General features: G+C 68.6%; 103 protein-coding genes and 1 pseudogene (2 of these 104 only partly in view). 50 read left to right on the top strand and 54 right to left on the bottom strand.

Translation table 11 applies throughout. The features are described from left to right. Together JWS13_RS16390 and JWS13_RS16385 are read left to right on the top strand one after the other, a co-directional pair. Window positions 1-730 carry the 3' portion of an MFS transporter gene (locus JWS13_RS16390; protein ID WP_206006590.1) on the top strand. The gene continues 596 nt to the left of window position 1, outside the view, so 730 of the gene's 1,326 nt are visible here — the last part of the coding sequence; its start codon lies beyond the left edge, outside the window; its stop codon occupies window positions 728-730. Continuing rightward, window positions 727-2,496 (top strand): CocE/NonD family hydrolase, encoded by a 1,770-nt coding sequence (locus JWS13_RS16385; RefSeq protein ID WP_206006589.1) that lies wholly within the window; start codon window positions 727-729, stop codon window positions 2,494-2,496. Before JWS13_RS16390 ends, JWS13_RS16385 begins: the two co-directional genes overlap by 4 nt. Window positions 2,497-2,539: 43 nt before the next feature. Here JWS13_RS16385 and JWS13_RS16380 read toward each other — a convergent pair whose 3' ends face one another. The 7 genes from JWS13_RS16380 to JWS13_RS16350 all read right to left on the bottom strand — a co-directional run bounded on the left by JWS13_RS16380 (window position 2,540) and on the right by JWS13_RS16350 (window position 8,464). After that, the gene (locus JWS13_RS16380; RefSeq protein ID WP_206006588.1) at window positions 2,540-3,124 is read right to left on the bottom strand and encodes a DJ-1/PfpI family protein; all 585 of its coding nucleotides are present in this window, start codon (window positions 3,122-3,124) and stop codon (window positions 2,540-2,542) included. 29 nt (window positions 3,125-3,153) lie between these two features. Beyond that, complete coding sequence (couL, locus tag JWS13_RS16375; protein WP_206006587.1) at window positions 3,154-4,692, bottom strand: p-hydroxycinnamoyl-CoA synthetase; 1,539 nt, start codon at window positions 4,690-4,692, stop codon at window positions 3,154-3,156. 41 nt (window positions 4,693-4,733) lie between these two features. Beyond that, window positions 4,734-6,062, bottom strand: coding sequence for a p-hydroxycinnamate MFS transporter (gene couT / locus JWS13_RS16370; RefSeq protein WP_206006586.1), 1,329 nt, complete (start codon window positions 6,060-6,062; stop codon window positions 4,734-4,736). Between the two features lie 173 nt (window positions 6,063-6,235). Continuing rightward, complete coding sequence (gene couH, locus JWS13_RS16365) at window positions 6,236-7,402, bottom strand: dihydro-p-hydroxycinnamoy-CoA dehydrogenase (RefSeq protein WP_206006585.1); 1,167 nt, start codon at window positions 7,400-7,402, stop codon at window positions 6,236-6,238. A gap of 105 nt (window positions 7,403-7,507) precedes the next feature. Beyond that, window positions 7,508-7,663 carry a DUF6131 family protein gene (locus tag JWS13_RS16360; protein WP_005263616.1) on the bottom strand — a complete coding sequence of 52 codons (156 nt, stop codon included), beginning with the start codon at window positions 7,661-7,663 and terminating at the stop codon, window positions 7,508-7,510. 31 nt (window positions 7,664-7,694) lie between these two features. Further along, window positions 7,695-7,901 carry a hypothetical protein gene (locus tag JWS13_RS16355; protein ID WP_072947562.1) on the bottom strand — a complete coding sequence of 69 codons (207 nt, stop codon included), beginning with the start codon at window positions 7,899-7,901 and terminating at the stop codon, window positions 7,695-7,697. A gap of 56 nt (window positions 7,902-7,957) precedes the next feature. Further along, window positions 7,958-8,464, bottom strand: a complete 507-nt coding sequence (locus JWS13_RS16350) for a hypothetical protein (RefSeq protein ID WP_206006584.1) — start codon at window positions 8,462-8,464, stop codon at window positions 7,958-7,960. Window positions 8,465-8,607: 143 nt separating this feature from the next. Between JWS13_RS16350 and JWS13_RS16345 the strand changes: the two genes are divergently transcribed. Continuing rightward, on the top strand, window positions 8,608-9,246 hold the full coding sequence (locus JWS13_RS16345; protein ID WP_206006583.1) for an alpha/beta hydrolase family protein: 639 nt from the start codon (window positions 8,608-8,610) through the stop codon (window positions 9,244-9,246). Between the two features lie 41 nt (window positions 9,247-9,287). Next, complete coding sequence (locus JWS13_RS16340; protein ID WP_206006582.1) at window positions 9,288-10,184, top strand: alpha/beta fold hydrolase; 897 nt, start codon at window positions 9,288-9,290, stop codon at window positions 10,182-10,184. A gap of 35 nt (window positions 10,185-10,219) precedes the next feature. Here JWS13_RS16340 and JWS13_RS16335 read toward each other — a convergent pair whose 3' ends face one another. Further along, complete coding sequence (locus JWS13_RS16335; protein ID WP_206006581.1) at window positions 10,220-10,807, bottom strand: phosphoribosylanthranilate isomerase; 588 nt, start codon at window positions 10,805-10,807, stop codon at window positions 10,220-10,222. Between the two features lie 67 nt (window positions 10,808-10,874). Here JWS13_RS16335 and JWS13_RS16330 point away from each other — a divergent pair, with 67 nt between their 5' ends. From JWS13_RS16330 to JWS13_RS16315, 4 genes are all read left to right on the top strand, one after another. Further along, the gene (locus tag JWS13_RS16330) at window positions 10,875-12,179 is read left to right on the top strand and encodes an alpha/beta hydrolase (protein ID WP_206006580.1); all 1,305 of its coding nucleotides are present in this window, start codon (window positions 10,875-10,877) and stop codon (window positions 12,177-12,179) included. A gap of 27 nt (window positions 12,180-12,206) precedes the next feature. Further along, entirely contained in the window at window positions 12,207-12,932 is a 726-nt protein-coding gene (locus JWS13_RS16325) for an ABC transporter substrate-binding protein (RefSeq protein ID WP_206006579.1), read from the top strand. An 85-nt stretch (window positions 12,933-13,017) separates the two neighbouring features. Further along, complete coding sequence (locus tag JWS13_RS16320) at window positions 13,018-14,256, top strand: acyl-CoA dehydrogenase family protein (RefSeq protein ID WP_206006578.1); 1,239 nt, start codon at window positions 13,018-13,020, stop codon at window positions 14,254-14,256. A 70-nt stretch (window positions 14,257-14,326) separates the two neighbouring features. After that, complete coding sequence (locus JWS13_RS16315; protein WP_206006577.1) at window positions 14,327-14,704, top strand: VOC family protein; 378 nt, start codon at window positions 14,327-14,329, stop codon at window positions 14,702-14,704. Between the two features lie 3 nt (window positions 14,705-14,707). Here JWS13_RS16315 and JWS13_RS16310 read toward each other — a convergent pair whose 3' ends face one another. Next, window positions 14,708-15,511, bottom strand: a complete 804-nt coding sequence (locus tag JWS13_RS16310; protein WP_206011628.1) for an alpha/beta fold hydrolase — start codon at window positions 15,509-15,511, stop codon at window positions 14,708-14,710. 65 nt (window positions 15,512-15,576) lie between these two features. Here JWS13_RS16310 and JWS13_RS16305 point away from each other — a divergent pair, with 65 nt between their 5' ends. Beyond that, window positions 15,577-16,047: a nucleoside deaminase gene (locus JWS13_RS16305; protein WP_206006576.1), complete on the top strand. Its 471-nt coding sequence runs from the start codon at window positions 15,577-15,579 to the stop codon at window positions 16,045-16,047. Window positions 16,048-16,079: 32 nt separating this feature from the next. On the opposite strand, the gene JWS13_RS16300 is transcribed toward JWS13_RS16305, so the two are convergent. Together JWS13_RS16300 and JWS13_RS16295 are read right to left on the bottom strand one after the other, a co-directional pair. Next, window positions 16,080-17,678: an ABC-F family ATP-binding cassette domain-containing protein gene (locus JWS13_RS16300; protein ID WP_206006575.1), complete on the bottom strand. Its 1,599-nt coding sequence runs from the start codon at window positions 17,676-17,678 to the stop codon at window positions 16,080-16,082. Between the two features lie 141 nt (window positions 17,679-17,819). After that, entirely contained in the window at window positions 17,820-18,386 is a 567-nt protein-coding gene (locus JWS13_RS16295; protein WP_206006574.1) for a hypothetical protein, read from the bottom strand. A 94-nt stretch (window positions 18,387-18,480) separates the two neighbouring features. Between JWS13_RS16295 and JWS13_RS16290 the strand changes: the two genes are divergently transcribed. The 3 genes from JWS13_RS16290 (at window position 18,481) to JWS13_RS16280 (ending at window position 22,858) form a co-directional block, all read left to right on the top strand. Then, a complete protein-coding gene (locus JWS13_RS16290; RefSeq protein WP_206006573.1) occupies window positions 18,481-20,289 on the top strand; it encodes a penicillin-binding transpeptidase domain-containing protein in 1,809 nt (602 codons plus the stop codon). Window positions 20,290-20,385: 96 nt separating this feature from the next. Beyond that, on the top strand, window positions 20,386-22,065 hold the full coding sequence (locus JWS13_RS16285; RefSeq protein WP_206011627.1) for an NTF2-like N-terminal transpeptidase domain-containing protein: 1,680 nt from the start codon (window positions 20,386-20,388) through the stop codon (window positions 22,063-22,065). Between the two features lie 55 nt (window positions 22,066-22,120). Further along, a complete protein-coding gene (locus JWS13_RS16280; protein ID WP_087556780.1) occupies window positions 22,121-22,858 on the top strand; it encodes a sulfite exporter TauE/SafE family protein in 738 nt (245 codons plus the stop codon). Window positions 22,859-22,898: 40 nt separating this feature from the next. On the opposite strand, the gene JWS13_RS16275 is transcribed toward JWS13_RS16280, so the two are convergent. From JWS13_RS16275 to JWS13_RS16260, 4 genes are all read right to left on the bottom strand, one after another. Further along, window positions 22,899-24,371: a peptide MFS transporter gene (locus tag JWS13_RS16275; protein WP_206006572.1), complete on the bottom strand. Its 1,473-nt coding sequence runs from the start codon at window positions 24,369-24,371 to the stop codon at window positions 22,899-22,901. 59 nt (window positions 24,372-24,430) lie between these two features. Next, complete coding sequence (locus tag JWS13_RS16270) at window positions 24,431-24,808, bottom strand: DUF3054 domain-containing protein (protein WP_206006571.1); 378 nt, start codon at window positions 24,806-24,808, stop codon at window positions 24,431-24,433. Between the two features lie 107 nt (window positions 24,809-24,915). Beyond that, the gene (locus JWS13_RS16265; RefSeq protein ID WP_206006570.1) at window positions 24,916-25,470 is read right to left on the bottom strand and encodes a YceI family protein; all 555 of its coding nucleotides are present in this window, start codon (window positions 25,468-25,470) and stop codon (window positions 24,916-24,918) included. Window positions 25,471-25,618: 148 nt separating this feature from the next. Next, entirely contained in the window at window positions 25,619-26,197 is a 579-nt protein-coding gene (locus JWS13_RS16260) for a TetR/AcrR family transcriptional regulator (RefSeq protein ID WP_124392564.1), read from the bottom strand. Window positions 26,198-26,283: 86 nt separating this feature from the next. Here JWS13_RS16260 and JWS13_RS16255 point away from each other — a divergent pair, with 86 nt between their 5' ends. Further along, window positions 26,284-27,114 (top strand): alpha/beta fold hydrolase, encoded by an 831-nt coding sequence (locus tag JWS13_RS16255; protein WP_206006569.1) that lies wholly within the window; start codon window positions 26,284-26,286, stop codon window positions 27,112-27,114. 32 nt (window positions 27,115-27,146) lie between these two features. On the opposite strand, the gene JWS13_RS16250 is transcribed toward JWS13_RS16255, so the two are convergent. Together JWS13_RS16250 and JWS13_RS16245 are read right to left on the bottom strand one after the other, a co-directional pair. Beyond that, entirely contained in the window at window positions 27,147-28,280 is a 1,134-nt protein-coding gene (locus JWS13_RS16250; protein WP_206006568.1) for a lysylphosphatidylglycerol synthase transmembrane domain-containing protein, read from the bottom strand. 28 nt (window positions 28,281-28,308) lie between these two features. Beyond that, complete coding sequence (locus tag JWS13_RS16245) at window positions 28,309-29,766, bottom strand: adenylate/guanylate cyclase domain-containing protein (RefSeq protein ID WP_072947540.1); 1,458 nt, start codon at window positions 29,764-29,766, stop codon at window positions 28,309-28,311. Window positions 29,767-29,954: 188 nt separating this feature from the next. On the opposite strand from JWS13_RS16245, the gene JWS13_RS16240 reads away from it, so the two are divergent. The 5 genes from JWS13_RS16240 to JWS13_RS16220 all read left to right on the top strand — a co-directional run bounded on the left by JWS13_RS16240 (window position 29,955) and on the right by JWS13_RS16220 (window position 35,723). Continuing rightward, window positions 29,955-31,184, top strand: a complete 1,230-nt coding sequence (locus JWS13_RS16240) for an AI-2E family transporter (RefSeq protein WP_206006567.1) — start codon at window positions 29,955-29,957, stop codon at window positions 31,182-31,184. Then, window positions 31,168-32,370 (top strand): MacS family sensor histidine kinase, encoded by a 1,203-nt coding sequence (gene macS / locus JWS13_RS16235; RefSeq protein WP_124392558.1) that lies wholly within the window; start codon window positions 31,168-31,170, stop codon window positions 32,368-32,370. The genes JWS13_RS16240 and macS overlap by 17 nt, the downstream gene beginning before the upstream one ends. Next, the gene (locus JWS13_RS16230) at window positions 32,363-33,031 is read left to right on the top strand and encodes a response regulator (RefSeq protein ID WP_206006566.1); all 669 of its coding nucleotides are present in this window, start codon (window positions 32,363-32,365) and stop codon (window positions 33,029-33,031) included. The genes macS and JWS13_RS16230 overlap by 8 nt, the downstream gene beginning before the upstream one ends. 61 nt (window positions 33,032-33,092) lie before the next feature. Then, complete coding sequence (locus JWS13_RS16225; RefSeq protein ID WP_206006565.1) at window positions 33,093-33,743, top strand: DUF1707 SHOCT-like domain-containing protein; 651 nt, start codon at window positions 33,093-33,095, stop codon at window positions 33,741-33,743. Window positions 33,744-33,809: 66 nt separating this feature from the next. Beyond that, complete coding sequence (locus tag JWS13_RS16220) at window positions 33,810-35,723, top strand: DUF2339 domain-containing protein (RefSeq protein ID WP_206006564.1); 1,914 nt, start codon at window positions 33,810-33,812, stop codon at window positions 35,721-35,723. Here JWS13_RS16220 and JWS13_RS16215 read toward each other — a convergent pair. From JWS13_RS16215 to trmB, 3 genes are read right to left on the bottom strand one after another with little or no spacing between them, the layout of a single operon-like run. Then, complete coding sequence (locus tag JWS13_RS16215; protein ID WP_206006563.1) at window positions 35,698-38,691, bottom strand: MMPL family transporter; 2,994 nt, start codon at window positions 38,689-38,691, stop codon at window positions 35,698-35,700. The two genes, JWS13_RS16220 and JWS13_RS16215, sit on opposite strands and share 26 nt — an antisense overlap. A 10-nt stretch (window positions 38,692-38,701) precedes the next feature. Then, window positions 38,702-39,433, bottom strand: coding sequence for an NYN domain-containing protein (locus JWS13_RS16210; RefSeq protein ID WP_206006562.1), 732 nt, complete (start codon window positions 39,431-39,433; stop codon window positions 38,702-38,704). Beyond that, complete coding sequence (trmB, locus tag JWS13_RS16205; RefSeq protein WP_179220066.1) at window positions 39,430-40,206, bottom strand: tRNA (guanosine(46)-N7)-methyltransferase TrmB; 777 nt, start codon at window positions 40,204-40,206, stop codon at window positions 39,430-39,432. Before trmB ends, JWS13_RS16210 begins: the two co-directional genes overlap by 4 nt. Window positions 40,207-40,328: 122 nt before the next feature. On the opposite strand from trmB, the gene JWS13_RS16200 reads away from it, so the two are divergent. The 5 genes from JWS13_RS16200 to JWS13_RS16180 all read left to right on the top strand — a co-directional run bounded on the left by JWS13_RS16200 (window position 40,329) and on the right by JWS13_RS16180 (window position 45,822). Beyond that, window positions 40,329-41,204, top strand: coding sequence for a hypothetical protein (locus tag JWS13_RS16200; RefSeq protein WP_206006561.1), 876 nt, complete (start codon window positions 40,329-40,331; stop codon window positions 41,202-41,204). Further along, window positions 41,201-42,649 carry a GTPase Era family protein gene (locus JWS13_RS16195; RefSeq protein ID WP_206006560.1) on the top strand — a complete coding sequence of 483 codons (1,449 nt, stop codon included), beginning with the start codon at window positions 41,201-41,203 and terminating at the stop codon, window positions 42,647-42,649. Before JWS13_RS16200 ends, JWS13_RS16195 begins: the two co-directional genes overlap by 4 nt. 105 nt (window positions 42,650-42,754) lie before the next feature. Beyond that, window positions 42,755-43,066 (top strand): DUF6802 family protein, encoded by a 312-nt coding sequence (locus JWS13_RS16190; RefSeq protein ID WP_206006559.1) that lies wholly within the window; start codon window positions 42,755-42,757, stop codon window positions 43,064-43,066. A 274-nt stretch (window positions 43,067-43,340) separates the two neighbouring features. Beyond that, window positions 43,341-45,170 (top strand): phosphoenolpyruvate carboxykinase (GTP), encoded by a 1,830-nt coding sequence (locus JWS13_RS16185; RefSeq protein ID WP_206006558.1) that lies wholly within the window; start codon window positions 43,341-43,343, stop codon window positions 45,168-45,170. Between the two features lie 151 nt (window positions 45,171-45,321). Beyond that, the gene (locus JWS13_RS16180) at window positions 45,322-45,822 is read left to right on the top strand and encodes a hypothetical protein (protein WP_241032225.1); all 501 of its coding nucleotides are present in this window, start codon (window positions 45,322-45,324) and stop codon (window positions 45,820-45,822) included. A 68-nt stretch (window positions 45,823-45,890) separates the two neighbouring features. Here the strand turns inward: JWS13_RS16180 and JWS13_RS16175 are convergent, their stop codons facing one another. The 5 genes from JWS13_RS16175 to JWS13_RS16155 all read right to left on the bottom strand — a co-directional run bounded on the left by JWS13_RS16175 (window position 45,891) and on the right by JWS13_RS16155 (window position 51,405). After that, window positions 45,891-47,339 carry an aldehyde dehydrogenase gene (locus JWS13_RS16175; RefSeq protein WP_206006557.1) on the bottom strand — a complete coding sequence of 483 codons (1,449 nt, stop codon included), beginning with the start codon at window positions 47,337-47,339 and terminating at the stop codon, window positions 45,891-45,893. 28 nt (window positions 47,340-47,367) lie between these two features. Beyond that, on the bottom strand, window positions 47,368-48,513 hold the full coding sequence (locus tag JWS13_RS16170) for an Rv3169 family protein (RefSeq protein WP_206006556.1): 1,146 nt from the start codon (window positions 48,511-48,513) through the stop codon (window positions 47,368-47,370). Next, window positions 48,510-49,679 carry a phosphotransferase family protein gene (locus JWS13_RS16165; RefSeq protein ID WP_206006555.1) on the bottom strand — a complete coding sequence of 390 codons (1,170 nt, stop codon included), beginning with the start codon at window positions 49,677-49,679 and terminating at the stop codon, window positions 48,510-48,512. The genes JWS13_RS16170 and JWS13_RS16165 overlap by 4 nt, the downstream gene beginning before the upstream one ends. 80 nt (window positions 49,680-49,759) lie before the next feature. Continuing rightward, a complete protein-coding gene (locus JWS13_RS16160; RefSeq protein ID WP_206006554.1) occupies window positions 49,760-50,647 on the bottom strand; it encodes an ROK family protein in 888 nt (295 codons plus the stop codon). Between the two features lie 2 nt (window positions 50,648-50,649). Then, window positions 50,650-51,405 (bottom strand): class I SAM-dependent methyltransferase, encoded by a 756-nt coding sequence (locus JWS13_RS16155; RefSeq protein WP_124392572.1) that lies wholly within the window; start codon window positions 51,403-51,405, stop codon window positions 50,650-50,652. A 174-nt stretch (window positions 51,406-51,579) separates the two neighbouring features. On the opposite strand from JWS13_RS16155, the gene JWS13_RS16150 reads away from it, so the two are divergent. Continuing rightward, the gene (locus JWS13_RS16150; protein WP_206011625.1) at window positions 51,580-52,800 is read left to right on the top strand and encodes a glycosyltransferase family 4 protein; all 1,221 of its coding nucleotides are present in this window, start codon (window positions 51,580-51,582) and stop codon (window positions 52,798-52,800) included. Here JWS13_RS16150 and JWS13_RS16145 read toward each other — a convergent pair. Further along, window positions 52,741-54,462, bottom strand: coding sequence for an MmpA family trehalose lipid delivery protein (locus JWS13_RS16145; RefSeq protein ID WP_206006553.1), 1,722 nt, complete (start codon window positions 54,460-54,462; stop codon window positions 52,741-52,743). The genes JWS13_RS16150 and JWS13_RS16145 overlap by 60 nt on opposite strands. Before the next feature lie 62 nt (window positions 54,463-54,524). Here JWS13_RS16145 and JWS13_RS16140 point away from each other — a divergent pair, with 62 nt between their 5' ends. Next, a complete protein-coding gene (locus JWS13_RS16140) occupies window positions 54,525-55,721 on the top strand; it encodes a polysaccharide biosynthesis protein (RefSeq protein WP_206006552.1) in 1,197 nt (398 codons plus the stop codon). A 74-nt stretch (window positions 55,722-55,795) separates the two neighbouring features. On the opposite strand, the gene pgfA is transcribed toward JWS13_RS16140, so the two are convergent. After that, window positions 55,796-56,959, bottom strand: a complete 1,164-nt coding sequence (gene pgfA / locus JWS13_RS16135; RefSeq protein WP_206006551.1) for a cell envelope lipid trafficking protein PgfA — start codon at window positions 56,957-56,959, stop codon at window positions 55,796-55,798. A gap of 220 nt (window positions 56,960-57,179) precedes the next feature. Between pgfA and JWS13_RS16130 the strand changes: the two are divergent. Further along, window positions 57,180-58,235 (top strand): annotated as a pseudogene (locus tag JWS13_RS16130) (acyltransferase family protein); the annotation flags it as partial. 23 nt (window positions 58,236-58,258) lie between these two features. Here the strand turns inward: JWS13_RS16130 and JWS13_RS46175 are convergent. The 4 genes from JWS13_RS46175 to JWS13_RS16110 form a co-directional block, all read right to left on the bottom strand. Next, window positions 58,259-62,572 carry an alpha-(1->3)-arabinofuranosyltransferase gene (locus JWS13_RS46175; RefSeq protein WP_206006550.1) on the bottom strand — a complete coding sequence of 1,438 codons (4,314 nt, stop codon included), beginning with the start codon at window positions 62,570-62,572 and terminating at the stop codon, window positions 58,259-58,261. Window positions 62,573-62,618: 46 nt separating this feature from the next. Beyond that, entirely contained in the window at window positions 62,619-62,792 is a 174-nt protein-coding gene (locus JWS13_RS16120) for a DUF2613 domain-containing protein (protein ID WP_072947516.1), read from the bottom strand. A 127-nt stretch (window positions 62,793-62,919) separates the two neighbouring features. Beyond that, window positions 62,920-64,011 (bottom strand): isochorismate synthase, encoded by a 1,092-nt coding sequence (locus tag JWS13_RS16115; RefSeq protein ID WP_206006549.1) that lies wholly within the window; start codon window positions 64,009-64,011, stop codon window positions 62,920-62,922. 30 nt (window positions 64,012-64,041) lie between these two features. After that, the gene (locus tag JWS13_RS16110) at window positions 64,042-64,509 is read right to left on the bottom strand and encodes a universal stress protein (RefSeq protein ID WP_072947517.1); all 468 of its coding nucleotides are present in this window, start codon (window positions 64,507-64,509) and stop codon (window positions 64,042-64,044) included. Window positions 64,510-64,627: 118 nt separating this feature from the next. On the opposite strand from JWS13_RS16110, the gene JWS13_RS16105 reads away from it, so the two are divergent. From JWS13_RS16105 to JWS13_RS16095, 3 genes are all read left to right on the top strand, one after another. Continuing rightward, the gene (locus JWS13_RS16105) at window positions 64,628-65,803 is read left to right on the top strand and encodes a glycoside hydrolase family 3 N-terminal domain-containing protein (protein WP_206006548.1); all 1,176 of its coding nucleotides are present in this window, start codon (window positions 64,628-64,630) and stop codon (window positions 65,801-65,803) included. 122 nt (window positions 65,804-65,925) lie between these two features. Further along, window positions 65,926-67,323 carry an IS1380 family transposase gene (locus JWS13_RS16100; protein ID WP_206005896.1) on the top strand — a complete coding sequence of 466 codons (1,398 nt, stop codon included), beginning with the start codon at window positions 65,926-65,928 and terminating at the stop codon, window positions 67,321-67,323. A 278-nt stretch (window positions 67,324-67,601) separates the two neighbouring features. Continuing rightward, window positions 67,602-68,201, top strand: coding sequence for a TetR/AcrR family transcriptional regulator (locus tag JWS13_RS16095; protein WP_005243713.1), 600 nt, complete (start codon window positions 67,602-67,604; stop codon window positions 68,199-68,201). 48 nt (window positions 68,202-68,249) lie between these two features. Here JWS13_RS16095 and JWS13_RS16090 read toward each other — a convergent pair whose 3' ends face one another. Beyond that, window positions 68,250-69,113 (bottom strand): MaoC/PaaZ C-terminal domain-containing protein, encoded by an 864-nt coding sequence (locus tag JWS13_RS16090; RefSeq protein ID WP_206006547.1) that lies wholly within the window; start codon window positions 69,111-69,113, stop codon window positions 68,250-68,252. After that, the gene (locus JWS13_RS16085) at window positions 69,113-70,459 is read right to left on the bottom strand and encodes a 3-oxoacyl-ACP reductase (RefSeq protein WP_206006546.1); all 1,347 of its coding nucleotides are present in this window, start codon (window positions 70,457-70,459) and stop codon (window positions 69,113-69,115) included. The genes JWS13_RS16090 and JWS13_RS16085 overlap by 1 nt, the downstream gene beginning before the upstream one ends. A 130-nt stretch (window positions 70,460-70,589) precedes the next feature. Between JWS13_RS16085 and JWS13_RS16080 the strand changes: the two genes are divergently transcribed. Together JWS13_RS16080 and JWS13_RS16075 are read left to right on the top strand one after the other, a co-directional pair. Then, the gene (locus JWS13_RS16080) at window positions 70,590-71,924 is read left to right on the top strand and encodes an acetyl-CoA C-acetyltransferase (protein WP_206006545.1); all 1,335 of its coding nucleotides are present in this window, start codon (window positions 70,590-70,592) and stop codon (window positions 71,922-71,924) included. A 330-nt stretch (window positions 71,925-72,254) separates the two neighbouring features. Then, the gene (locus JWS13_RS16075; RefSeq protein ID WP_206006544.1) at window positions 72,255-74,540 is read left to right on the top strand and encodes a VanW family protein; all 2,286 of its coding nucleotides are present in this window, start codon (window positions 72,255-72,257) and stop codon (window positions 74,538-74,540) included. Window positions 74,541-74,612: 72 nt separating this feature from the next. On the opposite strand, the gene JWS13_RS16070 is transcribed toward JWS13_RS16075, so the two are convergent. From JWS13_RS16070 to JWS13_RS16055, 4 genes are all read right to left on the bottom strand, one after another. Then, window positions 74,613-75,596 (bottom strand): hypothetical protein, encoded by a 984-nt coding sequence (locus tag JWS13_RS16070; RefSeq protein ID WP_206006543.1) that lies wholly within the window; start codon window positions 75,594-75,596, stop codon window positions 74,613-74,615. Between the two features lie 226 nt (window positions 75,597-75,822). Continuing rightward, window positions 75,823-77,658, bottom strand: a complete 1,836-nt coding sequence (locus JWS13_RS16065) for an acyl-CoA dehydrogenase (RefSeq protein ID WP_087555025.1) — start codon at window positions 77,656-77,658, stop codon at window positions 75,823-75,825. A gap of 82 nt (window positions 77,659-77,740) precedes the next feature. Continuing rightward, complete coding sequence (locus JWS13_RS16060) at window positions 77,741-78,364, bottom strand: class I SAM-dependent methyltransferase (RefSeq protein ID WP_206006542.1); 624 nt, start codon at window positions 78,362-78,364, stop codon at window positions 77,741-77,743. A gap of 39 nt (window positions 78,365-78,403) precedes the next feature. After that, window positions 78,404-79,519: a DUF4185 domain-containing protein gene (locus tag JWS13_RS16055; RefSeq protein WP_206006541.1), complete on the bottom strand. Its 1,116-nt coding sequence runs from the start codon at window positions 79,517-79,519 to the stop codon at window positions 78,404-78,406. Window positions 79,520-79,804: 285 nt separating this feature from the next. On the opposite strand from JWS13_RS16055, the gene JWS13_RS16050 reads away from it, so the two are divergent. Further along, window positions 79,805-80,824, top strand: coding sequence for a beta-ketoacyl-ACP synthase III (locus JWS13_RS16050; RefSeq protein WP_206006540.1), 1,020 nt, complete (start codon window positions 79,805-79,807; stop codon window positions 80,822-80,824). A gap of 34 nt (window positions 80,825-80,858) precedes the next feature. Then, a complete protein-coding gene (locus tag JWS13_RS16045; RefSeq protein ID WP_206006539.1) occupies window positions 80,859-81,482 on the top strand; it encodes a DUF3060 domain-containing protein in 624 nt (207 codons plus the stop codon). Here JWS13_RS16045 and JWS13_RS16040 read toward each other — a convergent pair whose 3' ends face one another. From JWS13_RS16040 to JWS13_RS16030, 3 genes are all read right to left on the bottom strand, one after another. Then, complete coding sequence (locus tag JWS13_RS16040) at window positions 81,483-82,244, bottom strand: HNH endonuclease family protein (protein WP_206006538.1); 762 nt, start codon at window positions 82,242-82,244, stop codon at window positions 81,483-81,485. 74 nt (window positions 82,245-82,318) lie between these two features. Then, window positions 82,319-83,479, bottom strand: a complete 1,161-nt coding sequence (locus JWS13_RS16035; RefSeq protein WP_124392527.1) for an alkaline phosphatase family protein — start codon at window positions 83,477-83,479, stop codon at window positions 82,319-82,321. Window positions 83,480-83,540: 61 nt separating this feature from the next. Next, window positions 83,541-84,887: a cytochrome P450 gene (locus tag JWS13_RS16030; RefSeq protein WP_206006537.1), complete on the bottom strand. Its 1,347-nt coding sequence runs from the start codon at window positions 84,885-84,887 to the stop codon at window positions 83,541-83,543. 87 nt (window positions 84,888-84,974) lie between these two features. On the opposite strand from JWS13_RS16030, the gene JWS13_RS16025 reads away from it, so the two are divergent. Both JWS13_RS16025 and JWS13_RS16020 read left to right on the top strand, forming a co-directional pair. After that, a complete protein-coding gene (locus tag JWS13_RS16025) occupies window positions 84,975-85,592 on the top strand; it encodes a TetR/AcrR family transcriptional regulator (protein ID WP_072947499.1) in 618 nt (205 codons plus the stop codon). A gap of 49 nt (window positions 85,593-85,641) precedes the next feature. Beyond that, entirely contained in the window at window positions 85,642-86,571 is a 930-nt protein-coding gene (locus JWS13_RS16020; protein WP_206006536.1) for an alpha/beta fold hydrolase, read from the top strand. 31 nt (window positions 86,572-86,602) lie between these two features. On the opposite strand, the gene JWS13_RS16015 is transcribed toward JWS13_RS16020, so the two are convergent. Then, window positions 86,603-87,376 (bottom strand): VOC family protein, encoded by a 774-nt coding sequence (locus tag JWS13_RS16015; RefSeq protein WP_206006535.1) that lies wholly within the window; start codon window positions 87,374-87,376, stop codon window positions 86,603-86,605. A gap of 118 nt (window positions 87,377-87,494) precedes the next feature. On the opposite strand from JWS13_RS16015, the gene JWS13_RS16010 reads away from it, so the two are divergent. After that, window positions 87,495-88,781 (top strand): lactate 2-monooxygenase, encoded by a 1,287-nt coding sequence (locus tag JWS13_RS16010; protein ID WP_206006534.1) that lies wholly within the window; start codon window positions 87,495-87,497, stop codon window positions 88,779-88,781. Between the two features lie 3 nt (window positions 88,782-88,784). Here JWS13_RS16010 and JWS13_RS16005 read toward each other — a convergent pair whose 3' ends face one another. Both JWS13_RS16005 and JWS13_RS16000 read right to left on the bottom strand, forming a co-directional pair. After that, on the bottom strand, window positions 88,785-89,081 hold the full coding sequence (locus JWS13_RS16005; protein ID WP_206006533.1) for a response regulator transcription factor: 297 nt from the start codon (window positions 89,079-89,081) through the stop codon (window positions 88,785-88,787). Between the two features lie 108 nt (window positions 89,082-89,189). Then, on the bottom strand, window positions 89,190-90,272 hold the full coding sequence (locus tag JWS13_RS16000) for a GmrSD restriction endonuclease domain-containing protein (protein WP_206006532.1): 1,083 nt from the start codon (window positions 90,270-90,272) through the stop codon (window positions 89,190-89,192). 174 nt (window positions 90,273-90,446) lie between these two features. Between JWS13_RS16000 and JWS13_RS15995 the strand changes: the two genes are divergently transcribed. From JWS13_RS15995 to JWS13_RS15985, 3 genes are all read left to right on the top strand, one after another. Next, window positions 90,447-91,436 carry an alpha/beta hydrolase gene (locus JWS13_RS15995; RefSeq protein ID WP_206006531.1) on the top strand — a complete coding sequence of 330 codons (990 nt, stop codon included), beginning with the start codon at window positions 90,447-90,449 and terminating at the stop codon, window positions 91,434-91,436. After that, entirely contained in the window at window positions 91,433-91,894 is a 462-nt protein-coding gene (arfB, locus tag JWS13_RS15990; RefSeq protein WP_241032223.1) for an alternative ribosome rescue aminoacyl-tRNA hydrolase ArfB, read from the top strand. Before JWS13_RS15995 ends, arfB begins: the two co-directional genes overlap by 4 nt. 125 nt (window positions 91,895-92,019) lie before the next feature. Then, window positions 92,020-92,499 carry a sigma factor-like helix-turn-helix DNA-binding protein gene (locus JWS13_RS15985; protein ID WP_206006530.1) on the top strand — a complete coding sequence of 160 codons (480 nt, stop codon included), beginning with the start codon at window positions 92,020-92,022 and terminating at the stop codon, window positions 92,497-92,499. A gap of 6 nt (window positions 92,500-92,505) precedes the next feature. On the opposite strand, the gene JWS13_RS15980 is transcribed toward JWS13_RS15985, so the two are convergent. Genes JWS13_RS15980 through JWS13_RS15965 form a run of 4 tightly spaced genes read right to left on the bottom strand, consistent with a single transcriptional unit; the run spans window position 92,506 to window position 94,425 of the window. Beyond that, window positions 92,506-92,856, bottom strand: coding sequence for a VOC family protein (locus JWS13_RS15980; RefSeq protein WP_206006529.1), 351 nt, complete (start codon window positions 92,854-92,856; stop codon window positions 92,506-92,508). 40 nt (window positions 92,857-92,896) lie between these two features. Then, window positions 92,897-93,460 carry an SRPBCC family protein gene (locus JWS13_RS15975; RefSeq protein WP_206006528.1) on the bottom strand — a complete coding sequence of 188 codons (564 nt, stop codon included), beginning with the start codon at window positions 93,458-93,460 and terminating at the stop codon, window positions 92,897-92,899. Further along, the gene (locus JWS13_RS15970) at window positions 93,457-93,774 is read right to left on the bottom strand and encodes an ArsR/SmtB family transcription factor (protein ID WP_206006527.1); all 318 of its coding nucleotides are present in this window, start codon (window positions 93,772-93,774) and stop codon (window positions 93,457-93,459) included. Before JWS13_RS15970 ends, JWS13_RS15975 begins: the two co-directional genes overlap by 4 nt. A gap of 33 nt (window positions 93,775-93,807) precedes the next feature. Beyond that, window positions 93,808-94,425, bottom strand: coding sequence for a TetR/AcrR family transcriptional regulator (locus tag JWS13_RS15965; protein WP_206006526.1), 618 nt, complete (start codon window positions 94,423-94,425; stop codon window positions 93,808-93,810). A gap of 126 nt (window positions 94,426-94,551) precedes the next feature. On the opposite strand from JWS13_RS15965, the gene JWS13_RS15960 reads away from it, so the two are divergent. The 11 genes from JWS13_RS15960 to JWS13_RS15910 all read left to right on the top strand — a co-directional run bounded on the left by JWS13_RS15960 (window position 94,552) and on the right by JWS13_RS15910 (window position 108,385). Then, on the top strand, window positions 94,552-95,478 hold the full coding sequence (locus tag JWS13_RS15960) for an AurF N-oxygenase family protein (protein WP_206006525.1): 927 nt from the start codon (window positions 94,552-94,554) through the stop codon (window positions 95,476-95,478). Further along, the gene (locus tag JWS13_RS15955) at window positions 95,475-97,286 is read left to right on the top strand and encodes a DUF4873 domain-containing protein (protein WP_206006524.1); all 1,812 of its coding nucleotides are present in this window, start codon (window positions 95,475-95,477) and stop codon (window positions 97,284-97,286) included. Before JWS13_RS15960 ends, JWS13_RS15955 begins: the two co-directional genes overlap by 4 nt. A 38-nt stretch (window positions 97,287-97,324) precedes the next feature. Then, window positions 97,325-98,467 (top strand): XdhC family protein, encoded by a 1,143-nt coding sequence (locus JWS13_RS15950; protein ID WP_206006523.1) that lies wholly within the window; start codon window positions 97,325-97,327, stop codon window positions 98,465-98,467. Window positions 98,468-98,542: 75 nt separating this feature from the next. Next, window positions 98,543-99,448 (top strand): FAD binding domain-containing protein, encoded by a 906-nt coding sequence (locus JWS13_RS15945; protein ID WP_206006522.1) that lies wholly within the window; start codon window positions 98,543-98,545, stop codon window positions 99,446-99,448. Between the two features lie 2 nt (window positions 99,449-99,450). Next, the gene (locus tag JWS13_RS15940; protein WP_087555046.1) at window positions 99,451-100,029 is read left to right on the top strand and encodes a (2Fe-2S)-binding protein; all 579 of its coding nucleotides are present in this window, start codon (window positions 99,451-99,453) and stop codon (window positions 100,027-100,029) included. Further along, complete coding sequence (locus JWS13_RS15935; protein WP_206006521.1) at window positions 100,026-102,428, top strand: aerobic carbon-monoxide dehydrogenase large subunit; 2,403 nt, start codon at window positions 100,026-100,028, stop codon at window positions 102,426-102,428. The genes JWS13_RS15940 and JWS13_RS15935 overlap by 4 nt, the downstream gene beginning before the upstream one ends. 29 nt (window positions 102,429-102,457) lie before the next feature. Next, the gene (locus tag JWS13_RS15930) at window positions 102,458-103,342 is read left to right on the top strand and encodes an XdhC family protein (protein WP_206006520.1); all 885 of its coding nucleotides are present in this window, start codon (window positions 102,458-102,460) and stop codon (window positions 103,340-103,342) included. Continuing rightward, a complete protein-coding gene (locus tag JWS13_RS15925; RefSeq protein WP_206006519.1) occupies window positions 103,339-104,226 on the top strand; it encodes an AAA family ATPase in 888 nt (295 codons plus the stop codon). Before JWS13_RS15930 ends, JWS13_RS15925 begins: the two co-directional genes overlap by 4 nt. Before the next feature lie 12 nt (window positions 104,227-104,238). Further along, window positions 104,239-104,901 (top strand): SRPBCC family protein, encoded by a 663-nt coding sequence (locus JWS13_RS15920; protein WP_206006518.1) that lies wholly within the window; start codon window positions 104,239-104,241, stop codon window positions 104,899-104,901. Next, window positions 104,898-106,112 carry a vWA domain-containing protein gene (locus JWS13_RS15915; RefSeq protein ID WP_206006517.1) on the top strand — a complete coding sequence of 405 codons (1,215 nt, stop codon included), beginning with the start codon at window positions 104,898-104,900 and terminating at the stop codon, window positions 106,110-106,112. The genes JWS13_RS15920 and JWS13_RS15915 overlap by 4 nt, the downstream gene beginning before the upstream one ends. Window positions 106,113-106,624: 512 nt before the next feature. Continuing rightward, entirely contained in the window at window positions 106,625-108,385 is a 1,761-nt protein-coding gene (locus JWS13_RS15910; protein WP_206006516.1) for an MOSC domain-containing protein, read from the top strand. A 23-nt stretch (window positions 108,386-108,408) separates the two neighbouring features. On the opposite strand, the gene ligD is transcribed toward JWS13_RS15910, so the two are convergent. From ligD to JWS13_RS15875, 7 genes are all read right to left on the bottom strand, one after another. Then, window positions 108,409-109,380, bottom strand: a complete 972-nt coding sequence (gene ligD / locus JWS13_RS15905) for a non-homologous end-joining DNA ligase (protein ID WP_206006515.1) — start codon at window positions 109,378-109,380, stop codon at window positions 108,409-108,411. Between the two features lie 140 nt (window positions 109,381-109,520). Then, window positions 109,521-109,955: a PAS domain-containing protein gene (locus JWS13_RS15900; protein WP_206006514.1), complete on the bottom strand. Its 435-nt coding sequence runs from the start codon at window positions 109,953-109,955 to the stop codon at window positions 109,521-109,523. A 70-nt stretch (window positions 109,956-110,025) separates the two neighbouring features. Then, the gene (locus JWS13_RS15895; RefSeq protein WP_206006513.1) at window positions 110,026-111,642 is read right to left on the bottom strand and encodes a serine/threonine-protein kinase; all 1,617 of its coding nucleotides are present in this window, start codon (window positions 111,640-111,642) and stop codon (window positions 110,026-110,028) included. A gap of 72 nt (window positions 111,643-111,714) precedes the next feature. Continuing rightward, on the bottom strand, window positions 111,715-112,947 hold the full coding sequence (locus tag JWS13_RS15890; RefSeq protein WP_206006512.1) for a class I SAM-dependent methyltransferase: 1,233 nt from the start codon (window positions 112,945-112,947) through the stop codon (window positions 111,715-111,717). Continuing rightward, window positions 112,931-113,740: a glucose-1-phosphate cytidylyltransferase gene (rfbF, locus tag JWS13_RS15885; protein ID WP_206006511.1), complete on the bottom strand. Its 810-nt coding sequence runs from the start codon at window positions 113,738-113,740 to the stop codon at window positions 112,931-112,933. The genes JWS13_RS15890 and rfbF overlap by 17 nt, the downstream gene beginning before the upstream one ends. Beyond that, entirely contained in the window at window positions 113,737-114,927 is a 1,191-nt protein-coding gene (locus JWS13_RS15880) for a DegT/DnrJ/EryC1/StrS family aminotransferase (protein ID WP_206006510.1), read from the bottom strand. Before JWS13_RS15880 ends, rfbF begins: the two co-directional genes overlap by 4 nt. Beyond that, window positions 114,924-115,343 carry the end of an NAD-dependent epimerase/dehydratase family protein gene (locus tag JWS13_RS15875; RefSeq protein ID WP_308114967.1) on the bottom strand. 633 nt of this gene lie beyond the right edge of the window, so 420 of the gene's 1,053 nt are visible here — the last part of the coding sequence; its start codon lies off the right edge, out of view; its stop codon occupies window positions 114,924-114,926. Before JWS13_RS15875 ends, JWS13_RS15880 begins: the two co-directional genes overlap by 4 nt.

The raw sequence follows: 115,343 nt of genomic DNA, 5'->3' as shown, positions 1-115,343 counted from the left end.
TATCCCGTTCCTGCTCAGCATGTTCGTCGCACTCGCCGGCCTCGTGATCCGCCGGATGTTGCCCGAGAGCGAGGTGTTCGAGGAGGCCGTGGTCGCCGACGGGCCGAAGGAGATGCCGGCGAAGGTGATCTTCCGCGACCACTGGCCGAGCGTGCTGCGGGTCGTGGGCTGCGGACTGTTCGCGGTCGTGTCTACCATCTTCAGCGCCTTCGCCCTATCGTGGGGCACCCACGAGGCCGGTGTGTCCCGGACCGTCATGGTGGGCGCCACGGTCCTCACCGCCGCGCTCGCCCTCGTCGCGCAACCCGCCGCCGGGATTCTCGCCGACCGGATCGGCCGCAAACCGGTCTTCATCACCGGCAACCTCGTCTGCGCAGTCTCCGTCTCGGGGTTCTTCTGGGCGATCAGCCAGCGTTCGACGGCCCTGATCCTGATCACCGCGTGCATCGTGATGGTGGTCGGCTACTCGCTCGTCAACGCCATCGGGCCCGCGCTGTACGCCGAGATGTTCGAGACGCGCATCCGGTACTCGGGCATGGCGATCTCCGGGCAGCTGGCCCTGGTGGCCACCGGATTCGCCCCCACCATCGCCGCGGCTCTCGTCCGGCCCGGACCGAACGGCTGGATACCGGTGGCCGCGTTCACCGCGGGCTGCTGCCTGTTCAGCGCCCTCACCACCCTCACGGTCCGCGAAACCTACCGGACCAGCACCACCGACCTCGGCAAATGACCCATCTCCCGTCGAAAGCGACCGAAACCGTGAAACACGATGTACTGATCGAGAACGACGTCGAGGCGAGAATGCGGGACGGCGTCGTCCTCCGCTCGACCGTCTACCGCCCGAATGCACGCGGCCGCTTCCCGGTGCTGCTCACCCGCACCCCGTACGGCCGCGACCTGTCCGTCAACTCCGGTTACCTCAACCCCACGACGGTCGCGGCAGGCGGATTCGTGGTGATCATGCAGGACGTCCGCGGCCGGTTCGGGTCCGACGGCGACTTCGTGCCGTCCGAGAACGAAGGTCCGGACGGCTACGACACCGTGCAGTGGGCCGCCGAACTGCCGTACTCGACCGGAGCCGTCGGCATGTGGGGACGGTCCTACTTCGCCGAAACACAGTGGCGCGCAGCCCAGGAGAAACCGCCCGCCCTGCGCGGCATCGCCCCGGGAATCTCGGCAGGCGGCAACGCGCGGTCCGGCGGGCTCGTGCGCGGGGGCGCGGTCGAATTCGGCGCCCGGATCGGGTGGGGGCACCTGTCGGCCGGACCGGCCGAGATCGCGAAACTGTCCCGGACGGATCCGACACGTGCAGAACGGGAATGGGAGGCGTGGGCGCGGATCGATCGGGCGATGTCCGAGGACGCGTTCTTCGACGCCCTGCCCCTGCGCGACCTGGCGGCCGACGCCCCCGCGTTCTTCGCGTCGCCGATCGTCGAATCGCTCGGATTCTCGATCGACCACCCCAGCCGTGATCTGTGGGACAGCGCCAGCGACCGGTCCGTCGACCTTCCCACGCTGCACATCGGCGGGTGGTACGACATCTTCGTCAACAGCACCCTCGACCAGTATTTCGGCCAACTCGCCCACAGCGATTCCGGTGCGGCCCCCACGCCGTACCTGATCGTGGGTCCGTGGAGTCACACCAACTTCTCCGGGCTCGGCGGGTCGGTGGTGTTCGGCAGTCCCGCCAACCAGGCGGTGCTCGACTCGGGTCAGGACCTGTCGTCGGTGCACGCGCAGTGGTACGCGGCGGTTCTCGGCGACGAGGAACCCGACCTGCCGCGGGTGCGGATCTTCGTGATGGGGGAAAACCGGTGGCGGACATACGACCGCTTCCCGGAGCCCACCCGCACCGCGGACCTGTTCCTCGCCCCCGGCGGAAGCCTTGCCGCGGAAGCGGAGCGGACGGAAGGACGCGTCGACTACGACTACGACCCGGCGGATCCGGTGCCGACGGTCGGTGGGGCGACGATGATGCCGGGAACGTGCGCACCCGGCGCCCTGGAACAGAGCCGGGTCGAATCCCGCGACGACGTCCTCGTGTTCACCGGCGAGGCCCTCACCGAACCGCTGACCGTGATCGGCCGGGTGTCCGCGACACTGTTCGCGTCGTCCAGTGCCGTCGACACCGACTTCGTCGTCAGGCTGTGCCGGGTCACGGCGGACGGCACGTCGATCACGCTCACCGACGGCATGGTGCGCGCCCGGTACCGCGACTCCTACCGGACCCCGGGGGCGTACACGTCCGCCGAGCCGAGCCTGCTCGAGCCGGGGGAGGTGTACGAGTACGCGATCGACCTGTGGTCGACGGCCGTCACGTTCCAGCCGGGTGAGCGCATCCGCGTCCAGGTGACGTCCAGCAACCACCCCCGCTGGGACCGCAACCTCAACACCGGTGAATCCGCCTACGAATCAGACGAATTCGTGGTCGCCCATCAGGTCGTGCACACCGGCGCGCGGTACCCGAGCCGGGTGTCGCTGCCGGTCGTGCACTGACGCACCCGTGAGTACTTGTTAACCGCGGGACGTTAACAAGTACTCACGGGGCGAAGCCATCGTATTGAATGTACCGACGCACCTCGCGCGCCCGCTCCGCTCCGGCGAAGCGGGCGACGAGGTGCAATGCCATATCGATGCCCGCGGACACGCCTGCCGAGGTGATAACGCCGCCGTCGTCGACGAACCGGTCGTCCGGCCGCACGGCGATGCTCGGGTCGATCTCCGCCAGCAATTCCAGCGACGCCCAGTGCGTCGTCGCCGGCCTACCCTTCAGCAGGCCGGCTTTCGCGTAGACCAGGGCACCCGTGCACACGCTGGCCATCAACGGGACCTCGGCGCGCTGTCTGCGGACCCAGCCGAGATGGGTGTCGTCGAGCAGTTGTGGCCGCGTGCCCTGGCCGCCCGGATGGATCAAGACGTCGAGCGGCGGGGCGTCGGCGTAGGAATGATGCGCGCCCAGGACGAGCCCCTTGGCGCACTGCACACTCCCGCCCGATGCGGACAGGCAGAATACGGCGTAGCCGTCGTCCGGGTACATCCGCGTCCACGCGGACAGCACCTCCCACGGCCCGACGGCGTCCAACTCCTCGACGCCGTCGAACAACACGATCCCGATGTGCTTCACCCTGAAATGCTACCGCCCGTGAGTACTTGTTAACCGCCGGACGTTAACAAGTACTCACGGGCGGAGGTTCGCAAGTCGGGCTTGCGGATCTTGCCGGTGGCGGTGCGGGGGAGTGCCTCCGCGATCCGGATGAACGTGGGAATCTTGAACCCCGCGAGCTTCTCTCGCAGCCGTGCGCGCACCGTGTCCTCGTCGAGGGCGGTGCCGTCGGCGGCGACGACGAACGCCATGCCGGTCTCGCCCCACTTCTCGTGCGGGACGCCGATCACCGCCGCCTCCCGGATGCCGTCCAGCTTCAGCAGCGCCGCCTCGACCTCGGCGGGGTAGACGTTCTCTCCGCCCGAGATGTACATGTCCTTGTAGCGGTCGCAGATGAAGAGGAAACCGTCGTCGTCGAAGTAGCCGGCGTCGCCGGTGTGCAGCCAGTCGTTCACGATGGTGCGGCCCGTCGCCTCGGGCTGGTTCAGGTAGCCGAGCATCACGTTCGGTCCCTTCGCGACGATCTCACCGATCTCGTTCGGTTCGGCGCTCGACCCGTCCGGACGGACGACGTCGACGTCGGTGAAGAACGTCCGCTTGCCTGCCGATCCGACCTTCGCGCGGACGTCGTCCCCCGACAGCATGGTCACCGACGGCGCGGTTTCCGTCAGACCGTACGCCTGCGCGATCGCGACGCCGCGTTCCTGCCACGGCGAGATCAGCGCTTCGGGCAGGGGAGCCCCGGCGACGCAGATGGCCCGCAGGCTGGACAGGTCGGCGCCCGCGAACCGGGGGTGGTGCCACAGTTCCTGAATCATCGTGGGGACAGCGAAGAACGTGGTGATGCGTTCCTTCTCGATCGTGTCGAGGACGGCGCCGGCGTCGAACTTGCGCAGCAGCACGACGGTGCCCCCGGACAGCAGCGTCGGTGTGACGGCCCCGCCGATACCGCCGATGTGGAACAGCGGCGCCACCGACAGCGTGCGTTCCTTCGACGTCATGTCCTGGGCGAGAAGCTGGTTCATGGCGTTCCACAGCATGTTTCCGTGGCTGAGCATGACGCCCTTCGGTGCGCCGGTGGTGCCCGACGAGTACATGAGCACCGACAGGTCGTCGAGACCCACCTGCTCGTCGATCCGGCTGTCCGGCTGCCCGGCGCGCATCCCCTCGTAGGTATGGGCGGACCACGAGTCGCCCAGCCCGATCCAGGTGGTGACCGGGGACTCCGACTGCGCCAGTTCCTGCGCGACGTCCGCCTGCTGATCGCCGAAGATCACTGTGGTGCAGCGGGAATCGCCGAGCACGTAGCGCGCTTCTTCGGCGGTGAGGCGGGCGTTGAGCGGGAGGTACGTGGCGCCGAGCAGCCCAGCGGCGAACATCACCTCGAGCGCCGCGGGGTCGTTGAACCCGAAGAAGCCTACGCAGTCACCCTTCTCGACGCCGAGGGCGCGCAGGCCGTGGGCGAGCCGGCGGGTCCGCAGGGCCATCTCCTCGTAGGTGACGGCTCGTCCGTCGAAGACGAGTGCCTCGTTCTTCGGCGTCATGGTGATGCGGCGCTCGAGCCACGAGCCGATACCTTCGTTGTCCATGGTGACTCCTCGTTCTCTTCGAAACTACTCTCGGGCTCGGGTCAGGCCGACGGGGCGTCGGCGCTCAGGTCGTTGTCCTTGCTTTCCTTCGTCGCGAGAAGGAAGACGGCGCTGACCACGCACAGTGCGATGACGAACAGCCCGACCGGGACGATCGACTTGCCGGACGACGCGAACAGAGACGCCAGGATGACGGGGGTGAATCCCGCGCCGACGAGCGTGGCCAGCTGGTATCCGAGCGACGCGCCGGTGTAGCGCGCGCGGGTACCGAACTGCTCGGAGATGAATGCGGCCATCGGCCCGTAGGTGGCCGAGTGGCAGATGGTGTACCCGACGAAGGCGAGTGCGATGAACAGGAACTGTCCCGTGCCCAGCAGCAGGAACAGCGGGTAGACGCTGAGGATCATCGCAGCGAGACCCGCGAGCATGACCGGCCTGCGGCCGATCCGGTCGGACAGTCGCGCCGATCCGAGGACCAGGAAGATCGCACAGAACTGGCAGAAGGAGAACGCCAGCAGCGCGTCGGATCGCTGGGCGCCGCTCGACACGGCGTAGGTGATGGCGAAAGTGGTGAACGCGGTCTGCATTCCGAAGCTCGCGATGCAGCTCATCGACGCCACGACGACCGCGCGGGGCCGCTTCAGGATGGTGACGATGGGCGGGGTGGTCTCCTTCGCGGCCGATTCCTTCAGCGCCGCCGTGAACAGCGGGCTCTCCGACACCTTGGACCGGACGAACAGGCCGAGGGCCAGCATGAGTGCCGAGATCAGGAACGGGATGCGCCAGCCCCACGTCAAGAACTGCTCGTCGGGCAGCAGCGACACGGCGGCCAGGGCGAGGGTGCCGAGCAGTGCACCGGTCGGCGCACCCGCGTTGGTGAACGCCGCGGCGAACCCGCGCTTGCCGGATTCGGCGTGCTCGAGTGACATCAGCGCTGCGCCACCCCATTCGCCGCCGACGGCGAGGCCCTGGCAGACACGGAGGAGGACGAGCAGCACCGCCGCCCAGGACCCGATCATCTCCGGCGGGGGAATGAGCCCGATCGCGAACGAGGCGATGCCCATGACGGTCATGGAGATCAGCAGCATCGCCTTCCGGCCGACCGTGTCGCCGAAGTGGCCGAAGACGATTCCACCCAGCGGGCGTGCGACATAGCCGGCGGCGAACGTTCCCATCGACGCGATGGTCGCGGCAAGGGGGTCCAGGCCGGCGAAGAACACAGGACCGAAGACGAGGGACGCCGCGGTGGCGTAGAGCAGGAAGTCGTAGAACTCGATGGTGCTGCCCAGGTAGCTCGACAGGAGCACCCTGCGAACTTCCTTCTTGCGTCGGGTGGCCGACATGGTGCCGGCGGTGGCGGTGACCGTCATCGATACTCCTTGGCCGAGCGTGGGACAACAGAGCGGGGCGCGCGTGTAGCGCGGATCACAATTAAACATTAATCATTGAAGTTGTCAATGGAAGAGATTGCCAACGCTTTGAGTGCCGTAGTCGCGAACGGACTACTGTTCACGCGAATCACTCTGGCGGGCAACCGGACCCGTCAGGACCGCGTGAGCCTGCGCCCGATGATCTCCTTCATGATCTCGGTGGTGCCGGCGTAGATCGGGCCGCCGCGGCAGTCGAGATAGTCCTGCGCGACGTCGTACTCGCGCATGTATCCGTAGCCGCCGTGCAGCTGGACCGCCCGCTGGACGACCCGCTGCTGCAGCTCGGTGATCCACCATTTCGCCATCGCCGCGGTCACCTCGTCGAGCGTGCCGTGCGCGGCGTCGAGGATGCAGCGGTCGGTGAAGCACTGTGCGATCTCGATCTCGGTGGCGAGTTCCGCGAGGTAGAAGCGGTTGGCCTGGAAGTCGGCCACTCGCCGGCCGAATGCCGTGCGGTCGCAGCTGTACGTCAGGGCCTTGTCGAACGTGCGTCGCATCGACGCCATGGACGTGACGGCCACGCTGAGGCGCTCCTGGGGCAGATTGTGGCGCAGGTAGCCGAAGCCCTCGTTCGGTTCGCCGAGGACGTTCTCGCGGGGGACGTGGACGTCGTCGAACACGAGCTCGGCGGTGTCCTGCGCGCTCAGCCCAACCTTGTGTAGCGGGCCGTTGCGAGTGAATCCGTCCATTCCGGCCTCGACCACCAGTAAGCTCATGCCCTTCTTCCCTGCGGCCGGATCCGTCTTGGCCACGACGATCACGAAGTCGGCGAGCATGCCGTTGCTGATGAAGATCTTGGTGCCGTTCAGGACGAGGTCGTCGCCGTCGACGACGGCGGTCGTGGAGATCGCGGCCAGGTCGCTCCCGGCGCCCGGCTCGGTCATGGCGATCGCGCCGATCTTCTCGCCGGTGCACAGGGGTGTCAGGAATCGGTGCTTCTGCTCCTCGTTCGCCAGCGAGGCGAGGTAGGGCGTGACGAGGTCGTTGATCCCGGCCAGGCTCATCACCACGGCGGGCGCCCCGACGCGGCACAGTTCTTCGATGACGATGGCGTTGAACCGGAAGTCGTCGGTTCCGCCGCCGGCGAATCGCTCCTCGACGTTGATCCCGAGGAGTCCGAGCTTGCCGGCCTGACGGTAGACGTCCCGGTCGACCTGTCCCGCAGCCGCCCATTCGTGAAGGAATGGCGCGACGTCGCGTTCGGCGAACCGGCGCACCGTGTCCCGGAACGCGTCGTGATCGGCGTCGAAGATGGTCCGTTCCAGTGCAACCGGAGACATTGAAAGGTTCCTTTCGTCGGCAGGGGTGCGTCGCACGCCTGCGTACCGAAAGGAACCTATCTATCAATCATTGAAGATGTCAATGATCAGGGACGGTCGCCGGCGTCAATACCAGTATTTCCGCCCCCCGACCGCGCGGCCCGTCGTGCCCAGCAGCAGAAGAACGAGGCCGATGACGAGCAGGATGATTCCGATCGTCGTGAGAATCGAGATCCCCGCGACGAGGCCGATGACGAGCAGGATGATTCCGAGAACGATCACGGTCTTCCCTCTTTCCGTTTGCTGCTAGGGACTACTGACTCGGTTGCGGCACTTCACAATCGATCTTCGGGTTCACGCCCGCATAGTTGAGCGGTCCGGCGATCACGGTGACGGCGATCGTTCCGGCGCTGGCACAATCGGCCTGCGCGTCCTTGAAATAGCCGCGCTGGAACACGGCGATGGCGCCGATGATCAGCCAGATGATCACGATCAGCGACAGGAGCCGTCCGATACGCATTTCCGACCTCCCGTGTGGGCACCGGCCCGGGCCGGTGAGCCTGTCGTACTCGAACGCTACGTCGACGAGGTGTCGGTCGGCTTCGCGTGTGCTCCATGGGTATTCGTGGAACTCGTGCCGTCGGTCCGGGCGTTGGCCGGTCCGCCGTCGGTGGTCCGAGCGTCCGCGGTCCGGGGATCGGTCGTGCGGGCGTCGTTCGACGCGGCACCCGTCGTCTTGACCTGGGGATCGAGCTCGTCCGCCCTCTTCCATTCCTGCTTCAGGTCGTCACGGGACGTGGTCGCCGTGTTCTGGTGGGTCTGCGCATCGACCTGCAACCTCTTGGCCTCGGCGGCCTTCGCCTCCGCCTCTGCCTGGGCCTTCCGTGCGTTGGCCGCGGTCTCCTCCGCGAGCGCCTCGCGCTTCTCGACGACGGACGTCTGCTCCTGCGCTTTCGCGCGGATGCTGTCGGCCTCCTGGTGGCGGCGCTCGTTCCGCTTGCGCGATGCCGCAATGAGCAGCGCGGCCACGGCGAGTACGACGACGATCGCGACGATGATCCAGATGATGGTCATGGTGTCCATTGGCTACTCCCAGCAGTCGTGTTGTTGAAGTACCCAGCCCGCAAACACGGCAAACAGACCGTGAGCCAATCGCAATCAACACGGGATTTTGGGCACAGAACGGTCCTGTAGCGGAAACCGGCACGGCCCGGCTTTCCACTACCGTGAACCGCATGAGCGAGTTGCTGGAACGCGACGGCGTGCGCGGACATCTCCACCGCCCCGCGGGAGACGCGTCGGCCGGGCTGGTCCTGACGCACGGAGCGGGAAGTGACTGCGACACAAAGCTGTTGCGTGCCTTGACCGAGGGGTTCGTGGAGCGGGGAGTGGTGGTCCTGCGGTTCGACCTCCCGTTCCGTCAGCGCCGCGCGTCGGGCCCGCCGCACCCGTCGAAGGCGGCGGAGGACCGGGAGGGCATCGCGGCCGCGGTGTCCGTGATGCGGGAGTTGGTGCCGGTGCCGGTGTGGGCAGGTGGGCACTCGTACGGCGGGCGTCAGGCGTCCATGCTCGCCTCGGAGCGTCCGGGTCTCGTCGACGCCCTGCTCCTGCTGTCGTACCCGCTGCATCCACCGGCCAAGCCGGAGAAGCTCCGCACCGAACACCTGCCCGGCCTGCACACCCCGGCCGTCGTGGTGCACGGGTCGAAGGACCCGTTCGCGACCCCCGACGAAATGCGGTCGGCACTCGCACTGATTCCCGCTTCGACGACGCTCGTCGAACTCGAGGGCGCGCGGCACGATCTGGCCCCGGACAGGTTCCCGGTGGTCGAACGCGCGGTCGCGGCCATGCTCGACCTTCGGTAGGGCGGCCGGGAGCGCCCGCACGTGGTCGGTATGTTCGGTGAATGAGCAACGTGCAGACGGACGCGCCCCACTGGTTCACCACGGCAGTGGCGGCCCCGGTCGACATCGGCCGCGTGGACGTCGCCGGCGCGGAGGTCCACTACCGCGCGTGGGGTCCGACGGGCACTCCCGGACTCGTGCTCGTCCACGGCGGCGCCGCCCACAGCCGGTGGTGGGACCATGTGGCGCCCATGCTGGCCACGGGCCGCCGCGTCGTCGCGCTCGACCTGACCGGGCACGGTGACAGCGACCGACGCCGGGAATACGGACTGGAACGGTGGGCGGAGGAAGCACTCGCCGTGACCAAACCGGCAGGCATCTCGGGGGCGCCGGTGCTGGTCGGCCACAGCATGGGCGGCATGGTGTCGTACGTGGCCGCGCAACTGTTCGGCGAGGACCTGGCCGGTGTCCAGCTGATCGATTCGCCCGTCCTCGCGCGCACACCGGAAGAGGAAGAAGCGCGGAAGCAGCGGGCCTTCGGTCCGAAGAAGGTCTACCCGTCCCGGGAGGTGGCGCTGGAGCGGTTCCGGTTCGTCCCGCCGCAGGACACCGCGGTGCCCGCGGTCCTGCGCCATGTCGCGGAGACCTCGATGCAGGAGGTGGACGGCGGGTGGTCGTGGAAGTTCGATTCCTCGTTCTTCTCCCGCGAGGGCAGCGGCCATCTGGGCGCATCCGACCCGCGCTGCCGCCTCGCCTACTTCCGTGCCGAGAACGGAATCGTCACCGACGAGATGATGGACAGCATGCGCAGCCGGTTCGGGCCGACCGCGGTGGTCGTCGAGATCCCCGACGCCGGACACCACGTGATGATCGATCAGCCGCTCGCGCTGGTCGTCGGTATCCGGACGGTGCTCGCGTCGTGGGACGTGGAGGATTCCGTGGCCGGGATGCCGGACTGACTCGGAGGCCGCGCTGACTCAGGTTCCGGGCTGACTCAGTCGCCGGACCGCACGGCCGCGACGAACTGCTCGATCAGCGCCGCATCCTTGACCCCGCGGGACGATTCGACACCGCTCGACACGTCGACACCCCACGCGCCGGTCGCGTCGACGGCTGTCCGCACGTTGTCCGGATGAAGCCCGCCGGCGAGGATCCATTCGCCGTCGGGTCTGCTCTGGTTCGCCCAGTCCCAGGCCACGCCGGCCCCGGCGATGGCCCCGTCGACGAGGATGCGGTCTGCTCCGAAATCGCCCGACGTGTCACCGGCGACGACGGCACGGATCACGCCGAGCCCCGCCTCCCGCAACCGGGTGACGTCGTCGGCGGAGGTCAGGTCGTGCACCTGGACGGTGCCGAGACCTGCCGCGCGGGCGACCTCGATCACCTCAGACACGGAACTCCCCTTGAACACACCGACCGCGACGGTGTGGCCGGTGACCCGGCGGACCAGCGGTGCGGCGTCGTCGGGCGAGATCCGGCGGACGCTGTCGGCGAACACGAAACCCACGGCGTCCACGCCGAGGCGCACGGCCAGATCGACGGAGGCCTCGTCACGCAGACCGCACACCTTGATGAATGTCACGCCCGCAATTTTAACGCTCGCTCCGACTCGTCGACGCAGTGCGGGTTCGCGCTCTAGGCTTCGTGAGGTGGACTGGCTCAGCGACCTCAGCGTGATCACCGGGCCTCTGCCCTGGATCCTCACCGTGATCGGTGCGCTCGGTGTCGTGTGGCTGCTCGCCGCCCGCGCACCGTGGTACCGCAGGAAGGCGATTCCGATCTGCCTGGCCGTGTCGGTGGTCGTCACCGTCGTCCTGTACGTGATGGTCGAGAAGGTTCTCCGGCCGTTCCCCGACCCCATCGAGATCTCCATTTACGTGTGGATCGGTCTGGGGCTCCTGGCGATCATCCTGCTCGTGCCGCGGATCCGCGCCGGCCGGACGGTGAAGGCCGCCGTCGTGTCGGTGCTCGCGGTCATCGCCGTCCTCCTCGCGTCGGCGACGCAGATCAACCTGGTGTTCGACGCCTACCCCACGGTGGGCACGGCATTCGGGGCGGAACCGTTCGACCGGGTCCAGATGAACGACCTCGGCAGCGCCACCGAGAACGTGGTGACGGGAACACCGCTCGACGCGTCGTGGACGGCCCCGCCCGGGATGCCGTCCGAGGGGCGGGTCCTGACGGCGTCCGTTCCCGGGACGGCGTCGGGGTTCGCGGCCCGCGACGCCGAGATCTACCTGCCGCCCGCCTACTTCGCCAATCCGCGCCCGCTGCTGCCCGTGCTCGTGATGCTGGCCGGTCAGCCCGGCTCGCCGGAGGACTGGTTCGCCGGCGGAAAGCTCGCCACGACGATGAACGAGTTCGCCGCGAAACACGACGGGCTGGCCCCGATCGTGGTGGTGGCGGACGGCACCGGTTCGCAGATCGCGAACCCCCTGTGCACCGATTCGAAGCTGGGCAACGTGGCCACGTATCTGGCGAAGGACGTTCCGGCCTGGGTGAAGTCGAACCTGCAGGTGAACCCGGACCCGAAGGCGTGGGCGATCGGCGGCCTGTCCTACGGCGGCACCTGCTCGCTGCAGATGGCCACCAACCATCCCGACGTGTATCCGACGTTCCTCGACATCTCGGGTCAGGAAGCGCCCACCCTCGGCGACCACCAGCGCACCCTCGACGACGGATTCGGCGGTGACGAGGCGGCGTTCAAGAAGGTCAATCCGCTCGACCTGATGGCGTCGAACAAATACCCGGACACGGCCGGGGTCTTCGTGATCGGCAGCGACGACGACGCCTACAAGCCGGGGGCGCAGAAGGTCTATCAGGCTGCGAAGAACGCCGGCATGGACGTGCAGTACGTGGAAGTGCCGGGCGGGCACAGCTTCGCCGTGTGGTCCGCCGGGCTGGAGAAGGAATTGCCCTGGCTGGCACAGCGGTTGGGGCTGATCGGCTCGTAGGCATTCGCCACGGCGGAGAGGGGCGACATGACGGCGGCAGCGAAGGTACTGCGGGTGGGTTCGGCCCTGCCCGACCCGCCGTTCGAGTTCCGCGACGGTGCGGCGCCTGCGGGTTTCGACGTCGAGTTCACGCGGGCGCTCGCGCGGGAACTCGGCCTCGACTGGTCGCTCGTCCCGTACCGGGGCACCGACTTCAACGGCATCTTCGACGCACTGGCGGACGGCGAATTCGACTGCATCGCCTCGGGAACCACCGTGACGCCGGATCGGCGGGAGCGCGCCGATTTCTGCGCCCCGTACCTCGTGTCGGGTCAGTCCCTCGCCGTCGACACGTCCCGGCATCCCGGTGTGCGCGGGGTCGACGACCTGCGCGGCCTGACCGTGGGTGTCCAGCACGGCAACACCAGTCAGCCGATCGTCGATCGCCTGGTCGCGGAGGGCCGCGCGGGCGCGATCCGGGTGTATGCCTACGACCGGATCGGCCAGGCCCTCGACGACCTGTCCTCGGGCGGGTGCGACGCCGTCATGAAACTCGCGCCGGTCCTCACCTGGATGGTCCGGGACCGCCCGCACGTCGAGGTGGTCGAACGGGGCATCTCCCGGGAGGAGATCGCCGTCGCCGTCCGCACGGGTGATCACGCGCTGCGCGACCGCATCGAGTCGGCGCAGCGCGCCCTGGCCGCGGACGGCACCCTCGACCGGTTGCGGTCGACGTGGCTCGGGATCGGTGAAACGGAAGGCGGCTCGGCATGATTCCGTCCGGCGCACCTGTCCAAGAACAGGAACGTGTTCTATATTTGCGGCAACCCTTTGTCTCTCGGCGACTGGAGTGCCCGGCATGTATGAGTGGTCAGATACCGACCTGATGTTCCGCGACGCGATCCGCGGTTTCATCGACAAGGAGATTCGACCGCACGTCGACAAGTTGGAGACCGGTGAGCTGCCCCCGTTCGACATCATCCGCAAACTCTTCGCCACCTTCGGCCTGGACGAGATGGCCCGGGAGGCGCTGACGAAGTCCCTGGACCGCGAACGCAGTGGCGACGCCGCGTCCGGCGCGAAGGAGGAGAAATCCGGCGGTCTCGGCGGTGCGGGCAGCATGGGCGTCATCATGAACGCCGAACTGGCAGGCGTCAGCCTCGGACTCGTCGCCTCGCTCGGGGTGAGCCTCGGGCTGACGGCGGGCACCATCCGCAGCCGCGGGACGCTGGCGCAGAAGGAACGCTGGCTGCCCGGTCTGGTCACGTTCGAGAAGGTCGGCGCGTGGGCCATCACCGAGCCCGACTCCGGCTCGGACGCGTTCGGCGGCATGAAGTCCTACGTGCGCCGCGACGGCGACGACTACATCCTCAACGGGCAGAAGACGTTCATCACCAACGGGCCCTACGCCGACGTCATCGTCGTCTACGCGAAACTCGACGAGGGGGACGCGTCCGTCGACCGCCGCGACCGTAAGGTGCTCGCGTTCGTCCTCGACGCGGGTATGGAGGGCCTCACGCAGGGGGCGCCGTTCAAGAAGATGGGCATGAACTCCTCGCCCACCGGGGAACTGTTCTTCGACAACGTGCGCGTCACCCGCGACCGACTGCTCGGCGAGACGGAGGACGGCGGCAAGTCGGACGGCAAGTCCAGCGCGAAGGAGAACTTCGCGGCCGAGCGGATCGGTATCGCGTCGCTGTCGCTCGGCATCATCAACGAGTGTCACCGGCTGTGCATCGACTACGCCAAGTCTCGCAAGCTGTGGGGCAAGGAGATCGCCCAGTTCCAGCTCATCCAACTCAAGCTCGCCGAAGTGGAGATCGCGCGCATCAACGTGCAGAACATGGTCTTCAACGCCATCGAACGCACGGCGGCGGGGGATCGGGTGAGCCTCGCGGAGGCGTCGGCGATGAAGCTCTACTCGTCGCGGGCCGCCACCGAGGTGGCGATGGAGGCGGTGCAGTTGTTCGGTGGCAACGGCTACATGGCCGAGTACCGGGTCGAGCAACTCGCACGCGACGCGAAGTCGCTGATGATCTACGCAGGCAGCAACGAGATCCAGGTGACGCACATCGCGAAGGGCCTGCTGGCGATGTGAGGTCCGGACCCCGGGAACAAATGTCGTACGGCGTACGTTAGTGGGGTGTCGTCAACGAAAGGACACCACCGTGAAGGTCACCGCGAGCGCACTGTCGCTGAACGTCGCCGACCCCGTCGCGTCGGCCGAGTTCGCCACATCCCACCTGGGCTTCGTCGAGGAGATGGCCGCCGAGGGCTTCGTGTCACTGAAACGCGCGGACGTCGGCTTCAATCTGGTCTTCCTGAAGACCGGATTGGAGACATTCAAACCCGCGCGGATCGCCGGTGACGCCGGCCAGGGGCTGCTGATCGCACTCGTCGTCGACGGCATCGACGGCGAATACGAGCGACTGCAGGCGGAGGGCGTCCCGATCGTGACGCCCATCGAAACCGAGCCGTGGGGCGAACGCTACTTCCAGATGAGCGACCCGAACGGGGTGATCATCCAACTGGTCGAATGGGTGTAGCGGTCACACCGCAGCGAGAAACGGCTCGACGGCCGCGAGCACTTCGGTGCTCGCGGCCACCGCCGTCGAATGGTCGAAACCGGGCAGGATCGTCAGCGACGCATCGGGAATCAGCGCCGCCACCCGCCGGGTGTCGCCGATCCGCTCGGCGTCCTCCGAGCCGACGAACAGCAGGGTGGGGACGGCGATCCGGCGCAGGACGTCGTCGTCGACCCCCGGCTCCACACCGGAACGCCGCATGTACGCGGCGAGCGCCTCGGCGTCGTTCGCCAGGAACGCCGCTCGCGTCCCGGCGTCGATCGGCCACGCGCGCCGGGCATTCCACTGTCCCAGAAACGCCTCCATGCCGTCCCGTTCGAGGACGTCGATGCAGCCCGGGAAGAACAGCCGGTCGAACGCGCCGGCCTGCGGGAGGCTGCTGCCACCGCCGACGATCAGGCTCTCCAGGCGTTCGGGCGCGCCGACTGCCAACGCCAGCGCGACCCGGCCGCCGAGCGAATACCCCAGCACGTGCGCGCTGGGCAGCTCCAGGTGATCGAGGACCGCCAAGACGTCGCCGCTGAGCAGATCCATCGCATACGCGTCCTCGTCGTGCGGCTTGTCGCTGCGCCCGTGGCCCCGCAGATCGACCAGGATCAGCCGGTACCGATCACGCAGCGCAGCGACGTAACCGAACCCGCGCCAGATCGCGTGGGAGAGGGCCGTGCCGTGGACGAGGACGAGCGGTTCCCCGTCGCCGACCGTCCGATACGCGATCCGGACGCCGTCGACGGGATTGGTAGCGTGCTGCACCCGCCCAGTCTGCATCACGCGCGTCGCGGCTGACTCCCGGTGTGCACTCGGGCGCAGAGGTCGGGGGCGATACTGGTGGCATGCCGATTCCCCCGAACCCCGCGCTCGATCCCGAGGAACTGCTGGCCGTCGCGATCGCCGAGGCGGAACTCGGCAAACGGGAGGGCGGAATCCCGATCGGGGCCGCGCTGTTCGCCGCCGACGGAACCCTGCTGGGACGCGGTCGCAACCGGCGGGTCCAGCACGGCGACCCGTCCGTCCACGGCGAGACGGACGCCTTCCGTGCCGCCGGGCGCCAGCGCGACTACCGCTCGACGATCATGGTGACCACCCTGTCGCCGTGCTGGTACTGCAGCGGACTGGTCCGGCAATTCAACATCGGCGCCATCGTCGTGGGGGAGAGCGTCACGTTCACCGGCGGTCACGAATGGCTCCGCGAGAACGGCGTCGACGTCACCGTCCTGCGCGATCAGCACTGCATCGACCTGATGGCCGAATTCATCGAGAGCAGGCCCGCACTCTGGCACGAGGACATCGGCGTCGCCGAATAGCTCTCGCCCGTGCGCCTTTCTGGTAGCGGGAACTACCCGAAAGGCGCACAAGCGCGAAGCGCCTCCCCGGTCAGTTCCAGCCACCGGGTGACGCCGATGTCGTGGAGGAACTGCCGGTCGTGGCTGATTACGATCAGCGCGCCGCGGTAACTTCGCAGCGCCTGCGTGAGGTGCGCGAGGCTCGGCAGGTCGAGGTTGTTCGTCGGCTCGTCCAACAGCAGCAGTCGCGGGGCGGGCTCGGCCAGCAGGATGGTCGCGAGGGCGGCGCGCAGCCGTTCCCCGCCCGACAACGCGGACGCGAGAACATCGGAATCGTTGCCCCGGAACAGGAACCGGGCCAGCTGGGCGCGGATCTGTTCCTGCGAAGCGTGCGGCGCCGCCGCGGCCACGTTCTCGGCGACCGTCAGCGACTCGTCGAACACGTCGAGTCGCTGCGGCAGGGCCCTGAACGGCACCCGCGGTCCCGCCGCCACGACGGCGTCGAGCAGGGTCGTCTTCCCGACGCCGTTGCGTCCGACGAGGGCGATCCGCTCGGGACCGACCACGTCCAGCGTCACCTGCTGTCCGCTGCGCAGGCCTAGGTCCCGGACGGAGACCACCTCCTGGCCCGAGTACACCTCCGTGGCGGGCAGATCGATGCGCACCTCGCGGTCGTCCCGCAGGGCACTCTCCGCTTCCGTCAACGAATCCCGCGCCTCGTCGACCTTCGCGATGTGATTGTTCCGCAGCTTCCCCGCCGACTCCTGCGCCTGCCGCTTCCGCAGCCCCATCACGATCTTCGGCTCGCGCTTGTTCTCGAACATCTTCTGCCCGTACCGCTTACGACGGTCGATCTTGATGCGGGCCTCGACGAGTTCCCGCTTCTGCTTCTGCACGTCGCTGCGGGCGTCGCGCACCGCGGCCCGCGCGGCCTCCTGCTCCGCCTCGACGATCTCCTGGTACGCGCTGAAGTTCCCGCCGAACATGCGGATCTCGCCGGAGCGCAGGTCCGCGATCGACGTCATGAGGTCGAGCAGGGCGCGATCGTGGCTGACCACCAGCAGCGTGCCCGGAAACTGTTGCACCACCTCGTAGAGCTTGCTGCGGGACGCGCCGTCGAGGTTGTTGGTGGGCTCGTCGAGGAGCAGCACCTCCGGTTCCCTCAGCAGTTGCGCGGTGAGCCCGAGCAGCACGGTCTCACCGCCCGACAGGGTGCCGACGGTGCGGTCGAGGTCGGACGTGCTGCCGAGCACCCGCTCGAGACCGAGCCGGTGCAGGGTCGACACGGCCCGCTCCTCGATGTCCCAGCGGCCGGTCGCGGCATCGAAATCCTCGGGGGTGCCGTCGCCGGACTCGATGCGGTGCAACGCCGCCCGAAGATCGTCGATGCCGAGGATCCGGTCGACCTTCAGCGTGGGGTCGAGTGTGATGTCCTGCGGCAGGTACGCCACCTCGCCCTGCGCCGTCACCGACCCGCGGTCGGGACGCAGGCGCCCGGCGATCAGCCGGAGCAGCGTGGATTTGCCGGAACCGTTGAGGCCCACCAGGCCGGTGCGTCCGGGGCCGAAGACGGCGTCGAGGCCGTCGAAGACAGGCTCGCCGTCGGGCCAGGTGAACGTGAGGTCGGACAGGGACAGATGTGACTGGGCCATGGGGTACTCCCGAGGTGTGTGCGGATGAAGACTCGCGTGACTACCTCGTCAGGAGCAATGGACCGTTCCCCTCTGTCTGACGCGCCCGGTGCGCATCGGTGACGTTCACGATAGGACGCCGCCGATGCCCGCGCAATCGAATTAAATCTGGGGGCCGTCGGCCCTGAGTTCGTCCACCTTCGCCATGGCCTCGCGCAGTTCGGCCAGCCACTGTTCGCTGTGCTGGCCCGCCAGGCGGACCGTCCACATCAGCGCGTCCGACCGCGACCGCGCCACACCGGCGTCGACGAGCGTGTCGAGAACCTTGCGTTCGGGTTGGCGGAGCCGGGTCATCACCGGGACGGCGAGGTGGGTGAACAGCGTCTTGTGGTCGTCGAGGCTGACACCCCATGCGACCTTGCGCCCGTAGCGCCGCTCGGCCTCGTCCGCGATGCGCATCCGATCGCCTCGGGTCGTTTCGCGGAAGCGCGAGATGCGCCCCTCGATCGCGGCCTCGGAACCGGATTCGGCGGACTCGACGGGCGGCAACTCGCCGACCACCACGATCTCCTCCCGGTCGACCTCGACGGTCGCGGGGCCGGTGAACCAGTCGTCGGGGAGGCGGCCGGCGAACCACTCGGCCGCGTCGCTCGCGTCGGGGACGTCCGCCTGCTGCCATCCACCGGGGCGGCCGAAGCGGCGGGGGCCCGGACCTTGTGCGTTCTTCATGGCGTCCTCCTGGGAGCCGGGTGCCACCATCACTGTGATGCAGCACTGATTACATGATTACACCGATTGTTCGAAGCGCGCCACCACGTCAGGCATGATCGAGTCCGTGCGCACCTCAACCGTTCGTCACAGCCCCATCCGTCCCACCCCCACCCGGAAGGCGACCGCCGGAATCGCCGTCCTCGCGACGGTGCTCTCCGCCTGCGGACTCTTCGGGCCGGACCAGCCCGACACCGTGTCGCAGCAGTTCGCCGACGCCCTGAACAGCGACGACGTGCGGGCCGCCGCCGCACTCACCACCGATCCGGCCGCCGCCACCGCCGCGATCACGGCCATGTACGACGGGCTCGGAAACAAGGACGGCACGTACACCCGCACCGACGTGCAGGAGTCGGGCGACGACGGCGGAACGTTCACGATGGACGTGTCGTGGCCGTTCGCCCCGGGGCAGGAATGGAAGTACAGCACCACCGGCAACGCCACCAAGGACGGCGACGACTGGAAGATCGTCTGGGACCCGGCCGTGCTCGCACCCGGACTCACCGACGACACCACCGTCCGGTACACGACCACGACGGGCACACCGCCGAAGGTTCTCGCCGCGGGTGGCGCCCCGATCCTCGAACAGCAGGTCGTCACGCTGGTCAACCTCGACCAGGGCGCCGACACCGCCGCGGTCGCGTCGCTGCTGTCGCCCATCGCGCCGACCATCACCGCGGCCTCGCTCCAGCAGGATCTGGCCGGCGCCCAGGGCAAGCCGGTCACCGCCATCTCGCTGCGGGCCGAGGACCTGGCGCCGATCGAACCGCAGCTGCGGCAACTCGCCGGAGTCACGCTCGCCCCGCAGACCAGGCTGCTCAGCACGGACAAGGCGCTGGCATCGCCCACCCTGGCGGGGCTCGGCGACCTGTGGCAGCAGGGGCAGGACGCGTCCGCGGGCTGGGCGGTGCAACTGGTCGGTCAGGACGGTTCGGCGAAGAGCGTCGCGGGAGAGCAGGGCCCCGACGCCCCCGACATCGCGACGACCCTCGACCTCCCGATGCAGATGGCCGCAGAGCGGGCGCTCGCCGACGTCCCGCAGCAGGCCGCGATCGTCGCCCTGCGACCGTCCACGGGTGAGGTGCTCGCGGTCGCGCAGAACGCCCCGGCCGACGCGCTCGGCCCGATCGCGCTCACCGGCCTCTACCCGCCGGGATCGACGTTCAAGACGGTGACGACGTCCGCCGCGCTGCAGGCCGGCGCCGCCACCCCCGACACCGTCCTGCCCTGCCCCGGCACCGAGAACATCGAGGGCAGGCAGATCCCCAACGACGACGAATTCGACCTCGGCGCGGTCCCGCTGCACACCGCGTTCGCGCGGTCGTGCAACACCACCATGGGACGGCTCGCGGTCGGGCTGCCGCCCGACGCCCTGCAGAAGGCCGCGCTGCAGTTCGGGCTCGGCGTCGACTACGTCACGCCCGGACTGACCACCGTCACCGGCAGCGTGCCGATCGCCGACAGTCCCGCCGCCCGGGTCGAGTCCGGTATCGGGCAGGGGCAGGTGACTGCGTCGCCGTTCGGGATGGCTATGGTGGCCGCATCGATCGCGGACGGTTCCACGCCGGCGCCGATGATCGTGCAGGGGCAGCCCGGGACCGCCGACAAGACGGCGCCCGCCGTGCCTGCGAACGTCACGGCCGACCTCCGGACGATGATGCGTGAAACTGTGACGGGAGGTACCGCTACTGCGCTGCAGGACATTCCGGGACTTCTCGGCAAAACGGGCACGGCCGAGTCCGGAAGTGGTCCCGCTCACGGCTGGTTCGTCGGAATCAAGGACGACCTAGCATTTGCCGTCTTTATTGCAACAGGTGACAGTTCGGCCCCTGCTGTGCAGGCTGCGGGGCGTTTTCTTCGATAAACCCGTTCACGCGTTGCTGTTCGGGGATAAGTTGTGGCTCAACCGTAACTCCTTCGTAGGCAAATGGTGCTTGTTACGCATGTGACTGAAAGCAAGATGGTGGACATGGGGAATGGACGATCGCTTGGCCGCCGCAACAGATACGTGATCGCCCTGACGTCGGCTGTCGTTCTGGCGGTAATTCTGGCGTCGTGCGTGCTGTCGAAAGAGGAGGCGACCGCGCAATCGGTCGTCGACGATTTCGTCAACGCACTGAACGAGGGCGATGCCGCTGCCGCTGCAGCGCAAACCTCCTATCCCAACGCCGCGGAGACGGCGATTCAGCAGATGTTCGACGGACTCCATCCCGAGGACGCCAAGTTCGACGTGACCCAGTTCATGGATCTCGGCTCGGATTCCGGCTTCTTCACCGTCGGTGCCGCTTGGCATTTCGGTGAGGGCAAGGATTGGACCTATCAGGTTCAGGGCGGCGTGCGGAACCTGTCCGTCGGCTGGCGCATCTCCTGGGATCCGTCGATCCTCGCTCCCGACCTGGGTAACGGGCGCGTCGTCCGCTACGACCGGACGGACGCCGCACCGCCGCGGGTCTTCGACGCTGTCGGCGGGTTGCTCATGAACGAGCAGACCATCAACTCGGTCACCCTCGATCCCGCGACGATGCCTGATCCCGTCGCGACCACCCGGCGTCTGGCGGAGGTCCTCGAGCCAGTGGCTCCCCTCGTGACGGCCGACTCGATGATGGCGGAGATGGCCGAGAAGCCCGGCCAGCAGGTCACCGCCGTGCTGTTGCGCGACCAGGACTGGCAATTCCTCGAGGAGGACCTCGCGATCCCCGGCGTGATCACCATCAAGACGCCGAAGCTCATCACGTCGGATCGGCGCATCACGACGCCGCTGCTGGATCCGCTGCGCAAGGTGTGGCAGGCCAACCGGGACGCGACGGCCGGCTGGGCCGTCCACCTCGTCGACCCCGACGGCACGCTCATCCCTCAGGCCGGTTTCCAGGGCCCGCCCGGACCGGACATCGTCGCGACGGTGGACTCTCACCTGCAGCTGGCAGCCGAGGAAGCCGTCGTCAGCGTCGGCACCCCCGCGGCGATCGTCGCGATCCAGCCGTCCTCCGGCGCCGTTCTGGCCGCCGCGCAGAACAACCAGGCGATGGAGCAGGGGCCGATCGCGTTCCAGGGTCTCTACAACGCCGGATCGAACCTCGACCTGGTGAAGAGGGCCGCCGGACTGCAGAAGGGCGTCGACCCGTCGTCGCTGTCGATCGAAGACATCGAGAAGGCGGGCAATCAGCTCGGGCTCGGCATGAACTACAAGATCCCGGGCCTCGACCATCAGACCGCCGTCTTCACCGCCGACCAGTCGGGCATGAACCAGGTGATGAACCGCAAGGACAGCGACCTGCCCGCCGTCACGCCGTTCGGGATGGCCATGCTGGCCGCGTCGATCGCACGGGGCAGCGCGCCGGCACCGATGATCGTCCAGGGGCAGCCGGGCACCACCGACGTGGCCGCTCAGCCGCTTCCGGCGAACATCAACGACCAGTTGCGGGGCATGATGCGCGACAACGTCGTGCGGGGCGGGGCGTCGTTCCTCAACGGCTACCCGGACCTCATGGGCATGAACGGTGCGAGCGGCGACGACCGCTGGTTCTACGGCTCACGCGGCGATCTGGCCTTTGCGGTCTTCGTCGCCGACGCCGACGGTGGCGACCGCGCGGTGAAGATGACCGACATGCTCTTCCGTGAGATGGCGAAGCCGGCGAACTGACGGCGGGAACCGTCCGCGCTGAGGGAGTAAGTGAGCAAGGGTAAGTTTCTACCTTGTGTCCCTGCTTGATATCGGTCTTCTCGTCGTAGCGGGGTTCTTCGCCGGACTGGTCGGGTTCGTCACCGGCCTGGCGTCCATCGTGTCGTATCCCGCACTCCTCGCCGTCGGTCTGCCGCCCGTGACCGCCAACGTGACCAACACGGTCGCGATGGTGGCCGTCGGTGTCGGCGCGCTGTCCAACTCGACGCGGGAGGTCGCCGACACCGGTCCCAAGCTGTGGCGCTGGGCGCTGTACTCGGCGGCCGGCGGCCTGGTCGGCGCGGGAATCCTGCTGCTGGCGCCCGCGGGGTCGTTCGAGGCGATCGTCCCGTTCATGGTCGCGTTCGCCGCGCTGGCGCTGCTGCTGCAACCCCGCCTGCGTGCGCTGGCGGGCGGGCGGGACATGCCCCGCACCTACTCGGTGTCACTGTTCGTCGTCGCCATCTACGGCGGGTACTTCGGTGCGGGCGCCGGCGTCATCTTCCTGGCGATCGCCCTGATCCTCACGTCGGAGAAGATCTGGCGCGCGACCATCCTGAAGAGCTTTCTCCTCGGCGTCGCGAACCTGGTCGCCGCGATCGGGTTCGCGGCCTTCGGCCCCGTCCACTGGGGCGCCGCCGCCGCGATGGCGATCGGTGCCCTGGCCGGTGGATGGTGCGGCCCGCCCGTGGTCAGGCGGATACCGCCGTCCATCCTCCGCGTCGTCATCTCGATGGCGGGATTCGGCTTGGCCGTGTGGTTGTGGGTGCGCTGAGACAGTTTCTCGGCCCAGACGGTTCTCAGCGCAGACGGTTTTAGTGCACGCCCTTCATCAGACGTTTGATCCACGGTGCCCCGATGGCGAGCAGCACGCCCACGGCGATCGAGCCGAGCCCGACCGCGGTGAAGTACGGGACCTCGTTGTTCTCGTCGTAGTACTTGGCCAGCGTGCCCGCCATCGCGGTGCCCAGTGCGACGGACAGGAAGAACAACGCCACCATCTGGGTGTGGAACGCCTCGGGCGCCAGCTTGGTCGACAGTGACAGGCCCACCGGCGACAGCAGCAGTTCCGCGAACGTGAACAGCAGGAGGATGCCTGCGAGACCCAGCAGTGGTGCGCTGTTCGCGCCGCCACCAGACATCGGGATGAACGCCAGGAACGCGAGACCCATGATGATCGTGCCGGCCGCGAACTTGATCGGCGACGACGGCTGACGGGGGCCGAGTTTCGTCCATGCGGCGGCGAACACACCCGCGAAGATGATGATGAAGACCGGGTTGATGGACTGCACCCACGACGGCGGGAAGTCCCAGCCGAACAGGTTGCGGTCGAGTCGCTTGTCCGAGTAGACGGCGACGGTGGTGAACTGCTGCTGGAAGAGCGACCAGAATACGGCGCTGGCGATGAACATCGGAATGAACGCAAAGACGCGACTGCGCTCGACGGCCGTGATGCGGTGGCTGGTCAGCATGATCGCGAAATAGCCGATCGCCGCGACGATGGTGAGACCGACGACGATGTCCGACATGTTGGCGGCGGTGATCACTCCGGTGAGCGACAGGGCGGCGATCACGATCACCGCGCCGGCGCCGATCGCGATCCACTTGCTGCGCTGGTCGCGGGGGAGCGGGTTGGTCGGCTCGGCGCCCACACCCCGGAGATGCTTGCGGCCGAGCGTGTACTGGATCAGTCCGAGCGCCATACCGATCGCGGCCAGCGCGAAGCCCGCATGGAAGCCGATGGCGTCCTGCGCCCAGCCCGTCAGCAGCGGGCCGACCAGGGCGCCCAGGTTGATGCCCATGTAGAAGATGGAGAATCCGGCGTCGCGGCGCTCGTCCTGTTCGTCGTACAGATCGCCGACCAGAGACGTGGCGTTGGCCTTGAGCCCACCGCTACCGAACGCGACACAGACCAGGCCGATGCCCACACCCCACAGGCCCGGGAACACTGCCAGGGCGATGTGACCGAGCATGACGAGGATGGCGCTGTAGAACAGGGTGCGTTCGGAGCCGAGGAGACGGTCCGCGACCCATGCGCCCAAAATGGTGGACAGGTACACCGTGCCGCCGTAGGCGCCGACGATGCTGGTCGCGGACGATTCGGCGATTCCGAGACCGCCGTCGGCGGCCGAATAGTAGAGGTAATAGATCAGGATGCCCTGCATCCCGTAGAAGGAGAATCGCTCCCACATCTCGACGCCGAACAGGTTCGCGAGGGCGAACGGCTGGCCGAAGAAACCGCGGTCGGACCGCCGCTCGTCCCGGGCCGGATCGATGGTGTCACTCATGGGAAAACTGTCTCACCTCAAGCGGAAGTTCGTGTGCCGTCGGGGCGGATTCGCTGCGATCAGGTGGTGGCGCGCGCCTTCGTCACGATCTTCGCGACGGCCCGCCAGCCGACGAGGAACACGGCGAGGACGGTGCCCGCCACGATGATGAAACTGAACGCCGTCCCCTGGCTGCTCACCACGCGCAACAGCATGCCCACCACGAGCGTCGACAACCACACCACGATGCCCGTCGGGACGATGAGTAACGCGTCGAACTTGTCGCGGTAGAGCGCGATGGTCGCGAGCCAGCCGACCGCCAGACCGGACAGGAACGGCCAGGCCGTGGTCGCCAGGCCCGTCAGGGCGTTGGCTTCGTCGTGACTGCGGCGGCCGATCGCGCAGAACACGATGACGAGGACGACGTCCAGGGCGAGCGCGGGGAGGTACTTCTTCACACGGCCAGCCTAGAGGTGGCGCCGTCGCGGAGTTCCGGCCGATCGGTTTCACGACGACCGCGCCCCGTCGTCCGGGTGGACGACGGGGCGCGGGTGGTGCGGGTGGGTCAGGCCTGCAGGGCGGCCTCGATCTCGAGGGTGATGGTGATCTTGTCGCCGACGACGGCGCCGCCGCCTTCGAGGGGCATGTCGATGGTGATGCCGAAGTCCTTGCGGTTGAGGACGGTGGTGGCTTCGAAGCCGGCGACCGGCCCGTTGCCCATGCCGGGGTTGACGCCGTTGAACTCGAGGGCGAGCTCGACCTGCCGGGTGACGCCGTGGAGGGTGAAGTCGCCGTCGATCACGTAGTCGTCGCCCTTGGCGCGGACGGCGGTGGAGGTGAAGGTGGCGGTGGGGTACTGCGCGGCGTCGAAGAAGTCGGCGGACTTGATGTGGGCGTCGCGGTCGGTGTTCTTGGTGTCGATGGAGGCGACCTGGATTTCGGCGGTGACGGCGGTGGTGCCGTCCTCGGCGACGGTGATGGCGCCGGCGAAGTCGTTGAAGGTGCCGCGGACCTTGCTGACCATGAGGTGGCGGACGGAGAAGCCGACGGTGGAGTGGACGGTGTCGATGGCCCAGGTTCCGGCGGTGAGGTTGGGGAGGGTGGCGGTGGCGGTGGTCATGAAAACTCCTCGGATCGTCGACGCAAGTAATTGAATGTTCAAGTTCTTGCTGATTCAACTATTGCCGGCGGGGATTTCTTCCACCTTCGGCATGTGTCCTCCGTCACATCCGGCAGGTGAGTGGCAAAGCGTGTCCGGGGACGCTTTCTCACTCACGTGGGGGGAGGCAGGCGCGCGCGGCGGCGAGCACGGTGGCCCCGGCCGCGTCGAGCGGTTCGGTGCTGCGGAGCGCGCGGGCGAGCACGAACGCGCCCTCCAGGCTGGTGACGAATCCAAGGATCAGGCGCCTCGCATCGGCCTCGCCGAACCCGCGGGACCGCAGCAGCGCGCTGCCGGAGTCGATCCAGCTCGTGAACACATCCGCCGTGGCGACGCGGAGCACCTCGTTGGTGCTCGCGACCTCGAGTGCGACCGTGGCAATGGGGCAGGCGTCCGCGTAATCGGTGGCCACCAGGGTCTCGCCCGCCAGCCGGAACCCGACCTCGATCCCCTCGAGGATGTCGGGATGCGCGTCGAGGATGGAGAACACCAGCCGCGCGTACTCCTCGCCCGACGTCCGGATGACCTCCTCTCCGAGCTGCTGCTTTCCGCCCGGGAAGAAGTGGTAGATCGACCCGAACGGGGCACGGGCCTCCGTCGCGACCTGCTTGAGTCCGGTCCCGGTGTAGCCGTTGCGGCGGAACAGGTCGCTGCTGGTGCCGAGGATCCGGGCCTTGGTGTCGTTCACTTTTCTGCCTCCGACCGTTGTGCTCGGTGCGCACCCCATCGTAACGTGATTCTCAGTAGAACGATCTATCAAGTGGGGTGAGCGCCATGAAGCAGATCGAACTCTCCGCAGGCATCGTCGAGTACGACGACACCGGAGGCGACGGCCCCGTCCTCGTGTTCATCTCCGGCCTGACGATCGACGGCACCGTGTGGCGGCACGTGGTGGAGCGACTCGTCCCGGACTTCCGCTGCGTTCTCCCCACGCTCCCACTCGGCGCGCACCGCATTCCGATGCGCGCCGACGCCGACCTCTCGTTACGCGCCCTCGGGCTGCTCATCGGTGAGTTCCTCGAGCGGCTCGACCTGACCGACGTCACGCTCGTGCAGAACGACTGGGGCGGCGCGCAGGTGTTGATCGCGCTCGGCGACACCAGCCGCGTCGGGGCCCTCGTCCTCACCCCGTGCGAGGCGTTCGACAACTATCCGCCGGGGATTCCCGGTCGTGCGATCGGCCTCGCGGCGGCGGTCCCCGGTGGCCTCGCCCTGACCATGCAGGCGCTGCGATTCCGGGCCATGCGCCGCGCTCCCGCGGCGTGGGGGTGGATGAGCAAGCGTCCCGTACCGAAAGCGGTGATGGACGGCTGGTTCCGGCCCGCGACCACCGATCGCCGGATACGCCGGGACCTGCGCAAGTACACGACGTCGCTTCCGCCCAAATCGACGCTGCTGGAATGGGCGGAAGCGAACCGGAACTTCGACCGGCCGGTCCTCATGCTGTGGGCGGTCGAGGACAAGGTGATGCCTCGCGACCACGGTCGGCGGCTGGCCGAGCTGTACCCGAACGCCCGACTGCGGGAGGTCGAGGACAGTTACACGTTGATGCCCGAGGACCGGCCGGACGTGGTGGCGGAGGCTTTGCGGCTCCGCCACCCGTGAGTACTTATTAACGTCCGGCGGTTAACAAGTACTCACGGCTGGGAGTCGGGCTCGGCGTCCGTGGAGTGCTGCGTCCGGTTGGTGGTCGGGGTCGACTGCTCCCGGCGTTCGAATTCGAGGTCCATCTCCAGATCCTCGTGCTGGTTGTGCCGGAACAGGATGAAGAACACCACCCAGCCGACCAGTGCGACGAGGATGTAGCTCACGACGCGGTAGACGAACACGGCCGCGAGGGCCTGCGACGCGGTGGCCCCCGCCGCGGTCAGGGTGGCGATCAGGGTGCCGTCGACGAACCCCAGCCCGCCCGGTGCGAGGGGAATGCTGGCCACTGCCTTGGCCGCGGCGAACGCGATCAGCAGGCCCGCGAACGACGGTTCCGCGCCCACCGCCCAGCACGCGAAACCGAGGCATGCGACGTCGGCGAGCCGGTGCACCGCCGACCACCCGAACGTGATGATCGAATCCTTGCGTCTCAGCTCGACCGAATCGAGCTGGCTCAGGATCTCCCGCCACCGCTCGGCGCCGGCTTCGGGGGGGTTCTTGCGGAACTTGTTGTACCGGGCGAGCACCCACAGCCCGATCGACTCGATGGAGTCGGGGTTACGTGAGATGTATCGCAGCGCGTAGAACAGGCCGAACGCGGCCACCAGCGACAGCGCGAGGGTGACCGGACTCACCTTGGTGCCCACCGCGAATGCGCCCGCGGCGCCGAGAAGCGCGAGGCTGCCCGCGGCGATCACGCCCGAGATCGCCAGCTGCCACGACGCCACGATGGGGGTGGCGCCCCACTTGCGGGTCTGCTTGTAGGTGAAGGCGGTGGAGAACACCTGACCGGCGGGCAGGCTCACGGCCATCGCGGTGCTCGCGTAGATCACGGACACCGACTTCAGCTGGGTGACGACGACGCCGCCCGCCTGCAAGAGTCGCTGCTGGACCGCTCCGTACCCGCTCAGGGACACCGCCTGGGCTGCGATGCACGCCGCGACCCACCCCCAGTGGATCTCGGTGAGCGCTTTCCACGAGTCGCTGAGTGTGGGCCACAGATAGATTCCCTCGACAGTCAGCAGCGCCAGGAGGCCGGCGCCGAGTAGCCATTTGATCCACCAGTATCGGCTTCGCTGCCGAGGATGCTCGGCAGTGGGCGGGTCGGATCGAGGCTGTGCCACCTGGCCAGCGTAACCAACGGGTAGCGGATTACTCCGGATAGTCCTCCGGCCAAGCCAGATGGGTGTTGCGGCGACGGCCCCGCAGCTGGACCTGTTCGCCGAGTTCCCAGTGCGCCTGTTCGTCGTCGTCCGCGAAATACAGGGCACTCGTCGACGCCAGCACGCGGCTGGGGTGCAGCTTGGCGAGTTCGGTGAGCCGCGACGCCTCGTTGACGGGGTCTCCGATCACCGTGTACTCGAAGCGTTCGGCGGCGCCGATGTTGCCGGCGACGGCGAGGCCCGCGGAGACGCCGATGCCGACGTCGAGGCCGGTGATCTCGTTCAGCGCGAACCGCAGCTCGCGGGCGGCGGCCAGTGCTGCCGTCGGTGCGTCGGGGCGGTCGAGTGGGGCGCCGAAGATCGCGAGCGCCGCGTCGCCCATGAACTTGTTGACGAAGCCGTGGTGCCGGTCGATCACGTCGACGACGACGCGGAAGAACTCGTTGAGCAGGTTCACGACCTCGCCGGGGGGACGCTCCGCGGCGGCGCCGGTGGAGCCGACCATGTCGACGAACAGCACGGCGACGAACCTCGTCTCGCCGCCGAGTTCGGTGCCGAACTGCAGTGCCCGCCGCGCCACGTCCTCACCGACGTGCTGGCCGAACAGTTCACGCAGCAGCCGCCGCTCGTCCGACTCGCGCATCATTCGGTTGAACCCGACCTGCAGTCGCCCGACCTCGCTGCCGTCGAACACCTCGACGCGGACGTCGGTGGCGCCGCGCTGGACGCGTTCGATGGCCCGCCGAAGCTGCTTGATCGGGTCGGAGATCTGGCTGGCCGTCAGCATCGACAGCGCGAACGCCTGCGCGATCGCGATGATCGACAGCAGCATGATCGCCCACGCGAGCGCGTCCGGGGAGAACACCAGGTCGGTGGTTATCTGCGTCACGCACAGCAGGATGATGCCGATGACGGGCATCAGCGTTCCGAGCCCCCACGTCATCGCCATCCGGGTGCCGACGCCGGGGGCCATGGTCCGGTCGAACTCGCCCTCACTGAGCGCGCGGGCGGCCACGGGACGCAGGATGCGTTCGCCGAGCATGTACGTGAAGCCGAACGTGGTGGTCGCGGCCATGCAGACGGTGACGATCACCGCGACCGCCAGTTCCGGCATCTCGGTGATGGTGAGCAGCACGAAGATGATGCCGCCGAGGATCCACAGCACCAGGTGCACGATCGCCTGCCGCAGCGGCGCGTGCAGCGCCGACATCTGCTCGCTGCGCGTCGGCGGACCACCCCGCAACTGCCAGCGGACCACCGATCGCAGCATCATCGCGGCGGCCGTCAGACTCACCACGGCGGCGAACGCGAGATAGCCGCCGAAGATCGCGACGTTGCGGACCCGGTCGGCCATGATGGCTGCCGATTCGGGGATCGGCACCCCGTATCGCACGAAGGCGAACACGAGGATGGCGCCGATGAAATTGGCGAGGAGCATCGAGATCATATAGAGCGGCCATCTGCTGCGGACCGTCGCCGCGATCGCTCTATAGGATTTCCGCACGCCGTTCAATTTAGCGGGGGGTGTACCGGGTGGCGTAGGACACGTCCCCTAAACGGCGCGTATGCGTGCCCTGCGCACGTGTTTCCCGCGCGAAGCACCCGGTGCCGCCCGAACCCCGATACGCTCCGCAGGTGAACGCGAACGAGCAACGCTCGGACACTGCCGCGGTAACACAGGGCGGGGGTCACCCCTCGGCGTCGGTGCACCCGGTGGTGCGGGTGGCGGCCGAGTGGACGTGGCGGCTACTGGTCATCTTCGCCGGTCTGCTGACCCTCGGATACATCGTGACCAGGCTCGACACCGTCCTCATCCCGGTGGGCCTGGCGCTCCTGGCGTCGGCGCTGCTGGTGCCCCTCGTCGACTGGCTGCAGGGCAAGGGGGTGCCGCGGTCGGCCGCCGTCCTCGTCGTCCTCATCGGTTCGATCGGCATCGTCGCCGGGATCATGACGTTCGTCGTCGAGCAGTTCATCGAGGGTCTCCCCGGCCTCACCGAACAATTCGAGGCGAGCGTCACACAGATCCAGGGGTGGCTCACGGACGGCCCGTTCCACTTCAGCGAGGACCAGATCCGGCAGGCCGGCGATTCGGTGGTCAAGTCGATCCAGGAGAACCGGCAACAGCTGACGAGTGGCGCACTGACCACCGCCACGGTCGTCGGCGAGATCTTCACCGGCGCCCTGCTGACGCTGTTCACCCTCATCTTCTTCCTCTACGGCGGCTCCCAGATCTGGGAGTTCGTCACCCGCCTCGTCCCCACCAGGTCACGGCGGCGGGTCCGGCTGGCGGGAAGTGAGGGGTTCGGCTCGCTGATCGGGTACGTCCGGGCCACGGTCGCGGTCGCTGCCGCGGACGCCATCGGGATCGGCGCGGGACTCGCGATCCTCGGCGTTCCGCTCGCGCTGCCGCTGGCGTCGCTCGTGTTCATCGGCGCGTTCATCCCGATCGTCGGTGCGTTCCTCACCGGGTTCCTCGCGGTGCTCGTGGCGCTCGTCACCAAGGGATTCCTCACCGCGCTGATCGTGCTCGGCATCATCATCGGGGTGATGCAACTCGAGGCCCACGTGCTGCAGCCGCTGCTGCTCGGCCGCGCGGTCCGGTTGCACCCGCTCGCGGTGGTGCTGGCCATCACCACCGGCATCGTCCTCGCCGGGATCGTCGGCGGTCTGCTCGCGGTGCCGATCGTGGCGCTGCTGAACACGGCGGTGCGGTCGTTGCTGTCCGCGGACCCGGAAGCCACCTACGACGCGCTCGAGGTCGACGACCCGTCGGTCCCGCTCTATCCCGCCCAGGCCGACACACCGCCTCACCACGACGACCCGCACTCGGAGAACCCGGCGCAGACCCATGACCGACGAGAGTGAACACCGCAGCCGCCTGCACTACCGGCCGCGAGCCGCGACCGAACTCGACACCCACCCGGACGCCCCGCTGTGGCGTGCGGCGCAGGCGTTCCGCCTCGTCACACTGGTGTACGCGATCAGCTACCAGATCGTGTCCGTGCAGTACTACACCCATCAGCGGCTGAGCTGGTTCCTCGTCGCCCTGATGGCGGTGTGGTCAGGGCTGTCGGCGGTCCTGCTGTCCCACGGAAAGGTCCCGCGCTACCAGGTCGTGATCGCCGACCAGCTGATCGTCATCGCGTTGATGGCGTCGACGCGGCTCGTCTCCGATCCGGAGTGGTACAACCACCATCAGACGCTGCCGACGACGCTGTGGGTCACCAACGCGGTGATCTCCGCCGCCGTCTTCGGCGGGCCGTGGCTCGGCATGGCGTCCGGGGTGCTCATGGCGACCGTGAGCGCGGTGGTGCGCGATCAGATCAACCTCGACCTGTGGAAGGACGCGACGGCCCCCGTCCTGGTGTCGGTGGGGTTGGCGCTCGGGCTCGCCACCACCACCGCGAGGCGCGCGCAGGCCCAGCTGGAGCAGGCCGTGCGGTTGGCTGCCGCCACCGAGGAACGGGAACGACTCGCCCGCGAGGTGCACGACGGCGTCCTGCAGGTGCTCGCGCTCGTCCGTCGCCGGGGCAACGAGATCGGCGGGCCCGCAGCCGAACTCGCGGAGCTCGCCGGAGAACAGGAGGTGGCGCTGCGCATGCTCATCTCCGAGCAGGGCGCGGGTGTCGCGTCGGATCTGGGTGGTAGCGCGATCGACGTGCGACTGCTGCTGGGCACGCGGGCGAGCACCACGGTGTCCGTGTCGACCCCGGCGGATCCGGTGACGATCGAGCGCGGCCGGGCGACCGAACTCGTCGCGATCGTCGACACGGCACTGTCCAACGTCGCGTTGCACGCGGGGACCGGCGCCAGGGCGTACGTGTTGCTGGAGGATTTGGGCGCCGAGGTGATCGTCAGCGTCCGCGACGACGGCAGCGGCATCGCCCCGGGACGGCTGGCCGAAGCGGAGGCCGAGGGGCGCATGGGAGTATCGAAATCCATTCTGGGCCGCGTCGGCGCGCTCGGCGGCACCGCCGAACTCGACACCGAACCCGGCCAGGGCACCGAATGGGAGATCCGCGTGCCGAAGGGAGACGAAACACATGGGTGACCCGGAGACCGGCGAGCAGATCACCGTGATGGTCGTCGACGACCACCCGATGTGGCGGGACGCCGTGGCCCGCGACCTCGACGGCGCCGGGTTCAGTGTGGTCGCCACGGCGGACGGCGTCGCGGCCGCGGGACGGCGGGCGGCGGCGACGCGTCCCGCTGTCGTCCTCATGGACATGCAACTGCCGGACGGCAACGGGGCCGCGGCCACCGCCGCCGTCCTGGACGTGTCGCCGGACAGCCGGGTACTGGTCCTGTCCGCCTCGTCCGAGCGCGACGACGTCCTCGACGCCGTCAAGGCCGGCGCGTCCGGGTACCTCGTGAAGAGCGCGTCCGTCGAGGAACTGCTGGACGCGGTGCGGGCCACCGCGGCCGGGCAGGCGGTGTTCACGCCGGGGCTCGCGGGACTCGTGCTGGGGGAGTACCGCCGAATGTCGAGCGCGCCCGCAGACGAGCAGGGCCCCGCCGTCCCCAAGCTGACGGAACGGGAGACGGAGGTGCTGCGGTTCGTCGCGAAAGGGCTCAGCGCCAAGCAGATCGCGACCAAGCTGTCGCTGAGTCACCGCACCGTCGAGAACCACGTCCAGGCCACGCTCCGCAAGCTGCAGTTGGCCAACCGCGTCGAGCTGACCAGGTACGCCATCGAGCAGGGCCTCGAGTAGCCGTGAGTACTTGTTAACCGCCGGACGTTAATAAGTACTCACGGGCGCTAGCCTGGTCGGTATGGAGGCACGGGACCTACGCGTATCGGATGCGGAACGGGAACACGTCGGCGAACTGCTGCAGCGGGCGGTGGGCCAGGGGATGCTCTCGCTCGGCGAGTTCACCGAACGGATGGACACGGCACTCGCCGCGAAGACGCGCGCGGAGCTGAACGTCGTCCTGGTGGATCTGCCGGGGATCCAGTTGATCTCCGAGTTCACGCCGCCGCCGTACCCCGACCAGCCGTACGTGTCCCGTCCGGTGCCACCGGTTCCGCCGACCGTGCACCGGTCACCGGCACCGCCGCCCGGTGATGTCGTCCGGGGCCGGATGTCGTCGGTCAGCCGCACCGGCTCGTGGACCGTTCCCCCCGCACTCGAGGTGAACACCCGGCTGTCGACGGTGACGCTCGACTTCACACGCGCCGTCATGTCCACGCAGGTGGTGCACGTGACGATCGACGACTACGCGAGCACGATTTCGCTGGTCGTGCCGGAGGAGGCGACCGTCGACCTCAACGGCGTCGAAACGGTCGGCGGTTCCGCGACCAACAAGGTGCGGACCGGACCTCCCATCGGCCCGCTGCACGTCGTCGTCCGCGGCAAGGTCCGGTTTGGGAGCGTGACCGCCAAGCATCCCTTCGGCACGTCGATTCGCCGCATGTTCGGGTAGCACGACGCAGGTCTCTCGAGTAGGCCTACTCATGTGTGGGCGGCGTCGCCGCAGGACGATTGATCCATGTCCACACCTGGTATTCCTTCAGTCGACCCCCGGCTCGTCGCGCAGCTGTCCGGCGACTTCTCGGCGCTCGGTCAGCAGATGCGTCACGTGGGTGAGAACCTCGCCGTCCTGCAGGCGCAACTCGCGAGCGTCCCGCGGCCCCAACCGCAACCGCAGCCTGCACCCCAGCCCCAGCCCCAGCCCCAGCCCCAGCCCCAGCCCCAGCCCCAGCCGGTGCCGCAGCCGATGTACCGGCCGCCGGTGGCGCAGACTGCCCCGGCGCCGCCGCCCGCACCGGCCGTCCCGTACCCGCCCGCTCCCGCGCCGCAGCCCCGGGTGGTTCGCGAACCCTGGTGGCAGCGCGACGGGATGATCAGCCGCGTGCTCGCCGTCGCGGGTGTCGCCGTCACCCTGATCGGTGTGGTGATGCTGCTCGTGCTGGCGGCGCAGGCCGGGTTCTTCGGCCCGGAACTGCGGGTGGTGGCGGGTGGGCTGTTCTCGGCGGGTCTCGTCGTCGCCGGTGCCCGCGTCTTCGGACGTCCCGGCGGCCGGGTCGGCGGGATCGCGCTCGCGGCAACGGGTATCGCCGGCGCCTACCTGGACGTCGTGGCCGTGGCGGTCGTCTATCACTGGCTGCTGCCGGTGCTCGCGATGGTCGTGGCACTCGGGATCGCGGGAGCCGGTGTCGCACTGGCGGTCAGGTGGGGTTCGCAACCCCTCGCGCTGCTCGTGGTGACCGGCGCCGCCGTACTCGCTCCCGTGCTCACCGACGGCATCACGCTCACCCTCATCGGGTTCCTGTTCGTGATCCAGGTCGCGAGCTTCCCGGCGCAACTCGGTCGCGACTGGCTGTACCTGGCGATCGCGAGGACGTGCCCGGTGGTGATCGCACTGCTGATCGCGATCGCGAACACCGGACTCGACGACCGGCCGGAGCGGTTCTGGCTGCTGGCCTCCGCCGCACTGGTTGTCTTGGTCGGTCTCGTGTCGTCGATCATCTTGCTGCGCAGCAACTCCCGCGACGTCACCGCGACCGCGATGATCGTCACGACGGCCGTCCCGATGCTGGTGATCGGTCACCTCTTCGACCGGCTCGGGTCCACGCTGATCGCGCTGGCACTGGCCGCCGCGATGTTCGCCGCGTTCGCGGTGGCCCGGTCGTTGCCGAACCACGCCCGGATCGCGCTGGCCGGCGTGGGTACCCTCGCGCTGCTCGAAGCCTGCCTCACCGGGTCGAGCGAAGACCTCGCACCGCTCGTCCTGCTCGGGGTCGCGGCACTGTTCCTCACCGTCGGCGGGCAGGCGGAGTCGCGGATCGCCTACGCCGTCGGTGCCGTCTTCACGGTCGTCGGCGGATTGGCCTTCGTGATCACCGCGCCGCCGTTCGTCCTCGTCGACGAGTACCAGGCGCTCGACGCACTCGGCGTGACCACGGTGCTGTCGTCACTCGTGCTGGCGGGAACCGTCTTCCTGTTCGTCTGGTACGCGCACACACTGAAACTGCTGAGCACCGCCGGCGCCCAGCCGTGGTGGGTGCTCGCCGGACTGGTGATCCTGTACGCCGTCACCACCGCGACGGTGTCCGCGGGGACGGCGCTCACCGGGACGTCCGCAGGCTTCATCGCCGGACACTGCGCGGCGACCATCGCATGGATGGCGGCAGCGACGGCGGCCCTGGTGTTCGGACTGGCGCGACGCGACTACGCCCACACCGCGCTCGGCGTCGGACTGGGACTGACCGCCGCGGCGCTGGCCAAACTGTTCCTGTTCGACCTGGCCACCCTCGACGGACTGTTCCGCGTCCTCGCGTTCCTGGTGGTGGGCCTGCTGCTGCTCCTCGCCGGCACCCGCTACGCGCGTGAATTCGCGGAGCGGGAGGCCGGACGGGAAACGCCGAACGGCTCCGTCAGCGCCGGTTCTGCCGAGCGATGAGTTCGCTGACGCTGACGGCGTTGGTGTCGTCCGCGCGGTGCCTGCCGCTCGAGGCGTCGTCCGGATCGACCGGCGGCTCCTCGGCGCGGCGGCGCGAGCCGTTGGTCGGGGCACCGTTTGCCGGAGCACCGTTGGCCGGGCTCCCGTTGGCAGGCGTGCCATTGGTGCGCCTGCCGCCGTTGACGGGTTCCGCAGGCTCGGCGGCGCGACGCCGCGACGGGATCGGCGGCACCGGGCGGGCAGGAGACGACTGGGGGGTCTCCTGCTCGTACGGTGCCGGCACCGAGCGCGGCGAGCGGGTCGGCAATGACGGTGCCGACGCGCTCGATCGCGGTTCGGCGGGCGAGGAGATCGGCCGCGGTTCGGCGGCCGACGTGGACCGCAGGTCCGCGAGCCAGCTCTCGATGGGACGCGACTCGGTCGCCGGACCCGGGGCGGGGGCCGCCGCCTGGCGGGGCCGGGGAGCGGGACGCGACTGCGGTGCAGGGCGCGGCGCCGGCGTGGGACGGGACTGCGTCGGTGCCGGACGCGGGGGAGCGGGCTGCGGCAGCGCGGTGGTCTGCGGTTCCGCGGCCGGCTCCTCGATCTCCACCGGCGGCCGGGCGGGGCGGCCGGTCGCCGACCGCCGGGCCTCGTCCTGCGCCCGGCGTGCCTTCTCGTCGTCCTCGGACATCTTCGCGGCCAGCGCCCGTGCGGTGACCAGCGGGATCGGCTCGGTGAGCGGTTCCGGTTTCCGGGGTGCGGGCGGGGCCGCGAGCTTGCGCTGCGGCGGGACGGCACCGATCGGGGTGAGCTCCGGGACGTCGGTGGGCATCAACTCGTTGTCGAGGATCGGCTCGCCGAGACCGGTCTTCTCCTGGATCCGTTTCATCCACGCCGGCGCCCACCAGCAGTCATCGCCGAGCAGTTTCATCGTGGCGGGGACGAGGAACATGCGGATGAGGGTCGCGTCGATGATGAGCGCGGCGATCATGCCGTAGGAGATGTATTTCATCATCACGAGTTCGGAGAACCCGAACGCGCCGGTGACGACGATGAGGATGAGCGCGGCCGCGGTGATGATGCGGCCCGTGTGCGCGGTGCCGATGCGGATCGACTCCGTCGTACTGGCCCCCTGCGCCCGCGCCTCGACCATCCGGGAGAGCAGGAACACCTCGTAGTCGGTGGACAGGCCGTAGACGATCGCGATGATCAGCACCAGCACCGGCGACATGATCGGGCCGGGGGTGAAGTTCAGCCACTCCGAACCGTGACCGTCGATGAAGATCCACGTCAGGATGCCGAGCGTGGACCCGAGGCCCAGCGCGCTCATCAACGCCGCCTTGATCGGCAGCACCAGCGAGCCGAACGTCAGGAACATCAGCAGCGTCGTCAGGAAGAGGACGGAGATCACCATCGTGGGCAGGTGGTCGAGCAGCGCCGAGATACTGTCCTGCTCGATCGCCGGGGTGCCGCCCACCAGCACTTGGACGCCGTCCGGGCTGTCCATGGCACGCAGATAGTCGATGGTCGGCTTGGACTCGTTGCGGTCGACGAGTCCCGCCTTGAGGACGACCACCCCGTCCTTGGCCGCGCCCTCCGGGGTGAACCGCTCGATCAGACCCGGCGCGCCACTGGCTTCCTTGATGATCTGGCCGAGCGCCTTGTTGTCGGCGTCGGACACCACGAGCTTGACCGGTTCGGTGCGCAGATTCGGGAAGATCTCGTCGAACTGTTCCTGCGCCGCGCGGGTCGTGCTGTCCGGGGGCAGGTAGGTCTCGTTGATGCCACCGAACTTGATGCCCGTCAGCGGCACGATCAGCAGGAGCAGGCCGACGACGATCGGAATGGTGACCTTGAGCGGGTTGCGCATCACCCAGCGGGTGAGCCGGCCCCAGATACTCGCCTCGATCTCCTCGGTGTTCTTCGTCTGACGGAAACGGTCGAGGCTGAGGGCGTCGACGCGCTTGCCGAGGATGCCGAGGATCGCGGGCAGGATCGTGATCGACGTCAGCGCCGCGAGGCCGACGGTCGCGATGGCGCCGTAAGCGACGGATTTCAGGAAGCCCTGCGGGAACAGCAGAAGTCCGCCGAGGCTGGCGACGATCATCGTCGCCGAGAAGACCACGGTGCGGCCCGAGGTCATCACCGTTCTGCGGACGGCGGCGCGGGTGTCGTACCCCTCCGCCATCTCTTCTCGGAACCGGCTGACGATGAACAACCCGTAATCGATGGCCAGGCCCAGACCCACGAGGGAGACCACGGGCGCGACGAACGAGTTGACCTCGGTGAAGTTGGTGATCAGCCGGACGATGCCGTTGGCGCCGACCACGGTCAGGCCGCCGATGATCAGTGGGAGCGCCGCCGCGATGACACCACCGAACACGAAGAACAGCAGCACACCCACGGCCGGGATCGCGAGGAGCTCCATCCGCCGGATGTCCGTGGCCATCGTGTCGTTGAGCGCACCCGACACGGGCTGGAGACCGGCGAGTTGCACGTCGACGCCGTCGATGTAGAACTCGTCCTTGACGTCGCGGAAATTGGCCGTGACCTCGGTGTCGTTGTCGCCGACGATCGCGACGCTCTCGATCGCATGCTGCTTGTCGGCGTCCGCGGCGGACGCCAGCTGCGGTGCGGTTCCGACCTTGAAGTAGCCGCCGTTGATCTTGAGGATCTTGTCCGGGTGTTCCGCCGCCAGCCGCTCGAGGTTCGCGACGACCTTCGCCTGGAACTCGGGGTCCTCGATCGTCTTGCCCTCGGGGGCCGTATAGAGCGCGACGACGTCGCTGTTGGTGTCGCGACCGAAGGTGCCGTCAGCCAGCTTGGCTGCGGCGACCGACTCCGAGCCCGGATCGTCCCAGCCGCTCTGGCTGAGATGCTTCTCGAGGCCCAGGCCGTACGCGGCCGAACCGAGCAACAAGGCAACCATGATGCCGATGACGGTGAATCGGGCCCGGTAGACGACGCTTCCCCAGCTCGCGAACACAGATCAACTCCTACTCGGCAGCACTCTTCCGCCCGACGAGCAGGGCGGAAAGCGGTCGGAACGGCTGCAACCAGGCACCCTCGTCGGGCAGTGTGTCGAGGCTGACCCGAGGCAGTGGCTCCCGGAACACGCCGGGGATGTCCTCGAGATCGACGAAGTCCAGAAGGTCGGACGCGACCGCCCAGCTGGCGTGCTCGCGGAACCCGAGTATCTGGACCGGAATGCCGGTCGCGGCGATGTCCTCCAACGGTTCGCGAAATGCTTGACCGTCGGCGGAGGCGACCATGACACCGGCCAGCCCCTCGCCGTGACGAAGCGCGATGTGGTCCAGCATGTCGGAGTCGACGTCGCTGTCCTCATCGATCTTCGGCTTGGCGAACACCGCGAAACCCACATTACGCAAGGCTTCGACCCACGGTCTCACGACATCGGCGCTGCCAGCCGCGATGTTGGTGAAGACCGTCGCCTCGGGTTCGAGTGTGTCGGTGCCGGACGCGGACAGTTCGGCGGTCCGGGAGAGCAGCCAGCGGCCGAGTGCGTCGAATCGTGGCCGGTAGGCGGCCGTGGGCCTGCCGCCGAGGATGGCGCCGAGACCCATGTCGAGGTTGGGTGCGTCCCAGACGAGAAGGACCCGCTTCTGGTGGCGCCCGTCACGTGCACCCACCGCGGGAGATGCTGACGACACCGCGGTGCCTGCCGGGGCGGTGCCGGCTGTGTCGGTGTATTGCTCGCTGACGCTCATGACCTGATCTTCCCCCAAATCAACTCGGTGATCGCACTGCCGACCTGGTGGGCCTTGTCCTCGAACTTCGTCACCGGACGCTCGTGCGTCATGGGTGACTCCCAGTCGAGGGAGGTCAGGAGGGGTTCCGCGTTGCCTGCCTCGGCGATGGCCTCGGCGTACTCGGCGTGATCTGTTGCGACATGCAACACACCGCCGGCCTTCAGCCTGCTCGCGATGAGGGCGAAAGTGGGGGCCTGCAGCAGGCGGCGCTTGTGATGGCGGGCCTTCGGCCACGGGTCCGGGAAGAAGACACGGACTCCGGTGAGCGATTCCGGTTCGATCATGTTCTCCAGGACATCCATGGCGTCGCCGCGCAGGACCCGGATGTTCGGGATCTCGTCCCGTTCGATCTGTTGGAGCAACTGTGCGAGCCCGGGCCGGTAGACCTCGACGGCCATGAGGTTCACGTGCGGTTCGGCCTTCGCCATCGCCGCGGTGGCGGTACCCGTGCCCGAGCCGATCTCGAGGATCAGGGGCGCGTCGCGGCCGAACCACGACGGCGCGTCCAGTCGGTTGTCCGAGACGTCCGCGCCGATCACGGGCCATTGCCGGTCCCACGTCTCCTGCTGGGGAGCGGTCAGAGCGCCCCTGCGCGAGCGGAAACTTGTCACCCTCGGGTGGAGACGGGACCCCTTCGAGTCCTTCGTCTGCCCCTCCTCGGGGACGGCGGGTGCATCCTGATCAGCGTGGTTCACCGGACCATTGTCACGCATGAGGGGCGTTTCTGGCATACGGGTCTGAAGTTCACCTTGAGACTTTTTCGGTAATCCGGTGCCCAGCCTGCACGGTTGCCCACGCCGATTCGGGGTGAGTCTGACAGAATCGGCGCGGGACGAAGGGGGGTGACTGCGTCATGGGCACTGCAGATGCCGGGGGCGGAAAACTGACGGATCTCGCCGCAGAAGTGGCGGCACTGGACGAGGTCGCGGGCGACCGGGTGCGCGCCGCCGTCGCGGCGTTCGGGGCGCCGATCCGGGTTCAGACGGCCGGTCGGGCGGGTGTGGGCAGGTCGACCGTGGCCGCCGCGCTGACCGCCGGTGGCATCGACGGCGCGGTCGTGGAGGAAGCGGACGCCGTCGACGTGCCCGGCGCACCCGACCCGGTGCTGGACGGCGACGTCGTGGTCTACGTCCTCGTCGAAGCGGTGCGCGACGCCGACCGGGACGCCGTGCGGAACCTGGACCCGGAGCAGGCCCTGTTCGTCGTCAACAAGGCGGACGCGTTGGGCGCGTCGCGCGTGCCCGCCGACGCCTGGGCGACGGCGACCGCGCGGGCTGCCGAATGCTCGGACGAGGGCGGCCTCCCTGCTCTGCCGTTGATCGGCACGCTCGCGACCGCGGGGACGTCCTCGCAGTCCGGGATCGGCGCGGTGTCGGCCGCGGTCGCCGACCGGGTCGCACGATCCCGGGCGCACCGCGGCGAGATCCTGCTGAACACGCTGCGGTCGCAGGCCGCGCGCAGTGTTGTGTCCCGCGACGTGCTGGAGCGGTACCTCGCCTGCGACCACGCGGTCGCGCTCGGCGCCGCCGCGGCCCGGCTCCACCTCGCCGACTGCATCGCGGACGAACCGGAACCACCGCGCACCGCCGCGGACGCCGGCCGGTGCGCGGACTGGTGGCGGGCGCAACTCGCCCGGCAACCGACGGCCCGCCGGCGCCGGGCGGTCGTCGACCTCCGGCGCCACTACGTTCGTGTCGGACGGCAGCTGAGCGGCAGCCCCGGAACGTGACGAGACCGCAGTTGTCCGATCTGCCCGCCGAGACCGTCGACGTGGTGACGCGATGGAACCCGGACGCCGTCGCCCGCCTGAAGTCCGGGGGATCCGCGCAGCGAGGTGTCTTCGTGGCGGGGCCGCGGCGCGCAGGCAAGACCACTCTCGTGCGCAGGCTCCGCACGCTCGACGCGTCCGCGCTCACGTATGTAGAGGATCCGCTCGACGCCGGGGTCGTCCTGATGGTGTTCGACGCGGCAGCGCCGCTCGGGCGGGAGGAGCTGTCCGTGCTCGACGTCGTCGCACGACCGGCGTGCCCCGTGGTCTTCGCGCTCACCAAGACCGATGTCCACCGGGACTGGGCGGGCGTGCGCGAACGTAACCGGACCCTGCTCGCCCGGCACGCGGTGCGGTTCGCCGACGCGGAGATCCACCCGGTTGCGGCCGGCGGGTCCGGGGTGGAGGCGCTGCGGGCGGCACTCCTGCGTGCCGCCCGGGACGAGGCCCGCGACAACAGTCCCGCCACCGAGGCGGTGCTCGAGCAGACGCGTCGCATGATCGTGGCCACCGCCCGGTCCGTGCGGGAGACCGAGCCCGGCGCGGAATTGCGCGCCGAGCGGGTGCGCGCGCTGACCCTGCGGGACGGCGGGCGCACGGAACGGGTCGCCCAGCTCCGCGGTCAGGTCCAGCTCGCGAAGGTCGAGTTGCTGCATGAGGTGGCCTCCCAGGTTCGCGCGGCCGGAGCGTCGGCTCGGTCCGAGATCGACCGCGCGGGCCGCGAGACCCTCGCGGGCTATCCCGACCGGCTGGCCGAGATCGTGCGCGAGCGAAGCGGTGCGGTCGACGCCGCGGTGACCGCGCGCCTCGGCGAACTGCGGTCGCGAGCGGGCGTCGCCGACTCCGATCCCGAGGCCGCCGGTCCGCCGCCGGAGCCGGTGGTGCCGGAGGGGCCCGAACCGCGGCACCGCGGGCTGGAAGACCGGATGACGATTCTGATCGGTGCGTCCGCCGGGCTCGGTCTGGGCAGGCTGGTGGTGTCGCCGCTGTCGATGGTGCCCGCGCTCGACATCGCGAGCATCCCGCTGACCCTCGCACTCGGCGCCGTCGCGGCGTGGTGGCTGACGCGGTCGCGCGCGCACGTCGCCGAGCGTGCCCACGTGCGGCAGTGGGCCACCGAGGCGTTGGTGCAGGTGCGGTCGCAGTGGGAGCAGTTCGTGCTCGCCCGGTTGCTCGCGGCGGAGACCCGGGTGAGTGAGGCGATCATCGCCGAGAGCAGGGTCGCCGCCCGGGAGGTGGACGAGCGGGTCGCGCAGATAGACGGGGAACTCCGCCGGCTGGCCGCGCGGCGCAGCGGGCAGTTGTCGTCCTGCGAACGCGACCTCGCGGCGGTCGACCGGGGACTGCAGGAGGTCCGCAGGCCGGCCGGGGAACCGAATCGCCGCGGTGAACGTCTGAATACATAGGTGCCCGACCGCTGTTCGCCCGCTTTCATGTGGGATCGTGTTGAAATATCTTGATATGTCTTGTTTTGGGCGGGAAACTGGTCCGAAATACGAAGGGAGACCGCGGTGGCGACGACTGAGAGTTTTCTGGTCCCGGACGTGCCGGACGTCGATCCGAACACGTTCGGCCACGATTCCGGGGCGGTCGCGCTCACCGATCCCACCCACGACATCGACGGCGACGGCGTCCTCGACACCCAGACGTTCGACGCGGGCGATGCCGTCGTCATCGCCTCCGACCTCGACTCGGACGGCGACGCAGACCATCTGACGTTGATCCACGAGGACGGCGACTACGCATCGTGGGAGTTTCACCGCGACGGCGACGGTGTCGTGCACTGGGAGCAGACCGATGGCGGGACTCTCGGTAACGGCTGACCACCCCCGAAATCCGCACTCCAGACGCGGGAAAGGCGCCTGGCAGGGCTACTGAATCGTTTCTGTGACCATTCCAACCGCACCCGATTCCCCGAGATGGGACCCGCGGCGTTAACCTCTAGGGATAGGACACCCGGCGCCCGCGTCTTCCATGTGGCATGGACGGCCTGGCTGGACCCCGCCGAGAGGGGAAATCGGACCGTCTGGCACACGCTGCGAGGTTCTCTCAGCGGACGGCAGATGGTCCGGTTCCGGCTCACCCCAGGAGAGTTTGATGACCTCAGCGACCATTCCCGGTCTGAACGGAACTGACGGCACGCCCCCCACGGAGCACAGTGAGCTGCTCGCCTGGGTTCGAGAGGTTGCCGAACTCACTCAGCCCGACCGCGTCGTCTTCGCCGACGGCTCGGACGCAGAATGGGATCGACTGACCGAGCAGCTCGTCGCGGCCGGCACGTTCACGCGACTCAACGATGAGAAGAAGCCGAACTCGTTCGTCGGCAACTCGGACCCGTCGGACGTCGCACGCGTCGAGTCCCGCACCTACATCTGCTCGCGTGAGGAGATCGACGCCGGGCCCACCAACAACTGGATGGATCCGACGGAGATGCGGTCGCTCATGACCGACCTCTACCGCGGCAGCATGCGCGGACGCACCATGTACGTGGTGCCGTTCTGCATGGGTCCGCTCGGGGCCGACGACCCGAAGCTGGGTGTCGAGATCACCGACTCCGAGTACGTCGTCGTCTCCATGCGCATCATGACGCGCATGGGCACGGCCGCGATGGAGAAGCTGGGCAAGGACAAGCCGTTCGTGAAGGCGCTGCACTCGGTCGGCGCACCGCTCGCGGAGGGTCAGGCCGACGTCCCGTGGCCGTGCAACGACACCAAGTACATCACCCACTTCCCCGAGGACCGCGAGATCTGGAGCTACGGTTCGGGCTACGGCGGAAACGCCCTCCTCGGCAAGAAGTGCTACTCGCTGCGCATCGCGTCGGCGATGGCCCACGACGAGGGCTGGCTCGCCGAGCACATGCTGATCCTCAAGCTGATCTCCCCGGAGGACAAGCCGTACTACATCGCGGCCGCGTTCCCGAGCGCCTGCGGCAAGACCAACCTCGCGATGATCCAGCCCACCATCCCCGGATGGCGCGCCGAGACCCTCGGTGACGACATCGCGTGGATGCGCTTCGGTGAGGACGGCCGCCTGTACGCCGTGAACCCGGAATACGGCTTCTTCGGCGTCGCGCCGGGCACCAACTACGGGTCGAACCCGAACGCGATGAAGACGCTCGAGGCCGGCAACTCGCTGTACACGAACGTCGCGCAGACCGACGACGGCGACGTCTGGTGGGAGGGCCTCGAGGGAGACCCGCAGCACCTCGTCGACTGGAAGGGCAACGAGTGGACGCCCGAGTCGGACGGTAAGGCCGCGCACCCGAACTCGCGTTACTGCACCCCGATGTCGCAGTGCCCGATCCTCGCCCCCGAGTGGGACGACCCGCAGGGTGTGCCGATCTCCGCGATCCTGTTCGGTGGACGCCGCAAGACCACGGTTCCGCTGGTCAGCGAGTCCTTCGACTGGCAGCACGGCACGTTCCTCGGCGCGACGCTGTCGTCCGAGCAGACCGCTGCCGCCGAAGGCGCCGTGGGCACCGTCCGCCGCGACCCGATGGCCATGATCCCGTTCATCGGCTACAACGCCGGCGACTACCTGAACCACTGGATCAACCTCGGCAAGCACGCGGATTCCGAGAAGCTGCCGAAGATCTTCTACGTCAACTGGTTCCGTCGCGGCGAAGACGGCCGCTTCCTGTGGCCCGGTTTCGGCGAGAACTCCCGCGTGCTGAAGTGGATCGTCGACCGCATCGAGCACAAGGCCGGCGCCGAATCCACCCCGATCGGATTCGTTCCGACCGCAGCCGATCTGGAGCTCGGCGGGCTGGACGTCAACGGCGACGACGTCGACGAGGCGCTCAAGGTCGACGTCGACGAGTGGAAGCAGGAGCTGCCGCTCATCGAGGAATGGTTCGAATTCCTCGGCGAGAAGGTGCCCTCCGGCATCCGTGACGAGTTCGAGGCCCTGAAGCAGCGCCTGGGCTAGTCCCTCCCCGGTGACCGTATGTCACAGTGGTTCAGTTCGACTGAACCACTGTGACATTCGTCGTTTCGGGGGTGTTCCTGAAGTAAACGCATACCATTCGGTTTGTAAAAGCCTCGATTCTCGAAGCTCGCACGCGACGAAAGGATTGCAGATGCAGACAGGGACCAGCAGGGGCATGAAGCGACTCGCCGGAGGGGCCGCACTCGCTGCCGCAGCCGCCGCCACCGTAGCCGTGACCATGCCGGCGACCGCTTCCGCAGCGACGGAAGTGCAGCCTCCCACTGTCGTGACCGCGGTCGACGGAAGCACCCTCGACATCACCGTCACCAACCCCAACGTCCTGAATCTGCTGGACGCCCAGTCCTGCGGCGCAGTGGCATTCGACGCCACCAAGCTGCCCGCGGTACTCGCCGACCCCACCGTGGTTCTCGAACCGGGATTCGTCGCGTGGGCCACCAACCCGATCGAACGGGTCCTCGCGAACGCCGCGGGCGACGCGGTCAAGACGTTCACCACTCCGGACCTTCCGGACGGCGCCTACGCGGTTCTCGGCGAATGCCTGTCGCTGACCACCGTCGCCAACCCCCAGACCACGATGCCGCAGATCGTCCTCGTCGGCGGTCCGCTGGGTGGGATGCAGTTCGGCAGTTAGGCGCTACGCGCCCGTGAGTGGTTGAGGAGTCTCTGGACTCGTCAACCACTCACGGGCGGCGAAGCCGCCTACCCCGTGTAGCCGGGCGGCATGAGGACGGACTTGGTCTCGCAGAACGCCTCGAGCCCCTCCGGTCCGTTCTCGCGGCCGATGCCGGAGGCCTTGTAGCCGCCGAACGGTGATCCCGGATCGAATGCGTACCAGTTGATGGCGTACGTGCCGGTGCGGATCTGCTTCGCGACGGCGAGACCGTGGTCGATGTCGGTGGTGTACACCGAACCGGCGAGGCCGTAGTCGGAATCGTTGGCGATCTTGATCGCCTCGTCCTCGGAGTCGTAGGGAATCACGGAGAGGACGGGCCCGAAGATCTCCTCGCGGGCGATCGTCATCGAGTTGTCGACGTCCGCGAAGATGGTCGGCTCCACGTACCAGCCCTTGTCGAGGCCATCCGGGCGGCCACCGCCGAGCACCACGCGGGCGCCCTGTTCCTTGCCCTTGGCGATGTAACCCTCGACGCGGTCGCGCTGCTTCTCGGAGATCAGCGGCCCGAGTTGTGCGGCCGGGTCGGACGGATCGCCGACGGCCATGAAGCCGGCACCCGCGACGAGGGCGTCGAGCACCTCGTCGTAGCGGGACCGCGGGGCGAGGATCCGGGTCTGCGCGACGCACGCCTGCCCGGTGTTCATCAGCCCGGACATCACCAGCATCGGCATCGTGGACGCGAGGTCGGCGTCCTCGAGGATGATGGCCGCCGACTTGCCACCCAGTTCGAGGGAGCAGCGCTTGAGGTTCTGCGCGGCGATGGCCCCGATCTTGCGGCCGACGGGACTGCTGCCGGTGAACGTGATCTTGTCGATGCCGGGATGCGACACCAGGTATTCACCGGTCTCGGCGCCGCCGGGCAGAACGGAGATGACACCCTCGGGGACCCCGGCCTCGGCGAAGATCTCGGCGAGAACGTGTGTGGAGAGCGGGGATTCGGGTGCCGGCTTCAGCAGCACGGTGCAGCCGGCGAGCAGCGCGGGGGACAGTTTGTTGACGGCCAGGAACAGCGGGACGTTCCAGGCGAGGACCGCGGCCACCACACCGACCGGCTCCCGCAGCACCTTCGTCTGGCCGAACACGCCGGTGCGGGTCTGCTCCCACTCGAATTCGTTCGCGAGACCGGCATAGAAGTTCAGGGTCGCGAGCGACGGCGTCTGCTGCATCATCCCGACCATCGCGGGCGGCTGACCCATCTCCGAAGAGATCAGCGCGTTGAGGGTCTCGCCGCGCTCCTCGATGAGCTTCGCCGCCTTCGCGAGGATCTCCCCGCGCTCCGCGGGAGTGGTCTGCGGCCACGGACCTTCGTCGAACGCCCGCCTGGCGACGGCGACGGCGTCGTCGATGTCGGCAGGCGACGCGACGGGACAGCTGCCGACGCGTTCCTCGGTGGCCGGGGAGAACACTTCGAGCACCTGATCGGTGGCCGGGGCCACCCACTTGCCGCCGATGTAGAGCTTGTCGTAGTCGGTCATGAGTCCATTCCTCGTGTCGTTCCCCCGGTCAGGAGGCGGTGTCGGTGAAACTGTCGAATCCGTATCGTGCGTGTGGCCCGATCGCCGCGACCTCGAACAGCCCGGTCCCGACGACGGTCTCGCCGCCGTCGTCGAGCCGGAATCGGGTGAGATTGTCGACGGGGCAGAACATCCGGAGTCCCGGCTCGATCTCGGACGCCCGTTTGCGCAGTCCCTGCACCACGAGTTCGCCCTGCCACATGCCGTGACGCCAGTCGGCCTCGAGTCCGTACCCGGTGCCGATGCCGATGTAGTTGGGAACCAGCAGGTCGCAGGTGACGGTGACGACCTCGCCGGTCGGCCGGTGGAAACTCAGCGACGCGGACGTGACATCCCGCGTCCCGGGCTCGAATTTCAGCTCGTGTTCGGGCCGGCCCAGCCATTCGGGCTCGCGGTCGGCGTCCGGCCAGATGCGGACGGCCTCCTCGACGATGCGCCTGCCGAGTTCGTCCTCCTGCAGGACGACGGAGACGGCATACTCGTCGAACTGCATCACCGAGTAGATCCAGAAGAAGTTCTGGATCCCGTCGACCGCCCGCCGTCCGGGAGGCTCGGACTCGCCGACGGGGCGCACTCCCCACGACCGGTCGCGGTTGCCGCGCCAGGTGTCGGGGGTGACGGAACGGCTCTGCCCGTCGATCGTGAGTTCGCCTGCCCAGGTGCCGGTCTGGACGAAGCGGCTCGTGTCGAACGTGACGCGCTCGAGTTGCCTGCGGAAGTGGCGGGGCTCGAGCGTCGCGGGGATCGCACCGTCGAAGGTGAGGTCGAAGGAGAGGTCGTAGTCGCCGGGTGCGAGCACCACGCGCAGGCGCTGCAGCCCCTCGAGGACCTCGACGCGGAACGGTCCGACGGTGCTGTCGGAGCGGTCGTGGCCCAGCGCCGCCGACCCGCGGACCACGATGTGGTCGTCGCCGCGGCGGAGCACCGCGAACGCGTCCGTGACCCCGAGGTTGGGGTACTGGCCGAGACCGATGATGAGGAACAGGTCGGACTCGTCGGAGGGATAGCAGTTGAAGTAGTAGCGGTCGTAGAAGTTGCGGTCGGACGTCGCGACGCGCCGGATGGGTTCGGCCACCTGATGGATGGGGTAATCGTCCATCGGGGACAGCGGGTTTCCGGCGTAGTCGGCGGTCATCGGATCTTCTCCCAGTACGTGCCGTCGAGCATCGCCTCGAGCGAGGCCCGGTGCATGATCAGGTCGTCCGGATCCTCGGGGGCGGCGGCCTGACCGAAGTGGATGGCGCGCTCCTGAATTCGCAACATGATCGTCGCCTGCCGCAGGGCCGCGTAGGTGGTGTAGTACTCGAGATCGCGGGGCGTGTGGCCCGTCAGTTCCTCGTACAGGGCGGCGAGGTCGCCGAGGCGCAGGAAGTCGGGCATCCCGTCGAGTCCGGCGGCCGCGGCGATGTCCTCGAAGAACCGGTGCAGGTACGTCATCCAGCCCAGGTCGAGTTCGCGGGGCCCGAGCGTCGCCATCTCCCAGTCGAGTACGGCCACGGGCCGGAAGTCCTCGAACATCATGTTGCCGATGCGGGCGTCGCCCCAGCAGAAGACGGCGGGGGAGGTGTCGTCCGGGAGGTTCTCCTCCATCCACGCGAAGCCGCGTTCGATCAGCGGGGACCGGGGACCCGACCGTGTCGTCCATTCGTAGTAGTCGCGTTGCTGCCGGATGTGCGCGGCGAGCGCCTCGGTGACAGTGGGGCCGGCGCCGGGCAGTCGCAGGAACGCGAACCGTTCCCACGGCCGGTCGATGTCGTGCAGTTGCGCAAGCACATTCACGGCGCTGTGCTGCAGCACCGCGCGCTGCTCCTCGGTCGCCTCCGTCACCCACGACCCGAAGTTGTAGGGCATCACGTCCGGCGGGACCTGCCCGGACACGCGGGCCATGACGAAGAACGGGGCGCCCAGCGGTCCGGGATCGGGTTCGGACCAGTAGACGACCGGGACCGGGACGGCGGAGTGCTCCCGGACCTGCGTCATCGCCTGGAACTGTCCGTCGAGGTCGTAGTCGGGGAAGACGGGCATCGTCGTGTCGGCGGGCGCGACGCGTGCGACCAGCGGGTGCACCTCGCCCGACCAGGTGGCGTCGAACAGGATGGTCTCGCTCGACATGCCGTTGGCGTCGGGGAGGTGGACGTGCGTGACTTCGGGTGCGGTGTCGGCCGGCAGTTGCGTGGCGAGCCAGCGTTGCAGGGCCGCCCGCAGCACCTCCGGATCGCGACGGGAGTCACTGGGCCTGGCGACCTCGGATTGGTGATCGGAGTCGTCGGCAGATCGGGTTGCGCTCGTGCTCACGGTCACCTCCTCTCCTGAACGTGGTGTGACCCTGAACACTAGAACACGTTACAGAATTTCGGAACAGGTGAGGAGATTCCGCTGCGTCAGCCCTCGCCGGCGGCCAGGACTGCCGCCCCGACGAGCGTGCCGGAGGCGCCGAGTTCCGCGGGTACCACCCGCAGATCGGCGACGAAGGACAACCGGGCGTGACGGGCCGCGGCCCGGCGCATCGGATCCCACAACGGGGGCCCGGCCTGCGCGAATCCGCCGCCGATCACCGCGAGATCGACGTCGAGAAGGGCCGCGGCCGACGCGATGGCCTGCCCCAGTGCGGTCCCCGCGCGGTCGAGGGCGGCCACCGCGACCTCGTCACCGTCCGCGGCGGCCCGCGCCAGTTCGACGCCCGTCGTCCCGCGCCATCCGCGGGAGCGGGCCCAGCGCACGGACGACGGTCCGCTGGCGACCGTCTCCAGGCACCCGACCCCGCCGCACGTGCACGGGTCGGTTCCGCCAGGAACCACCATGTGACCGATGTGTCCCGCATTGCCGGTCCGGCCGGTGGCGATCCGGCCGCCGAGGATCACCCCGCCGCCGATGCCCGTGGACACGACGAGACTCAGCAGGTCCGGGGCGCCGCGACCGGCACCGTGGCGATGCTCGCCGAGCGCGGCCGCGGCGCCGTCCATCGCCAGTCGCGCGGGGACGCCGGGGAACAGGTCCTGCACGGCGCCGACCAGGCCGAATCCGCCGGCCCACTCGCCGATGTTGATGGGCGACACGGTGCCGGCAACCGTGTCGACCGGTCCCGCGCACGCGATGCCGACCGACGTGATCGTCGCGTCTCCCGCGACCTCGCGCAGCAGGGCGGCGCAACAGTCCGCGACTCCGGTTGCCGGCGTGGGAGTGGTCACCGGGTGCGGCACCGTGCCGTCCGCGTCGACGGTCCCGGCGGCGATCTTGGTGCCGCCGACGTCGAGTGCCAGCGCGACCACGGTCAGCGCTTCCGCATCACGAGAACGAGGTTGCTCACCAGGAACTCGCGCAGTCCGGGAACCCGCACCATCCACCACGCCCAGCGCGGGTGATAGCGCGGGAACGCGGCCAGCAGGTCCGCGTCCGGGGTGCGCCGGGCCCACCGAAGCCCGTCGGCCGCACCCACTTTGAACAGGGACACACCGTAACGGTTCTTGGGATCGCGGCCATTTTTGCGCAGGTAACGCCGGGCGGCGTACTCGCCGCCCAGTGCATGCCACGGCCCGGTCTCGTGACCGCCGAACGGGCCCCACCACAACGTGTACGACAGCACCATCAGGCCACCGGGTTTCGTCACGCGGATCATCTCCTCCGCCATTGCCCACGGTTCGCTGACGTGCTCGGCGACGTTGGAGGAGAAGCAGACGTCCACCGACGACGTGCGGAACGGCAGCGCCAGCCCCGACCCACGCACGGCGCCGCCCACCGCGAGCCCCGCGGCGTGCATCTCGGACGGATCCGGTTCCACCGGGACGTACCGGGCACCGGCCTGCTGGAACACGTCCGCGAAGTAGCCGGGGCCGCCGCCGACGTCGAGGACCGTCGTACCGGTGAGATCCGTGTCGGTCAGACCGCCCCACAGGTCGCCGATCAGTTCGACGGAGTCGCGGGCGAGGGCGCCGTAGAACAGGTCGGGCGCGGTCTGTTCGTGCCGGAAGTCGCTGAGCAGGCCGAACGACCTCTTCAGGGTTGCCCGTCGACCGAATCGCCGGGTCACGGGAGGCGTCGTCACGAGACTGAACCTTAGCGAGTGCAGCCCCCGGGACGGCAATCCGTGCGCGGTGGCTGCAACATCCGGCGGAATACGACCGATAGGGTGTTCGGGGACTACCGCGCGGAACGTCCCGCCCCGAGACCACGAGTACCGCACCGACCACAGGAGTTCATGAACGTGCGAGAGGTTCTGCTGCTCTGCTGGCGCGACACCGGTCACCCGCAGGGTGGCGGCAGTGAGCGGTACCTCGAGGAGGTCGGCGCGCAGCTCGCGGCGCGGGGAATCAAGGTCACCCTCCGCACAGCCGGTTACCGCGGCGCCGCCAAGAAGGAGACCGTCGACGGCATCGAGATCAGCCGGGCGGGCGGACGGTACAGCGTCTACCCCCGCGCCCTCGCCGCGATCGCCGCCGGCCGGCTCGGTTTCGGGCCGCTCCGCGGCATCCGGCCCGACGCCGTCATCGACACCCAGAACGGCATCCCGTTCTTCTCCCGCGTCGTCGCAGGCGCACCCGTGACGCTGCTCGTCCATCACTGCCACCGCGAGCAGTGGCCGGTGGCAGGCCGCTTGATGGGCAAGATCGGCTGGTGGGTGGAATCCCGGCTGTCGCCGCGCACGCATCGCGACGACCAGTACCTCACCGTGTCGCTGCCCTCCGCCGACGAACTCGTCGAACTGGGAGTGGAGCGCGAGCGGATCGCGGTGGTGCGCAACGGCGCCGACGACATCCCCCTCGACGTGGAGATCGGCGGAGCCGACACGAGGACCGCGCACCCCAGTGTGTGCGTGCTGTCACGGCTCGTGCCGCACAAGCAGATCGAGGACGCCCTCGAGGCCGTCGCCGCCCTGCGCCCCACGATCGCCGACGTGCACCTCGACGTCATCGGCGGCGGCTGGTGGGAGCAGAACCTCCGCGACCGCGCGCACGAACTGGGCATCGGCGACGCCGTCACGTTCCACGGGCACGTCGACGAGACCCGCAAACACCAGTTGCTGTCGCAGTCCTGGGTGCACGTGATGCCGTCCCGCAAGGAGGGCTGGGGTCTCGCCGTCATCGAGGCCGCGCAGCACGGCGTCCCGACCGTCGGCTACCGCAGCTCCAAGGGCCTGACGGATTCGATCGTCGACGGCGTGACCGGCGTTCTGGTCGGCAGCGCGGAAGCGGCGACGGCCGACGTCGCCGACCTGACCGCGGCGGTCAAGACGCTCCTGCTCGAGCCCGAGACCCGCACGGTGCTCGGCGAGAAGGCGCGCGTCCGGGCCGGTGAATTCTCCTGGAAGCACACCGGAAACGGCGTCCACGAGGTGCTGGCGGGCACGGCCGCGGGCCTGCGCACGTCAGGTTTGGTGTCGCCGGCGCTGGCGCGACCGGGCCTCGAGCACGCCCGCGCCGAGTAGACCACCGGCCAACAACATCGCCCACAGCACGTGCGCCGCGACCACCGTCGCGCGCGCCCGTGCGGACGCCTCGTGCGGCGCGACGTCGCCGTCGACGCGGTACAGCTCCAGATGCTCGTCCGCGAACCGCCGCTCCAGACCGGCCAGGGTGGCCGCGGATTCGCCGCGCGGTCCGGGCGTGTCGTGCTCGACCAGAACCCATCGGACGCCCAGCGCCGCGAGATCGGCGGCGGATCCGCCGGTGAGCAGCACCCGTTCGACCTGCTGCGCGCGGGACCCCTCGCCCTCGACGCTGCCACCGGCCACCACCAGTTCGCCGGTCTGCAGGACGTCCTTCGGCAGCATTCTCGGGGCGGGATCCAGGACGGGCGCGGAACTGCTGTAGGGGAACTTGCGGAACATGCCGGTGGGCAGGACGGCGACGTCCCCGCTGTCCGGGTCGCCGTCCAGTTCTGCGGCCACGTGCTGCCACGACGGCGGATAGTGGACCGGGCGCAGGGCGCCGCCGACGCCCCACGCGAGGTCGGGGAGGGCGAGCAGCACGATCAGGACGGCCGAGACCGACCAGGTGACCGGGCGTCGCAGCACCGCGGCCGCAGCGGCGAGCGCATACAGCGGGGCCGCGAGCGCCACCCATTTCTGCGCGTCCCGGAGCAACCCGGCGCCCGGGACGTGCTGCACAGACCAGCGGCCGGCGTCGAGACCCCACGCCGTCGCGCCCAGCGTCGGCAGCAGCACCGCCAGCAGCGCGAGGACGGTCAGCGCGGCCACCGCGGGATGCCGTCGACGCCGCCACAGCGCAGGCAGGCCACACAGCACGACGCCGAGCAGCAGGACCGTTCCGACCAGGGCGAACAGGGTGGTCCGGGTCTGCGGGACGGCGGTCTCGTTCCACACGCCGCCGAGCCCGGCGAGACTGCCGAGCGTCGCCAGACCCGGCTCGGCGCGGGCCGCGAACGCCGTGACCCCGGCAGGGTCGGAACCGTCCCCACCGCCGCCGGACAGCGCCGTCGCTACCAGCCACGGCGCGCTCGCGGCGAAGAACAGGCCCAGCGCACCCGTCAGGCGCAGCCACCGGGCGGAGCGTCCACCGGGGCAGGCGACGACTGCCAGCGCCGTGACCGCCGCGAGCAACACCCCGGTCGGGGTCAGCCCGGCCGCGGCGAGGCACGCCGCGAGGGCGAACCACCCCCGGCCCCGGCCCCGCCGGATCGCGACGGCGGCGCACACCGTCCACGGCAGCGCCGCGTACCCCGTCAGCAGACTCCAGTGACCCTGCAGCAGTCGCTCGGCGACGTACGGGTTCCACACCGTCACCGTCGCGGCCACGAGTTGCGGTCCGAGCCCCGCGGTCGGCAGGACGGTCCGGACCAGGTGGGCCGCGCCCCAGCCCGCCGCCCACAGCGCGAGCAGCAGGATCGCCTTCACCACCAGGCCGCCGTCGACGAACGTGCTCAGCGCGGCCAGGAGAGCGTCCTGCGGGACCGCCCGCGCGGCGGCATCGGTGAGACCGAGCGCCGAGTCCGTGAGATACGAGCGGGGAGTGCTCACCGCGTCACGCAGCAGCAGACAGCCGGGGCCGAGCAGCGGACCGAGGACGAGTAACGCCAGGACGAGGCTGTAGACCGCCGCCGCGAACGGTGCTCGGCGCCGGACGGTCATGGGCCGTCACGATACGTGGTGCATCGACCCGGCCCGCACGGCGCGTAGTGCATCATGGGCGAATGCCACGCCAGACCCTCACCAGCTCGGCGGTCGCCGGGGTGACGATGGTGACGGCGGGCTCGATGACCGCGAATATCGCGTCCTACCTGCTTGCCTGGGCGGCCAGTCGCTGGCTCGGTCCGGCCGGCTACGGGGAGTTCGCGAGTCTGCTGGCCGCCCAACTCGTCCTCGCCGTCCCCGCGCTCGCACTGCAGACCGTCGTTGCCCGCGAGGTGGTCCGGGGCAAGGGCGCGCACGCGGTCCGGCTGCTGGGGTACCGCTGCGCGCTGATCGTCGCGGTCGCGGCGATGCTGCTCGCACCCCTCGTGTCGTGGGCCCTCGACACCGGCATGCTCGCCACGTTCTCGGCGCTGATCACGGCACCCGTCCTCGTCCTGCTCGCCACCGAACAGGGACTGCTGCAGGGCGCCGCCCGGTTCGGTCCGCTCAGCGTCGTCCTCGCCGGAGCCGGAATCGCGAAGGTCGTTCCCGCGGTCGTGGTGCTCGCCGTCGGCGCCGGGCCCGGACTCGCCCTCGCCGCCAGCGCGGTCGGCACCGGCCTGGTGGCCCTGTGCGCGCGACTGTTCGCCGATTCCGGGATCACCGGGGAGTCGAGCACCCGGATCGGCGTCGCGGCCGTGCTGAAGGCGTCGCAGGTGCAACTGGCGCTGATCGCGCTGTCGTCCATGGACCTCGTGATCGCCCGCATCGTGCTCAGCAACGACGACGCAGGCCTGTACGCGCTCGGTGCCGTCGCCACCAAGGCCGCGTTCTGGCTGCCGCAGGCCGTCGGGGTGGTGCTGTACCCGCGGATGGCGAATCCCGCGCACTCCGCGCAGGCGATCCGCTCGGCGCTCGCCGTCCTCGTCGGACTCGGCGCGGTGCTTGTCGCGGGTGTCGCGGTGGCCGCCCCCGTCGTTCCGCTCCTCGTCGGCGACGCGTACCGGCCCGTGCAGTCGCTGCTGTGGCTGTTCGCGCTCCACGGCGCCTGCCTGGCCGTCCTGCAGGGCGCCCTGCTGTCCGCCATCGCGGGAGAGCGGACGCACCTCGCCGTCATCGCCTGGATCGGCCTCGCCGTCGAGATGACCGCCATGCTGACCCTCGCGTCCACGATCGGGCAGTTCATCGCCGTCGCCGTGACGGTCGCGTCGAGCACCGCCCTGATCGCGAGTCTCTTCGCCGTGCGCAGCGCGCGACGTGACGCACCCGCGATCTGACACGACGAAGGGGACCTCGGTGCAGTACCGAGGTCCCCTTCGCACCGGACTACGTGGCGTCCGGCTGTAATGCTCTACCGCTCGTCGTACCGGCGCGGATCTGCGACGGGAATCTCTTCCGTCTTGTCCGTGGTCCAGTCGTGCTGCTCCGTGGGAGCCTCCGAGGCATCCGACTTGCCGAGGTCGACGTGGCGTCCACCACCGCTCTGGGGGTAGTCACCACCGTCGGCCGGTGCGGGCTGGTTGCCCTTGCCGCCGCGCAGACCGAGGAACAGTCCTGCGATCAGGGCGATGAGACCGAGGATGCCGGCGATGATCGGCGCGGTGCGACCGAACGTGCTGAGCTTGTCCATGCCGTCCTTGGCCTGCTGGACCTGGTACTCGATGGTCTGCTCGTTGAACGGCAGTTCCACCTTCAGGACGTCGATCTCCGGCTTGTCCTTGTTGCGGGCGTAGTACTGGTGCAGCTGCTCCTGGCCCTTGACGACGACACCGGTCTCGGGCTCCACCCACAGGTCACGCACGTTGGTGTACCAGCGGGTCATCGTGACGGGGAGGGTGCCACCGGGGACGCCCCAGGCTTCGGCGGGCAGCGTCAGCTTGTTGGTGGGCGAGTTGACGACCTTCGACAGGTCGACGGGGGCGATCGTCTGGCTGTAGTGGTACACCTTCAGGCCGTTGATCTCCGTCTCCTCGACGAAGTCGATGTCCTGAGTGGCGCGCGCGTTCAGGTCGAAGTAGGGGTAGCTCTGCTTCTTCGAATCGAACGGGAACTTGTACTGCAGTCCGTCGCGCGGAACTTCCTCGGCAGGCTGGTTGGGCTGCGTCTGGATGGTGCCCACCGGGTCGTTGGTCGGCATCGACGTCTTGCGGTCGACGGTGTTGCGGTCGACGATCGCGGACAGCAGGCCGGTGTCGCCCTGCTTGTCGGTGCGCCGCAGCGTCTGCCCTGCCTGGAGAGTGACGACGTCCGCGTTCGCGGGGTCCTCGGTGGTGACGTAACGCTGTGACACCAGTGGAACGTTCGTGTTGACTTCGGCCTTGCCTGCGAGAAGAGACTGCGAGTTGAGCACGCTGCCGGAACCTTCGGCGATCGTGGTCACTTCGAGGTCCAACGGCGTCTTCGCCAATTTGCCCACCGTGTAGGTGGGAATGAGAATGGCGACGGCCAAGAGGAAGGCACCGAGGCCCACCAGAATGCAAGCAAGTATCCGGCTCGGCCCTGAGCGCTCCGCCATGCTTTCTCTCCTAACCCAATTCTGTCGATTGAGATTCCCCCACCGGCAGCACGGCTGCACGGATCGCATGGAGCCCACATCGACACCACGTGAGGCAAAACACTAACAGTCTCGAATGCGCATTTGCCCCATCGGATAGTAAACGCACCAGCCGTTCCGCAGCGAAGTGACGGGGACGGAGTTTTCCGTCACAGCGCCCGGACCAGGCACACTGTTGGTGATGAGCACCTCGGCCACGATCTCGCCCGCGCCCGCGGCGCCCGCTGCTGCGCGCAGTTTCATTCCCGCACTGGAGGGGATGCGCGGTCTCGCGGCGCTGGGGGTGCTCGTGACGCACGTCGCGTTCCAGACGGGCGCGACGCACGTGCCGGTCCTCGGCCGTATCTGGGGACGATTCGATCTGGCGGTGGCGGTCTTCTTCGCGCTGTCGGGATTCCTGCTGTGGCGCAGCCATGCCGGGGCGGCGCGGGGGTTGGGTTCCGCCCCGAGTGTCGTGCGGTACTGGATTTCGCGGGCGACGCGCATCCTGCCGGCGTACTGGGTCGCCGTGGCGGTGGTGTTGACGTTCCTGCCCACCGCCAACGCGAGTTACCGCACGTGGTGGGCGAATCTCGGTCTCGTGCAGGTGTTCGTGCCCCTCACACTCACCGACGGTCTGACCCAGATGTGGAGTCTGTCGGTGGAAGTGGCCTTCTACCTGGTGCTTCCGCTGCTGGCCCTCGCGCTGGTCCGGTTGCGGGGTCCGGCTGCGCGGCTGCGTGTTCCGGCGATCCTTGCGTTGATCGCAGTGAGCCTGACGTGGGCGTTCGTGCCGGTGTCGACGCCGGGCGGCATCCACCACGACAACTGGCTGCCCGGGTACCTGCCCTGGTTCGGCGCCGGGATGTTGCTGGCCGAACTGGCGGTGAGCCCGCCCGGGCGGATGCACCGCTGGGCGCATCACCGCGTCCGGATGTTCCTCGTCGCCGCAGTGGCATTCGCGCTCACGGCGACCGACCTCGCCGGGCCGGAGGGACTGGTGCGTCCCGAACCGTGGCAGTACGCGGTCAAGATGGCGCTCGGCGCCGTCATCAGTTTCGCGTTGATGGCTCCGCTGGTGCTGTCCGACACGTCCACCCACCGCTACCTCGCGAGTCCGCTCGCTCTCGCCGTGGGCCGCTGGTCGTACGGCATCTTCATCTGGCACCTCGCGGTGCTGTCCATCGTCTTCCCGGTGTTCGGGCTCGTCCCGTTCACGGGCCACTTCGTCTACATCCTGTTCCTGACGACGGTGCTGAGCGTCGCGGTCGCGTCGGCCAGTTACGCGTTGGTGGAGGAACCGGCGCGCCGCGCCGTCAAGCGCTGGGAGGCGCGCACCAGCAACGCCGAACGTCCGAGCGGCAGCACGGCCAGCCCGGTCGCGACGAGCGCGAGCAGCAGCGGGAACTGAACGAGGAACGAGTGCCCGACGTACCCGCCGGGCGCGCGCCACGGCCCGGTCGAGAGCATCGCGATGCCGAGCATCGCCGACGCTCCGGCGACCCCGACCAGCACGCGCGCGGTGGTGGCGGTTCCGCGTAGCCGGATCAGGACCACGGCCAGCACCGTCGCCACGACCGTCGTCACCGCGCCCACGGGACCACCGATCACGGTGGTGGCGGCGAGGATTCCCAGCCACCCGACCGTCGCGCTGCCCCAGGTCCGGGGTGCCGGACCGGGATCGCGCTCCCGGGCGCGGCGCGGCCACAGGGCGGCGGCGAGCAGCGGGATCAGCAACAGCAGGCCGCCGAAGATCCCCAGCCGGTACCAGTGGTCGGTGGGGAAGTCGAGGGTCACCGTCCCCTCGGTTCCCGCGGGCACGATCCATCCCTGCTGCCAGCCGTCGACGACGACCGGCGTCAGTTCGCTGCCGTCCGGGGCGGTGGCCACCCAGCCGACGTTGGTGCTCTCGGGGACGACCACGAGGCGCTCGGCGTCCGAGCGGGGCACCGTGAGTTCCCGGTGGTTTTCGGTCCACGCGGTGGTCGACACCTGCTCGGTCGGAACGGCCTGCGCCTGCGGTCCGGCGTCGAGGCGCAGACTGTCGACGAAGAACGCCGCCCCCGGGTCGACGGTCACGTCCTGCGCTCCCGCCCCCAGCGGAACGGGGCCGGGACCGTCGCAGAGGGTCGCGGGAACCGGGTCGCCCGAAAGCAATTGCCAGGCGGTTGCGGTCACGCTCGTGCGAACCGGCTGCCCGCCGATCGTCACGACCGGCCCCTCCTCGCAGGGCACCGTGACCGGGCGGTCGCCGGCGTCGTCGACCGGACCGGACCCAGGCAGCAGGACGCCGTCCGCGCCCAGCACCCCGACCTCGGCGAGTCCGGCGGGCTGCAACTGGGCGAACCCGAGAGCGTTCTGGTCGAGGGTGCTCTTCCAGGACACGAGGCTGAGCACGATCCGGTCGGTCACCCGGGGTTCGACGGTGACGGTCCCGTCGTCCTCGTCCACGTCGCGCACCTGCGGTCCGTTCCCGAGGTCGACGGCGACCCGGTCGGGGGCGGCGGGCACGGCACCCAGGCTGGGCGTGAGCTGCAGGCCGGTGACGAGCGTGGGTTCGGGAAGATCGATCGTGAGGGTCGGTTTCGCGCCCTTGCCGCTGGTGGTGTCCTGTTTCGCCGACCAGCTGGTGCGCGGATCGTTGTCGGTGGCGGCGAACGCCGAGCCGCGCAGGTCGGTGATGTTGCTGGTTCCGTGGGCGGACGGCCGATCCCGTTGCGTGAGAACGTCCTCCAGCGGTGCGCCCTGCCGGGCCCGCAGGGTGAGCTGCGGCGTCACCGCGGTCGGTTCGGGCACCGACAGCGTTCTCTCGAACGTGCCGACCTCCTCGGGCGGCAGGACGAGGGCGTTGCTGCACCGCACCCGGTCCGGGGCGTCCGCGCACGCGTTGCGGCCGGGGAGTTCCTGGCTGAGGTCCCAACCCGCGACGGACGCGCCCTCGGGGGTCGGTGGCAGCACCGTCCGGTACCGGATCGGCACGGTGACCGGGGCGTCGCGCTGGGAGAAGTCCTCGACCGACACCTCGCTGATGCCGAATTGTGTTCCCGGGGAACCGTTCTCGGTGCGGGTCGCGGTGATCCGCACCCACGGGGTGACCCCACCGGGGACGGAGACGGCGATCGGTTTGCCCGGCGCGTCCACCTTCACGGCCGTGCTGCCGTTGGGCGTCGACACCTCCATCCAGCGGACGGGCGCGCCGATCGCGGCCGGGCTCGTCGTGATGTGCAGCAGTGAACTGGTGAGCGGGGTGTCGAAGTCGATCTGCAGCCACTGGCCCAGCGCCCGCTCGATGCCGTTGCTGAACCAGCCCGTCGCCGGGTCGCCGTCGACGGTCGCGGCGGCACTGCTGGCGGGGGAGGAGCCGCCCAGTTGGGTGGCGTCGGACGCCGCACTCGACACGCTCGGCGTCGCGCCCTCCCACCGGCCCTCGACCAGCGGGGTGTCCGCCACCGGATAGTCGGGGACGAGATTGAACGTGCGGCGCGCATCGTCCGGGGTCCGCAGCGCCGAACTGTGATTGTCGACCTGGCCGTAGTCGGTTTCGCGGTCCCGGGGCGTGTCCGTGACCGTGACGTCGTCGACGGGCAGTCCGGCGCGCTTGGCGTCCGCGGCCAGCAGGACGGGTCCGGTTCCGGGCAGGGCGCCGTTCTCCCGCAGGCGCTGCAGCGATTCCGGACCGCCCTGCACGCGGGGGATACCGTCGACGTTCGCCGTATAGGGACCGCTCGCCGTGGGTGATCCGTCCGGCGTCGACACCTCGAAGATCTCGATGGCCGGATACCGGGGCCGCAGGTCGCTGTCGATGACGAGGCCCTCGACGTCGCCGGGCCCGATGTCCTCGCCGAAGTCCGCGACCCGGGTGAATCCGGGAGATTCGGTGACGGCCTGGTGCGCGAGCAGCGGGCGCGTCGACCGCGACGTCTCCGGGTCGAGGTCGTTGCGGAGGACGAGGTAGTGGATGCCCTGGCCGAGCAGGGTCTGCGCCATGCCGTCCGAGGGCCGGCCGTCGGCGATCAACCGCTGGATCGAGTCCATCGCCCGGATGGTGCCGGGCGGGGTGAGCGGGACGGCGTCGCGGGACGCCCACGGCGTGGACGCCAGAGCCTGCATCGGCTCGTCGCGGGTGAGTCCCCACAGCTGGCTGCCGAACGGTGCGCCGGGCACCACGAGCGCGCGCTCCGCGTCCGAACCGTCGGGGCTGGTGCCGCCGGCGTTGTCCTCCAGCCACGACGCGGCCTGCTGCCAGTAGTCGGGAACGTCGGTGTACGTGCCGCGCGGTGCGAGCTTGCCCGTCCACGCCAGCGACGTCGCGAGGGTGAGGGCGACCAGCACCAGGCTGGTCACCGCGACCATCGGCTCACGCTCGGGATGCGCCAGCGCGCTGCGCCACCGCGCGAACGGCACGGACCCCGGCAGCGGCACCTTCGCCAGGAGATGCGCCAGCCCGAGCACGAGCGGGAGCCGGACGAGCGGCTCGAGTTTGTGCACGTTCCGCAGGGGCGCCCCGGTGGAGTCGAGGAACAGTCGCACCTGCTCGGCGAACGGGGAACCCAGTTCGCCGATGTACCCGGCGGCGAGTCCGGCGACCCCGACGAACAGGATCAGGGTGAGGCGACCGCGGGCCGGCATCGACCGCATGCACAGTCCCGCGAGGCCGGCGGCGGCGATGAGCCCGGTCGCGGCGACCGCGGCGGGCTGGGTGACGAGGACCGCGCCCGCGATGCGCTCGGGGGACACGAACGGCGTCCAGCTGTCGGTGCCGCGGAGGATCTCGGCGAGGGACGTCCACTGCGTGGTCACCCCGGACGATTCGATGTAGTCGAGGAACGGCGGGCTCACCTTGCCGAGCAGCAGCAGCGGCACGATCCACCACAGCGTGGCCAGTGCGAGGAACGGGAACCACCATGCGGTGAACGTCCACCACCGGCGGTTGGGGCGGTGGGAGATCCACCACAGGCCTGCGACGAGGCACGCCGCCACGGTCGCCACGGCGTTGACCGCACCCATCAGCGCGACGGCCAGGGCCGATTGGGCCGCCAGCCGTGCAGGTGAGCGCCAATGTGTGTCCCGGGACGCTTTGCCACTCACGTGGGAGAGGGCGACGACGACGGGGAGAAGAACCCACGGCGCCAGCATCATCGGGAGGGTTTCCGACGAGATCGAACCCAGGGTGGTGAGGACGCGGGGGGAGAACGCGAACGCGACGCCGGCGATGACGCGGGACGAGCGGCTACCGGCGCCGAGTGCCTCGGCGAGCCGGACGATGCCCCAGAATCCGGCGACGAGCAGCAGTGCCCACCACACCCGCTGCGTGATCCACGGCGGGACGCTCAGGATGTCGCCGAGCGCGAAGAACGCGCCGTGCGGGAAGAAGTACCCGTAGGCCTGGTTCTGCACCTGGCCCATGGGGGCCTGGCTGCTCCACTGATGGGACGCCCGTTCCAGGAATCCGATCGGATTCTGGGACAGGTCGTACTTGGTGTCGGCGGCGAGCCGGCCTGGGGTTTGGAGAAATGCGAGAAGGAACGCTACGACAGAGGCGCCGAACAGCCACCGCCGCGACAGAGGCTCCGCCGAGGGCGCCATGGACGACATGGCCGCCGACTCGGGGGAAGTGCGGGAACTTGTTGAGCCGGCGCTCTCAGCGGCTGCCGTACTCAACCTGGTTCAGAAGTGAGGAATCCGCGTTGCCGCTCCGGTCGACCTCGGGACGCGTGTTGTCCTGTGCGGCTGCGGTGATGCCGAGCGTCGCCACGGTGCCGAGAGCGACACCGACCACGGCGCTGACCACACCGGGCACAAGGAACTTCCCCATCTGACATCTCCCACCGTCGTGCCATCGACGCACACGGCTACTCCCGCGTACGAATTGCTCGGGTCAAGGTATCACCCGCGGGCCGCCGAACTGCTGATTGGTGCTCGCGGGCGGCCGTTTCCGCAGTTCACGGGCTCGGCTGTACACCCAGCGCCCGGAGCAGCGTGCGCAGTTTGGTGGTCGTCTCGTCAAGTTCGGATTCCGGGTCGGATTCGGCGACGATGCCCCCGCCCGCCGTCGCCAGGGCCTCGAGTCCGTCGGCGGCGATCTCGGCGCAGCGGATGGCCACCACCCAGTCGCCGTCACCGTCGCCGTCGCACCACCCGACGGCGCCGCCGTAGAACCGCCGATCCTCCTCGACGTCCCGGATGGTCGCCAGGGCCGCGTCGGTGGGTGTGCCGCACACCGCGGGCGTCGGGTGCAGCAGTACCGCCAGGCTCAGGGCGCTCGTCGACTCCTCGCGCAGCACGCCTTCGATGGGTGTCGCCAGATGCCACACCTCGTGCGTGCTCGTCAGCACGGGGGACTCCGGGACCGTCAACTCTGTGCAGAGCGGCGCCAAAACGTCCCGGATCCAGGCCGTCACGAAGGCGTGCTCGGCCAGGTTCTTGGTGGACTCCAGCAGGCCCCGGCCTTCCTTCTCGTCGGCCTCCGGATCGGCGCGCCGGGGGGCGGTTCCGGCGAGAGGGCGGCAGGTGACGCGCCGGCCGCGCCTGCTGAGCAGGACTTCGGGGCTGGCTCCGACGAGGCTGCGGCCGCGGAAGTCGTCGCCGGCCGCGGACAGGTCGACGGCGAACCCGTTGGCGGTCGGATTCTGGTGAATCATCCTTGCGGCCAACGCTTCTGCAAAGATGGGGGCGTCGGCGCGGAGGGTGACGCTGCGCGCGGCCACCACCTTGCCGAGGGTGCCCTCGCGCAGTCGGTCGACGAGGGACCGGACACGGACCACGTGCTCGGCGGGTTCGGGAATCTGCCGAACGACGCGGACGGACGGGAGTGCGGCGACGGTGCCGGGCCGCCACGGGCCGTCTGTGAACTCCCACGACTCCGGGGCGGTCAGCGCGGCGGGCCGTGCGGGATCGAACGGCAGCGCCCCGACGACCAGCCCGGTGTCACCGGTCGCGAGCGCGTCGACTGCGGCGGCCGCGGCGTCGTATCCGTGCCGCACTCCGGATGTGCGCAGCGTTCGATCGGCGCGTGAGAGAAGAAAGCCGTCCATGGTGCACCCGACAGTAGTCGGGCGCCGCGACTACTTCCCGGGAGGCACGATCAGCACCGGGCGGTGACTGTGCCGCAACACGTGGTCGGCAACGCTGCTCTGCAACAGCGACCGCAGACCGGTCGTGCCCCGGGTACCGGTGACGATGATGTCGACGGCCAGTTCGTCCGAAGTCTCGACGATCGCCGTCCAGATCGTGCTGGTGCACTCGATGCACCGACCCTCGGTGGTGAGCCCGGCGGCCTCGGCGAGCAGGATGCCCTCCTCGTTGGTGACCTTGGCGTCGGAGAATGCGACGTCCTCGGTCTCCTCGTCGGGCACCCACTCGGGTTGCATCACACCGGACAGTCCCGACATGCGCGCGGCCTGACGGACCATCGGCTCCCACACCGTCACCAGCACAGCGCGATTGGAGGCGAGGAACCGTCCTGCGCACTCCACGGCACGCTTCGCGTTGTCGGATCCGTCGTAGGCGATCAACATCAAACCACCGGGCACCACGACCTCCTGAGTACGGGTTTCCTCTGTGTCCAGATTACCAAGACCGGCGGCAGCGGTCGCCGATTCGGGGCCTGCCACGGGAGTATCGGTGGCGAACTGGGCTACCGTCGAACCCATGCGGATCAAGTATGCCCTCGCGCTCGCAGCCTGTACCGGCCTCGTCGCCGGATGTTCGTCGGGTGGTGGCGAGACGGTCGCGGAGTCGTCGTCGGCGACGCCGTCCCCGTCTTCCGTCGAGCCCGCATCGCACACCGGCACCGCATCGCCCGCCGCTGCGCCGGTGTCGTGCGAGACGCAGTTCCTGCAGTCGTTGCCGTTGCGGCGCAAGCTCGCTCAGCTGCTGAACGTGGGGGTGACCGGCACCGCGGATGCCGCCCAGGTGGTCCGCAACGAGCAGGTCGGTGGCATCTTCATCGGAAGCTGGACCGACGAGACGATGCTCGCGAACCATGAGGTTCCCCAGGTGGCCTCGGCGTCGTCGCTGCCGCTGATGGTGACGATCGACGAGGAGGGCGGGCGGGTGTCGCGCGTCGAGAACCTGCTCGGGGCCGATCCCTCCGCCCGGCAGACCGCGGCCACGATGACGGAGGAGCAGACGTATCAGATGGCGCTCGAGCGGGGGCGCGGACTGAAGGACCTCGGGGTCACCGTCAACTTCGCGCCCGACGTCGACGTCAGCAGTCAGCCCGACGACAGTGTCATCGGCGACCGCTCCTACTCCGACGATCCCGCCGTCGTCACCCGCTACGCCGACGCCTACGCGCGCGGCATGCGGGACGCGGGAATCCTGCCGGTCATCAAGCATTTCCCCGGTCACGGATCCGCGTCCGGCGACTCCCACACCGGCGCCGTCACCACCCCGCCGCTCGAGCAGCTGCAGACCAAGGACCTCGTCCCGTTCCGGAACCTGGTGTCCACCGGGGTCGGCGTCATGCTCGGCCACCTCGAGGTGCCGGGCCTGACGGCGCCCGGAATTCCGGCCAGCATCAGCCCCGATGCGGTGGCGTTGCTGCGCGGCGGCACCGGATACGGTGCACCGCCGTTCACCGGCCCGATCTTCACCGACGACCTCAGCGGCATGCAGGCCATCACCGACCGCTACGACATCACCGAGGCCGTCGAGACGGCACTCGAATCCGGTGTCGACGTCGCGCTGTGGCTCACCACCGACGACGTCCCGCGGGTCCTCGACCACCTCGAAGGCGTTGTGGCCTCGGGCAAGCTGCCGCAGCAGCGGGTCGACGAGGCGGTGCTGACGGTCGCGCGGGCGAAGGGCGCTCTGACCTGCTAGCCTCGGGCTTTCACGCTGGTCATGCCCCGGCCGCGTGTTGATCATGAAGAAAGGTGCTCTGAACTGCAAGAATATGGCTTGCTGAGGGCCGATATTCACTTCGTTCGAGGAGCACCTTTCTGGTGGGCAAGTCTACTTCGTGGTACCCGTCGCTGTCCGTTGACCCCGCCGGAACCGGTGTCGTGTCGCACGCCGGGGCGGTGTTGTTGCTACGCACCGCAGAGAAAACTGGTCTGACGACCGCGTTGTCGAGTGCGCTCGAGCCGTGGCGTAAACCGACGACCTCCCACGATCCGGGCAAGATCATCGCCGATCTGACGATGGCACTCGCCCTGGGCGGCGACTGCCTGGCCGATATCGCGCTGCTGCGGGAAGAACCCGCAGTCTTCGGCCGGGTGGCGTCCGATCCCACCGTCTCGAGACTGATTGCCGCATTGGCCGCTGACGCTCCGAAAGCGTTGGCGGCAATCAACTCCGCCCGTTCGACAGCCCGACGGATCGCCTGGAACGCCGCCCGTGAACAGGCTCCCGACCATGCCATCGACGCCGGACATCCGCTGATCATCGACCTCGACGCCACACTGGTCACCGCCCACTCGGAAAAGGAAAACGCTGCCGCCACCTACAAGAGAGGGTTCGGTTTCCACCCGCTGTGCGCGTTCGTCGACCACGGACCGGACGGCACGGGCGAGCCGTTGGCAATGATGCTGCGCCCCGGCAACGCCGGCTCCAACACCGCCGCAGACCACATCGAACTGATACGGCAAGCATTGCGGCAGTTGCCGTTCACCGCCAAGGGCGGCCGGGTCGGCCGCAAGGTACTGATCCGCACCGACGCGGCCGGCGGCACCCATGCCCTCATCGACTACCTGACCACACAGAAGTTGTCGTACTCGATCGGATTCGGTCTGACCGACACCATCGTCGCCGCTATCGAAACCCTTCCCGAGCAGGCCTGGATCCCCGCCGTGGACGCGGACGGGCAACCACGCGACGGCGCCTGGGTCGCCGAAGTAACCGGACTACTCGAGTTGCCGGGCTGGCCCGACGGGATGCGGGTTATCGTCCGCAAAGAACGCCCACACCCCGGTGCACAACTGCGCTTCACCGACCGTGACGGGCTGCGGTTGACTGCGTTCGTCACCAACACCGAAGGTGGACAATTGCCCGATCTGGAACTGCGGCACCGGCGCCGGGCACGCTGCGAAGACCGGATCCGCATCCTGAAAGACACCGGCCTCGAGAACCTTCCGCTGCACGGCTTCGATCAGAATCGGATCTGGCTCGCCCTCGTCGCCCTCGCCGTCGAGGTCACCGCATGGATGCAGATGCTCGCGCTCACCGACGACCCAGCCAGTCGGTGGGAGCCGAAACGGCTACGACTACGCCTATTCGCGACCGCCGGTCGCATCGCCCGTCACGCACGGAAGGTGCATCTGCGGCTGTCCGCTCACGCACCCTGGATCGACTTGCTGATCACCGCATTGGCCCGTCTCAACGCAATCCCCGACCCCCTCTGACCAGCGCCAATCCGGCGATCGAGACGAAAGGGAATCAACTTCGGGGCCCTGGACCCCGACGACCACCCGACCGCGTCGGGCGTACGCGCGTTGCCGGGCACCGAATCCACGCCCGAAATACCCAACCTGAAACTGATCAGAGCGACACATCAGACGCATGCAAGATCGAGGCTAGTGCGTGGTGTGGCGACGGGGTGCTGGTATTCTTCTCGTCCGCCGGTCGAGCCTGCTTTATTACCGTAGAGTAAGATAGCGGGTTCGACGATGATGGAGGACGTATGGCCGGCGGCACCAAGCGACTGCCGCGCGCAGTGCGCGAGCAGCAGATGCTCGACGCTGCCGTCGACGTCTTCTCCGACAGAGGTTTTCACGAAACGTCGATGGACGCGATCGCGGCCAAGGCGGAAATCTCGAAGCCGATGCTGTACCTCTACTACGGCTCCAAGGACGAATTGTTCGCGGCCTGCATCCAGCGGGAGGGGCTGCGCTTCGTCGAGGCGCTCGCACCGGCGGGCGATCCCGGGCTGAGCCCGCGCGAGCAACTGCGCCGTGCGCTCGAGGGGTTTCTCGGGTTCGTCGGCAAACACCGCAAGTCGTGGATGGTGCTGTACCGCCAGGCGATGGGGCAGCAGGCGTTCGTCGGCTCGGTGCAGTCGAGCCGCGACCGGCTGATCGAACTCACCGCACACCTGCTCGAGTCCAGCACCAAGGACCCGGAGCCGGGCCAGGATTTCGAACTGATCGCCATCGCCCTGGTCGGGGCGGGTGAAGCCGTGGCCGACCGCGTCGCCGGCGGCGAGATCGAGGTCGACGCCGCCGCCGACCTGCTGGAGTCGCTGGCGTGGCGCGGCCTCGCGGGCAAGAAGAAGCCGGAGTGAACGGGACGCTCGTTCGGTCGGATCGAACGAGCGTCCCGATCGCCGCCGTCAGCGCAGCGTCGCGGTGAGGTGCGGGTAGCCCTTCTTCGGGTGCTTGATCGACAGATCCCAGCCGTCGGCGGTCCGGTCGGCGTACACGTTCAGCGTGGACGGCAGCAGGATCGGCTTGCCGAAGCGCACGCTGTAGGTGACGGCGTCCGGGATCCGGCCCTCCACCGACCCCAGGACGGCGGCCGCACTCCACATGCCGTGCGCGATGGTCTTCGGGAATCCGAAAGCCTTGGCGCCCAACGTCGACACGTGAATCGGATTCCGGTCACCGGACACCGCCGCGTACTTGCCGATCGTCTTCTGATCGACCCGCAGTGTCCGCAGCGGACGCGGCGGCTCCTCCTCGGCCTTCGGCTCGGGACCGGGCTGACCGGACAGCGACGTCTTCTGCTGACGCAGGAACGTCGACGTCTGCTTCCACACCAGTTCGCGTCCGACCCTGATCTCGCTGATCACGTCGATGAGAAGCCCCTTGCGGTGCTCACGCAGATTCTCCGCGTGCACCGACACGTCCAGGGGTTCGACCACCGAGATCGGACGGAACTGCTCGATGACGTTCTCCGCGTGCACGGACCCGATGGCGGGGAAGGGGAAACCCTCGGACACCATCAGCTTCATCACCACCGGGAACACCAGCGTGAACGGGTACGTGAGCGGCAGCGTGTCGCCGAACCGCAGTCCCGTCACCCGGTCGTACGCCGCCAGGTTGTCGGGATCCACGTGCACGCCGTTCAGGACGAGCGTCGTGTCCGGGGCGCTGTGCCCGCTCGCACCGATGACCGGCAGTGCGCTGCGCACGGCGCGGGCATAGATGTCGAGCGTGCCCGGCTTCTCCGTGAGTTGCACGACCTTGCCCGACATCAGGCGCCCAGCAGGCTCTGGCCGCAGACGCGGACGATCTGGCCGGTGACGGCGTTGGACGCGGGGCTCGCGAAGTACGCGACCGTCTCGGCGACGTCGACGGTCTCGCCGCCCTGCAGCAGCGAACTCATGCGACGTCCGGCCTCTCGCGTGGCGAAGGGGATCGCCGCCGTCATCGCCGTCTCGATGAAACCGGGGGCGACGGCGTTGATGGTGATCTTCTTCTTCGCGAGCACCGGCGCGGACGCCTGCACGAGTCCGATGACGCCGGCCTTGGAGGTGCCGTAGTTGGTCTGGCCCCGGTTGCCCGCGATGCCGGCGATGGACGAGACGTCGATCACGCGGCCGCCTTCCTTCAGCGCACCCTTGGCGACGAGGACGTCGGTGATGCGCTGCGGTGCAAGAAGGTTCACGCCGATCACCATGTTCCAGCGACCCTCGTCCATGTTGGCGAGCGTCTTGTCGCGGGTGATGCCTGCGTTGTGGACGATGATGTCGGCGCCGCCGTGCCGTTCGAGGACGAACTCGGCGAGCTTGTCGGCCGCGTCGTCCGCGGTCACGTCCAGGGCGAGGGAGGTGCCGCCGACCTTGTTGGCGGTCTCGGACAGCGCCTCACCGGCGGCCGGGATGTCTGCGCAGATGACGTGCGCGCCGTCGCGGGAGAGGACCTCGGCGATGGTCGCACCGATGCCGCGGGCCGCACCGGTGACGATGGCGACCTTCCCGTCGAGCGGCTTGTCCCAGTCGGCCGGCGCGACGGAATCCTCGGACCCGACGCGAATGACCTGGCCGCTGACGAACGCGGACTTGGCCGACAGCAGGAAGCGCAGCGTGGATTCGAGACCCGACAGTCCGGTGGCGGCCGTCGGCGAGACGTAGACGAGCTGAGCGGTGGCGCCGCGCTTGACCTCCTTGCCGACGCTGCGGGTGAAGCCCTCGAGCGCGCGCTGGGCGATGTGCTCGTCGACGCCGGACGTCTCCTCGGGGGTGGTTCCGATGACGACGACGCGCGCGGACGGTGCGAGGTTGCGGATCACCGGCTGGAAGAACTCGAACAGCTGCTCGAGTTCGGTGACCGAGCCGATGCCTGTGGCGTCGAACACCAGGGCGCCGTACCGGTCGTCGCCCGCGCCCGCGGCGGGGTAGTCGGACAGGAGTTCGCGCAGCGGCTCGACGAGGCGGCCCTTGCCGCCGATCAGGACCGGGCCGGCGAGCGCCGGCTCGCCGTGCTTGTATCGCCGCAGGTTCTCGGGCCGCGGCAGTCCCGCCTTCGCCGCGATGAACGCACCGGGTGCGGATGAGAGGAACTGGGAATAGAGGTCGGGAGCTCCCTTGCTGGCTGCCACGGTCCTACCTTCTGTCGTCGTTTGGCGGTCAGTCACCGAGCACCGAGTGGAGTGCGGTGTCGACAAGTAACTTACTCCTGAGTAAGAATAGTAGCCAACAGGTAATCGCACCAGATCCTTGGAGACGTCAGTGACCAGCAAAGCTCGCACCAACTCGACCTCCGCTGCGGCCCCGAAGCCGGGCGGAAAGCAGCAGCGTCCCGTCGCGATCGTCGGCGGAAACCGTATCCCGTTCGCCCGCTCCGACCGCAAGTACGCGCAGGCGTCCAACCAGGACATGTTCACCGCCACCCTCGACGGACTGGTGAGCCGCTTCAACCTCCAGGGCGAGAAGCTGGGCCTGGTCGCAGGCGGCGCCGTCCTCAAGCACAGCCGCGACTTCAACCTGATGCGCGAATGCGTCCTCGGCAGCGCCCTCAGCCCCTACACCCCGGCCTTCGACCTGCAGCAGGCCTGCGGCACCGGGCTGCAGTCGATCGTCGCGGTCGGTGACGCCATCGCGGCCGGCCGGATCGACGCCGGTGTCGGCGGCGGCGTCGACACCACGTCGGACGCCCCGATCGGCGTCAACGACGAACTCCGCGAATTCCTGCTGTCGCTGAACCGCGCGAAGAGCACCGGCGACCGCATCAAGCTGCTCGGCAACGTCCGCCCGTCGATGCTCGGCATCGAGATCCCGCGCAACGGCGAGCCCCGCACCGGCATGTCCATGGGCGAGCACGCCGCCGTCACGGCCAAGGAATTCGGTGTCCGCCGCGAAGACCAGGACGCACTGGCCGCCGCCAGCCACCAGAACATGGCCGCCGCATACGACCGCGGATTCTTCGACGACCTGGTCACCCCGTTCCTCGGCCTCACCCGCGACGACAACCTGCGTCCCGACTCCACCGCCGAGAAGCTGGCCAAGCTGAAGCCGGTCTTCGGGGTGAAGGCGGGCGACGCCACCATGACGGCGGGCAACTCCACCCCGCTCACCGACGGTGCGTCCGCGGTCCTGCTGTCCACGGACGAATGGGCCGCCGAGCGCAAGCTTCCGGTCCTCGCGCACCTCGTCGATTCCGAGACCGCGGCCGTCGACTACATCCACGGCAAGGACGGGCTCCTCATGGCGCCCACGTACGCCATCCCGCGCCTGCTCGCCCGCAACGGCCTCACCCTGCAGGACTTCGACTTCTACGAGATCCACGAGGCGTTCGCGTCCGTCGTGCTCGCGACGTTGCAGGCATTCGAATCCGACGAGTACTGCAAGGAACGCCTCGGCCTCGACGGCGCACTGGGCTCCATCGACCGCAGCAAGCTCAACGTCAACGGCTCTTCGCTGGCGGCAGGCCACCCGTTCGCCGCGACCGGCGGCCGCATCGTCGCCTCGCTCGCCAAGATGATCGCGGAGAAGGGTTCGGGCCGCGGCCTGATCTCCATTTGCGCCGCAGGCGGCCAGGGTGTGACGGCAATCATAGAGGCGTGAACCGACTGGCCTTTCCGGTAGCTGGGAGACCGGAAAGGCCAGCGTGTGCGCGGTGCGAACGGGGATCCGGCAACGAGGGGTGGCCGGATCCCCGAAAACTTTTCCGACAGGTGTAACGCTGGAGATTAGCTGGCGATATCCCTGTCAGCCCCGTGTTGCTGCCTGACCCCCGACCTGGCAGCAGCGCGGGGCTCTTGCATTTCCGGCGGCCGGTAGGCTGACGTGGGGGTCTCGACCGGGCCTCGCTCGGATCGGATCGCGCTTGAAATGCAACGAGCACCGACGGCAAGCTGAGGCCCGCACGACGGACAACTCGGCGAGAGGGCCACGGTGAACCACGAAGACGGCGACAACGGGAGCACTGCACCCGAACGGTCGACGCCGGACCCTTCCGCGACGCCCGACAGCGTCGAACCCGAGAACACGGCCGACGAGCCTGCTTCGGTAGCGGACGAGGCCGCACTTCCAGACGGCGCCCCGACCACGCAGCCGAGTGCCGACGACGAGGCCCCGACCACACAGCCGAGTGCCGACGAGGCTCCGACCACACAGCCGAGTGCCGACGAGGCTCCGACCACGCAGTTGCACCTCGGTGACCTGGGGGAACGTTCCGAGGAACAGGCCCCGTTGTGGGTGGAGCCGCCGGCGAACGAGGACGTCACACAGGTGATCCCCGCGATTCCGCCGGGTCCCGTTCCCGGCCCTACGCAGGCGTACACAACGGCGGCGGAGGAGCCGACGATGGTGGCCCCGGCTGCCGCGCCGCAGGTCCCGCCGCAACCGGAACCGCAGCCCGCAGAACCACAGCCCGCGGAGAAGCCAGCCGAGAAGACTCCCGCCCGTGCCTCGTGGGTGAAAGTTGCCGCGATCACCGGCGGTGTGATCGCCGTGATCGGCATCGCGTACGCCGCGGACCTCGCGGTGTCCTCGGGGAAGGTCCCGCGCGGGGTGACCGTGGCGGGCGTCGACGTCGGCGGCTCGACCCGCGAGGAGGCGGAGGCCACGTTGCAGGCGCAGGTCGGCCCGCGCGTCGGTCAGCCGCTGACGGTGCAGGCCGGCGACGTTTCGACGGAACTCGTTCCGTCCGCCGCCGGGCTCGGGGTCGACTGGGAGGCCACCCTCGACCGGGCCCATTCGCAGCCGCTCAACCCGTTCACCAGGCTGGCCTCGTTCTTCACCACCGACGAGATCGGGGTGGTGTCGACCCGCGACGAGGCGGCGCTGGCGTCCGCCGTCGACGGTCTTCGCAGTGAGACCGACCGCGCGTCCCGCGAGGGGACCGTCGTGTTCGAGGGCGCGACTCCCGTGCCGGTGGATCCGTCGACCGGGCAGAACCTGAACGGTGAGGGTGCCGAGGCGGCGCTGATCGAGAAGTGGGCGTTCGGCGAAACCGTGGATCTGCCCGTCGACGTCGTGCCCGTGACCGTGACGCAGGAGGGTGTCCAGCGGGCGCTCGACGACGTCGCGGTGCCGGCGGCGTCCGCCGATCTGGTGGTCACCGGTCGTGACGGCAAGGTCGCGACCGCGCCGCGTCAGCAGATCGGCGCCATCGTCGGGTTCGAACCGGACGGCAACGGCGGGTTGAAACCTACGTACAACACCGAGGCTGCGACCGGCATCCTCGCCCCGCAACTCGTGTCGACGGAGATCGTTCCGAAGGATGCGAAGATCACGCTCGACGGGGGTTCGCCCACCGTCGTCCCCGCGGTCGTCGGCGATCTGGTGCAGTGGCCCAAAACGTTGGAGACGCTGCCCGAGGTGTTGCGCGGCAACGGTTCTCACGCAACGCCCGCGGTGTACGGACCGATCCCGCCCGCCCTCACGACGGAGGCCGCGCAGGCGCTCGGTGTGAAGGAAGTGATCGGCGAGTTCACGACCGGCGGTTTCTCGGCGGCGTCGGGGACGAACATCCGGCTCGCGGCCAGCGAGATCAACGGGGCGCTGATCAAGCCGGGCGACACGTTCTCGCTCAACGGGTACACGGGTCCGCGTGGTACCGCGCAGGGCTATGTCGAGTCGGGCATCATCAACAACGGACGCCCGGACACCGCCGTCGGCGGCGGGGTGAGCCAGGTGGCGACGACTCTCTACAACGCCGCGTATTTCGCCGGTATGGAGGATGTCGCGCACACCGAGCACTCGTACTACATCTCGCGGTACCCCGAGGCGCGGGAGGCCACCGTCTTCGAGGGCGCCATCGACCTGCAGTTCCGGAACACCGGAAAGACGGGTGTGATGATCCAGGCCATCGGCGGCGCCTCGGACCTGACCATCCGGTTCTGGGGCACCAAGTCGGTCGACGTCGAGTCGATCACCGGTAACCGCACCAAGCCGACGCAACCCGACACGGTCACCCTGCCCGCCGGTGACCACTGCATCGCCTCCAGCGGCGCACCGGGATTCACCGCCAGCGACACCCGGGTGATCTCCGATCACGCCAGCGGCCAGGAGATCTCCCGGGACACCAGGACCGTCCGCTACGACCCCGTCCCGATCGTGAAGTGCGAGGAACCCGGCGCGCCCAAGCCCGACGAGCGCACCCCGGCCGCTTCGCCGGCCCCGTCCGCTCCGGCGGAGAACCCGACCACCACCCCGAAGCCGAACGGCGGCGGGTAGCCGCACCCGTTCTCTGTTCGCGCACCCCCTCGTGGGCGCGAAAAGTTTTGCGTGAACAGAGAAGTGGTGCGTCTACAGTGCTCGTACCGTGAGCGGCTGCACGGACGGCAGCGGCGCCTGGACGACCCAGCCGCGCGGCGACTCGGCCCGGGCGATTGCGCGGCGGACCCGGTCCACCACCTGCGCGGGTGACTCGAGGTCGTCCCACGTCCACCGCACCACCTGGAATCCGAGGTCGCGCAGTGCATCCTCGCGTTGTTTCTCGGCGAACACCGCGTCGCCGGGTGTTTGTCCGGGTTTCAGCAGCCGTCCGTACTTGACGCGTCCGTCGAACTCTCCGAGCACGACGCCGTCGAAGTGGAAGTCGACGCGCCCGACACGGCGCCCGCCGGGGTCGAACACCTCACCTTGCTGGGAAGGAACGGGGAGCCCGGCCCGCACCAGCATCACCCGGCTTCGCGACTCACCGACACTTTCGCTGTGCCCGCTCACGAAGTGGACGACCCTGCGAGCCGCATCGATTCCGTGCCGGCGCGCGGCGAGGGCGAGCTCGGCGTCCAATTCGTCGCGGCTGATGCCGAGCCTGCGGACCGCCGCGTCACCGGCCACGACGGCCTGCTCGAACGGCAGTGTCCTCGCGAGGTCGACGACGGTCCGCGCCGGGAGCGTCAGCGAGTGCCCGTCCACCACCGCCACCCGGTCTCCGATCGGGGCGCAGTGCACGGTGATCCGTCGCTTGACCCGGCCGCCTCCCCGCCGGTTTCTCGTGACGTGCACGCGGTCGAGCGCCGTTCTCCACAGCGGCAGTCCGTACACGACGGCCGCGGACTGGTGGCTGAGCACAGCGTCGTCCGAGAGGGCGTGAAGGGTCGAGTCGATCAGGAAGCGGTGACGTTCCTCGTCGCCGAGTGCCGAGAACACCGCCGCGGAGAGGTACGCGCCGCGGCCGATGCGTTGCCACTCGCCGCGCGTGTACAGGCGTCGGATCTCGTCGTCGCTGTAGCCGCGGCCCAACGCGTCCTGGCGTCGCAGCATCGCCCCCGGGTCGTGTTCCATGGGAACGATTCTCGCCCGGACGGCGCCGAGAATCCGGCCCGGCGGACCCGGCTGTGGATGAACCGAGGGTTGTGGACAACTCCCGCACTCCTTCTCGGCCCGCGCACACCCCGTCGGGCCCGAAAAGGGGTTCGTGGACCGAGAAGTGGTGCGGCGTCCCGGTCAGGGCACGACAAAGCCCGGTGGCCGGGGACGAATCCCCGGCCACCGGGCCGTGTGAAGGCGATCAGAACGCTGCTTCGTCGAGCTCCATGATGTCGTTATCGAGGTTGGCGACGATGCCGCGGGTGGCGGTCAGCTCGGGCAGCACGTTCTTCGCGAAGAAGGACGCGATGGCGACCTTGCCTTCGTAGAACGCCTTGTCCTTGCCGGAGGCGCCTTCGTCGAGGGCCTTGATCGCGATCTCGGACTGGCGCAGGAGCTGCCAGCCGATGAGGAGGTCGCCGACGGACATCAGGAACCGGACGGAACCGAGGCCGACCTTGTACAGCTCGGACGGCTGCTCCTGGGCGCCCATGAGGTACCCGGTGAGGGTGGCGGCCATGGTCTGGACGTCCTCGAGGGCGGTGGCGAGCAGGGCGCGCTCGGCCTTGAGGCGACCGTTGCCCGCCTCGGTGTCGATGAACTTCTTGACCTCGCCTGCGACGTGGGCAAGTGCCACGCCGCGGTCGCGGGCGATCTTGCGGAAGAAGAAGTCCTGCGCCTGGATGGCGGTGGTGCCCTCGTACAGCGAGTCGATCTTGGCGTCGCGGATGTACTGCTCGATCGGGTAGTCCTGCAGGAAGCCGGACCCGCCGAAGGTCTGCAGGCTGTCCGTCAGGTACTGGTAGGCCCGCTCGGAGCCGACACCCTTGACGATCGGGAGCAGCAGGTCGTTGACGCGGAACGCGAGGTCCTTGTCGGCGCCGGAGACCAGCTTGGCGGTGGCCTCGTCCTGGTGCGCCGCGGTGTACAGGTACACGGCGCGCAGGCCTTCGGCGTACGCCTTCTGCATGGCGAGGGCGCGACGGACGTCGGGGTGGTGCGTGATGGTGACGCGCGGGGCGGCCTTGTCCGTCATCTGGGTGAGGTCGGCGCCCTGGACGCGTTCCTTCGCGTAGTCGAGGGCGTTGAGGTAGCCGGTGGAGAGGGTGGCGATGGCCTTGGTGCCGACCATCATGCGGGCGTGCTCGATGACGTCGAACATCTGCGCAATACCGTTGTGGACCTCGCCGACGAGCCAGCCCTGGGCCGGAATGCCGTGGCCGCCGAAGGTGACCTCACACGTGGCGGAGACCTTCAGACCCATCTTGTGCTCGACGTTGGTGACGAAAGCGCCGTTGCGCTCGCCCAATTCGTTGGTCTCGAAGTTGAAGTGCGTCTTCGGGACGAAGAACAGCGACAGTCCCTTGGTGCCGGGGCCTGCACCCTCGGGGCGGGCCAGGACGAGGTGGAAGATGTTCTCGAACAGGTCGTCGGAGTCGGCGGACGTGATGAACCGCTTGACGCCCTCGATGTGCCAGGAGCCGTCGTCCTGCTTGATGGCCTTGGTGCGGCCTGCGCCGACGTCGGAACCGGCGTCGGGCTCGGTGAGGACCATCGTGGCGCCCCAGCCGCGTTCGACGATGGTGGCGGCCCACTTCTTCTGCTCTTCGGTGCCGTTGTTGAACAGGACGTCCGCGAAGGCGGGTCCGGCCTGGTACATGTGCGCGGCCGGCTGGGCGCCGAGGATCAGCTCACCGATGGCCCACACGACGGACCGCGGCACGGGGACGCCGCCGATCTCCTCGGAGATTCCCATGCGGTACCACTCGGCGTCCCACAGTGCGCGGAACGACTTCTTGAAGGATTCCGGCAGGGTGACGGTGTGGTTCTCGGGGTCGAAGACCGGAGGGTTGCGGTCGGCGTCGGCGAAGGACTCGCCCAGCGGTCCCTCGGCGAGGCGGGCAACTTCACTGAGCATGTTGCGGACGGTGTCGGCGTCGAGATCGCCCCACACGCCGTCACTCAGCGGCTGCTCGAGACCGAGTACCTCGAAGAGGTTGAACTCCAGGTCGCGGACGTTGCTCTTGTAATGGCCCATGTCTTCTGTCTCTCCCAGTGAGATGGTGCGGTCTATCAGTTAGTACCGCCCAAGTTATTACTCGTCGGTAACATCAGCGATATTACGCGTCATTTACCGGACTGCCAAGACTCGGGCGGTGTGCGACGACGAGCGCGTCGATCGCCGTTCCGGTGTCCGTCTCGCGGAATCGCCGTTCGGCGACGTCCACGTTCAGGCGGCCGTCGAGCGCTGTCGCCAAATCTTCTGGCGTATACAGGATTTCGATGTCCTGAGGCCCCCCGACTCCCTGCGACAAGTTAACGGCGTCATGCCCCAAAATCATGAGGATTCCATCAGGTTTCAGCGCAGATATGGCGCGGTTCACAACCTGCAGGCGCTCCTCCGGGGCGAGATGGAGGTAGATCATGAGCACCAGGTCGTACTCGCCGCCGAGGTCCGACTCGGTGACGTCCGCGACGCGGTAGTCGAGCCGTTCCCGGACCGAGCGGGGCGCTTCGGCGGCTACTCGGCGGGCCTTGTCGAGGGCGACGGCCGAGTAGTCGAGCCCCGTCACCTCCCAGCCGCGGGTGGCGAGCCAGTGTGCGTTCCGGCCCTCCCCGCACGCGAGGTCGAGTGCGCGACCGCGGGGGAGCGCGGTGACCTGCTCGACCACGACGGCGTTGGGTGGCGCGCCCCACACCAGTTCGCTCTGTGAATACCGTTCGTCCCAGGCAGCTGCATCCATGCCCCGACGCTAGTACGACCGCTGACGCTAGTACGACCGCTACGGAGTGAGCGTGGTGCGCATCAGGAGAACGTTGTAGTTGTTGTGCACCGTCGTGAGGAAGTAGAGGTCGCGCCCCGACGACCACGGGTGAATGTAGGCGCCGTACGCGGTGGGCAGTTCCCGGGTGTCGACGAGCACCTCGGGTGGGCCCCACGGTCCGGTCACCGACGGTGAGCGGCGCATGACCACGGAGTTGAACTGGTCGGTGGTCAGCATGAGGTATTGCCCGAGGTATTCGTTGTACGCGACGGACAATTCGCCGACGCCGCCCGGCATGATCGGCTTGGCGACGTCGGGGTTGCCCTTGATCCACTTGGCGCCGTCGAAGTACTCGTACGCGCCGAGGTCCATGATCTGCGGTTCCGGGACGCGGGCGATGTGGACGAGTCCGCCGCGCCCGGCAGGCGTGCCGTATTGGTAGACGAAGCCGTCAGCCTTGACGAACGCGCTCATCTGGAAGTTGGCGTTACCCCCGATGTTCGGGCGCTGCGTCTCGGGGGCGACGGTCCAGTTCTCGCCGTTGTCCTGCGAGTAGACGAGGCCGGAGTAGTTGGTGTCCCATGTGCCCGCCGGGCCCCAGTTCTTTACCGACATCATGCTCAGCACCTGGGTGTTGCCGACGGCGACGCCTGCGGTGGGGATGCGGCTGATCTCGACGAACGGGATCTTGGGGCTGGGGACGAGCTCCTTGGACTGGCCGAAGATGTCGCGGGGCGAACTGTCGAAATTCATCCCGTCGGACAGGATGCCGTCCGAGCTGCGGAAAAGGGTGCTGCTGCGCCACGCCCACAGGCTGCCCGACAGCAGGTTGGGCAGTCCGAGCCCGGCGGAGTCGCCGAACGCCGTGAGGACCTGACCCTGGCCGTTGTCCCACATGATGCCGAGGTCGGTGCCGAGGACGTTGGAGTCCTGGGTGCGGTTGGGACCGAGCATGCCGGTCTGCTGCGCGACCGCCTGGGTGCGACCGGTGAGGTGCGGAATCCCGTTGGTGCCGTTGAGTCCGGGGATCGGATTGATGGCGTTGGGGTTCGCGGCAGCCGGGCCCGCGAATGCGATCAACGTCACTGCCGCGCCGATGAGCGAGGCTGCTGCAAGAGCTCTGGTTCGCTTCACGAAGGACACTCCATCTCTAGCAGCAGGCGGCACTGCGTGGCCTGAAGAGACCACTCCCCCTACCGGTGATCAACTGCTGGAAATCGCGAGAAGTCTAACAAGTCTGTTCTTCCGAAAGTGTCGGTTTGACCGCCCTGTTCGTTTCGCCGACGCCTCCACGGATCCGATATTACTCGTCAGTAACAGGAACCGGTGCTACCCGCGGGGCGGCCGCCGACGTAACGTGTGCTGGCGACAAGTCCACACTGCGCGTAACCACGCGGGACCTGATGAGGAGATCGATCGATGGGAAAGCAGATTGCCACCGTGGCTGGAGGTCGGCAGTCCGCCCTTCTCGGGCTCGGCGTGTACCGGCCCGAACGGGTCGTCACCAACGACGAGATCTGTGAACTGATCGACTCGAACGACGAGTGGATCCAGTCGCGCTCGGGCATCCGCAACCGGCGGTTCGCGGCGGAGGACGAGAACGTCGTCACGATGTCCATCGAGGCGGGGCGCAAGGCGATCGAGGCGAGCGGGATCGACCCCGAGCAGATCGGGGTCGTCATCGTCGCCACGTCGACGTACCTGCTGCTGACGCCGCCCGCTGCCGCGCTGGTGGCCGACGCCTTGGGCACCAACGGCCCCGGAGCGTTCGACCTCGGCGGTGGATGCGCGGGCTTCTGCACCGCGCTGACGGTGGCGTCCGATCTGGTTCGCGGCGGATCCGTCGACTACGCCCTCGTGGTGGGTGTCGAGAAGATGAGCATCACCACCGACCCGACCGACCGCTCGACGCGCTTCATCTTCGGTGACGGCGCCGGGGCCGTGGTCGTCGGCAAGAGCGACGTCGCAGGCATCGGACCGGTGGAGTGGGGTTCGGACGGCTCCCAGGCCGACGCCATCGTGCAGGACCTGGATTGGTACGAATACATCACGACGCCGGGTGCCACGCGTCCGTACATCAAGATGGCAGGCACCGCCGTGTTCCGCTGGGCCGCCTTCGAGATGGGCAAGGTCGCGCTGCGGGCGGTCGAGAAGGCCGGCTTGTCGGTCGACGATCTCGACGCGTTCGTCCCGCACCAGGCGAACTCGCGGATCACCGAGGTGATCGCGCGCAGCATGAAGCTTCCCGAGGGCGTGCCCGTGTCCGACGACATCGCCGAGAGCGGCAACACGTCGGCGGCGTCGGTGCCGCTCGCCATGGAGGAGATGCTGCAGTCCGGCGCCACCAAGCCCGGCGACACCGCCCTGCTGCTCGCGTTCGGTGCCGGGCTGTCCTACGCGGCCCAGGTCGTGACGATGCCGGCGCTCGCGAAGAACTGACCCGGTCCCGTCGGGGGCAGGAAAGCAGGGATCGATGGGTGTCACCCGGCAGTCGGTCGCCGTCGCCGTGCTGATGTCCGCCGCCGTGGCCCTCGCGGGCTGCGGCGGCGGGAGCACCGGTGGCGGCGGCACCTCGACGGTCTCCGGCTCTGCGGTGGAACTGAACTCGGGCGGTGACTGCGCGGGCCGCGACGTGATCGTCAACCGGGACGGTGCCGGGGTCGTCCTCGAGGGCGAATGCGGCACCGTGACCATCGAGGCCAACGGCGTCTCGGCGACTGTCGCCACGTCGAACGCGGTCGTCGTGCGCGGTCAGGACACCAACGTCGTCGGCGGACAGACCGGAACGCTCACCATTGCGGGGCGCAGCAACAGTGCCACCATCGACGTCGTCGAATCGATCGAGTTGCAGGGCAACGCCGTGACCGTGCTCGGCAAGCAGGCGGAGCGGATCTCGGTCACCGGAAGCGGAAACTCTCTGAATGTCGACGATTCCGGTGCGATGACGGTGAGCGGCCACGACAACTTCGTGCGCGCGGTGTCCCTCGACTCGCTCGAGCTGACCGGTTCCAACAACTCCGTCGACTGGGATTCCGGTGCGTCGGCCCCGGCGGTCGACACCGGCTCCGAGAACCGGCTCACCCCGCCCGGAGCGTGATCACCGCGCGCCGCAGCCGGTGAGCACCGCGGCCATCGCGTCGCGTTCGGGCGCCGTCACCCAGAGTCGGTACGCCACTTTCACTTCCACCTGCCGTGCCACGTAGGTGCAGCGGTACGCCGCCAGCGGGGGCAGCCACGTCGACGCGTCGGCATCGCTCTTGCGCTGATTGGTGGGTCCGTCCACCGCCTGCAGATTGCGGGGATCGTTCGCGAGGTCGGCCCGTGTCTGCGCGTCGAGGAGCTGAGCGCCCTTCTGCCACGCGTCCGACAGCGCCACCACGTGGTCGATCTGCACGGCGTCCGACGTCTTCGTGCCGCGGGTGAACGCAATGATGTTGCCCGTGTAGAGATCCCGCAACGTGCCCGACTGCACCACGCACTCGCGGGTGCGGTCCCGCGACGTGATGTCGACGAGGTCGCGGCGCAGGATGTCGTTGCGGGTGTCGCAGCCGTTGCGTCCGAGCGCGACCGACACGTTGTCGGTCCAGCTGGGGCCGAACAGCTCCCGGTCGTACCCCGTCTTCGGTGCCCTGCCCTTCACCTCGAGGGTGGACAGCTGGGTGAACGCCGTCTGTATCTGTTGTGCGTCAGTGGCTTCCGACGGCGCGGCCGGCCCGGTTCCGGAGGCGAGGGTGCCGTCGGGGTCCGGCGAGAGCATCGTGACGAGCACGACGACGAGCAGGCCGGCGAGGATCCAGGGCCACTTGGTTCTGAGGGTCGTGATGATGGAGCCGGTGTTCGGTACCGCAGAGCGGGGCATGAATCTCTCCTGAAATCAACGCTGTTCGTCATTTCTATCAGGAGTGGCCCGGCAAACCGGTGAACGACCCGGGTTTACGTCGCGGCGGTGTGCAGCAGCGGAATCAGCAACTCGTCGTCGGTGAGCGCGCCGTGCTGCCCGGGGAGGGCCGACAGCCGCGACTCCGCCTTGCGCCGGACCACCGCGACGCCGCCCTGCGCGATGGCGACGACGTCGCCGATGCGGCCCTGCACCTCGGATCGCACGGCGGGGCCGAACAGTCCCGCGGTGACGGCCTCGTCTCTGGTGCCGATCCACATGCGGTGTCCCAGTTCGCTCCTCCACCGGGCGGCGACGTCGTGCGCGGCCCCGGCACGCGCGTGGACGTGCCTGCACCGCGGTTCGCCCGCGAGCGCCACCACGCCGTCGGACAGCGCGGGGGTGTCGTCGAAGTCGATCTTGTCGGCGTCGTCGACGGTGACCATGCCGTGGTCGGCGGTGACGTGGAGCGCGGCGCCCGGTTGCGCGACCGCGAGTTCCGCGGCGAGCCTCTCGACGAGCCGGTCGACGAGGTCTAGTTGGTGCAGCCACGGCGCGGATCCCGGACCGTAGATGTGCCCGAGGGTGTCGATTTCGCTGAGATAGCAGTAGGTGAGTGTCCGCTCGCCGGATCGCGCCGCGGTGACGACGTGTGCGATCAGGTCACCGTACGCATGTATTCCCGCGAAGGTGCCGCCGCGGAGGACGGCGCGGGTGAGCCCGGACCCGTCGAACTTCGCCGGAACCACCGTCGTGCACGCGATACCGGCTGCCGCGGCTCGCTCGAACACGGTCGGTGCGGGCTGCAGGACCTCGGGGACCAGCCGGGTGAGTTCGTCGCCCTTGTGGCCCGCGCGCCACGACAACCAGTTGATGGTGCCGCGAACCTCACGAACGTATGACTGGTAGCCGGTGATGCCGTGACCGCCGGACGGCAGTCCCGTGCCGAACGACGCGATGCTGGTGGCCGTCGTCGTGGGGAATCCCGCCCGGATCGGCCGTCCCGTCAGGCTGTCGAGAAACGGGGCGCGCTCGCGATGACGACGCAGCAGGCTCCAGCCGAGGCCGTCGATCAGGATCACGACGGTGTGCCTGCTGTCGGGCAGGTGCAGCCGGTTCGGCTCGCCGGCGACACCCAGCGAAGCGAGGACGGACGGCATGAGGTTGGACAGCGTGGGCTGTGAATACACGTCGAGCGGGGGCGCCGTAACGGTCATGACTCCCACTATGGTGGATCGGCCGGGGCTGCACTACGGAGTCGGCCACTGCGGAGTCGGCTCAGTACAGGTCCACCGGCTGGCCGTCGGAGGGGAACGGCAGCGACGTGTAGTTGAGCGGGGCGACGTAGTCGGGGCTCACCGCCCATTCGAATCGCTGCAGCAGGTGGTGCATGACCGTCTTGATCTCGGCGCCCGCGAAGTGCATCCCCAGGCATTTGTGCACGCCGCCGCCGAACGGCTCCCACGCGAACCGGTGGACCTTATCCTCGCGGCGTTCGGGTGCGAACCGCTCGGGGTCGAACCTCTCCGGGTAGGGCCAGTACTCGGGCATGTGGTGGGTGAAGTGCACGACCACCGACATGTACGTGCCCTTCGGGATGTAGTGGCCGAGTACCTCGGTGTCCTGTACCGCTCGGCGCGCGACCACCGGGACCGGTGGAACGAGGCGCAGGCATTCCTTCATGACGAGGTCGAGGTCGGTGAGTTCGTCCAGTTCGCCGTAGCCCGGGGTGGACGTGCCGAGCGCCGCGGACTGCCGCCTGCAGCGTTCCTGCCACTGCGGGTGCTGACCCAGGTACTGCATCATCGTCGACAGCGTGATGGTGGACGTGTCGTGCGCCGCCATCAACAGGAAGATCATGTGGTTGATGACGTCGTCGTCGCTGAACCGTTGTCCGTCTTCGGATTCGATGTGGCACAGCGCGGAGAACAGGTCTTCGCCCGCGCCCGCGCGTCGGGCGGGCAGGTACCGGCGGAAGAACTCCTCGAGTCGGCGGCGCCCGTCGATGCCATGCTTCCACCGCGTCCCGGGCAGCGGGTACCGCACCACCGATGTAGCGGCCTGCACGCAGTCGATGAAGGCCTTATTGACCTCGGCCATCTCCCGTGGCGTCGACCCCTCGGCGCCGCCCATGAAGATGCTCGTGGCGAGATCGAGAGTCAGTTCCTTCAGTGCCGGGTACACGGTGAAACCCGGGGTGGGCCGCCAGGCGTCGAGCCCCCTCTCGACGGCCGGGTGCAGTGCCTCGGTGTAGCGGGACAGTCGGTCCCGGGTGAAGGCCTGCTGCATGATTCGCCGGTGGACGAGGTGTTCGTCGCCGTCGAGGAGCATCAGCCCGCGGTGGAAGAACGGCCCGATCAGCACGCTCCACCCGTCGCTGTTGACGAAGGCGCGGTCTTTGTTCTGCAGCACCGCCTGGCAGCCGTCGGGTCCGAGCACGGTGACCCATCTCTTGCCGGCCATGCTCAGCCACGACACGGGGCCGTAGCGGTCCCAGCGGCTCTGGAGCAGTCCCATCGGGTCGCGGAAGTACTCCAGGGAGTGTCCGATGACGGGGAATCCGGCATTCCCCGAGATGGGGCTGAGCGTGCTTTCCTGCGGCGGAGCAGCGAGAACTTTGGGCACGGGCACTCCCTCGTCGGGTATGTGACAGGACGCCATGTCAGATGTCTGTAGTGTGCGTCACACCGGGAGGTCTGTCAACATCGAGTCATGAGCCAGCCGGCGCGGCAGTACCGCGGGAGAAGTTCGGAGGAGCGCGCCGCCGAACGCCGTGCGCGACTTCTCGAAGCGGGACTGCAGGTCTTCGGGACCGTCGGCGGCGACAAGGCGACCATGACTGCCATCTGCGCCGAGGCGAAACTGACGGAACGCTATTTCTACGAGAGCTTCCGCGGCCGTGACGACCTGCTCGTGCAGGTGATCGAAGGGATCGCCGCGGAGATCGGCGAGGCCGCGCGGGTCACGCTCCGGACCGTGACGGGCGACCCCGAGGTGCGGGTGCGGGCGGCGATCGCGGCGTTCGTCGACATCCTGACCGCCGACCCGCGGAAGGGGCGGGTGTCGATCATCGAATCGGCAGGCGCCGAACCGCTGCGGACGCGAAGACGTGAACTGCTGCGGGCGTTCGCGCTGCTGGTGGCGGAGCAGGCGCGGGAACTCTACGGCGACCGGGCGTGGTCGTCGCCGCAGGACGAGATCACCGCACTGCTGTTCGTGGGTGGGCTCGCCGAACTCATGACGGCGTGGCTGAACGGTGAGATCGAGGTGTCTCCCGAGCAGATCGTCGACGCCGCGACGTACCAGTTCACGTCGACCGCACACCGCTGAGAGGGTCCCAAACGGAAACGTGACGACCGTCACGTGCGAAGCTGTGGGAATGGTGGATATCGCACGCCCACAGTTGGAGGGCACGGTCGCGGTAGGCGAGGGGCGTCGGCTCGGCTTCGCGGAGTTCGGTTCGGCACAGGGCAGGGCGGTGTTCTGGCTGCACGGCACACCCGGGGCGCGGCGTCAGGTGCCGATGGAGGCCCGGGCGTTCGCCGAACGAGAGCACGTCCGGCTGATCGGGATCGACCGGCCGGGGGTCGGGTCGTCGACCCCCCACCGCTACGGCGCAGTGATCGACTTCGCCGAGGACCTGCGCACGGTCGCCGACACGCTCGGCATCGACCAGATGGCCGTGATCGGCCTGTCCGGCGGCGGCCCCTACACACTCGCCGCGGCGTACGCGATGCCCGACCGTGTGGTCGCGACCGGCATCCTCGGGGGTGTCGCGCCGACGAAGGGTCCCGACGCGATCCGCAGCGGGTTGATGGATCTCGCGGTGCTGGCGGCTCCGGTGCTGTCGGCGGGCGGCGTCCCGGTCGGGCTGGCGGCGAGTTCCGTCATCAGGCTGGCACGGCCGTTCGCGTCGCCGATCATCGACCTGTACGGGCGGATGTCCCCGGAGGGCGACCGTCGTCTCCTCGCGCGGCCGGAGTTCAAGGCGATGTTCCTCGACGATCTGCTCAACGGCGGCAGCAAGCAGCTCAGCGCCCCGTTCGCCGACCTCGTCCTGTTTGCGCGTGACTGGGGATTCCGGGTGAACGCGGTGAAGACCCCGGTGCGGTGGTGGCACGGCGACTGTGACCACATCATCCCGTTCCGGCACGGCCAGCACATGGTGTCGCTGCTGCCCGACGCCGAGTTCCACACGATGCACGGGGAAAGCCATCTCGGCGGCCTGGGCATGTCGGAGGAAATTCTGCGCTCGCTCCTCGACATCTGGGACGCCAAGGAGGCGCAGGCGCCGTTCGGCCCTGTCTGACGGTGGCGCGGCGCGCGCCACCGTCGCAGGGTCAGGACTGCAGGGTGGTGATCTGGAACGTGGCACCGAGCGGGTCGGCGACGGAGGCGAGCCGCCCGAACGGGGTGTCCTCCGGTTCGCGCCGGACGCTGCCGCCCAGTTCGGTCACCTTCGCGACCGCCGCGTCGGTATCGCCGACGCCGATGTAGAACTGCCAGAACGAGGGGACGCCGTCGGGCAGGAACGAGTCGGCGTCCATGATGCCTGCCACGGTGCGGTCGCCGAGGTTGGCCTGGGAGTACCGGAATTCGTCTGTGTCGCCGAGGGCCTGATACGTCCAGCCGAACACGTCCGCGTAAAAGGGGAGCGCGGCCGCGTAGTTGCGTGACAGCGTCTCGTGCCAGACGGGCGCGCCGGGCTCGTCGACGAGGCCGAAGCCGGTGTGCTGATCGGCCTGCCACACGCCGATGACGGCGCCGGCGGGATCGCCGAGGATGGCGATCGTGCCCTGGTCGCCCACGGCCATTGCGGGCATCATCACCTGGCCGCCCGCCTCGGCGGCCTTCGCCGCGGTGGCCGCGGCGTCCTCGGACGCGAGGTACGTGGTCCACACGTTGCCGTACGGGTTGCCGTGCTGTTGCGGGCCAAGGCCCGCAATGGGTTTGCCGTTCATACTGAAGATCGAGTAGCCGCCGTATTGCGGATCCTCGTTGGTGTCGGACCTCCACCCGAACAGTCCGGTGTAGAACGGAATGACCTGTTGCGGGTCGGAACTGGTGAGATCGATCCAGCAGGGAGCGCCGGTGAGGGACGGACGGTCGGGCATCGCGGTCTCCTAGGACGTCAGGGGGTTCGGGGCAGCGCACGGTGTGGTGCCGGTCACAAACCTACGCGTCCGCGCGACCCGCCGCCGGTTCGTGAGGTGCTGTGGAAGACTCGGCCGCATGTCTGCGAGCGAGAACCAGGACAGCCCGGGCCGGGCCCGCCAGAATCTGATCTACCGCGACGGCGTCCTCGGCCGCACACCCTCCGTTCCCACCGACTTCGACACCCTCGAGCGGCGCGCGCGGCGGAAGATGAGCGCGAAGGGCTGGGCGTACGTTCACGGCGGCGCCGGGCTGGGCCGCACGATGCAGGCCAACCGCGACGCGTTCGACAAGTGGCAGATCGTTCCCCGGGTGCTGCGCGACGTCTCGAAGCGCGACATCGGGGTCGAACTGTTCGGACGCCGCATCCCGGCGCCGGTGCTGCTCGCACCTGTCGGCGCCGCCGAACTGGCCAGGCCGGAGGCCGACGTGGCCATCGCCGCTGCCGCCGCAGAACTGGGTGTGCCGTACATCTTCTCCAACCAGGGCTGCGCCCCGATGGAGGAGAGCGCGGCGGCGATGGGCGACGCGCCCCGATGGTTCCAGCTGTACTGGAGCACCGACGACGACCTCGTCGACAGCCTGCTGCAGCGGGCGTCGAACATCCGGGCGGACGCCGTCGTCGTCACCCTCGACACGACGATGCTCGGCTGGCGGCCGGAAGACCTCAACCTCGGTTCGCTGCCGTTCGCGCAGGGGCAGGGGATCGCGCAGTACACGTCCGACCCGGTGTTCCGCCGGATCGTGCACGACCGGATCAAGGCCGCGGCGAAGAAGCCGGACGTCGAGGTGACGCTCGGCGCCATCCGGTCACTGGTGTCGATGACCCGGCGCTTCCCGGGCCGATTCCTCGACAACCTGCGGTCGCCGGAACCGCGGGCCGCCGTGGAGACGTTCCTCGACATCTACTCCCGGCCGTCGCTGAGCTGGGCCGATATCGAGACCCTCCGCAGCAGGACGTCGCTGCCGATCCTCCTCAAGGGTGTGCTCCACCCGGACGACGCCCGGCGTGCGCTCGATGCCGGGGTGGACGGGATCGTCGTGTCGAATCACGGTGGGCGGCAGGTGGACGGCAGTGTGTCGTCGCTGGACGCTCTCGTGGACATCGCGCCGGTCGTCGACGGCAGGCTGACGCTGCTCCTCGACAGCGGAATCCGCACCGGAGCAGACGTCTTCAAGGCGCTCGCGCTCGGTGCCGACGCCGTGACATTGGGCAGGCCACACCTGTACGGCCTGGCGCTCGCGGGTCAGGCCGGTGCGCGGGACGCCACCGCCAACGTGATCGCCGAGTTCGACCTCACGATGGGCCTCAGTGGTCTGACGTCGGTGGCCGAGATCGACCGGGACGCCCTGCGCAGGGCATAGGCCTCAGAGTTCGGCGATGGTGATGATGCCGTCCTGCAGGGCCCGCACCAGCAGTGTCGTCTTGGTGGACGCGTCACGCCCCACCAGCGCGTACTTTTCGCGGATGCGGGTCAGGTGGGTGTTGACCGTGCCGAGGGCGATGTGGAGGTCGGCGGCGACGGCGAGCTTGGAGTCGCCGCGCAGCCAGTGGCGGAGAACCTCGATCTCGCGCGCCGACAGCGCCGGCTTCTGATGGACGCGGGCGACTGGCGGTTCGTCCGTGTGTGGGGGGTGCCCGAGTGCGTCGGGTGCAGTGGTCATGCCGGTCTCATCTTTCTGACATGTACAGAATCGACTACAGGTACCCGACGTCCCTGCAGGCAGTTCAGGTTAACTGGTGGTGGCGGTGCGTGTCTCGGCAGGCCCGGATCAGCTCTCACAGCCGACACCGTCGCCGTCGCGGTCCAGGTGCGTGCCGTAGCCCGGTTCGCCGAGGTGGACGGGTGCGGCACCGGCAGCCTTGGCCGCCGAACAGTTCTTGTAATAGACGTCGCTCGGCCCCGCCGTGTCCACGAACGGGACGGGTGCGGGCGCCGGGGCGGGAGCGGGAACCGGAGCCGGTGCAGGCACAACGGCCGGGACCGCGTCGGTGGTCGGGGCGGGCGCCGCGGCAGGCGTCGACGCCCCGCAGTCCTGGAGAACCCCGGCGATCGCGTCGTGCTCGGCCTGGGTCACCCACAGCCCGTACGCGGCCTTCACCGACACCTGATCTGCCACGTACGTGCACCGGTAGCTCTTGTTCGGGGGCAGCCAGGTTGCGGCGTCGCCGTCCGACTTCTGCTGGTTGGCGGGGCCGTCGACGGCCTTCAGGTTCCGCGGATCGTTCGCGAAGTTCACCCGGGTCGCGGTGTCGAGTTGCTGCGCGCCCTTCTGCCAGGCGTCGGACAGCGCGACGACGTGATCGATCTGCACGGCGCTCGACGTGCTCTCGCCGCGGACGAAGGAGATGGTGGTGCCGGTGTAGGGGTCGTTCAGGGTCCCGGTCTGTACCGCGCAGTCGCGGGTGCCCGGCTTGAACACGATCTGGTCGAGGTCGCGCCCGAGGATGTCGTTGCGGGTGTCGCAGCCGTTGTGGCCGCCCTCGACCGTGACGTCGTCGGTCCACGCCTGGCCGAACAGATCCCGGTCGTACCCGGTCTTCGGTGCGCGGCCCTTGATCTCGAGACCGGCGAGTTGCTGCAGCGCGGCGGTCGCGTCGGCGCCGCCGAGCACGGCGGGTGCGACCGGTGCGAGTGCGAGCGCAGACGAAACCGGCACCGGTGTCGAAGAACTCGACGTGGAAGCCGCTGCCGTCGAAGCCGCGGGCGTCGCCGACACGGATAAGGCCTGGGCCGATTGGTCGCCCTGTCCGGGACCGGCACACGAGACCACGGCCACGGCTACGACGATCCCGCCGGCAATCCAGGGCCACTTCTTGCGAGCGACAGATGATGAGGGCAGGGGAGACGTCATGCCGGTCCTTCAATGAACGTGGGGGGTCGAATGTTCATCGCACGGAAGGCCTCTTCCGTTACTCGGCAAATCGCGGGAACTGTTAGCATGCCCGGGACCGGAATTCGTGCGGGTGGAGGGCGGTAAACGGTCGTGACACGACATGTCTTTCGGGGGAAATTGCGCACAGCGGCCGTGACGGCCGTCACCGTGACGTCCCTCGTCCTCGGCGGCGCCGTTGCGGCCGCCGATCCGGTCGTCGACACCGGTCGGGCGCTCGGTTCCGCGGCAGCGCCGAACGGTTCGAAGCTCGACCACGTCACCGTTATCGATCCGAGACATCTGACGCTGCACGTCTTCTCGGCGTCGATGCAACGCGTCGTGCCGGTGTACGTACAGCGGCCCGCCGACACGAGCGCGCCGAGGCCGACGCTGTACTTCCTCGACGGCCAGATCCGTCGGGAGAAGACCGATGTCGAAGAGTTCCTGGCCGACCAGAACGTGAACGTCGTCAGCCCGTCCGGCGGCGAGAACGCGTATTGGACGGACTGGAAGAGCCCCGACCCGGTCATGGGGGTGAACAAGTGGAAGACCTTTATGACTCAGGAACTTCCGCCGGTCGTCGACGCGGCTCTCGGCACGAACGGAGTCAACGCGCTCGCAGGCATGTCCAGGGTCGGCACCGCGGCGCTGCAGTTGGCGATCGCCGCCCCCGGCCTGTTCCGTGGCGTCGCCGCCTACAGCGGTTGCGCCCTGACCAGTGATCCGCTCGGCCAGCTGCTCATCAAGATCACCATGAACAACTACGGTTACGGCAATCCGGCCAACATGTACGGCGAGCCGGACGATCCGGCGTGGTCGGCGAACGACCCGTACGTGCACGCCGCCGAACTGCGCGGCACGGAACTGTTCCTCTCCAACGGCAACGGTCTGCCGGGGCGCTACGAGACCTTGGGCGGCCCCGGGATCGACGGGAACGTCGGGGTGCTCGCGCGGCAGATCTACGCGGGTGGTCCGATCGAAGCGGTGACCAACTACTGCACACATCGATTCACGGATCGCTTGGGAGAACTGGGGATACCTGCAACCGCGAGTTTCCGTAACTCGGGTACACACTCGTGGGGATACTGGCAGGATGATCTTCACGATTCCTGGCCGGTGCTGGCTCGGGCGCTGGGAGTGTGAGCGAAGTTCCTCCGGTGTTTCCCGGCGGCGAGGTCACCGACGACCTGGAGATCACCCGGTCGCTCGTCGTCCCGGCCGCCGAGTTGCAATGGCGGTTCTCCCGCGCCGGCGGTCCCGGCGGCCAGGGAGTGAACACCACGGACTCGCGGGTGGAACTCCGGGTGAACCTGTGGACGTTGTCGACCCTGTCGCCCTCCCAGCTCGAACGCATGCAGGTTCAGCTGGGACACAGGCTCGTTGACGGTGTGGTCAGCGTGACGGCGTCCGAAACCCGTTCGCAACTACGCAATCGGCGCGCGGCACGGGCCCGGATGGCGGCGCTGCTGCGCGCGGCCGTCCTGGCCGAAACCCGCACCCGGCGTCCGACCAAGGCGACCAAGGGTTCACACCGGCGAAGACTCGACGCCAAGAAGCAACGCGGCCAGACCAAGAACTTGCGGAGGAAGCCGGACATGTAGGGGGTTTCACGCACCGGGAAATGGGGAACTTCCCGGATGTGTTGCCCCCTCGTGTGTCGGAAGATGAGTACGGAAGCGCCGTCACGGATGACCGGAGGCGGCGAGGTCGGGGGATCGAGGGCAGCATGAGTGTGCTTGACGAGGAATTACATTCGGCGGTGACGGCCGCCGCGGCGGGGGATCGCGAGGCCGTGCAGCGGGTGACGGCGGCGCTGTGGCCGCAGGTGGTGCGGTATTGCCGTACCCGCGTGGGGAATTCCACGCAGGTCACGCGGCCCGCGGACGAGGTGGCGCAGGCCGCGCTGCTCGCGGTGGCACGGCAGCTTCCGTCCCTCGCCCGCAGCGACCATCCGGTCCGCGAGATGTACCGCGTGGTGAGCCGCATCGTCGCGGACGCGCAGGGCGGTTCCGGAAGCCCCGACCTCCCCGCGGAAGTGGCCCGACTGCTGCACGGACTGGGTCCCACCGCGCGGGAGATCGTGCTGCTGCGGGTCATCGACGGACTGTCCGCGCACGACACCGCGGGTGTCCTCGGCCTCCCGGTGGGCCGGGTTCTCGTCGTGCAGCACGAGGCGCTGCGGGCCCTGCGGGCGAAGGTGGCCTGATCTGCGTCAGCGCCGGCCGGAGAGTACGCAGAACTCGTTGCCCTCGGGATCGGCGAGCACCACCCAACTCTGCTCGCCCTGACCGACATCCGCGTGCCGGGCGCCGAGTGCGAGCAACCGTTCGACCTCGGCCTGCTGATCGTCGGGCCGGAAATCGAGGTGGAGCCGGTTCGGGATCTGCTTCCGGTCCGGAACGGCGACGATCAGAATTTCCGGGTGGCTGTCGGCCCGGGGCCGGATGTGGACGTCGCCGTCGGAGTCGGTCACGGCGCCCCAGCCCAGGGCCTCGGCCCACCAGCGTCCCAGGGCTGTCGGATCGACGGCGTTGACCACCACGGCTTCCCATTCCAGGCCCATGTGTCAACGGTACCGGGGAGCGGCGGACGGCCGTCGCGGATCAGGGCAGCGTCGGGTCGATCGGTTCGACGCCGAGGCGTTCGGAGTACTGCTCGTTGAGTGCGCGCCAGCCGTAGTTCATCGCGTCGGCGCCGACGATCGGCCCGATCGGGTGGCCGTCGAGCAGGGCCTCGGCGACGTCCAGGCACAGGTGCCACCCGGCGGCCGTCATCGCCGCGGTTCGCTGGTCGTCGAGTGTGTGGCGCAGGGTCAGTCGCGTTCCCGCGTCGGTCTGCTCGATCGTCCACAGCAGAACGTCGTCACCCCAGGCGTGTTCGAGGACGTGCGGTTCCTCGGCGCGGATCACGGTGCCGTCGAGTTCGGTGCGGTCCGGCCCGTCGACCATGGTCAGGGTGGCGGGACCGACCGTGCCGAGGTCCCGGTCCGCGGTGTACGGCGCCCACTGCGGCAGTTCGCCGGGGTCGGTGAGCGCGGTCCACAGCGCCGACGGTGAGTGCGTGAAGTCGCGGACGAAGGTCAATGCCCATCGGTCGCCGTCGGGTTGTGCTTCGGCGTGCCGGAGCGGGCTGGGCCGGTAGTCGCGTCGTGCGTCCGACTCGGTCATGACGAGGTCTCCTTTGAATCGAGGTGCCGCCCCAGGGCGTCGAGGTGGTGTGTCCACAGCCGGCGGTAGGGCTGCAACCACTGTTCGAACTCGTCGAACGGTTCGCGGTCGAGGCTGTAGATGCGTTGCTGGGCGGCGGTGCGGCAGGTGACGAACCCGGCCTGTCGCAGCACCCGCAGGTGTTTGGACACGGTCGGCTGAGGCAGTGCGAGTTGGTCGACGAGTTCGCCGACGCTGGCGTGGCCGTCCCGCAGCCGTTCGAGGATCCTGCGCCGCTGCGGTTCGGCGACCACGGTGAACACGTCCGGTGCCATGACCCCGAGTATGCCCCTACGCGTATATACGCGTCAAGGAATATGAACGTCCGGTTGCGGCATGAATGCGATCGACAGCAGGGACCGGACGAACTCGCGCAACGCCCGCTCGTCGGACGTGTCCACGATTCCCTCCGTGATGACGAGGGAACCGATGATCCGGAACGCCCACTCGGAGATGGCGGCGGGGCTCACCCCCGACAGTTGCTCGGGAGTGAACAGGCGCTCGAAGTGGGGAGTCAGCAGTTGTGCGCCGAGTTCGATCATCGGCTTCGCCTTCACCGTGAACCAGGGGAGTACCACCTCGGGGTCGTCGCGCAATCCCTTCTGCAGCAACCGGTGCCCGCGTGCGTACTGGACGGCGAACACGATGGCGTCGACGAATCGCACCTGCAGTTGGCTCTGCCGTCCCCGCAGTACCGGATCGAGCACGACGAAGAAGCGGGAGATCTCCCGCTGGAAGAGAGCCTCGAGGATGGCGGACTGGTCGCCGACGTGCTTGTAGAGCGTGGGCCGCGACAGTCCCGCTCGCTCGGCGATGACCGCGTGCAGTCGGGTGCTGTACCCGAGTTCGATCAGGCACTGTTCGGCCGCGTCGAGGATTACCTCCCGAAGTTCGCTCGGGGTCGGTGTCGTCGGCCGCGTCCTCACGGCCCTGATTGTGCTGGTCGGGTGGGGTGGGCGCAAACCGGAAGGCGCAAATGTGAACTCGAGTTACAGACAACCATTGACCTGGATCACACCCGGGTTTACGTTTTACCTATAAACGGCAACGAGATGGAATCGCTCTCGACGAAGGGATCAGCGATGTCTCAGCGTTCACACACGATCGACCGGGAGGAAGTCGCCGGCAGACTCCTCTCGGGTTCCGTCAAGCGTTCGTACGCACCCGTCGTCGACATCGACTGGGACGCGCCGCTCGAGGACGGCAAGTACTTCCTGCCGCCGCAGGTCCTGTCCCTGTGGGGAACCGAGATGTGGGACCGGATGAGCGAGGCGCAACGCATCGAACTGTCCCGGCAGGAATCGGCGAACATCCTCAGCGTCGGAATCTGGTTCGAGAACATCCTCAACCAGGCGCTGCTGCGCGCGTTGCTGCACAACGATCCGAGTTCGCTGCACACCCGGTACATGCTCACCGAGATGGGCGACGAATGCAGGCACATGACGATGTTCGGGCGCGCCATCGAGCAGATGGGTGCCAAGCCCTTCCAGCTCCGGTGGTACCAGGCCGTCGTGGTCAACGTGCTGCCCAAGACATTTCGCGGAACCATGCTCTGGGTGGCCGCGCTGATCGGCGAGGAGATCTTCGACGCCACGCAGCGTCGCGTCGTCGAAGACCCGCAGTTGCAGCCGATGATCTCCCGGCTGATGCGGATCCACGTCACCGAGGAGTCCCGGCACATCCGGTTCGCCCGCGAGGGGGTGCGTCGCCGCGTCGCGGAAGGCCACCGGATCGACCGGCTGTGGGTCGGCACGCTGCAGGGGGTCGGCGGCCCGCTGTTCCAACGGCTGTTCACCAACCCGGCCATGTACGAGCGGGCCGGACTGGATCCGAAGGAGGCGCGTCGACAGGCGCTGGCAAATCCTAACTTTCGCGAGAATCAACGCCGCGGGTTCGAATCGCTGGCCGCGTTCCTCGAGGAGAACGGCCTGATGCGAGCGACCTCCCGCGCGCTGTGGCGGCGCGGGGGCTTCCTGTGAAACCCGGAACCGCTGAACCGGACGTCCTCGTCGTCGGTACCGGATTCGCCGGATTGTGCATGGCGATCAAGCTGAAGGAGGCGGGGCAGGAGAACTTCGTCGTCCTCGAGAAGGCCGATCGCGTGGGCGGAACGTGGCGGGAGAACACGTACCCGGGATGCGGGTGCGACGTGATGTCGCTGATGTACTCGTTCTCCTTCGCGCCCAACCGGAAATGGACCCGGATGTACGCGCGGCAGCCCGAGATCCTCGACTACATCGAACGCGTGGTCCGCGACTACGACCTGGCACCCCACATCCGGTTCGGCGCCGAGGTGATCTCCTACGACTTCGACGAGACCACGGACCGGTGGCGGGTCGAGACCCGGGCGGGTTCCGTGTTCCACCCGCGGATCGTCGTCGCAGGCCCGGGGCCGCTGCACAAACCCAGCGTTCCCGCATTCTCCGGGCGAGAGTCATTTCGGGGAACGGCATTCCATTCCGCCGAATGGGATCACTCGGTCGACCTGACCGGCAAGCGGGTCGCGGTCGTCGGCACGGGAGCGAGTGCCGTGCAGTTCGTGCCCGAGGTCGCGAAGACGGCCGCACACGTCGACGTCTTCCAGCGGACGCCGCACTGGATCCTGCCGAAGCTGGACCGCCCGATCACCAAAGGCGAGAAGGCGGTGTTCAAGGCTGTTCCCGGCGTGCAGAAGGCCTACCGCCACGCGATCTACTGGAGCCACGAATCGCTGATCGCCGGTTTCCTGCACCCACGGCTGATGACGGTGCTGGAGTCGGCCTCCCGGGGACTGTTGCGGAAGCAGGTGCGCGACCCTGCCCTGCGTGCCACCCTGACCCCCGGCTACATCATCGGATGCAAGCGAATCCTGGTGTCCAGCAACTACTACCCGGCCCTGCAGCGGGAGAACGTCGACCTCGTCACGTCGGGCATCTCGGAGATCACCGAGCGCGGGATCCGCACCGAGGACGGACAGGTGCACGACGCGGACGTTATCGTCTACGGCACGGGGTTCGCGGTCGGCGACCGATTCGAGAACGAGCACATCGTGGGTCGTCGCGGGTTGACGATCCAGCGGGCCTGGCGCGACGGCATGGAGGCATATCTCGGTGTCGCGGTGACGGGGTTCCCGAACTTCTTCCTCATGATGGGACCGAACTCCGGAGGCGGCAATCAGTCGATCGTCTTCGTCATCGAGGCCCAGGCGCACTACGTGACCCGATGCCTGGCGCTGATGAAGAAGCGCGACGCGACGCGGATCGAGGTGCGGGCGGGCGCACAGCGTGAATTCAACCGGGTGATCCACCGCAAACTCGCGGGCTCGGTGTGGAATTCGGGTGGTTGCGACAGCTGGTACCTCGATTCCACCGGCCACAACCGGGCGGCGTGGCCGGGCTCGAGCGCGTCGTACTGGCGGCGCCTGCGCACCCCCGACGACCGGCACTTCGAGCTGAGTTCGCTCGCCGAACGAGAGGACGACACCGAGTACCGGGGGCCGGGAGTGCTCACGTCCGGCGACCTGACCGTGGCCGTCGAGGTCTTCCTGAACGGTCACCTCGAACCGCTGGACGGTCTGTACCACTGGTACGGGCGCGTCGTCGGCGACGGCGTCGACGAGGCCAAACAGCGCAACCGCACCCCGCTGTTCCTCACGATCGGCGACGGTCCCGAGGTGCCCGCCGCCCTCGCCGAGCGCGACCCGTGGGGCCATTTCCGGATCGCCGGGGTCGGTACGCCGCCGTTCCCGCTGGCACCGGTCGACGTCGAGGTTCCCGTCTCCCGGGCCAAACTCGCGTCGGCGGAATAGGCTTGGAGGCGAGTCGGACTCGAGCGGGAAGGGTGCTGATGCGCGACGTGCTGGCAGACCTGATGGCGGTGTGGACGGCGGGCGGAACGGCGGGCGTCGGGACGGTGGTCCGCACGTTCCGCTCCGCACCGCGGCCGGCGGGGGCGTCCATGGTGGTGGCACCCGACGGCAGCGCGTCCGGTTCGGTGTCGGGCGGATGCGTCGAGGGGGCGGTCTACGAACTCGCCACCGACGTCGCGGCGACGGGGACGCCGGTGCTGCAGCGGTACGGGATCAGCGACGAGAACGCGTTCGAGGTGGGTCTCACCTGCGGTGGAATCATCGACATCTTCGTCGAGCCCGTCTCGCGGGACAACTTTCCGGAACTCGGTGAGATCGTCCGGGACATCGAGAACCACCGGCCGGTCGCGGTCGCCACCGTCGTGGCGCATCCCGACGCCACCCGGGTGGGGCGCCGGCTGATCGTCCGGCCCGAGGACGTGAGCGGTGCCCTCGGTTCGGACCGCGCCGATTCCGCCGTCACCGACGACGCCCGGGGCCTCCTCGCGGCGGGCACCAGCACCGTGCTGACATACGGCACCGACGGTCAGCGTCGCGGCGAGGGGATGGAGGTGTTCGTCGCCAGCTATGCGCCGCGGCCGCGCATGCTCGTGTTCGGGGCCATCGACTTCGCGGCCGCGGTGGCCCGGCAGGGCGCCTTCATGGGATACCGGGTGACGGTGTGCGATGCCCGGCCGGTGTTCGCGACGCACGCGCGGTTCCCGACCGCGGACGAGGTGGTGGTGGACTGGCCGCACCGGTACCTGGCAGGCCAGGCCGAGGCCGGTGCCATCGACGGCCGGACCGTGATCTGCGTCCTCACCCACGACCCCAAGTTCGACGTCCCTCTCCTCGAGGCGGCGCTACGCCTCCCGGACGTCGCGTTCATCGGTGCCATGGGATCACGCCGAACAGACCTGGACCGGCGCGAACGCCTCCGCGAGGCAGGTCTCACCGACGCCGAACTCGACCGGCTGTCGAGCCCTATCGGCCTGGACATCGGCGCCCGCACCCCGGAGGAGACGGCGGTGTCCATCGCCGCCGAGATCATCGCCTGCCGATGGGGTGGCACGGGGCGCCCGCTGGCGGAGTCGAGCGGCCGGATCCACCACGAGGAACCGGTGGATTCCCTCGTCGAATAGGGCGGTTCACCGGGGTTGACGGACCACCGGTTCTTGCGCAGGCTGAAAGGATCCACATTTGTGAGGTAGGTCACAATGCAAGTACCAGGATCCTTCGAATACGAGCGTGCAACGGGCGTCGACGACGCGATCGCCCTGCTCGACCGGCTGGGCGACGAAGCCCGCCTCGTGGCAGGCGGCCACAGCCTGCTCCCCATGATGAAACTTCGTCTCGCCAATCCCGAGTACCTCATCGACATCAACGACCTCGAGGGCGAACTCGGATACATCACGACCGAGCGGTCGAGGGTGCGGATCGGCGCGATGACCCGGCACCGCCGGCTCCTCGAATCGGACGAACTCGCGGCGGCGTTCCCCCTCTTCCGCGACGCGGAGAAGGTGATCGCAGACCCGGTGGTCCGCAACCGCGGAACCATCGGCGGATCGCTGTGCCAGGCCGACCCGGCCGAGGACCTCACGACGGTCTGCGGTGTCCTCGGCGCCACCTGCGTGGTGCAGGGACCGGGCGGACGCCGCGAGATCCCCATGTCCGAGTTCCTCGTCGGCCCGTACGAGACGGCGCTCGCGCACAACGAGATGCTCATCGAGATCGTGATACCCGTCCACGGCCACAGCTCCAGCGCCTACGCCAAGGTCGAACGGCGAACCGGGGATTGGGCGGTCACCGCCGCCGGAGCGGCCGTCACCGTGGAGGGCGGCGAGATCGCCCGGGCCGCCGTCGGCCTGACCGCGGTCGACCCGGACCCGTCCGGGCTCTCGGACATCGCCGACTACCTGACCGGACGCCCCCCGTCCGAGGAGGCGTTCGCCCAGGCCGGACGGATGGCCGCGCAGGTCTGCTCGCCGGTGCGCGACGCCCGCGGCACCGTCGACTACAAACGCCATCTCGCATCCGAACTCACGATCCGCACACTCCGTACAGCGGTCGACCGGGTGCTCCGCAGCGACGTGGAGCACGAGCCGACCGGAGAAGAGGCATAGCCATGCAGGTGAACATGACCGTCAACGGTGAAGCAGTGACCGCCGAGGTGGAACCACGCATGCTGCTCGTCCACTTCCTCCGCGACCAGTTGGGCCTGACCGGGACCCACTGGGGCTGCGACACCAGCAACTGCGGCACGTGCGTCGTCACCGTGGACGGCGATCCGGTGAAGTCGTGCACGATGCTCGCCGCGATGGCCGGCGGGCACGACGTCCGCACGGTCGAGGGCCTCGAGCATGACGGCGAACTCGATCCCGTCCAGCAGGGCTTCATGCAATGTCACGGACTGCAGTGCGGGTTCTGCACGCCCGGCATGATGATGACGGCGCGGGCCCTGCTCGACCGCGAGGAGAGCCCGGACGAGGCCACCATCCGCGAAGCGATTTCCGGGCAGATCTGCCGCTGCACCGGGTACACCACGATCGTGCGCTCGATCCAGTGGGCGGCCGACCACCGGGCCGGTGAGGCCGCCGAGCCCGAACCGGCGGGCGACTTCGACGCGGACGTCCAGGAAGACAAGACGCGTGGCGCCGAGGGCACGCCGAAGACAGTCGAAGAACATGTGGGAAGTGCGTCATGACCACCGTCGAATCGCGTCCGCCCTCGGGCGACGCCGACGTCGTAGACAACGACAAGAAACCGTGCGGCCACGGTCGCATGCTCCGCAAGGAGGATCCCCGCTTCATCCGGGGGCTCGGAAACTACGTCGACGACATCACCCTCCCCGGCATGCTGCACCTGGCGATCCTGCGGTCGCCGGTTGCGCACGCGCGGATCGTGAGCATCGATACCACTGCGGCGCAGGAACTTCCGAAGGTAACTGCGGTGGTGACGGGTGCCGACCTCGCCGCGAAGAACCTCGCGTGGATGCCGACGCTGTCCAACGACGTGCAGGCCGTGCTGGCCACCGACAAGGTGCGCTTCCAGGGCCAGGAGGTCGCGTTCGTCATCGCCGAGGACCGCTATTCGGCCCGCGACGCGCTGGAACTGATCGACGTCGAATACGACATGCTCGACCCCGTCGTCGACGCCCGCGCCGCGCTGTCGCCCGATGCGCCGGTCATCAGGGACGACCTCGACGGCAAGACAGATAATCACTGCTTCGACTGGGAGACAGGCGATGCCGCCGCGACCGACGCCGTGTTCGCGAAGGCGGACGTGGTGGTGAAGCAGGAGATCGTCTATCCCCGGGTGCATCCGGCGCCGATGGAGACGTGCGGTGCCATCGCCGACATCGACCGGGTGTCCGGCAAGCTCACCCTGTACACCACGTCCCAGGCCCCGCACGCGCACCGGACGGTGTACGCCCTGGTCTCCGGGATCCCGGAGCACAAGATCCGGGTGGTGTCGCCGGACATCGGCGGCGGATTCGGCAACAAGGTGCCGATCTACCCGGGATATGTGTGCGCGATCGTCGCGTCGCTCGTGACGGGCAAACCGGTGAAGTGGATGGAGGATCGCAGCGAGAACCTGATGAGCACCGGGTTCGCCCGCGACTACATCATGGTCGGCGAGATCGCGGCCACCGCGGAGGGCAAGATGCTCGCGATCCGCACGAAGGTGCTGGCCGATCACGGGGCGTTCAACGGCACCGCGGCCCCGGTGAAGTATCCGGCGGGCTTCTTCGGCGTGTTCACCGGCAGCTACGACATCGAGGCGGCGCACTGCGCGATGACGGCGGTCTACACGAACAAGGCACCCGGCGGGGTGGCGTACGCCTGCTCGTTCCGGATCACCGAGGCCGTGTATCTCGTCGAGCGGCTCGTCGACTGCCTGGCATTCGACCTGAAGATGGATCCGGCTGAACTGCGGCTGAAGAATCTGCTGAGGCCGGAACAGTTCCCGTACACCAGCAAGACGGGGTGGGTGTACGACTCGGGTGACTACGAGACCACCATGCGCAAGGCCATGGACATGATCGGCTACGACCACCTGCGGGAGGAGCAGAAGGAACGCCGCGAGCGTGGTGAGCTGATGGGAATCGGCATGGCGTTCTTCACCGAAGCCGTCGGTGCCGGGCCCCGGAAAGACATGGACATCCTGGGTCTGGGCATGGCCGACGGGTGCGAACTGCGGGTCCATCCCACCGGAAAGGCCGTCGTCCGGTTGTCGGTGCAGACCCAGGGGCAGGGCCACGAGACGACGTTCGCGCAGATCGTGGCGGAGGAACTCGGCATCCCGCCGGACGACATCGACGTGGTCCACGGCGACACCGACAACACGCCGTTCGGGCTCGGCACGTACGGCAGCAGGTCGACGCCGGTGTCCGGGGCGGCGGCCGCGCTGGTCGCCCGCAAGGTACGGGACAAGGCGAAGATCATCGCGTCCGGGATGCTCGAGGCCTCGGTCGCGGATCTGGAGTGGGAGAAGGGCGAATTCCACGTGAAGGGTGACCCCTCGGCGAAGGTGACCATCCAGGACATCGCGATGCGGGCACACGGCGCAGGCGACCTGCCGGAGGGCATCGAAGGCGGACTCGAGGCGCAGATCTGCTACAACCCCGAGAATCTGACGTACCCGTACGGTGCGTACTTCTGCGTCGTCGACGTCGATCCCGGCACCGCCGTGGTGAAGGTGCGGCGGTTCCTCGCCGTCGACGACTGCGGCACCCGCATCAACCCGATGATCATCGAGGGGCAGGTCCACGGCGGCATCGTCGACGGCATCGGCATGGCGCTGATGGAGATCATCGAATTCGACGAGGACGGCAACTGCCTCGGCGGGTCGCTGATGGACTACCTGATCCCCACCGCGCTGGAGGTCCCGAAACTCGAGACCGGCTTCACCGTCACCCCGTCGCCGCATCACCCCATCGGCGCCAAGGGCATCGGCGAATCGGCGACGGTCGGATCGCCCGCGGCCGTGGTGAACGCGGTCGTGGACGCGCTCGCGCCGTTCGGGGTTCGGCACGCCGACATGCCGCTCACCCCGTCCCGGGTGTGGGAGGCCATGCAGGGCCGCGCGACACCCCCGATCTGAGTGTCGCCCGTCGGCTGCGAGGAGGCCCGATGGATCTGAAAGAGCGTGCGGCGCAACTGGTGCGCGACCGCAGGCCGTTCGTCCACGCGACCGTGGTGCGGGCGCAGCCGCCGACGTCCAGTCACACCGGCGACGAGGCGATCCTCCTGCAGGACGGGACGATCGAGGGTTTCGTCGGCGGGCAGTGCGCGCAGAACTCGGTGCGCACGGCCGCGCTGGGCGTGCTGGAGCGCAACGAGAGCGTGCTGCTGCGGGTCCTTCCCGACGGGGCCGTGCAGTTCCCGGAGACCCCGGGCGCGGCCGTCGTGGTGAATCCGTGCCTGTCCGGCGGCGCCATGGAGATCTTCCTGGAGCCGCAGGTGCCGCCGCCGCTCGTCCGGATCTGCGGCACCACACCGATCGCGCAGTGTCTGGCGGGCATAGCGGAACTGCTGGGGTTCACCGTCGAGCACGACGACGCCGGGCAGTTCGCCGCCACCACGGCCGTGGTGCTCGCCGGCCACGGCGGACCCGAAGCGGAGGTCATCCGTGCGGCGCTCGACGCCGGCGTCGGCTACGTCGGGCTCGTCGCCAGCCGGACCCGCGGGGGAGCCATCCTCGACACCCTGGGGCTCACCGAGTCCGAGCGGGCACGGGTGCACACCCCGGTCGGTCTCGACATCGGGGCGCGGACGTCGGCGGAGATCGCGGTGTCGATCGCGGCCGAGTTGGTGCAGCAGCTGCGGAGAGCGGGACTGCGGGCGCCGGAGGACGGTTCGGCCCGGCAGGCGGCGGTGGAGGCGGTCGATCCGGTGTGCGGGATGCGCGTCGTCGTGGGACCGGACACCGTCCACCTCCGTCGCGACGGCCACGACTTCTGGTTCTGCGGGCCGGGGTGCCGGGCGTCGTTCGCGCCGGAGACGGGAGCGGTATGACGGAGGGGTTCGAGGATGTGGCGGACGTGGTCCGGCGTTTCGACGCCCAGGACTACCTGCTGGACCTCGGAACCGCGTCGGCCCTGTACCTCGGGGCGGTCCTGCGCCGTCCGCTGCTGCTCGAAGGCGAACCCGGCGTCGGCAAGACCACCGCGGCGAAGGCCCTGGCGACCGTTCTCGGCGCGCCCCTGATCCGGCTGCAGTGCTACGAAGGCCTCACCGCGAACGAGGCGCTCTACGACTGGAACTACCAGCGACAGCTGCTCACCATCCGGCTGGCCGAATCGCGGGGCGACGGACTCACCGAGGACGACCTGTTCACCGAGGAATTCCTGCTGGAACGCCCGATCCTGCACTGTGTGCGATATCGGGGACCGACCCCGCCGGTGCTGCTGATCGACGAAATAGACCGGGCCGACGACGAATTCGAGGCCCTGCTCCTCGAATTCCTGGGGGAGGCGTCGGTGACCGTTCCGGAACTGGGAACGTTCACGGCCGAACATCATCCCGTCGTTGTCCTGACGTCCAACCGGAGTCGCGACCTCCACGACGCGCTGCGCAGGCGGTGCCTGTACCACTGGATCGACTACCCGGAGCCGACCCGGGCGGCCGCGATCGTGCGCCGCACGGTGTCTGTGGCGTCCGAACTCCTCATCGAGCACGCCACCCGATTCGTCGGCCGCGCCCGCGACCTCGATCTCGACAAGCCCCCCGGAATCGCGGAGACGATCGACTGGGTGTCCGCGCTCGCGGCGCTGGGTGTGGCCGATCTGGTGCGCGAAGACGCGATCTCGAGCCTGAGTGCACTCGCGAAGACCCCGGACGATCGCACAATGGTTCAGGACGCATTCGTCGATTACGCGCACGGACTGGCCACCGGATGAGAGGTTTCCGTCATGAAGATCGCCAACGAGTTCACCGTCAGCGCCCCGATCGAGCAGGCGTGGGAGGTGCTCAGCGACCTCGAGGAGGTTGCCCCGCTGCTGCCCGGCGCGCAGATGACCGGGCGGGAGGGCGACGACTACCTGGGGAAGGTGAAGGTCAAGGTCGGTCCGGTGACGAGTGAGTTCAAGGGCAAGGCCACCTTTGTCGAGCGCGACGAGAAGGAGCACCGCGCCGTCATCGACGCCCGCGGCCGGGACTCGCGCGGTTCCGGCAACGCGTCCGCGACGATCACCGCCCAGTTGCACGAGGCGGGCGACGGCACCCGTGTCACCGTCGACACCGACATGAAGATCGTCGGCAAACTCGCGCAGTTCGGCAGCGGCATGATCCAGCAGGTGTCGGAGAAACTCATGGGACAGTTCGCGGAGTCACTGGAAGCAAGACTCTCCGGAGGGCCTGCCGATCAGCCCGCGGCCGAACCCGAATCAGTCGGTACCGCCATCGACGCCGCCGGAACCACGACGCTGTCCGTGGCACGGCCCGCCGCCGAACCGGCGCCGCTCGACCTGCTGGCGCTGTCCGGTGCCGGTGCGTGGAAACGGTACGCCCCGATCCTCGCTGCCGTCCTCGCGGGAATCGTGGTCGTGCTCGTGGTGGGCCGCCGCCGACGATGACCGCGTCGGGCATCCTGCGGGGTGTCGATCTCGCCGCGTTCGCCGTGGCACTCGTCGCCCGTCTGCGGGCCCGCGGCGTCGTCGTCTCGGCGAGCGGTCCCGCGGTGTTCGTGCAGGCGCTTCACCTGTCGCCGCCCAGTTCACGTTCGCGGCTGTACTGGTCGGCGCGGCTGACGCTCGTCAACCGGGTCGACGACCTCGCGTCGTTCGACGCGGTGTTCTCCGCGGTCTTCGAGGACGCGTTGCTGTCGGTCGACCCGCACGCGCGGCGCAACGCGGCCGGACGGGAGTCGGCCCTCGCCGCCGTCCGCGACGGCCGCGACCGGCCCGGCGACGCGCAGGACGTCGAGGGTGTGCCGTGGATGACCCGACCGCTGATGACCGGCGGCGACAACGCCGAAAACAGCCTTCACGACACGCTCACCGCCGTGCCGGACACGCTGCCCAGCAGGCTCGTCGCCCGCGCCGACGAACCCTTCGCCCGATTCGACGCCGGCGACCTCCGGCTCCTCGGAGCCTGGCTGGAACAGGCCACCGCGGCCTGGCCGTCCCGCCGCACCCGCCGCCGCGAAGTGCATCGCCGCGGCAGGCGTATCGACCTGCGGGCCACCATGAACCGGTCGAGGGCCACCGGCTGGGAGCCGGTGGTACTCGCGCGGAGCCGCGCCCGGAACCGTCCGCGCCGCATCGTCATGCTGTGCGACGTGAGCCGGTCGATGCAGCCATACGCCGCGATCTACCTCCACCTGATGCGGGCGGCGGTGCAACGGCAGACCGCGGGCAGACCGGAGGTGTTCGCGTTCTCCACGTCGCTGACGAGGCTCACCCCCGTGCTCGCCCACCGCAGCGCCGAGACCGCGGTCCGCAGGGCGAACGAGAAGGTGGTCGACAGATTCGGGGGCACCCACATCGCGGGCAGCGTGAGTGAACTGCTCGCGTCCCCGCACGGCAACGCGCTGCGCGGCGCACTCGTGGTCATCGCGTCCGACGGCTGGGACAGCGACGACCCGGAGCGCCTGGCACACGCACTCACCCGGGTGCGTCGTCGCGCCCATCGCCTGGTGTGGCTCAACCCCCGCGCCGGTGACCCCGGCTTCCGGCCGCTCGCCGGTTCGATGGCGGCCGCGTTGCCCTTCTGCGACGCCTTCCTCCCCGCGCACTCGCTGTCCGCGCTGCGCGACGTGCTGGACGTGATCGGCCGGCTGGGTTGAGCGGGGGCTGGGCTGAACGGGGGCTGGGCTGAACGGGTGGCCCGACTCCACCCCCAGGGTGCCTGGCAGTGGTGGGGTCCTTCCCGGATGCTCGAACGACGGTGCTGCACACCGCGCTTCAGCTCACAGGAGGAACAATGACGACTACCAGAACTTCCGCCAGGATCGTGGCGGCCATCGGGGCGATCCTCGCGGCCCTGTCGATCTCGTTGGTGGGAACCGCCGAGATCGCCGGCGCCAGACCCTGTCAGAACGATTGTCATGCACCCGTTCCCAAACCTCCGGTCGACGGCTGCCAACTCTGCAATCCCAACCCGCCACCGCCTCCGCCGCCACCGCCCCCGCCGCCCCGGTAGGGAAGAGCTCGGTATGCGAGACACGCGCCTCGGCCGGATGGTCGGGGCGCGTGTCGCGTTGCGGTCACATGCCGGGTCGTTGATCCGCGGGATCGGATGACAGATGATCGATCGGGGGCCGATCGCGTGTCGTACCGACCAGAAGAGGCGAATGCCGTGGCCAGGCTCAGTTCACTGAATGTCGGGATGCCCCGGGACGTGTCCTGGCGAGGACGGACGGTCCACACCGGCGTCTGGAAGCGGCCCGTCGACGGCTCGCGGATGGTCCGGCGACTCAACATCGACGGTGACGGCCAGGGCGACCTCGGCGGCCACGGTGGTGAGATCCGCGCCGTGCTCGTCTATCAGACCGAGTCCTACCGCCACTGGCGCGAATACCTCCGCCGTGACGATCTCGAACCCGGACATTTCGGGGAGAACTTCACCGTCGACGGTCTGCCCGACGACGAGGTCTGCATCGGTGATCGCTACCGGATCGGAACCGCGGTCTTCGAGGTCACCCAGCCTCGCGTGACGTGCTACCGGGTGGGCATGCGCATGAACGAACCGCAGATGGCGGCGTTGCTCGTGTCCCACCGCAGGCCCGGCTTCTACCTCCGGGTGATCGAGGAAGGGGAGGTCGAGGCCGGGCAGGGCATCGTGAAGGTCGCGGCGGGCCCGGAAGCGGTGTCCGTCGCGGAGATCGACGCGCTCCTGTATCTGCCCGGCCACCCCCGGGACGCACTCGAACGGGCGTTGCGGATCCCGGCGCTCAGTCCCGGGTGGAAGGAGTCGCTGCAGAACATTCTGGACCGAGCCGACTCGGGTGCCGGCGGAAATGTCGGGCTGACGAAGACCGCAGGCAGCCCGCCGCCGGCGTGGCCCGGCTTCCGCTCGCTCACCGTGACCGGGATTCACGAGGAGAGCCGCCGCGTCCTGTCGCTGTCGTTGGCCGCACCCGACGGTTCGGCGTTGCCGTCCTGGCAGGCCGGACAGTCGATCACACTGCGCCTGCACCCCGACGACGCTCTAGTCCCGCTGATCCGCAGCTATTCGCTGTCCAATCGCCCCGGCGCCGCCGACTACCGGATCAGTGTCAAACGGGAACCGCACGGCGTGGCAGGCCGATACGTCCATTCCCGTGTGCGCCTCGGTGACACCCTCGAGGTGGCGGCCCCGCGTGGGACGTTCTTCCTGGACGGCGAGGCGCGACCGGTGGTGCTCGTGTCCGCGGGCGTGGGCGTCACACCCCTGCTGTCGATGTTGTACGCACTCGTGGAAGCGGGTTCGTCGCGGCAGGTGTGGTGGGTCCACGGTGCCCGTGACGGATCAGAGCATCCCTTCGCCGAGGAGAGCCGCGACCTCTTGAACCGGTTGCCGGGCAGTCGTACGCACATCGCCTACAGCAGGCCTGCCGAAACCGACAGCAGGGGCGCCGACTACACCACGGCGGGCCGGCTCACGGGGGAGCTGATCGCGGGTCTCGGTCTGCCCGCCGACGCGGATGCCTATCTGTGCGGGCCCGCGTCGTTCATGGCCGATCTCGGGTCCGCGCTCGCCGCTGACGGGCTCGACCCCGCGCGGATTCACGTCGAAACGTTCGGTGCGGAAGGAGCTCTCAATCCCGGTGTGGTTCACGCTTCTTCGCGGGCACCCCATCCGCCGTCCGGACCGCCGGGCGCAGGCCCCTCCGTCTCGTTCGCGCGCAGCGGGCTCACCGTGCCGTGGGACGCCGGGCGGGGAACCCTCCTCGACTTCGCCGAGGCGTGTGACGTGCCGACACGCTGGTCCTGTCGCACCGGCGTCTGCCACACCTGTGAAACGGTCCTGCTGTCCGGGGCCGTCGACTACGACCCGGAACCCATCGAACCGCCCGCGGCCGGGAACGCGCTCATCTGCTGCACCAGTCCCGCGGACGACGTGGTGCTGGACCTGTAGCGGTTCTGGACCTGTAGCGTCGACTAGTCCTCCGCGCCACCGGGATCCGACTCGCCCTCCGCCTCGTCACGGTCCGCCCACTCGAGCAGCGGCTCGAGCGAGAACACGGCGTCGTCGATTCCCGCGTGCAGATCACCGAGTGTCGCGAACCGCTTCGGGACGGTGGCGATCGTGAACTCGTGTGGGTCCACGTCGTCGATCTCGTCCCACGTCACCGGGGTGGACACCGTCGCGTCGGGCACACCCCGCACCGAATACGCACTGGCGATGGTGTGGTCGCGGGCGTTCTGGTTGTAGTCGACGAACAACTTTCGCGGATCCCGGTCCTTCCGCCACCAGGTGGTGGTCACGTCCTTCGGTGCCCTGCGCTCCACCTCGCGGGCGAAGGCCAGCGCGGCCCGCCGGACGTCGCCGAATCCCCAGTCGGGCCGGATCCGGACGTAGACATGCATGCCGCTGCCGCCGGACGTCTTCGGCCACCCCGTCGCACCCAGTTCGTCGAGCACCTCGTGCACCACCCCGGCGACGCGCCGCACCGTGTCGAATCCGCACTCGGGCATGGGGTCGAGATCGATCCGCCACTCGTCGGGACGTTCGACGTCCGCGCGGCGCGAGTTCCACGGATGGAACTCGACCGTCGACATCTGCACCGCCCAGACCACGTCCGCCGGATGCGTCACGCACAGTTCGTCGGCGTGGCGGTTGTACCGCGGAAACGTCACGCGGACCGTCTGCACCCAGTCCGGCGCCCCGTGCGGCAACCGCTTCTGGTGCACCTTCTCGCCGCTCAGACCGTCCGGGAAGCGGTGCATCATGCAGGGCCGTTCGCGCAATGCACGCACGATCCCGTCACCGACACTCAGGTAGTAGTTCGCGAGGTCGAGTTTCGTGGCGCCGGTGGCGGGGAAATAGACGCGCTCCGGGTGCGAGATCCGCACGACCCGGTCGCCGACCTCCAGTTCGACAGCGGGTGACTTGTCCTTACCGGTCGCCATGCAGCCAACCTAACCCGCGGCAGATCGGGCCCGCGCGGTTTCGCGACCATCCTCGCCGTGCTGTTTGCACACGGATTTGCCAGACGCGGGCGCAATTGCGTGGGAATCCGGCAAATCCGTCTGCATCTGTGGGCGCGGGGTCAGAAGCCCGGGGCCCGGCCGCCGTTCCACAGTTGTTCGGTGACGTCGTGGAAGCAGACGAGGGTCACCGGGTCGTCCTGCCGGCGGAGGATGGGCCTGCTGACGAGTGCGCGGACCCGGGATCCGTCCTGATGGGCGAGGTCGACGGGGGTGGTCGCCGACTCACGGAGGTGTTCGACCGCGGCGGCGCCACTCGACGCTTCGTCCAGGTCGAGGAGTTCGGACACCGGACGTCCGCGCAGTGACGCGACGGGGCGCCCCAGCATCCTCTCGAAAGCACTGTTCACGTGGACGACGGTGCCGTCGTCCTCGACCGCCAGGACGGGAACCGGTAGGCGCTCGAGCAGGACGAGGGCGGGTAGCTGCTCGAGGTAGCCCAATGGGGTTTCCGGGATCGGGCGACGTCTCTCCTCATGATCTGCCTCTGCGCTCACAGCCCTATACTCTCACCGATTCCGACCGCCCGTCCCGTTGTCGCCGCAGACGGCGATTCATCGGCGCGATTCACCGGTATGCGGACTCGATCATCGGTTCTGTCGCGAGGACCTTGCCGTCGCCGCCGACGATGGTCAGGGCGGTCGGGGTGAGCCGGTACTCGGTGCCGCCATCGCCGGTGGCGACGAAGCCGGAACCGCTGGGGCTCGGGTCGTCGACGGAGATCGCGGCGCCGTCGCTGATGCGTACGCCCTGGTAGTAGTAGCGTCCGACTCCCGTCTCGCAGACCACGACCAGAGACTTCGTGGTGCGACCGATGAACACGGCCGGGTTGGTGTAGTTGCATCGTGCATCGGACGGGGGCAGGAAGCCCTGCCGATCGGCGCCCGACACCTCGCCGACGATCGGCGGCGGGGGAGCCGTCGTAGTTCTTGCCGTCGTTCGCGGCGGAGTCACGGCGGGCGGGACCGTCGCCGGAGCTGCCCTCGTGGTCGCGACGGGGACGTCCTCTGTGACAGGAGTGCGCACCTGACTGCTGCCGGCCGCGGCGACCGCGGGGTCGTCGGGGTTGTTCCGGTCCAGCACGAGCCATCCGACCACCCCGGCGAGTGCCAGCAACGCGATCACCAGCACGGTCACCGTCACCGGGACGGCTACCGAGCGCCGCGCAGGCGGGGCGGCGTATGGAGTGGGCGGGTAATGGGGAGCTTGCGGAGGCGGGGCGGGCGGACCGCTGTGGAACGCGGTCGGCGGGTAGACGGGTGGACGCCCGCGGTCGTCGACCCGCGTCGGCTCGGACCGCATGCCCTGCGAGGGTTCCGGGCGGGTCGCGATGTCTGTTTCGGTCTTCCGCTCCCGAGCATTCAACGCGGAGCGGGCTGCGGCCGCGAAGTCGCCTGCCGTCCGGTAGCGATCGCGGGGGTCCTTGGCCAGACCCCGGGCGATCACCTCGTCGAACGTGGCGGGCACGTCGGGCCGGATCGAGCTGGGGCTGGGCACGGGCGTGGTGAGGTGCGCCCGGATCGCGCTGCTGATGCTGTTGGACGGGAACGGAATGGAACCCGTGAGGCATTCGTAGAGGACACACGCCAGCGAGTAGACGTCCGCGCGGGCATCGACCGGTGCGTTGTCGAACCGCTCGGGCGCCATGTACGCGTAGGAGCCGACGGCGCTGCCGAGGGTCGTCAGCCGGAGGTCGGAACTCGAGTGCGCGATACCGAAGTCGACGAGGTACGCGAATTCACCGGCCGTGACGAGGATGTTCTCCGGTTTGACGTCGCGGTGGATGAGACCGTCGGCGTGCGCGGCGTCGAGCGCCGCCGCGATCTGGTCGACGACCGCGACCGCGTGTGCGGGGCCCATCGGGCCACGCGACCGGAGCAGCGCCCGCAGATCCTGCCCGACGACCAGGCGCATGTCGATGTAGAGCACACCGTCGATCTCGCCCCAATCGTGGATCGGGATGACGTGCGGCTCCTGCAGCCGTGCCGCAGCATGCGATTCGCGGCGGAACCGCTGCTGGTAGGTGGGGTCTTTCGCGAGGTCGACATCGAGGATCTTGAGTGCGACGGTGCGATCCTTGGTGGTGTCGTACGCCTCGTACACCTCACCCATTCCACCTCGTCCGAGCAGAGCCCGGAGATGGTAGCGCCCGAACTGCGAGCCGACCCGTGTACCTGCCGCCATTCCCCATCCCCTCGAAGCCGGAATCAGCACGATACACGCAGGTATCGCAGTCCTGCAGTCGCAGATCCGGGTTCAGTCGAGCACGGCCAGTTCGGGAACGGGGACGACGAATCTGCCACCCCAGTCGCGGATGTACGACATGTCCCGAATCACCTCGTCCCGCAGGTTCCACGGAAGGATCAGCAGGAAGTCGGGGCGGGTGTCGCGGATGTGATCGGGCGCGTAGATGGGAAGATGGGTTCCCGGCAGGAACTTGCCCTGCTTGTGGGGGCTCCGGTCGACGGTGTAGTCGAGCAGGTCGTCGCGGATCCCGCAGTAGTTGAGCAGGGTGTTGCCCTTGGCCGGTGCGCCGTAGGCTGCCGTCGACAGTCCGCGGTTGCGTGCGTCGACGAGGAATTCGAGCAACGCCCGCTTGGTGCGCTTCACCCGCTCCGGGAAGGCGGCGTAGCCCTCCGGCAGGTGGAGACGCGCCGCTTGCTCCAGCTCGCCCAGCTCCCGCAGCCGCCGGGTCGTGATGTGACGGGGGTACTCGGCATGGCACGCGTAGATCCGCAGCGACCCACCGTGGGTGGGGAGCTGTTCGACGTCGAAAAGCCGCAGCCCGTGGGCGGCGAACACGCGGGTGACGGTCAGCAGCGAGAAATAGGAGAAGTGCTCATGGTAGATGGTGTCGAACTGGTTGTGCTCGATCAGTTGCAGCAGGTGAGGGAACTCCATGGTGATCACCCCGTCCGCTGCGAGCACCATCGCCATTCCCGCGACGAAGTCGTTCAGGTCGGGTACGTGGGCCAGGACGTTGTTGCCGATCAGGAGATCGGCGCGGATATCCTCGCCGACGAGTTTGCTCGCCATCGACGTTCCGAAAAACCCGACTCGGGTGTCGATCCCGTGTTGCACGGCGACTTCTGCGACGTTCTCGGCAGGCTCGATGCCCAGCGACGGGATGCCGGACCCGACGAAGTACTGCAGCAAATACCCGTCGTTGCTGGCGATCTCGACGACCTGCTTCGAACTGTCCAGGTGGAACCGGGTCGTCGTGTCCTGCACGTACTGATGGGCGTGATCGAGCCAGCTCTGCGAATACGACGAGAAGTAGAGGTAGTCGGTGAAAATGAACTCCGCCGATTCGAACTCGGCGAGCTGGACGAGGAGGCACTTCGAGCAGACGTACGCATGCAAGGGGTAGAACACTTCGCGTCGATCCAATTGATCCGCGGTGAGATACGAGTTGGCGAGAGGCGACATGCCGAGGTCGCAGAACGACTGCTCCAGTGCGGTGCCGCAATGCCTACAGGGAGTACTCATGATCGTCTCCCTCGCCGCCGAGTCCGTCGTTCCAGATCTTCCAGGGCGCCTTGTCGTTGTCCCAGAGTTCGTTGAGGTAAATTTTGTCCCACAAAGTGTCCATTCCCCGCCAGAAGCCGGCGTGCTGGTAGGCAGAAAGCTCGCCGTCGGACGAAAGCCGTTCCAGCGGAGCTCCTTCGAAGACGGTGTCGTCGCCGTCGATGTAGTCGAGGACGGACGGTTGTGCCACAAAGAATCCGCCGTTGACCCAGCCGCTGCTGCCCCTGGGCTTCTCCTCGAACTGCACTCTGTCCTCCTCCATCCGGAGCGCGCCGTAGCGTCCGGGCGGCTGGACCGCGGTGACGGTCGCGATCGAGCCGGACTCCCGGTGAAAGTCGGCGACCTTGCGGATGTCCACGTCGGTGACGCCGTCGCCGTACGTGAACGAGAAGACGTCGTCGCCGATGTGTTCCTTTGCGCGCAGCAGGCGTCCTCCGGTCATGGTCGAGGCGCCGGTATCGAGGAGGGTGACGGTCCACGGCTCTGTCTTGGACGAGAGCGTCTTGGTCGTGTCGGTGGCCAGGTCGATCGTCACGTCGGACATGTGCAGAAAGTAGTTGGCGAAGTACTCCTTGATCATGTAGCCCTTGTAGCCGAGCAGAATGATGAACTCGGTGACGCCGGCCTCGCCGTAGATCTTCATGATGTGCCAGAGGATCGGCCGCCCACCGATCTCGACCATGGGCTTCGGCCGGCTCTGCGACTCCTCGCTGATTCGAGTGCCGCGTCCACCGGCGAGAATGACGGCTTTCATGAGCGTTCCTTACGTGGTCGAAGAATGGTGTGGAGCACGTCGCACACCCGGTCGACCTGCTCCTCGGTCAGCATGAGTGCCGACGGCAGGTTGATCGAGCGCGCAGCGATGTCGTATGCGGTCTTGTTGCGCCGCGCCGCAGTCACGGCGGTCTGGTATCTCGCGAACGCGGGCAGCGAACTGAGGGGAGGGAGGAAGGGTCGGGTGTCGACCGAGTGCAGGTCGAACAGTTCCATCAATCGGCGGGCTGTCAGACGGTAGTCCGAGTCGACGACGGCGGTGACCATCCAGAACGTGTTGGTGAGGCCGTCCCGCCGATGGTTCAGGTCCACACCGGGAACATCCGCGAGGCGCTCCTCGTACCATTCGAAGATTTGCCGCTTCTTGTCCAGGAGTTCGTCGATGCGCGACAACTGCGCTCGGCCGAATGCGGCCTGCAGACTACTCATCCGGTACTTGTACGCAAGTTCCTCGGTGGTGAAGTACCGGTGATCCGACGGAGTGCGGCCGTGGTCACGCAGCCGCTGGATCCGTTCTGCGAGGTCGCCCCGATCCGTCACGACCATCCCGCCCTCACCGGTCGTCAACGTTTTCGTGCCGTGGAAGCTGAACGTTCCGATGTCTCCGAGTGTGCCGGCGAAACGGCCGTGCAGCTTGCCGCCGATGGCCTGGGCGGCGTCCTCGATGATCGGAATGCGACCCGCGACCGACCGGACGGCCGCCATGTCCGGAATTCCGCCGTACAGGTCGACGGTGACGACGGCCGCGGTCCGGGTGCTTACGCACCGCGCGAGCGATTCGGTTGACAGACACCAGGTGTCGGCATCGATGTCGGCGAAGACCGGGGTAGCGCCGACGTAGGTGATCGGGGCCGCCGTCGCCACCCACGTCGACTCCGGCACGATCACCTCGTCGCCGGGACCCACATCGAGGGCGAGCATCGCGAGATGCAGCGCGGACGTGCAGTGCGGCACGGCCGAGGCGGATCCGGTGCCGAGGTAGCCGGCGAACTCGGTCTCGAAGCGGCCGACCGATTCGCCTGCGTGCGTGTACCAGTCGTTCGCTGCAGCCTCCGCGACGTACTGGACCTCCAGGTCGGTCACCCACGGACCCGCAACGGGAATCCGGTCGGGCTCGCGCACGGCGTCGCGTTCGTCGACTTCCGGCAGCGTCTTCGGCTCGATCATGTCGACACCCAACGCAGGTCGCTGTCGAGCCGGCCCCGGTCGAGGTGCTGCCGGATGGTCCGCAACCGGAAGAACTGCGGACCCTCGAACTGCTCGGCGGTCATTCCGCCGTCGGAGTATGCCGCCCACAGTTGTTCGATTCCCCGGCGCAGCGTCCACTGCGGCCGGTACCCGGGCAGTTCCCGCTCGATCTTCGAGAAGTCGACGCGGTAGTCGCGGATGTCGGGCGTGGCTCCGACGGAATGACCAACGGCGCAATCGGGTACGATGTCGGCGACGAGCTGGGCGATGTCGATCACCTGGTAGTTCTCGCCGACCCGTCCGACGTTGAATGCCTGATCGTGGACGACCTGCCTGGGCGCTGTGAGTACCTGCGCGAACGCGTGCGCGATGTCGAGAACGTGAACGAGCGGCCG

It is taken from the genome of Rhodococcus pseudokoreensis (assembly GCF_017068395.1).
Classification (GTDB): Bacteria; Actinomycetota; Actinomycetes; order Mycobacteriales; family Mycobacteriaceae; genus Rhodococcus_F; species Rhodococcus_F pseudokoreensis.
This window is presented reverse-complemented; position numbering and strand designations above follow the sequence as displayed.

Bases quoted from the DNA above. Each gene is read 5' to 3' on its own strand.
- JWS13_RS16210 (WP_206006562.1), bottom strand. From the start codon at position 39,433: ATGAGCGTCAGCGAGCAATACACCGACACAGCCGGCACCGCCCCGGCA.
- JWS13_RS16115 (WP_206006549.1), bottom strand. From the start codon at position 64,011: ATGGACGGCTTTCTTCTCTCACGCGCCGATCGAACGCTGCGCACATCC.
- JWS13_RS16000 (WP_206006532.1), bottom strand. From the start codon at position 90,272: ATGACGTCTCCCCTGCCCTCATCATCTGTCGCTCGCAAGAAGTGGCCC.
- JWS13_RS15895 (WP_206006513.1), bottom strand. From the start codon at position 111,642: ATGGCGGCAGGTACACGGGTCGGCTCGCAGTTCGGGCGCTACCATCTC.
- JWS13_RS16060 (WP_206006542.1), bottom strand. From the start codon at position 78,364: ATGGATGCAGCTGCCTGGGACGAACGGTATTCACAGAGCGAACTGGTG.
- rfbF (WP_206006511.1), bottom strand. From the start codon at position 113,740: ATGAAAGCCGTCATTCTCGCCGGTGGACGCGGCACTCGAATCAGCGAG.
- JWS13_RS16230 (WP_206006566.1), top strand. From the start codon at position 32,363: ATGGGTGACCCGGAGACCGGCGAGCAGATCACCGTGATGGTCGTCGAC.
- pgfA (WP_206006551.1), bottom strand. From the start codon at position 56,959: ATGGCGGAGCGCTCAGGGCCGAGCCGGATACTTGCTTGCATTCTGGTG.
- JWS13_RS15980 (WP_206006529.1), bottom strand. From the start codon at position 92,856: ATGGGCCTGGAATGGGAAGCCGTGGTGGTCAACGCCGTCGATCCGACA.
- JWS13_RS16325 (WP_206006579.1), top strand. From the start codon at position 12,207: ATGACGGCGGCAGCGAAGGTACTGCGGGTGGGTTCGGCCCTGCCCGAC.
- JWS13_RS16040 (WP_206006538.1), bottom strand. From the start codon at position 82,244: ATGCCCCGCTCTGCGGTACCGAACACCGGCTCCATCATCACGACCCTC.
- JWS13_RS16095 (WP_005243713.1), top strand. From the start codon at position 67,602: ATGGCCGGCGGCACCAAGCGACTGCCGCGCGCAGTGCGCGAGCAGCAG.
- trmB (WP_179220066.1), bottom strand. From the start codon at position 40,206: ATGCCAGAAACGCCCCTCATGCGTGACAATGGTCCGGTGAACCACGCT.
- JWS13_RS15940 (WP_087555046.1), top strand. From the start codon at position 99,451: ATGCAGGTGAACATGACCGTCAACGGTGAAGCAGTGACCGCCGAGGTG.
- JWS13_RS16305 (WP_206006576.1), top strand. From the start codon at position 15,577: ATGCCGATTCCCCCGAACCCCGCGCTCGATCCCGAGGAACTGCTGGCC.
- JWS13_RS15925 (WP_206006519.1), top strand. From the start codon at position 103,339: ATGACGGAGGGGTTCGAGGATGTGGCGGACGTGGTCCGGCGTTTCGAC.
- JWS13_RS16065 (WP_087555025.1), bottom strand. From the start codon at position 77,658: ATGGGCCATTACAAGAGCAACGTCCGCGACCTGGAGTTCAACCTCTTC.
- JWS13_RS15920 (WP_206006518.1), top strand. From the start codon at position 104,239: ATGAAGATCGCCAACGAGTTCACCGTCAGCGCCCCGATCGAGCAGGCG.
- JWS13_RS16295 (WP_206006574.1), bottom strand. From the start codon at position 18,386: ATGAAGAACGCACAAGGTCCGGGCCCCCGCCGCTTCGGCCGCCCCGGT.
- JWS13_RS16285 (WP_206011627.1), top strand. From the start codon at position 20,386: ATGGTGGACATGGGGAATGGACGATCGCTTGGCCGCCGCAACAGATAC.
- JWS13_RS15890 (WP_206006512.1), bottom strand. From the start codon at position 112,947: ATGAGTACTCCCTGTAGGCATTGCGGCACCGCACTGGAGCAGTCGTTC.
- JWS13_RS15915 (WP_206006517.1), top strand. From the start codon at position 104,898: ATGACCGCGTCGGGCATCCTGCGGGGTGTCGATCTCGCCGCGTTCGCC.
- JWS13_RS15930 (WP_206006520.1), top strand. From the start codon at position 102,458: ATGGATCTGAAAGAGCGTGCGGCGCAACTGGTGCGCGACCGCAGGCCG.
- couL (WP_206006587.1), bottom strand. From the start codon at position 4,692: ATGGACAACGAAGGTATCGGCTCGTGGCTCGAGCGCCGCATCACCATG.
- JWS13_RS16140 (WP_206006552.1), top strand. From the start codon at position 54,525: ATGCCACGCCAGACCCTCACCAGCTCGGCGGTCGCCGGGGTGACGATG.
- JWS13_RS16050 (WP_206006540.1), top strand. From the start codon at position 79,805: ATGGGAAAGCAGATTGCCACCGTGGCTGGAGGTCGGCAGTCCGCCCTT.
- JWS13_RS16025 (WP_072947499.1), top strand. From the start codon at position 84,975: ATGAGCCAGCCGGCGCGGCAGTACCGCGGGAGAAGTTCGGAGGAGCGC.
- JWS13_RS15960 (WP_206006525.1), top strand. From the start codon at position 94,552: ATGGAATCGCTCTCGACGAAGGGATCAGCGATGTCTCAGCGTTCACAC.
- JWS13_RS16145 (WP_206006553.1), bottom strand. From the start codon at position 54,462: ATGACCGTCCGGCGCCGAGCACCGTTCGCGGCGGCGGTCTACAGCCTC.
- JWS13_RS16350 (WP_206006584.1), bottom strand. From the start codon at position 8,464: ATGGACACCATGACCATCATCTGGATCATCGTCGCGATCGTCGTCGTA.
- JWS13_RS16265 (WP_206006570.1), bottom strand. From the start codon at position 25,470: ATGACCACCGCCACCGCCACCCTCCCCAACCTCACCGCCGGAACCTGG.
- ligD (WP_206006515.1), bottom strand. From the start codon at position 109,380: ATGGCGACCGGTAAGGACAAGTCACCCGCTGTCGAACTGGAGGTCGGC.
- macS (WP_124392558.1), top strand. From the start codon at position 31,168: ATGACCGACGAGAGTGAACACCGCAGCCGCCTGCACTACCGGCCGCGA.
- JWS13_RS16340 (WP_206006582.1), top strand. From the start codon at position 9,288: ATGAGCAACGTGCAGACGGACGCGCCCCACTGGTTCACCACGGCAGTG.
- JWS13_RS16175 (WP_206006557.1), bottom strand. From the start codon at position 47,339: ATGACCGACTACGACAAGCTCTACATCGGCGGCAAGTGGGTGGCCCCG.
- JWS13_RS16245 (WP_072947540.1), bottom strand. From the start codon at position 29,766: ATGATCTCGATGCTCCTCGCCAATTTCATCGGCGCCATCCTCGTGTTC.
- JWS13_RS15975 (WP_206006528.1), bottom strand. From the start codon at position 93,460: ATGACCGAGTCGGACGCACGACGCGACTACCGGCCCAGCCCGCTCCGG.
- JWS13_RS16105 (WP_206006548.1), top strand. From the start codon at position 64,628: ATGCGGATCAAGTATGCCCTCGCGCTCGCAGCCTGTACCGGCCTCGTC.
- JWS13_RS16275 (WP_206006572.1), bottom strand. From the start codon at position 24,371: ATGAGTGACACCATCGATCCGGCCCGGGACGAGCGGCGGTCCGACCGC.
- JWS13_RS15985 (WP_206006530.1), top strand. From the start codon at position 92,020: ATGAGTGTGCTTGACGAGGAATTACATTCGGCGGTGACGGCCGCCGCG.
- JWS13_RS15945 (WP_206006522.1), top strand. From the start codon at position 98,543: ATGCAAGTACCAGGATCCTTCGAATACGAGCGTGCAACGGGCGTCGAC.
- JWS13_RS16180 (WP_241032225.1), top strand. From the start codon at position 45,322: ATGCAGACAGGGACCAGCAGGGGCATGAAGCGACTCGCCGGAGGGGCC.
- couT (WP_206006586.1), bottom strand. From the start codon at position 6,062: ATGACGGTCACCGCCACCGCCGGCACCATGTCGGCCACCCGACGCAAG.
- JWS13_RS16290 (WP_206006573.1), top strand. From the start codon at position 18,481: ATGATCGAGTCCGTGCGCACCTCAACCGTTCGTCACAGCCCCATCCGT.
- JWS13_RS16255 (WP_206006569.1), top strand. From the start codon at position 26,284: ATGAAGCAGATCGAACTCTCCGCAGGCATCGTCGAGTACGACGACACC.
- JWS13_RS16170 (WP_206006556.1), bottom strand. From the start codon at position 48,513: ATGACCGCCGACTACGCCGGAAACCCGCTGTCCCCGATGGACGATTAC.
- JWS13_RS16045 (WP_206006539.1), top strand. From the start codon at position 80,859: ATGGGTGTCACCCGGCAGTCGGTCGCCGTCGCCGTGCTGATGTCCGCC.
- JWS13_RS16070 (WP_206006543.1), bottom strand. From the start codon at position 75,596: ATGGAACACGACCCGGGGGCGATGCTGCGACGCCAGGACGCGTTGGGC.
- JWS13_RS16385 (WP_206006589.1), top strand. From the start codon at position 727: ATGACCCATCTCCCGTCGAAAGCGACCGAAACCGTGAAACACGATGTA.
- JWS13_RS15970 (WP_206006527.1), bottom strand. From the start codon at position 93,774: ATGGCACCGGACGTGTTCACCGTGGTCGCCGAACCGCAGCGGCGCAGG.
- JWS13_RS46175 (WP_206006550.1), bottom strand. From the start codon at position 62,572: ATGTCGTCCATGGCGCCCTCGGCGGAGCCTCTGTCGCGGCGGTGGCTG.
- JWS13_RS16020 (WP_206006536.1), top strand. From the start codon at position 85,642: ATGGTGGATATCGCACGCCCACAGTTGGAGGGCACGGTCGCGGTAGGC.
- couH (WP_206006585.1), bottom strand. From the start codon at position 7,402: ATGTCTCCGGTTGCACTGGAACGGACCATCTTCGACGCCGATCACGAC.
- JWS13_RS15950 (WP_206006523.1), top strand. From the start codon at position 97,325: ATGCGCGACGTGCTGGCAGACCTGATGGCGGTGTGGACGGCGGGCGGA.
- JWS13_RS16120 (WP_072947516.1), bottom strand. From the start codon at position 62,792: ATGGGGAAGTTCCTTGTGCCCGGTGTGGTCAGCGCCGTGGTCGGTGTC.
- JWS13_RS15935 (WP_206006521.1), top strand. From the start codon at position 100,026: ATGACCACCGTCGAATCGCGTCCGCCCTCGGGCGACGCCGACGTCGTA.
- JWS13_RS16200 (WP_206006561.1), top strand. From the start codon at position 40,329: ATGGGCACTGCAGATGCCGGGGGCGGAAAACTGACGGATCTCGCCGCA.
- JWS13_RS16035 (WP_124392527.1), bottom strand. From the start codon at position 83,479: ATGACCGTTACGGCGCCCCCGCTCGACGTGTATTCACAGCCCACGCTG.
- JWS13_RS16320 (WP_206006578.1), top strand. From the start codon at position 13,018: ATGTATGAGTGGTCAGATACCGACCTGATGTTCCGCGACGCGATCCGC.
- JWS13_RS16015 (WP_206006535.1), bottom strand. From the start codon at position 87,376: ATGCCCGACCGTCCGTCCCTCACCGGCGCTCCCTGCTGGATCGATCTC.
- JWS13_RS16300 (WP_206006575.1), bottom strand. From the start codon at position 17,678: ATGGCCCAGTCACATCTGTCCCTGTCCGACCTCACGTTCACCTGGCCC.
- JWS13_RS15880 (WP_206006510.1), bottom strand. From the start codon at position 114,927: ATGATCGAGCCGAAGACGCTGCCGGAAGTCGACGAACGCGACGCCGTG.
- JWS13_RS16310 (WP_206011628.1), bottom strand. From the start codon at position 15,511: ATGCAGACTGGGCGGGTGCAGCACGCTACCAATCCCGTCGACGGCGTC.
- JWS13_RS16225 (WP_206006565.1), top strand. From the start codon at position 33,093: ATGGAGGCACGGGACCTACGCGTATCGGATGCGGAACGGGAACACGTC.
- JWS13_RS16010 (WP_206006534.1), top strand. From the start codon at position 87,495: ATGTCTGCGAGCGAGAACCAGGACAGCCCGGGCCGGGCCCGCCAGAAT.
- JWS13_RS16005 (WP_206006533.1), bottom strand. From the start codon at position 89,081: ATGACCACTGCACCCGACGCACTCGGGCACCCCCCACACACGGACGAA.
- JWS13_RS16185 (WP_206006558.1), top strand. From the start codon at position 43,341: ATGACCTCAGCGACCATTCCCGGTCTGAACGGAACTGACGGCACGCCC.
- JWS13_RS16090 (WP_206006547.1), bottom strand. From the start codon at position 69,113: ATGTCGGGCAAGGTCGTGCAACTCACGGAGAAGCCGGGCACGCTCGAC.
- JWS13_RS16355 (WP_072947562.1), bottom strand. From the start codon at position 7,901: ATGCGTATCGGACGGCTCCTGTCGCTGATCGTGATCATCTGGCTGATC.
- JWS13_RS16220 (WP_206006564.1), top strand. From the start codon at position 33,810: ATGTCCACACCTGGTATTCCTTCAGTCGACCCCCGGCTCGTCGCGCAG.